The organism is Granulicoccus phenolivorans DSM 17626 = NBRC 107789 = JCM 15570 (genome assembly GCF_000423085.1).
Classification (GTDB): Bacteria; Actinomycetota; Actinomycetes; order Propionibacteriales; family Propionibacteriaceae; genus Granulicoccus; species Granulicoccus phenolivorans.
The window spans coordinates 1-113,028 of the sequence record NZ_AUHH01000010.1 but is presented as its reverse complement, the minus strand read 5'-3'; the positions used below and the strand labels follow the sequence as shown (position 1 = coordinate 113,028).

At 67.7% G+C, this 113,028-nt stretch carries 112 protein-coding genes and 2 pseudogenes (1 of these 114 only partly in view); 79 read left to right on the top strand and 35 right to left on the bottom strand.

All coding sequences use genetic code 11. The features are described from left to right. Positions 1-434, bottom strand: partial view of a signal peptide peptidase SppA gene (sppA, locus tag G531_RS0105585; protein ID WP_026926493.1) — the 5' portion only. It extends 1,360 nt beyond the left edge of the window; 434 of the gene's 1,794 nt are visible here — the first part of the coding sequence; it begins with the start codon at positions 432-434; the stop codon falls past the left edge of the window. A gap of 211 nt (positions 435-645) precedes the next feature. On the opposite strand from sppA, the gene G531_RS0105580 reads away from it, so the two are divergent. The 8 genes from G531_RS0105580 to G531_RS0105545 all read left to right on the top strand — a co-directional run bounded on the left by G531_RS0105580 (position 646) and on the right by G531_RS0105545 (position 11,787). Continuing rightward, a complete protein-coding gene (locus G531_RS0105580; RefSeq protein ID WP_026926492.1) occupies positions 646-2,361 on the top strand; it encodes a nitrite/sulfite reductase in 1,716 nt (571 codons plus the stop codon). Then, the gene (locus G531_RS0105575) at positions 2,358-3,089 is read left to right on the top strand and encodes a phosphoadenylyl-sulfate reductase (RefSeq protein WP_026926491.1); all 732 of its coding nucleotides are present in this window, start codon (positions 2,358-2,360) and stop codon (positions 3,087-3,089) included. The genes G531_RS0105580 and G531_RS0105575 overlap by 4 nt, the downstream gene beginning before the upstream one ends. A 56-nt stretch (positions 3,090-3,145) precedes the next feature. Further along, the gene (cysD, locus tag G531_RS0105570) at positions 3,146-4,075 is read left to right on the top strand and encodes a sulfate adenylyltransferase subunit CysD (RefSeq protein WP_245630475.1); all 930 of its coding nucleotides are present in this window, start codon (positions 3,146-3,148) and stop codon (positions 4,073-4,075) included. Further along, the gene (locus G531_RS0105565) at positions 4,075-5,370 is read left to right on the top strand and encodes a sulfate adenylyltransferase subunit 1 (RefSeq protein ID WP_026926489.1); all 1,296 of its coding nucleotides are present in this window, start codon (positions 4,075-4,077) and stop codon (positions 5,368-5,370) included. The genes cysD and G531_RS0105565 overlap by 1 nt, the downstream gene beginning before the upstream one ends. Next, positions 5,370-6,173 (top strand): precorrin-2 dehydrogenase/sirohydrochlorin ferrochelatase family protein, encoded by an 804-nt coding sequence (locus tag G531_RS20690; protein ID WP_051215102.1) that lies wholly within the window; start codon positions 5,370-5,372, stop codon positions 6,171-6,173. The genes G531_RS0105565 and G531_RS20690 overlap by 1 nt, the downstream gene beginning before the upstream one ends. Positions 6,174-6,202: 29 nt before the next feature. Then, positions 6,203-7,096, top strand: a complete 894-nt coding sequence (locus G531_RS20685) for a sulfite exporter TauE/SafE family protein (RefSeq protein ID WP_035757668.1) — start codon at positions 6,203-6,205, stop codon at positions 7,094-7,096. A 57-nt stretch (positions 7,097-7,153) separates the two neighbouring features. Then, a complete protein-coding gene (locus G531_RS0105550) occupies positions 7,154-9,160 on the top strand; it encodes an acyltransferase family protein (protein WP_026926488.1) in 2,007 nt (668 codons plus the stop codon). A gap of 128 nt (positions 9,161-9,288) precedes the next feature. Then, positions 9,289-11,787, top strand: coding sequence for a bifunctional FO biosynthesis protein CofGH (locus G531_RS0105545; RefSeq protein ID WP_026926487.1), 2,499 nt, complete (start codon positions 9,289-9,291; stop codon positions 11,785-11,787). Positions 11,788-11,835: 48 nt separating this feature from the next. Here the strand turns inward: G531_RS0105545 and G531_RS0105540 are convergent, their stop codons facing one another. The 3 genes from G531_RS0105540 to G531_RS0105530 all read right to left on the bottom strand — a co-directional run bounded on the left by G531_RS0105540 (position 11,836) and on the right by G531_RS0105530 (position 14,716). Then, positions 11,836-12,792, bottom strand: coding sequence for a pirin family protein (locus G531_RS0105540; RefSeq protein WP_081683853.1), 957 nt, complete (start codon positions 12,790-12,792; stop codon positions 11,836-11,838). 179 nt (positions 12,793-12,971) lie between these two features. After that, the gene (locus G531_RS0105535; protein WP_026926485.1) at positions 12,972-13,778 is read right to left on the bottom strand and encodes an ABC transporter permease; all 807 of its coding nucleotides are present in this window, start codon (positions 13,776-13,778) and stop codon (positions 12,972-12,974) included. Beyond that, complete coding sequence (locus G531_RS0105530; protein ID WP_081683852.1) at positions 13,775-14,716, bottom strand: ATP-binding cassette domain-containing protein; 942 nt, start codon at positions 14,714-14,716, stop codon at positions 13,775-13,777. The genes G531_RS0105535 and G531_RS0105530 overlap by 4 nt, the downstream gene beginning before the upstream one ends. 115 nt (positions 14,717-14,831) lie before the next feature. Here G531_RS0105530 and G531_RS0105525 point away from each other — a divergent pair, with 115 nt between their 5' ends. The 3 genes from G531_RS0105525 (at position 14,832) to G531_RS0105515 (ending at position 16,748) form a co-directional block, all read left to right on the top strand. Then, on the top strand, positions 14,832-15,743 hold the full coding sequence (locus G531_RS0105525) for a TetR/AcrR family transcriptional regulator (RefSeq protein WP_026926483.1): 912 nt from the start codon (positions 14,832-14,834) through the stop codon (positions 15,741-15,743). 72 nt (positions 15,744-15,815) lie between these two features. Next, a complete protein-coding gene (gene tpx, locus G531_RS0105520; RefSeq protein WP_026926482.1) occupies positions 15,816-16,313 on the top strand; it encodes a thiol peroxidase in 498 nt (165 codons plus the stop codon). Positions 16,314-16,472: 159 nt separating this feature from the next. Then, entirely contained in the window at positions 16,473-16,748 is a 276-nt protein-coding gene (locus G531_RS0105515; protein WP_145978673.1) for a hypothetical protein, read from the top strand. 107 nt (positions 16,749-16,855) lie between these two features. On the opposite strand, the gene G531_RS0105510 is transcribed toward G531_RS0105515, so the two are convergent. Both G531_RS0105510 and G531_RS0105505 read right to left on the bottom strand, forming a co-directional pair. Beyond that, positions 16,856-17,380, bottom strand: coding sequence for a DoxX family membrane protein (locus tag G531_RS0105510; RefSeq protein ID WP_026926480.1), 525 nt, complete (start codon positions 17,378-17,380; stop codon positions 16,856-16,858). Between the two features lie 89 nt (positions 17,381-17,469). Beyond that, entirely contained in the window at positions 17,470-19,002 is a 1,533-nt protein-coding gene (locus G531_RS0105505) for an Hsp70 family protein (protein ID WP_026926479.1), read from the bottom strand. A gap of 362 nt (positions 19,003-19,364) precedes the next feature. Between G531_RS0105505 and G531_RS0105500 the strand changes: the two genes are divergently transcribed. The 17 genes from G531_RS0105500 to G531_RS0105420 all read left to right on the top strand — a co-directional run bounded on the left by G531_RS0105500 (position 19,365) and on the right by G531_RS0105420 (position 40,571). Next, complete coding sequence (locus G531_RS0105500; protein ID WP_345917440.1) at positions 19,365-20,663, top strand: acyl-CoA dehydrogenase family protein; 1,299 nt, start codon at positions 19,365-19,367, stop codon at positions 20,661-20,663. Further along, a complete protein-coding gene (locus G531_RS0105495) occupies positions 20,570-21,982 on the top strand; it encodes a cytochrome P450 (RefSeq protein WP_145978674.1) in 1,413 nt (470 codons plus the stop codon). Before G531_RS0105500 ends, G531_RS0105495 begins: the two co-directional genes overlap by 94 nt. A 33-nt stretch (positions 21,983-22,015) precedes the next feature. Beyond that, on the top strand, positions 22,016-22,207 hold the full coding sequence (locus G531_RS0105490; RefSeq protein ID WP_026926476.1) for a ferredoxin: 192 nt from the start codon (positions 22,016-22,018) through the stop codon (positions 22,205-22,207). Positions 22,208-22,255: 48 nt separating this feature from the next. Continuing rightward, complete coding sequence (locus tag G531_RS0105485; protein WP_081683851.1) at positions 22,256-24,364, top strand: 3-hydroxyacyl-CoA dehydrogenase NAD-binding domain-containing protein; 2,109 nt, start codon at positions 22,256-22,258, stop codon at positions 24,362-24,364. A gap of 317 nt (positions 24,365-24,681) precedes the next feature. Then, the gene (locus G531_RS24400; protein WP_026926474.1) at positions 24,682-25,947 is read left to right on the top strand and encodes an ABC transporter substrate-binding protein; all 1,266 of its coding nucleotides are present in this window, start codon (positions 24,682-24,684) and stop codon (positions 25,945-25,947) included. A gap of 123 nt (positions 25,948-26,070) precedes the next feature. Then, positions 26,071-28,818 (top strand): branched-chain amino acid ABC transporter permease/ATP-binding protein, encoded by a 2,748-nt coding sequence (locus G531_RS20675; RefSeq protein ID WP_051215098.1) that lies wholly within the window; start codon positions 26,071-26,073, stop codon positions 28,816-28,818. After that, positions 28,815-29,597 (top strand): ABC transporter ATP-binding protein, encoded by a 783-nt coding sequence (locus G531_RS0105470; protein WP_035757666.1) that lies wholly within the window; start codon positions 28,815-28,817, stop codon positions 29,595-29,597. The genes G531_RS20675 and G531_RS0105470 overlap by 4 nt, the downstream gene beginning before the upstream one ends. 252 nt (positions 29,598-29,849) lie before the next feature. Beyond that, complete coding sequence (locus G531_RS0105465) at positions 29,850-30,668, top strand: TauD/TfdA dioxygenase family protein (RefSeq protein ID WP_026926472.1); 819 nt, start codon at positions 29,850-29,852, stop codon at positions 30,666-30,668. An 800-nt stretch (positions 30,669-31,468) separates the two neighbouring features. Further along, positions 31,469-32,611, top strand: a complete 1,143-nt coding sequence (locus G531_RS0105460) for an acyl-CoA dehydrogenase family protein (protein WP_162143149.1) — start codon at positions 31,469-31,471, stop codon at positions 32,609-32,611. After that, positions 32,608-33,567, top strand: a complete 960-nt coding sequence (locus G531_RS0105455) for an acyl-CoA dehydrogenase family protein (RefSeq protein WP_026926470.1) — start codon at positions 32,608-32,610, stop codon at positions 33,565-33,567. Before G531_RS0105460 ends, G531_RS0105455 begins: the two co-directional genes overlap by 4 nt. A gap of 76 nt (positions 33,568-33,643) precedes the next feature. Then, positions 33,644-34,600 carry a hypothetical protein gene (locus G531_RS26885; protein WP_026926469.1) on the top strand — a complete coding sequence of 319 codons (957 nt, stop codon included), beginning with the start codon at positions 33,644-33,646 and terminating at the stop codon, positions 34,598-34,600. Positions 34,601-34,686: 86 nt separating this feature from the next. Further along, the gene (locus tag G531_RS20670; RefSeq protein WP_051215096.1) at positions 34,687-35,661 is read left to right on the top strand and encodes a phosphotriesterase family protein; all 975 of its coding nucleotides are present in this window, start codon (positions 34,687-34,689) and stop codon (positions 35,659-35,661) included. A gap of 63 nt (positions 35,662-35,724) precedes the next feature. Continuing rightward, complete coding sequence (locus G531_RS0105440) at positions 35,725-36,996, top strand: CaiB/BaiF CoA transferase family protein (protein WP_026926468.1); 1,272 nt, start codon at positions 35,725-35,727, stop codon at positions 36,994-36,996. Between the two features lie 31 nt (positions 36,997-37,027). Then, entirely contained in the window at positions 37,028-37,462 is a 435-nt protein-coding gene (locus G531_RS20665) for a Zn-ribbon domain-containing OB-fold protein (protein ID WP_035757662.1), read from the top strand. 81 nt (positions 37,463-37,543) lie between these two features. After that, positions 37,544-38,728 (top strand): thiolase C-terminal domain-containing protein, encoded by a 1,185-nt coding sequence (locus G531_RS0105430; protein WP_026926467.1) that lies wholly within the window; start codon positions 37,544-37,546, stop codon positions 38,726-38,728. Further along, complete coding sequence (locus G531_RS0105425) at positions 38,725-39,519, top strand: SDR family NAD(P)-dependent oxidoreductase (RefSeq protein ID WP_051215095.1); 795 nt, start codon at positions 38,725-38,727, stop codon at positions 39,517-39,519. Before G531_RS0105430 ends, G531_RS0105425 begins: the two co-directional genes overlap by 4 nt. A gap of 26 nt (positions 39,520-39,545) precedes the next feature. After that, entirely contained in the window at positions 39,546-40,571 is a 1,026-nt protein-coding gene (locus G531_RS0105420; RefSeq protein ID WP_081683848.1) for an ABC transporter substrate-binding protein, read from the top strand. A gap of 84 nt (positions 40,572-40,655) precedes the next feature. Here G531_RS0105420 and G531_RS0105415 read toward each other — a convergent pair whose 3' ends face one another. Both G531_RS0105415 and G531_RS20660 read right to left on the bottom strand, forming a co-directional pair. After that, complete coding sequence (locus G531_RS0105415) at positions 40,656-41,369, bottom strand: alpha/beta fold hydrolase (protein ID WP_026926464.1); 714 nt, start codon at positions 41,367-41,369, stop codon at positions 40,656-40,658. Positions 41,370-41,386: 17 nt separating this feature from the next. Next, positions 41,387-42,247, bottom strand: a complete 861-nt coding sequence (locus tag G531_RS20660; protein WP_051215094.1) for an enoyl-CoA hydratase/isomerase family protein — start codon at positions 42,245-42,247, stop codon at positions 41,387-41,389. 227 nt (positions 42,248-42,474) lie between these two features. On the opposite strand from G531_RS20660, the gene G531_RS0105405 reads away from it, so the two are divergent. The 10 genes from G531_RS0105405 (at position 42,475) to G531_RS0105360 (ending at position 51,387) form a co-directional block, all read left to right on the top strand. Further along, complete coding sequence (locus G531_RS0105405; protein ID WP_026926463.1) at positions 42,475-43,662, top strand: thiolase C-terminal domain-containing protein; 1,188 nt, start codon at positions 42,475-42,477, stop codon at positions 43,660-43,662. Continuing rightward, complete coding sequence (locus G531_RS0105400) at positions 43,662-44,063, top strand: Zn-ribbon domain-containing OB-fold protein (protein WP_026926462.1); 402 nt, start codon at positions 43,662-43,664, stop codon at positions 44,061-44,063. The genes G531_RS0105405 and G531_RS0105400 overlap by 1 nt, the downstream gene beginning before the upstream one ends. Before the next feature lie 73 nt (positions 44,064-44,136). After that, the gene (locus tag G531_RS0105395; protein ID WP_051215093.1) at positions 44,137-44,976 is read left to right on the top strand and encodes an SDR family NAD(P)-dependent oxidoreductase; all 840 of its coding nucleotides are present in this window, start codon (positions 44,137-44,139) and stop codon (positions 44,974-44,976) included. Then, positions 44,973-45,764, top strand: a complete 792-nt coding sequence (locus tag G531_RS20655; protein WP_051215111.1) for an SDR family oxidoreductase — start codon at positions 44,973-44,975, stop codon at positions 45,762-45,764. Before G531_RS0105395 ends, G531_RS20655 begins: the two co-directional genes overlap by 4 nt. Further along, positions 45,764-46,216, top strand: a complete 453-nt coding sequence (locus G531_RS0105385) for a nuclear transport factor 2 family protein (RefSeq protein ID WP_026926460.1) — start codon at positions 45,764-45,766, stop codon at positions 46,214-46,216. Before G531_RS20655 ends, G531_RS0105385 begins: the two co-directional genes overlap by 1 nt. A 46-nt stretch (positions 46,217-46,262) precedes the next feature. Beyond that, positions 46,263-47,096, top strand: coding sequence for a sugar phosphate isomerase/epimerase family protein (locus tag G531_RS20650; RefSeq protein WP_081683847.1), 834 nt, complete (start codon positions 46,263-46,265; stop codon positions 47,094-47,096). 59 nt (positions 47,097-47,155) lie between these two features. After that, positions 47,156-47,986, top strand: coding sequence for an enoyl-CoA hydratase/isomerase family protein (locus G531_RS20645; protein WP_051215091.1), 831 nt, complete (start codon positions 47,156-47,158; stop codon positions 47,984-47,986). Further along, positions 47,983-48,711: an SDR family NAD(P)-dependent oxidoreductase gene (locus G531_RS20640; RefSeq protein ID WP_035757658.1), complete on the top strand. Its 729-nt coding sequence runs from the start codon at positions 47,983-47,985 to the stop codon at positions 48,709-48,711. Before G531_RS20645 ends, G531_RS20640 begins: the two co-directional genes overlap by 4 nt. A gap of 31 nt (positions 48,712-48,742) precedes the next feature. Continuing rightward, on the top strand, positions 48,743-50,371 hold the full coding sequence (locus G531_RS0105365) for a class I adenylate-forming enzyme family protein (RefSeq protein WP_245630476.1): 1,629 nt from the start codon (positions 48,743-48,745) through the stop codon (positions 50,369-50,371). A 332-nt stretch (positions 50,372-50,703) separates the two neighbouring features. Further along, complete coding sequence (locus G531_RS0105360; protein WP_162143148.1) at positions 50,704-51,387, top strand: alpha/beta fold hydrolase; 684 nt, start codon at positions 50,704-50,706, stop codon at positions 51,385-51,387. 67 nt (positions 51,388-51,454) lie between these two features. On the opposite strand, the gene G531_RS0105355 is transcribed toward G531_RS0105360, so the two are convergent. Beyond that, positions 51,455-52,477 carry a phosphotransferase family protein gene (locus tag G531_RS0105355; protein WP_026926457.1) on the bottom strand — a complete coding sequence of 341 codons (1,023 nt, stop codon included), beginning with the start codon at positions 52,475-52,477 and terminating at the stop codon, positions 51,455-51,457. Between the two features lie 113 nt (positions 52,478-52,590). On the opposite strand from G531_RS0105355, the pseudogene G531_RS27080 reads away from it, so the two are divergent. The 3 genes and pseudogenes from G531_RS27080 to G531_RS0105345 form a co-directional block, all read left to right on the top strand. Continuing rightward, a pseudogene (locus tag G531_RS27080) lies at positions 52,591-52,722 on the top strand (zinc ribbon domain-containing protein); the annotation flags it as partial. 24 nt (positions 52,723-52,746) lie between these two features. Next, positions 52,747-53,040, top strand: a complete 294-nt coding sequence (locus G531_RS0105350) for a Zn-ribbon domain-containing OB-fold protein (RefSeq protein ID WP_245630477.1) — start codon at positions 52,747-52,749, stop codon at positions 53,038-53,040. Next, a complete protein-coding gene (locus G531_RS0105345; RefSeq protein ID WP_026926455.1) occupies positions 53,037-54,230 on the top strand; it encodes a lipid-transfer protein in 1,194 nt (397 codons plus the stop codon). Before G531_RS0105350 ends, G531_RS0105345 begins: the two co-directional genes overlap by 4 nt. A gap of 79 nt (positions 54,231-54,309) precedes the next feature. On the opposite strand, the gene G531_RS0105340 is transcribed toward G531_RS0105345, so the two are convergent. Next, positions 54,310-54,927: a TetR/AcrR family transcriptional regulator gene (locus tag G531_RS0105340; protein ID WP_162143147.1), complete on the bottom strand. Its 618-nt coding sequence runs from the start codon at positions 54,925-54,927 to the stop codon at positions 54,310-54,312. Between the two features lie 272 nt (positions 54,928-55,199). Here G531_RS0105340 and pdxS point away from each other — a divergent pair, with 272 nt between their 5' ends. From pdxS to G531_RS0105305, 7 genes are all read left to right on the top strand, one after another. Further along, positions 55,200-56,108, top strand: coding sequence for a pyridoxal 5'-phosphate synthase lyase subunit PdxS (gene pdxS, locus G531_RS0105335; RefSeq protein WP_081683860.1), 909 nt, complete (start codon positions 55,200-55,202; stop codon positions 56,106-56,108). Between the two features lie 17 nt (positions 56,109-56,125). Next, positions 56,126-57,046 carry an SMP-30/gluconolactonase/LRE family protein gene (locus G531_RS0105330; protein WP_162143146.1) on the top strand — a complete coding sequence of 307 codons (921 nt, stop codon included), beginning with the start codon at positions 56,126-56,128 and terminating at the stop codon, positions 57,044-57,046. Positions 57,047-57,438: 392 nt separating this feature from the next. Next, positions 57,439-58,488, top strand: a complete 1,050-nt coding sequence (locus tag G531_RS0105325; protein ID WP_162143145.1) for an ABC transporter substrate-binding protein — start codon at positions 57,439-57,441, stop codon at positions 58,486-58,488. Between the two features lie 69 nt (positions 58,489-58,557). Next, positions 58,558-59,478 carry an ABC transporter ATP-binding protein gene (locus G531_RS20635; RefSeq protein ID WP_051215088.1) on the top strand — a complete coding sequence of 307 codons (921 nt, stop codon included), beginning with the start codon at positions 58,558-58,560 and terminating at the stop codon, positions 59,476-59,478. After that, on the top strand, positions 59,478-60,335 hold the full coding sequence (locus G531_RS20630) for an ABC transporter permease (protein WP_051215087.1): 858 nt from the start codon (positions 59,478-59,480) through the stop codon (positions 60,333-60,335). The genes G531_RS20635 and G531_RS20630 overlap by 1 nt, the downstream gene beginning before the upstream one ends. Continuing rightward, positions 60,332-61,234: an SMP-30/gluconolactonase/LRE family protein gene (locus G531_RS20625; RefSeq protein WP_051215086.1), complete on the top strand. Its 903-nt coding sequence runs from the start codon at positions 60,332-60,334 to the stop codon at positions 61,232-61,234. Before G531_RS20630 ends, G531_RS20625 begins: the two co-directional genes overlap by 4 nt. Positions 61,235-61,464: 230 nt before the next feature. Then, positions 61,465-62,400 (top strand): SMP-30/gluconolactonase/LRE family protein, encoded by a 936-nt coding sequence (locus G531_RS0105305; protein ID WP_051215085.1) that lies wholly within the window; start codon positions 61,465-61,467, stop codon positions 62,398-62,400. A 122-nt stretch (positions 62,401-62,522) separates the two neighbouring features. Here the strand turns inward: G531_RS0105305 and G531_RS0105300 are convergent, their stop codons facing one another. Next, positions 62,523-63,080 (bottom strand): VOC family protein, encoded by a 558-nt coding sequence (locus tag G531_RS0105300; RefSeq protein ID WP_026926449.1) that lies wholly within the window; start codon positions 63,078-63,080, stop codon positions 62,523-62,525. 288 nt (positions 63,081-63,368) lie between these two features. Here G531_RS0105300 and G531_RS0105295 point away from each other — a divergent pair, with 288 nt between their 5' ends. The 8 genes from G531_RS0105295 to G531_RS0105260 all read left to right on the top strand — a co-directional run bounded on the left by G531_RS0105295 (position 63,369) and on the right by G531_RS0105260 (position 71,474). Beyond that, positions 63,369-64,154 (top strand): SDR family NAD(P)-dependent oxidoreductase, encoded by a 786-nt coding sequence (locus G531_RS0105295; RefSeq protein ID WP_035757639.1) that lies wholly within the window; start codon positions 63,369-63,371, stop codon positions 64,152-64,154. Beyond that, positions 64,151-64,909 carry an SDR family NAD(P)-dependent oxidoreductase gene (locus tag G531_RS20620; protein ID WP_081683839.1) on the top strand — a complete coding sequence of 253 codons (759 nt, stop codon included), beginning with the start codon at positions 64,151-64,153 and terminating at the stop codon, positions 64,907-64,909. The genes G531_RS0105295 and G531_RS20620 overlap by 4 nt, the downstream gene beginning before the upstream one ends. Before the next feature lie 80 nt (positions 64,910-64,989). Then, the gene (locus tag G531_RS0105285) at positions 64,990-66,213 is read left to right on the top strand and encodes a DegT/DnrJ/EryC1/StrS family aminotransferase (RefSeq protein ID WP_026926447.1); all 1,224 of its coding nucleotides are present in this window, start codon (positions 64,990-64,992) and stop codon (positions 66,211-66,213) included. Between the two features lie 99 nt (positions 66,214-66,312). Beyond that, on the top strand, positions 66,313-67,269 hold the full coding sequence (locus G531_RS0105280) for an SMP-30/gluconolactonase/LRE family protein (protein WP_026926446.1): 957 nt from the start codon (positions 66,313-66,315) through the stop codon (positions 67,267-67,269). 98 nt (positions 67,270-67,367) lie between these two features. After that, positions 67,368-67,760 carry a nuclear transport factor 2 family protein gene (locus tag G531_RS24395; RefSeq protein WP_051215083.1) on the top strand — a complete coding sequence of 131 codons (393 nt, stop codon included), beginning with the start codon at positions 67,368-67,370 and terminating at the stop codon, positions 67,758-67,760. Between the two features lie 100 nt (positions 67,761-67,860). After that, the gene (locus G531_RS0105270; RefSeq protein WP_026926445.1) at positions 67,861-68,685 is read left to right on the top strand and encodes a mycofactocin-coupled SDR family oxidoreductase; all 825 of its coding nucleotides are present in this window, start codon (positions 67,861-67,863) and stop codon (positions 68,683-68,685) included. A gap of 16 nt (positions 68,686-68,701) precedes the next feature. Continuing rightward, positions 68,702-70,183: an aldehyde dehydrogenase gene (locus G531_RS0105265; RefSeq protein WP_026926444.1), complete on the top strand. Its 1,482-nt coding sequence runs from the start codon at positions 68,702-68,704 to the stop codon at positions 70,181-70,183. Between the two features lie 64 nt (positions 70,184-70,247). Then, on the top strand, positions 70,248-71,474 hold the full coding sequence (locus G531_RS0105260; protein ID WP_026926443.1) for an acetyl-CoA C-acetyltransferase: 1,227 nt from the start codon (positions 70,248-70,250) through the stop codon (positions 71,472-71,474). Positions 71,475-71,786: 312 nt separating this feature from the next. On the opposite strand, the gene G531_RS0105255 is transcribed toward G531_RS0105260, so the two are convergent. From G531_RS0105255 to G531_RS0105240, 4 genes are all read right to left on the bottom strand, one after another. Further along, positions 71,787-72,581: an ABC transporter ATP-binding protein gene (locus tag G531_RS0105255; RefSeq protein WP_026926442.1), complete on the bottom strand. Its 795-nt coding sequence runs from the start codon at positions 72,579-72,581 to the stop codon at positions 71,787-71,789. Further along, the gene (locus G531_RS0105250; RefSeq protein WP_051215082.1) at positions 72,565-73,581 is read right to left on the bottom strand and encodes an ABC transporter permease; all 1,017 of its coding nucleotides are present in this window, start codon (positions 73,579-73,581) and stop codon (positions 72,565-72,567) included. The genes G531_RS0105255 and G531_RS0105250 overlap by 17 nt, the downstream gene beginning before the upstream one ends. A 4-nt stretch (positions 73,582-73,585) precedes the next feature. Continuing rightward, the gene (locus tag G531_RS0105245) at positions 73,586-74,578 is read right to left on the bottom strand and encodes an ABC transporter substrate-binding protein (protein ID WP_026926440.1); all 993 of its coding nucleotides are present in this window, start codon (positions 74,576-74,578) and stop codon (positions 73,586-73,588) included. Positions 74,579-74,707: 129 nt separating this feature from the next. Beyond that, positions 74,708-75,601 carry a PAC2 family protein gene (locus G531_RS0105240; RefSeq protein ID WP_035757637.1) on the bottom strand — a complete coding sequence of 298 codons (894 nt, stop codon included), beginning with the start codon at positions 75,599-75,601 and terminating at the stop codon, positions 74,708-74,710. A 182-nt stretch (positions 75,602-75,783) separates the two neighbouring features. Between G531_RS0105240 and G531_RS20610 the strand changes: the two genes are divergently transcribed. Beyond that, positions 75,784-76,341, top strand: coding sequence for a GtrA family protein (locus G531_RS20610; protein WP_081683837.1), 558 nt, complete (start codon positions 75,784-75,786; stop codon positions 76,339-76,341). A 139-nt stretch (positions 76,342-76,480) separates the two neighbouring features. On the opposite strand, the gene G531_RS0105230 is transcribed toward G531_RS20610, so the two are convergent. The 4 genes from G531_RS0105230 to G531_RS0105215 all read right to left on the bottom strand — a co-directional run bounded on the left by G531_RS0105230 (position 76,481) and on the right by G531_RS0105215 (position 79,966). Beyond that, a complete protein-coding gene (locus G531_RS0105230) occupies positions 76,481-77,893 on the bottom strand; it encodes an alkaline phosphatase PhoX (RefSeq protein WP_026926438.1) in 1,413 nt (470 codons plus the stop codon). A 224-nt stretch (positions 77,894-78,117) separates the two neighbouring features. Further along, positions 78,118-78,657: a glutathione peroxidase gene (locus G531_RS0105225; protein WP_026926437.1), complete on the bottom strand. Its 540-nt coding sequence runs from the start codon at positions 78,655-78,657 to the stop codon at positions 78,118-78,120. Positions 78,658-78,781: 124 nt separating this feature from the next. After that, a complete protein-coding gene (locus tag G531_RS0105220) occupies positions 78,782-79,264 on the bottom strand; it encodes an NUDIX hydrolase (RefSeq protein WP_026926436.1) in 483 nt (160 codons plus the stop codon). A gap of 36 nt (positions 79,265-79,300) precedes the next feature. Next, positions 79,301-79,966 (bottom strand): DUF2461 domain-containing protein, encoded by a 666-nt coding sequence (locus tag G531_RS0105215; protein WP_051215080.1) that lies wholly within the window; start codon positions 79,964-79,966, stop codon positions 79,301-79,303. A gap of 116 nt (positions 79,967-80,082) precedes the next feature. On the opposite strand from G531_RS0105215, the gene G531_RS0105210 reads away from it, so the two are divergent. Then, the gene (locus G531_RS0105210; RefSeq protein WP_026926511.1) at positions 80,083-80,739 is read left to right on the top strand and encodes a class I SAM-dependent methyltransferase; all 657 of its coding nucleotides are present in this window, start codon (positions 80,083-80,085) and stop codon (positions 80,737-80,739) included. A gap of 17 nt (positions 80,740-80,756) precedes the next feature. Here G531_RS0105210 and ligD read toward each other — a convergent pair whose 3' ends face one another. Continuing rightward, positions 80,757-81,665, bottom strand: coding sequence for a non-homologous end-joining DNA ligase (ligD, locus tag G531_RS20605; RefSeq protein WP_051215079.1), 909 nt, complete (start codon positions 81,663-81,665; stop codon positions 80,757-80,759). Between the two features lie 35 nt (positions 81,666-81,700). On the opposite strand from ligD, the gene G531_RS0105200 reads away from it, so the two are divergent. Together G531_RS0105200 and G531_RS0105195 are read left to right on the top strand one after the other, a co-directional pair. After that, positions 81,701-82,132, top strand: a complete 432-nt coding sequence (locus G531_RS0105200) for a PPOX class F420-dependent oxidoreductase (RefSeq protein ID WP_026926434.1) — start codon at positions 81,701-81,703, stop codon at positions 82,130-82,132. 65 nt (positions 82,133-82,197) lie between these two features. Beyond that, on the top strand, positions 82,198-82,491 hold the full coding sequence (locus G531_RS0105195) for a DUF4342 domain-containing protein (protein WP_026926433.1): 294 nt from the start codon (positions 82,198-82,200) through the stop codon (positions 82,489-82,491). Between the two features lie 99 nt (positions 82,492-82,590). Here G531_RS0105195 and G531_RS20600 read toward each other — a convergent pair whose 3' ends face one another. Beyond that, on the bottom strand, positions 82,591-83,727 hold the full coding sequence (locus G531_RS20600) for an FUSC family protein (protein ID WP_051215078.1): 1,137 nt from the start codon (positions 83,725-83,727) through the stop codon (positions 82,591-82,593). A gap of 83 nt (positions 83,728-83,810) precedes the next feature. Between G531_RS20600 and G531_RS0105185 the strand changes: the two genes are divergently transcribed. From G531_RS0105185 to G531_RS0105175, 3 genes are read left to right on the top strand one after another with little or no spacing between them, the layout of a single operon-like run. Next, on the top strand, positions 83,811-84,236 hold the full coding sequence (locus tag G531_RS0105185; RefSeq protein ID WP_026926432.1) for an acyl-CoA thioesterase: 426 nt from the start codon (positions 83,811-83,813) through the stop codon (positions 84,234-84,236). Positions 84,237-84,291: 55 nt separating this feature from the next. After that, positions 84,292-85,686 (top strand): protein adenylyltransferase SelO, encoded by a 1,395-nt coding sequence (locus G531_RS20595; protein WP_035757629.1) that lies wholly within the window; start codon positions 84,292-84,294, stop codon positions 85,684-85,686. A 5-nt stretch (positions 85,687-85,691) separates the two neighbouring features. After that, entirely contained in the window at positions 85,692-86,492 is an 801-nt protein-coding gene (locus G531_RS0105175; protein ID WP_026926431.1) for a hypothetical protein, read from the top strand. A gap of 24 nt (positions 86,493-86,516) precedes the next feature. Here G531_RS0105175 and G531_RS0105170 read toward each other — a convergent pair whose 3' ends face one another. Next, the gene (locus G531_RS0105170) at positions 86,517-87,020 is read right to left on the bottom strand and encodes a DinB family protein (protein WP_026926430.1); all 504 of its coding nucleotides are present in this window, start codon (positions 87,018-87,020) and stop codon (positions 86,517-86,519) included. 152 nt (positions 87,021-87,172) lie between these two features. Here G531_RS0105170 and G531_RS0105165 point away from each other — a divergent pair, with 152 nt between their 5' ends. Then, a complete protein-coding gene (locus G531_RS0105165) occupies positions 87,173-87,739 on the top strand; it encodes an NUDIX hydrolase (protein WP_026926429.1) in 567 nt (188 codons plus the stop codon). A gap of 26 nt (positions 87,740-87,765) precedes the next feature. Here the strand turns inward: G531_RS0105165 and G531_RS0105160 are convergent, their stop codons facing one another. Beyond that, positions 87,766-88,161 carry a VOC family protein gene (locus G531_RS0105160; RefSeq protein WP_026926428.1) on the bottom strand — a complete coding sequence of 132 codons (396 nt, stop codon included), beginning with the start codon at positions 88,159-88,161 and terminating at the stop codon, positions 87,766-87,768. A gap of 153 nt (positions 88,162-88,314) precedes the next feature. On the opposite strand from G531_RS0105160, the gene G531_RS0105155 reads away from it, so the two are divergent. The 5 genes from G531_RS0105155 (at position 88,315) to G531_RS0105130 (ending at position 91,632) form a co-directional block, all read left to right on the top strand. After that, entirely contained in the window at positions 88,315-89,136 is an 822-nt protein-coding gene (locus G531_RS0105155) for a siderophore-interacting protein (RefSeq protein WP_026926427.1), read from the top strand. A 220-nt stretch (positions 89,137-89,356) separates the two neighbouring features. Then, complete coding sequence (locus tag G531_RS0105145) at positions 89,357-89,710, top strand: serine hydrolase domain-containing protein (protein ID WP_026926426.1); 354 nt, start codon at positions 89,357-89,359, stop codon at positions 89,708-89,710. Then, the gene (locus G531_RS26405) at positions 89,707-90,729 is read left to right on the top strand and encodes a monooxygenase (RefSeq protein WP_211221773.1); all 1,023 of its coding nucleotides are present in this window, start codon (positions 89,707-89,709) and stop codon (positions 90,727-90,729) included. The genes G531_RS0105145 and G531_RS26405 overlap by 4 nt, the downstream gene beginning before the upstream one ends. A gap of 120 nt (positions 90,730-90,849) precedes the next feature. Then, entirely contained in the window at positions 90,850-91,152 is a 303-nt protein-coding gene (locus tag G531_RS20590; protein ID WP_035757628.1) for a 4a-hydroxytetrahydrobiopterin dehydratase, read from the top strand. 90 nt (positions 91,153-91,242) lie between these two features. Continuing rightward, a complete protein-coding gene (locus G531_RS0105130; RefSeq protein ID WP_145978679.1) occupies positions 91,243-91,632 on the top strand; it encodes a hypothetical protein in 390 nt (129 codons plus the stop codon). Positions 91,633-91,726: 94 nt separating this feature from the next. On the opposite strand, the gene G531_RS0105125 is transcribed toward G531_RS0105130, so the two are convergent. Then, positions 91,727-92,323: a cysteine hydrolase family protein gene (locus tag G531_RS0105125; RefSeq protein WP_026926423.1), complete on the bottom strand. Its 597-nt coding sequence runs from the start codon at positions 92,321-92,323 to the stop codon at positions 91,727-91,729. Between the two features lie 80 nt (positions 92,324-92,403). On the opposite strand from G531_RS0105125, the gene G531_RS26400 reads away from it, so the two are divergent. Beyond that, a complete protein-coding gene (locus G531_RS26400; protein WP_051215076.1) occupies positions 92,404-93,066 on the top strand; it encodes a carboxymuconolactone decarboxylase family protein in 663 nt (220 codons plus the stop codon). 69 nt (positions 93,067-93,135) lie between these two features. Then, positions 93,136-94,215, top strand: a complete 1,080-nt coding sequence (locus G531_RS0105115; RefSeq protein WP_026926422.1) for an alpha/beta fold hydrolase — start codon at positions 93,136-93,138, stop codon at positions 94,213-94,215. A gap of 4 nt (positions 94,216-94,219) precedes the next feature. On the opposite strand, the gene G531_RS0105110 is transcribed toward G531_RS0105115, so the two are convergent. From G531_RS0105110 to G531_RS27075, 6 genes and pseudogenes are all read right to left on the bottom strand, one after another. Beyond that, positions 94,220-95,668, bottom strand: coding sequence for a multicopper oxidase family protein (locus tag G531_RS0105110; protein WP_051215075.1), 1,449 nt, complete (start codon positions 95,666-95,668; stop codon positions 94,220-94,222). A gap of 354 nt (positions 95,669-96,022) precedes the next feature. Further along, positions 96,023-96,487: a hypothetical protein gene (locus G531_RS20580; protein ID WP_051215074.1), complete on the bottom strand. Its 465-nt coding sequence runs from the start codon at positions 96,485-96,487 to the stop codon at positions 96,023-96,025. A 224-nt stretch (positions 96,488-96,711) separates the two neighbouring features. Next, on the bottom strand, positions 96,712-97,557 hold the full coding sequence (locus tag G531_RS0105100) for an alpha/beta fold hydrolase (protein WP_026926420.1): 846 nt from the start codon (positions 97,555-97,557) through the stop codon (positions 96,712-96,714). After that, positions 97,557-98,486 (bottom strand): VOC family protein, encoded by a 930-nt coding sequence (locus G531_RS0105095; protein ID WP_026926419.1) that lies wholly within the window; start codon positions 98,484-98,486, stop codon positions 97,557-97,559. The genes G531_RS0105100 and G531_RS0105095 overlap by 1 nt, the downstream gene beginning before the upstream one ends. 125 nt (positions 98,487-98,611) lie before the next feature. Then, complete coding sequence (locus G531_RS26395; RefSeq protein WP_428829747.1) at positions 98,612-98,998, bottom strand: IclR family transcriptional regulator domain-containing protein; 387 nt, start codon at positions 98,996-98,998, stop codon at positions 98,612-98,614. 224 nt (positions 98,999-99,222) lie between these two features. Then, a pseudogene (locus G531_RS27075) lies at positions 99,223-99,390 on the bottom strand (helix-turn-helix domain-containing protein); the annotation flags it as partial. Positions 99,391-99,568: 178 nt separating this feature from the next. On the opposite strand from G531_RS27075, the gene G531_RS0105085 reads away from it, so the two are divergent. Both G531_RS0105085 and G531_RS0105080 read left to right on the top strand, forming a co-directional pair. Next, positions 99,569-101,191 (top strand): MFS transporter, encoded by a 1,623-nt coding sequence (locus G531_RS0105085; RefSeq protein WP_081683834.1) that lies wholly within the window; start codon positions 99,569-99,571, stop codon positions 101,189-101,191. A gap of 78 nt (positions 101,192-101,269) precedes the next feature. Next, positions 101,270-102,325 carry an LLM class flavin-dependent oxidoreductase gene (locus G531_RS0105080; protein ID WP_026926417.1) on the top strand — a complete coding sequence of 352 codons (1,056 nt, stop codon included), beginning with the start codon at positions 101,270-101,272 and terminating at the stop codon, positions 102,323-102,325. A gap of 16 nt (positions 102,326-102,341) precedes the next feature. Here the strand turns inward: G531_RS0105080 and G531_RS0105075 are convergent, their stop codons facing one another. The 5 genes from G531_RS0105075 to G531_RS0105055 form a co-directional block, all read right to left on the bottom strand. Continuing rightward, the gene (locus G531_RS0105075; RefSeq protein ID WP_026926416.1) at positions 102,342-102,953 is read right to left on the bottom strand and encodes a hypothetical protein; all 612 of its coding nucleotides are present in this window, start codon (positions 102,951-102,953) and stop codon (positions 102,342-102,344) included. Positions 102,954-102,997: 44 nt separating this feature from the next. Next, positions 102,998-103,210 carry a dodecin gene (locus G531_RS0105070; protein ID WP_026926415.1) on the bottom strand — a complete coding sequence of 71 codons (213 nt, stop codon included), beginning with the start codon at positions 103,208-103,210 and terminating at the stop codon, positions 102,998-103,000. Positions 103,211-103,281: 71 nt separating this feature from the next. Beyond that, positions 103,282-104,511 (bottom strand): type II toxin-antitoxin system HipA family toxin, encoded by a 1,230-nt coding sequence (locus G531_RS20570; protein WP_281177504.1) that lies wholly within the window; start codon positions 104,509-104,511, stop codon positions 103,282-103,284. Further along, positions 104,508-106,172: a DUF262 domain-containing protein gene (locus G531_RS0105060; RefSeq protein WP_026926414.1), complete on the bottom strand. Its 1,665-nt coding sequence runs from the start codon at positions 106,170-106,172 to the stop codon at positions 104,508-104,510. Before G531_RS0105060 ends, G531_RS20570 begins: the two co-directional genes overlap by 4 nt. Before the next feature lie 84 nt (positions 106,173-106,256). Then, positions 106,257-107,507 carry a phospholipase D-like domain-containing protein gene (locus tag G531_RS0105055; RefSeq protein WP_051215071.1) on the bottom strand — a complete coding sequence of 417 codons (1,251 nt, stop codon included), beginning with the start codon at positions 107,505-107,507 and terminating at the stop codon, positions 106,257-106,259. Positions 107,508-107,666: 159 nt separating this feature from the next. On the opposite strand from G531_RS0105055, the gene G531_RS20565 reads away from it, so the two are divergent. From G531_RS20565 to G531_RS0105025, 6 genes are all read left to right on the top strand, one after another. Continuing rightward, positions 107,667-108,344 (top strand): YczE/YyaS/YitT family protein, encoded by a 678-nt coding sequence (locus G531_RS20565; RefSeq protein WP_035757625.1) that lies wholly within the window; start codon positions 107,667-107,669, stop codon positions 108,342-108,344. 94 nt (positions 108,345-108,438) lie between these two features. Continuing rightward, positions 108,439-108,930 (top strand): SRPBCC family protein, encoded by a 492-nt coding sequence (locus tag G531_RS20560; RefSeq protein ID WP_051215070.1) that lies wholly within the window; start codon positions 108,439-108,441, stop codon positions 108,928-108,930. Between the two features lie 392 nt (positions 108,931-109,322). Next, on the top strand, positions 109,323-110,450 hold the full coding sequence (locus G531_RS0105040) for a tyrosine-type recombinase/integrase (RefSeq protein WP_035757614.1): 1,128 nt from the start codon (positions 109,323-109,325) through the stop codon (positions 110,448-110,450). A gap of 128 nt (positions 110,451-110,578) precedes the next feature. After that, positions 110,579-110,932, top strand: coding sequence for a helix-turn-helix domain-containing protein (locus tag G531_RS0105035; RefSeq protein ID WP_026926411.1), 354 nt, complete (start codon positions 110,579-110,581; stop codon positions 110,930-110,932). Positions 110,933-110,934: 2 nt separating this feature from the next. Beyond that, positions 110,935-112,404: a Fis family transcriptional regulator gene (locus tag G531_RS0105030; protein ID WP_026926410.1), complete on the top strand. Its 1,470-nt coding sequence runs from the start codon at positions 110,935-110,937 to the stop codon at positions 112,402-112,404. Between the two features lie 347 nt (positions 112,405-112,751). Beyond that, a partial coding sequence (locus tag G531_RS0105025; RefSeq protein WP_035757612.1) for a transposase occupies positions 112,752-113,028 on the top strand: 277 nt, incomplete at its 3' end.

Genomic DNA, 113,028 nt, shown 5'->3' with positions numbered 1-113,028 from the left:
AGATGGACGCCGTTGATCCCCAGGCTGCCCGAGGGCTGCATCCAGATCTCGTCGGCGTAGCTGGCCAATCGGTAGCCCAGCAGCGCATTGGTCAACTCGCCGAAGGACTCGGTCCAGGCGATCACCGGCTTGCGGTCGCCGAAGCGGCGCAACTCGATCCCGAGTTCGTCGATCTGGGCGGTGTCCAGCGGGCAGTTGCCGACGTGGACGACCAGGCCGCTGACCCGGTCGTCGTCGACGCCGGCCCGCAGGGCGTCCCGGACGGCCTTCATGGCCGGTGCCGAGCGGGCCTTCCAGGCGGCTACGGGATGGTCGGGAGCGGCGGAGAGCAGACCGTGATTCAGGTCGATCTCGAGCACGATCGGTCGCTGGGCTCTGGGGTCGAAGCGGGCCTTGAGTTTGGCGATGGGATCGAATGCGGCGAGGGGATCCATGGACCCAGCCTAGACGGGCGGCTAAGTCGCCCCGCGTACTCCCTGCGATCTCCCCATGCGGCAGTACGCCGGTAGCACGTTCCGTGGGACAGAAGGAAAACAAATGATCCCATTCGGTGGACACGATTAGAACTCTTGACTATGGATCCATTATGGTTCCCTATGAGGTGCCGGACCGGCACTGCCCATCACGCTTCAAGCTGAGGAATGCATGACCACCACGGATGAGACGATTGCTGCGAAGACCGCCACTGCGGTCAAGAAGCCTGCCTCCCGCGGCCAGTGGGCCGTGGATGGTCGCGCCCCGCTGAACGGCAATGAGGAGTTCAAGCAGGCCGACGACGGGCTGAACGTCCGCCAGCGGATCATCGATACCTACAGCAAGCAGGGAATCGATTCGATCCCGTCGGACGATCTGCATGGCCGGATGCGCTGGTGGGGGCTCTACACCCAGCGCAAGCAGGGCATCGACGCCCAGCAGACCTCGAAGCTGGCCGCGGACGCGCTGTCGGACAAGTACTTCATGATGCGGATCCGGATCGACGGCCGGATCCTGACCACCGAACAGGTCCGCGCGATCGCCGGCATCTCCCGCGACTTCGCCCGTGGCACCGCCGACATCACCGACCGGCAGAACATTCAGCTGCACTGGGTCGAGATCGAGAACGTGCCCGAAATCTGGCGCCGGCTCGATGAAGTCGGGCTGGACTCGGTCGAGGCCTGTGGCGATACCCCGCGCGGCTTCCTCGGCAGCCCGGTCGCCGGCGTGGCGGCCAACGAAATCATCGACACCGCCCCGGTGGCCGATGAGATCAAGCGACGCTTCCTGGGCAACCCCAAGTACTCCAACCTGCCGCGCAAGTTCAAGACCGCGATCACCGGTCACCCCAGCCTCGATGTCGTGCACGAGATCAACGACATCTCCCTGGTCGGCGTCCGCCACCCCGACCTGGGCCCCGGCTACGACCTGTGGGTCGGCGGGGGACTGTCCACCACCCCGCGGCTGGCCGAGCGGATCGGCGTCTTCGTCTCCGAGGCCGACGCCGCCGACGTCTGGGAAGGCGTCATCTCGATCTTCCGCGATTACGGCTTCCGCAAGCAGCGCACCAAGGCCCGGCTCAAGTTCCTGCTCGCCGAATGGGGGGTCGACAAGTTCCGTCAGGTCCTGGAGGACGAGTACCTCGGCCGCAAGCTGCCCGACGGTCCCGCCGCGACCCCGGACCCGAGCGCCGGCCCGTACGACCACGTCGGCATCCATGACCAGAAGGACGGCCGCAAGTACGTCGGGTTCGCGCCGACTGTCGGCCGGGTCAGCGGCGATGTGCTGTTCCAGGTGGCCGAACACGCCGAGGCGGCCGGCTCCAAGCGGGTGGCGCTGACGCCGCATCAGAAGATCCTGGTGCTGGACGTGGACGAGGCCGCGGTCGACTCGTTGGTCCGGGAACTGGGGGAGCTCGGCCTGCAGGCCAATCCCAGCCCGTTCCGTCGCGCCACGATGGCCTGCACCGGCATCGAGTACTGCAAGTTGGCCTTCGTGGAGACCAAGGGGCTGGCCGCGCGTACGGTCGATGAACTCGAGCAGCGCCTGGACGGGGTCGCGATCGAGCCGCCGATCTCGCTGAACATCAACGGCTGCCCCAACTCCTGCGCCCGGATCCAGGTGGCCGACATCGGCCTGAAGGGTCAGCTCGTGGGCGGCGAGTTCGGCTTCCAGGTGCACCTGGGCGGCGGTTTGGCCTCCCGGGACCGCGCGGAGGCCGGCCTGGGCCGGACCGTGCGTGGCCTCAAGGTGACCGCGGACGACCTGCCCGAGTACGTGGAGCGGGTCACCCGCACTTTCCTGGATCAGCGCAGCAACAACGCCGCCGGCAACCCGGAGACCTTCTCCGAGTGGGTCGCGCGGGCCGAGGAGGACGATCTCAAGTGAGTACCCCACTGGTCAGTCACGGTCCCGGGCGGACGCGTACCCCCGAGGAACTGGAACAACTGGCGGCCGAGGCCTCCGAACGCTTCGCCGACGCCACCGCCGAGGAGGTGCTGGCCTGGGCCGGCGAGACCTTCGGCAAGTCGCTGGCGGTCGCCTGCTCGATGGCCGGCGACACCGTCCTGCCGCATCTGGTCTCCCAGACCGTGCCCGATGTCGACGTGCTCTTCCTGGAGACCGGCTACCACTTCATCGAGACCATCGGGACCCGCGACGAGGTCGCCGAGACGATGCCGGTCAACGTGATCAACGTGCTGCCGCAACTCACCGTTGCCGAGCAGGATGCGGAGTACGGCGCGAAGCTGCACGACCGCAACCCGACCCAGTGCTGCGCGATGCGCAAGGTCGAGCCGCTGAACCGGGAGCTGGCCGGCTACGAGGCGTGGGTCACCGGCGTACGCCGCGAGGACAACGCGCTGCGCGCCAACGCCCAGCTCGTCGAGTGGGACAAGACCCACCAGATGGTCAAGATCAACCCGATCGCGCCGTGGAGCTTCGACGACCTGCTCGAGTACGCCACCGACCACCAGGTGCCGATCAACCCGCTGCTGGCCGACGGCTACCCGTCGATCGGCTGCGAGCCGTGCACCCGCCGGGTCGCCCCCGGCGAGGACCCCCGCGCGGGCCGCTGGGCCGGACTGAACAAGACCGAATGCGGGATCCACCTGTGAGTATCCAGATCCGAGGCAATCAGACTGTGAGCAATGAGACTGTGAACGACCTGAACATCGAGGCCGCCGACCTGCTCAACGACACCGTCGGTGAGTACGAGCTGAGCCAGCTCGACGCGCTGGAGAGCGAGTCCATCCACATCTTCCGCGAGGTGACCGCCGAACTCGAGCGGCCGGTGCTGCTGTTCTCCGGCGGCAAGGACTCGGTGGTGATGCTGCACCTGGCCCGCAAGGCCTTCTGGCCGGCCCCGGTGCCGTTCCCGGTGATGCACGTCGACACCGGCCACAACTTCCCCGAGGTCATCGAGTACCGCGACCGGACCGTGGAGAAGTTCGGGCTGCGCCTGGTCGTGGCGTCGGTCCAGGACTACATCGACGACGGCCGGCTCAGCGAGCGTCCCGACGGGACCCGCAATCCGCTGCAGACCATGCCGCTGCTGGACGCCATCTCCCACCACGGCTTCGATGCCGTCTACGGCGGTGGCCGCCGCGATGAGGAGAAGGCCCGCGCCAAGGAGCGCGTGGTCTCGCTGCGCGATGAGTTCGGGCAGTGGGATCCGCGCAACCAGCGCCCGGAGCTGTGGAACCTGTACAACCCGCGGCACCGGGCCGGGGAGCACGTCCGGGTGTTCCCGCTGAGCAACTGGACCGAACTCGACATCTGGCGCTACATCGCCCGCGAGGGGATCGAGCTGCCGAGCCTGTACTACTCCCACCGGCGCGAGGTCTTCGAGCGCGACGGGATGTGGCTGGCCGTGGGTCCGTACACCGACCCGAAGGATGCCGAGGTCGTGGTCAAGGAGGTCCGCTACCGCACCGTGGGCGACATGTCCTGCACCGGCGCGGTCGAGTCGATCGCCAAGGATGTCAACGACGTGGTGGCCGAGGTCGCCGCGAGCACCATTACCGAGCGCGGCGCCACCCGGGCCGACGACCGGATGACCGAGGCGGCCATGGAAGACCGCAAGAAGGAAGGGTACTTCTGATGAGCACGCTGCTGCGCCTGGCAACCGCCGGCTCGGTCGACGACGGCAAGTCGACCCTGGTCGGCCGGCTGCTGCACGACACCAAGTCGATCATGGCCGACCAACTCGAGGCCGTCGAGCGGGTCTCCGCCGACCGTGGCCTGGAGGCCGCCGACCTCGCCCTGCTCACCGACGGCCTGCGCGCCGAGCGGGAACAGGGGATCACCATCGACGTCGCCTACCGCTACTTCGCCACCCCGAACCGGTCGTTCATCCTGGCCGACTGCCCCGGGCACGTGCAGTACACCCGTAACACCGTCACCGGGTCCTCGACCGCCGACGTCATCGTGCTGCTGGTCGATGTACGCCACGGCGTACTCGAACAGACCCGGCGGCACCTGGCCGTGGCGTCGCTGCTGCGCGTGCCGCACGTGATCGTGGCGATCAACAAGATCGACCTGGTCGGCTTCGACGCGGACACGATCCGCGGGGTCCAGAAGCAGGTCAGCGAGGTGGCTGCCGGGTTCGGGCTCACCGACGTCACCACGATTCCGGTCTCCGCGCTGCGTGGGGACAACGTGGTGACCCGCTCCGAGCACACCCCGTTCTACGCCGGGCCAGCGCTGCTGGAACTGCTGGAGCAGATCCCGAACGCCGACTCCCCGACCCAGGAACAGTTCCGCTTCCCGGTGCAGTACGTGCTGCGCCCGCAGGCGGCGGCGGTCGATCCGGCGCTGCAGGAGTACCGCGGCTACGCCGGCCAGATCGCCTCCGGCGTGGTCCGGGTGGGGGACCGGGTCAGCGTGGAACCGTCGGGCCGCCCGACCACCATCGCCGGCATCGACACCGCCGACGGTCCGCTGGAGGTGGCCTTCGCGCCGCAATCGGTCAGCCTGCGGTTGACCGACGACATCGACCTGGCCCGCGGGGACATGATCGTCGCGGCGGATTCGGCCCCCGAGCCGACCCGGGAGATCGACGCCTTCGTCTGCTGGCTGGCCGAGCGGCCGCTCAAGCCGGGTGCCCGCGTCCTGCTCAAGCACACCTCGCACACCGTGCAGGCCGTGGTGACCGAGATCGGCAACCGGCTGGATCTGGACACCCTCGGCGGCACCCCGGCCACCGAACTCGCGCTGAACGATATCGGCCGGGTCCGGATCAAGGTCGCCTCCCCGATCGTCGCCGAGGCGTACGCCACCTCGCGCCGGCTGGGAGCCTTCCTGCTGATCGATGCGCAGTCCGCCGCCACCCTGGCGGCCGGCATGGTCGCCTCGACCACCGTCGAGGAACCCGAACCGGTCAACTGGGTGATCTGATGTTCCCGCTCACCCTGGACCTGGCCGGCCGACGCGTCCTCGCGGTCGGGGGCGGCAGCGTCGCCACCCGCCGCGTCCGTGGCTTCCTCGAGGCCGGCGCGGACGTGTGGGTGGTCGCGCCGCAGGTGAGCGACGAACTGGCCGAACTGGCCGCGGCCGGGGAGATCACCTGGTCGCGGCGCGAGTTCCGCGACACCGATCCCGACGGTGCCTGGCTGGTGCACACCGCGACCGGGGTCATCGACGATGCGGTGGCCCGGGCGTGCGAGGACCGCCGGATCTGGTGCATCCAGGCCGCCCGGGCCGCGCACGGCACCGCCGCGGTGCCCGCCCGCACCCAGGTGGAGCTGCCCGACGGACGGGTCAGCATCGCCGTCCAGTCCGGCGATCCGCGGCGCTCGGTGCGGGTACGCAACGCGCTGGCCGACTTTCTCGCCGAGCAGCCGCCGTCGCTGCGTCGGGTCCGGCCCGGCCGGGGCTGGGTCCGGCGGATCGAGGTCGATCCGCGTGCCGGCGAGCTCGTCGGGGCCGATCGGGCGCTGCTGGCCGCTGCCGACGTGGTGATCCTCGATCCCGGCGTACCCGCCGCCCTGGTCACCGACCTTGCCGCGGAAGTGGTCGACCTGGCCGGATTGCCCCCGGCCTGGGCGGCCCCGAGCCGGATCGCCGAGGTCGCTGCCGAACAGGCGGCCGGCGGGGCGGCAGTGGTCCAGCTGAGCCCGCTCGCGACGACCCGGCACCCCGCCCACCCTGCGGTGGCCGAGCGCGCAGTCGCTGCCGGGCCCACCGGTTCCTCCTGCTAAAGATTTCCCACTTCTAAGGTCTCCATCGAATGAGAAAACTTGTCCTGCTGGGGCTGGTCGGGCTCGGTGCCCAACTGGTCGACGGCGCGCTCGGGATGGGCTACGGCGTCACCTCCAGCACCATGCTGCTGATCGTCGGGCTGTCCCCGGCGCTGGCGTCCGCGTCGGTCCATCTGGCCGAGGTCGGCACGAACCTGGCTTCCGGGGTGTCCCATTGGAAACTCGGGAACACCGACTGGAAACTCGTCGCCCGGCTCGGCGTCCCCGGCGCGATCGGTGCCTTCCTGGGCGCGACCGTGCTGTCCAACATCTCCACCGAAGCCGGCCAGCCGGTGATGGCCGCCATCCTCGGGGCGCTGGGGATCTACATCCTGTTCCGGTTCGCGTTCCGGGCGCCGGCGAGCGCCCACGCGACCACCTCCCCGCACACCCCGCGCTTCCTCATCCCGCTGGGGCTGATCGGCGGCTTCGTTGATGCCACCGGCGGTGGCGGCTGGGGGCCGGTGTCGACCACGACGCTGCTGTCGCGGGGCAAGACCGCCCCGCGGACGGTGATCGGCTCGGTGGACACCTCGGAGTTCCTGGTCTCGCTGGCGGCCAGCGTGGGCTTCCTGGTCGGCCTCGGGACGGCCGGGATCGACCTGGGCATCGTCGCCGCCCTGCTGATCGGGGGCCTGATCGCCGCACCCATCGCGGCCTGGCTGGTCAGCCGGCTCCCGGCGCGGATCATGGGGACCGCGGTCGGTGGGCTGATCGTGCTGACCAACCTGCGGACCCTGTTCCAGGCCTTCGACATCACCGGGGTCGCGGTGTGGATCGGTTACGGTTTGGTACTCGCCCTGTGGGTCGGTTTGATCACCGTGGCGATCAGGAAGTACTTTGCGGAGAAGTTGTCAGCAAAGGAGACTCCGGTCACCGTCTGATCGCACCTCCGGCCGAGGGCGTCGCTGACCCGTCCACTACAGACCAGGAGGCTCCGGATGAATGCCGTCGAGCAGCGACGCACCCGACGGTTTCTTCCGGAACTCCAGGCCCTGCGAGCCATCGCGGTCGGCCTCGTGGTTGCCTTCCACGTCGCGCCCACCGGGTTGTTCCGCGGTGGGTTCGTCGGGGTCGACGCGTTCTTCGTGATTTCCGGCTATCTGATCACCGATCACCTGTTGCGCGAGGTGGACCGCAGCGGGACCATCCGGCTGTCGTCGTTCTATGCCCGCCGGGCCCGGCGGCTGCTGCCGGCCAGCATGCTGGTGCTGGTCGTCCTGCTGATCGGTTCGATCCTGGTCCTGCCGCAGCGCTACCTGCTGGGCACCATCCGTGAGGTGATCGCCTCCACGTTCTACGTGCAGAACCTGTGGCTGGCCTCGCAGGCGGTCACGTATTCCGCCTCCAACGACCTGGCCTCCCCGGCGCAGCACTACTGGTCGCTGTCGACGGAGGAGCAGTTCTACTTCGTCTGGCCGGCGCTGATCCTGCTGGGCCTGTACCTGGCCCGACGCTATTTCCGCGGCCATACCGTGCGCACGATCGGCTGGGTGCTCGTCGCGCTGACCACCGCCTCCCTGATCCACTCGATCGCGCTGACCAACTCCGACCAGGCGATGGCGTACTTCCTCACCACCACGCGCGCCTGGGAGTTCGGTGCCGGTGCCCTGGTCAGTCTGCTGCTGCGACGCTGGACCCCGCTGCGCGGACTCCCGGTGTTCCTGCGCTGGCTCGGTGTGGTGCTGCTGTTCGGGACGGCGGTGCTGATCAGCCAGGCCACTCCGTTCCCCGGCTGGATCGCCGCGATCCCGGTGGTCGGCACCGCGATGATCATCGTGGCCGGCGACACCGGCCGGCGCGACCCGCTGACCCGGGTGTTCGGCCTGCGACCGGTGCAGTGGTTGGGCAACGTCTCCTACGCGGTCTACCTGTGGCACTGGCCGCTGCTGGTGCTCATGCCGTACGCCGTCGGCCACACCCTGTCCTGGTGGGAGAAGGGACTGGTACTGGTCGCCACCGGGGTCCTGGCGCACCTGACCCGGTTCTATGTGGAGATCCCGGCGCAACGCAACCAGTGGTGGGGCAAGCGGACGCGGCGCACCCTGGTGGTGGTGTTCGCCGCCATGGCCCTGATCGCGGGCACCGCCTTCGGCGCCGGCCGGGTCGCCGAGAGCGGCCAGCAGAGCGCGACCGCGGCCCTGGAGGCCCGGCTGGACAACGAACCCTGTATCGGGGCGAAGGCTCCGCTCAATGACCAGTGTGCCGACCCGTTCGGCCAGCCGGCGATGTCCACGGTCAGCGAGGCCGAAGCCCCCTGGGGCGACCCCTGCAGCCACGGGGGCTGCGATCCCAATCTGGTCCGGCTCAAGGTGGCGCTGGTCGGCGACTCCCATGCCGAGTCGCTGTACCCGGCGTTGAAGGTGATCGCCCAGAATCGCGGTTGGGAGGTCCGCGGCCACTTCCAGGGCGGCTGCCCGGCGACGTACGCCACCACTCCCTCCTTCAAGCACGGGCCGCGCGACACCAACCGGCAGTGCACCGATTGGGCCCATCGGGTCACCGAGGAACTGCGGCGCGACCAGGTCGACATGATCATCACCACTGCCTCCGTGCTCACCGACTGGTACTCCACCGGGTCGGCCATCGCCGGCTTCCAGGCGGTCTGGCGGGACTGGGAGCAGATCGCCCCGGTGACGGTGATCCGGGACTACCCGGGCACCGGCGGCCAGCACATGCCCTCCTGCCTGGCCAGCAGCCAGAATCAACTCGACTGTGCCGTCCCGCGCGCCGAAGCGCTGCTGCCGCGCGACCTGCAGTACGAGGCCGCGGCCACCTTCGGCAGCGACCGGGTGCACCGGCTCGAACTCACCGAGGCCTTCTGCGACGACCGGCTGTGCTACCCGGTGATCGGGGGGCTCCCGGTCTACTACGACGAGGACCACATCACCAAGAGTTTCTCGCGCACCCTGGCCCCGCTGCTGGAAGCCAAGCTCCCGATGCCCTAGGCTGCGGGAATCTACGTCGTGGGTAGGGCCGCCGCAGCATGCGGCTGGTGATCGACCGGCAGGTCCCCGCGATCACCGGCCAGCGCCGGTGCCGCCGCCTGCCGTCTCACCCCTCGGAGTTCTCCCGGATGACCGATTCGCCCAACACCCATCAGATCCGCCGCAGCCTGGCCCGCGTACGCCGGGGTGCCAGCCTCGACCGGACCGAGGCCGCCGCCCTGCTCGACGCCCGCGGGGACGACCTGACCGAACTCTGCGCCGCCGCGGCCCGGGTCCGTGACGCCGGCCTGGTCACCGTCGGACGCGAGGGGATGATCACCTACTCCCCGAAGGTCTTCATCCCGCTCACCCGGCTGTGCCGCGACACCTGTCACTACTGCACCTTCGCCACCGACCCGGCCGACCTGCGCCGGCAGGGCCACGGGATGTTCCTCGAACCCGACGAGGTCGTCGACATCGCCCGCCGCGGCGCCGAACTCGGTTGTCTGGAGGCCCTGTTCACCCTCGGGGATCGGCCCGAGGCGCGGTGGCCGCAGGCGCGGCAGTGGCTCGACGAGCACGGCTACGACTCGACCCTGGACTACCTGCGGGCGATGGCGATCCGGGTGCTGGAGGAGACCGGCCTGCTGCCGCACCTGAACCCCGGCGTGCTCAGCTGGGAGGAACTGGCCCGGCTCAAGCCGGTCGCGCCGTCGCTGGGGATGATGCTGGAGACCACCAGCACCCGGCTGCACACCGAGCGGGGGCAGGTGCACTACGGCTCCCCGGACAAGGACCCGGCGGTCCGGCTGCGGACGCTGACCGATGCGGGGCGACTGAACGTGCCGTTCACCACGGGCCTGCTGGTCGGCATCGGGGAGACCAACGAGGAGCGGATCGACACGATTCTGGCCCTGCGGGACCAGATCCGCGACTACGGCGCGATCCAGGAAGTGATCGTGCAGAACTTCCGGGCCAAGCCGGACACCGCGCTGCGGCACGCCGACGACCTCCCGCTGGCGGACTACCTGGCCACCATCGCGGTGACCCGGATCCTGCTCGGGCCGCGGGCCCGGGTCCAGGCCCCGCCGAACCTGGTCGACCTCGAGGAGTGCCGCCTGCTGATCGAGGCGGGGATCGACGATTTCGGCGGGGTCTCCCCGCTGACTCCCGATCATGTGAACCCCGAGCGGCCCTGGCCCAGCCTGGAGGCCCTGCGCCGGGTATGCACCGAGGCCGGCTTCACCCTCACCGCACGCCTCACCGTCCATCCCGAGTACGTTCGGGCCGGCGAACCGTGGCTGGATCCCCGGGTCCAGCCGCACGTGAATGCGCTGGCGGCCGGCAGTGGGCTCGCGCGCCCCGGCGTACGCCCGCAGGGGCTGGCCTGGCAGGAACCCGAGAGCGGGCAGACCCTCGGCCGCGCGGACCTGCACGTCAGCATCGATGTGACCGGGCGCAGCAGCGACCGGCGCGGGGATTTCGATTCCGTCTACGGCGACTGGGAACAGTTGCGCAAGCAGGTCCGCGAGGCCAGTGCTCCGGTCCGGCTCGGCGGGGACGTGAAGGCGGCCCTGGCGCAGGCCGAGGCCGATCCGCAGCAACTCACCGACGATCAGGCACTGACCCTGATGACCGCCGAGGGGGAGGCGCTGGCCCAGGTGACCCACCTGGCCGACCAGATGCGGTTCGACCGCGTCGGCGATGACGTCACCTACATCGTCAATCGCAACATCAACTTCAACAACATCTGTTACACCGGCTGCCGCTTCTGCGCCTTCGCCCAGCGGCGTACCGATGAGGACGCGTATTCGCTGTCCTACGACGAGGTCGCCGAGCGGGCCGCGGAGGCCTGGGACCTGGGCGCCACCGAGGTCTGCATGCAGGGCGGGATCGATCCGATGATGCCGGTCGACGGCTACACCGAGATCGTCCGGGCGGTCCGGGAGCGGGTGCCCGGGATGCACATCCATGCGTACTCGCCGATGGAGGTCGTCAACGGGGCGACCCGGGCCGGGTTGTCGATCCGGGAATGGCTGACCGCCGTCCGCGAGGCCGGCCTGAACAGCATCCCGGGCACCGCTGCGGAGATCCTGGACGACGAGGTGCGCTGGGTGCTGACCAAGGGCAAGCTGCCGACCCAGAAATGGATCGAGGTGGTCACCACCGCGCACGAGCTGGGTATCCCGTCCACCTCGACGATGATGTACGGCCACGTCGACCGGCCCGACCACTGGGTGGCGCACCTGAAGCTGCTCGGGCGGATCCAGACCGAGACCGGTGGCTTCACCGAGTTCGTGCCGCTGCCGTTCGTGCACACCTCCGCGCCGATCTATCTGGCCGGGGTGGCCCGGCCGGGCCCGACCCTGCGGGACAACATCGCGGTGCACGCGATGGCGCGGATCCTGCTGTTCGGGCTGGTCGACAACATCCAGACCAGCTGGGTGAAGCTCGGCATCGAGGGGACCCGGACCATGCTGCGCAGCGGCGCGAACGACCTGGGCGGCACCCTGATGGAGGAGACCATCTCCCGGATGGCCGGCTCCCAGCACGGTTCGGCCAAGTCCATTGCCGAGATCAGTGAGATCGCCGACGGGATCGGCCGACCGGTACGCCAGCGCACCACCCTGTACGCCCCGGTCGGCTGAGGTCCGGGCGGTCGAGGCTCAGCCGGCCCGAGATCGGGCGGCTGGGCCTCAGGACCGGCGGGGGCGCAGGATCCCGTTGAGCGGGGGAGCGGGCTGCGCCGGGGCCATTCCCGGTTCGGGCACGCCGAACCGGGGCCAGGCCACGGCGTCGCGATACCGTCCGCTGGCCGGCGGGTCGGCCGGTTCGGCGCCGATCTCGGCCTGCCAGGCAGCCCGGTAGTCGGCGATCTCGGCGTGGGTCCGGCCCAGGAAGGTCCACCACATGATGACCCGGTCGGGCAACGGTCGCCCGCCGAGCAGGATGGCCCGAACCGGTTCGGGGCCGGCCTCCATGCGCAGTTCCGGCGTCCCCAGCGGGAGTATCGCCAATCGGTTGGCCGGGACCGGGGTCCCGTTGACCGTGACCGGGCGATCGACCAGGACGCCGTGCGCGAAGTCGGGGGCCAGCTCCCGGGCCAGCCGGCCCCGCACCGGCAGCATGATCTCCGCCCCGACCACCGGGCTGTAGGTCAGGACCGGGGCGCCGCGGCCGAGCCAGGTCCCGATGAACAGGCGGACGGTGGCATCGTCGACGCCGATCGGATCGGGGCGATAGCGGGTCAGCGCGGGGGCGATGTGCCGGGCATGTTCGGGCAGCGCCAGCCACAGGTGGACCCCGTGCAGGATCGGCGCCGTCGGGTCCGCGGTCTGGGCGTGGGACACCCCACGACCGGCGATCAGCCGGGCCACCTCGCCGGGGGTGATCCGGATCCGATTCCCGATCGAGTCGACATGCTCGATCGCGCCGGAGAACAGCCAGGTGACCGTACTGCAGCCGGTATGGGGGTGCCGCGGCGAGGCGATAGGGGCACCGCCGCGGGTGTCGGTCGGACCGAAATGGTTCACCAGGCACCAGGGGCCGATCATGCCGACGCGACTGTTGGGCAGCAGCCGACCGGCGGGCATCCCGCCCATCCCGGGGGCAGGGGAGGGATCGACGACTACCAGGCGTCGGGTGGACGGCATCGTGGGTGGACCTCCTCCGGGCTCGGGCACGGTCGATCGGCAAACGGGAGATTTTGACACTAGTGCACCCGACCGGGTCGGCCCGGTTGCGCGTCCCGGCGTTTCCGGTACCCGCAACTCGGGTCGAACCCGCGTAGGTATTGTCTCAGGCACTGCCGCCGCCGCGGCGGCGGCTCCGGTCAGCGGCGTCCCGCCCGGCGTCGGAACAGCCACGCACCCCAGCCGACCGACGCGACCAGGATGAGCAGGCACCACCCGATGGCCCACCAGGCAGCGGCACCGATGGGGGTACCCATGAGGTTCCCCCGGATCGTCTCGATGATCGGGGTCACCGGCTGATTCCGCGAGACCCACTGCAGCCAGTGGGGCATGGTCGACACCGGTACGAAGGCACTGGAGAGGTACGGCAGGAACAGGAGGATGAAGCCGTACGCGGTCGCCGCCTCCGGGCTGCCGGAAGCCAGCCCGATTGCCGCGAAAAGGTAGGTGATCGCCAGGATCCACAGCGCGATCATCCCGACCGCACCGAGCCAACCCACCGGGCCGGCCGACGGTCGGAAGCCGAGAACCAGGGCCACGGCAATCACCAGGCCGGTGGCCACCAGGTTGCGCAACAGACTGGCGACCACGTGACCGGTGAGGACGGCGCCGGCACGTACCGGCATGGTCCGGATCCGGTCGATGATCCCGGTCGACATGTCCTGGGCAACGTACACCGCGGTGGAGGAGGCACCGAACCCGGCGCAGGTGAGGATGATGCCGGGAACGACATAGTCGACGTAGCCGCCACCGGGGGCGATCGCTCCACCGAACACGAAGGTGAACACCAGCATCAGCAGGACCGGGAGCATGATCGCCATGAGCAGCGATTCCCCATCGCGCAGTGAGTGACGCAGGCTGCGCCGGGCAAACACGCTCTCGGCGACCATGCCGCCGACTCTTGGTCGGATGGCAGGAGACAGTGGCGTCGCAGGCAGGGTGGTCATCGGGTCTCCTTGGTGGTGAGGGCGAAAAACACGTCGTCGAGCGTGGGTCGGCGCAGCGACACCACGCCCTCGGCCCCGGACTCGTCGAGCAGGTCGAGGGCACGGCGCAGGTCGGACACCGACCCGTCGGTGGGCAGTTCACGCAGCAGCGAACCGTGCCGGTCGTGCAGTTCGACGGTGTCACCGCCGACCTGGGTCTTCAGCTGGGTGGCGGTGCCGCTGGCGACAACGTGTCCGTCGTTCAGCACCGCGATGCGATCGGCGAGCTGATCGGCCTCCTCCAGGTACTGCGTGGTGAGGAAGACGGTGGTGCCGGCGTCGGCGAGGGAGCGAATCACGTCCCACAGATCGCGACGGCTGCGGGTGTCGAGGCCGGTCGTCGGCTCGTCGAGGAAGAGCACCTCCGGGGTGACCACGAAGCTCATCGCCAGGTCGAGCCGGCGCCGCATCCCGCCGGAGTAGGTCGCCACTCGCTTGGCACCGGCCCGGCCCAGATCGAACCGCTCCAGCAGGGCCGCGGATCGGATCCGCGCGGTGCGCGCGGACAGGCCGGACAGCCGGCCCAGCAGGACCAGGTTCTCGGTACCGGTCAGGACCTCATCGACGGCCGCCGACTGTCCGGTGAGACTGATCCGGCGTTTGACCTGCTCGGCATCGGCGACGGTGTCGAAGCCGGCAACCCGGGCGCTGCCGGCATCGGGGCGCAGGAGTGTGCTCAGGATGTTGATGGTGGTGGTCTTGCCGGCGCCGTTGGGACCCAGCAGGGCCAGGATCTCCCCGCGCCGCACGGTGAGATCCAGCCCGGCCAGGATCGTCTGCTGCCCGAAGGACTTGCGCAGGTCGCGGACTTCGATGGCCGGGCTCGGGAGTTCCGCTGCGCGCGGTGGCGACCCTCGGGTCGGGGTCGGGGCCGAACGTCGGGTCGGGTTCGCGGTCATGGGTGCCTCCGGGGTGTCGCCGACCTCTGGACGAGGTCGAGTACTGTGTATGGCATCCACTGTATATGACCATCACATACTGTGTATAGGGTAAACAAGCCTTAGAATGTGGCCCATGGCTGAATCTGTCGAACCGGAGCTTCCGCGCGGGCTCGCCCTCGCCTGGGGGATTGCCGTCAACCCGCAGCGCGGGCCCAAGCGCGAGATGAGTGTCGAGCGCATCGTGGAGGCTGCGGTGGAACTGGCCGACGCCGAAGGGCTGCAGGCGGTGTCGATGGCCGCCGTTGCGGCGCGGTTGGGATTCACGCCCATGTCGTTGTATCGCTACATCTCGGCCAAGGACGACCTGCTGTTGTTGATGCAGGAGGAGGCGACCGGGCTGCCGTCGGATCCGGATCCGGCGTGGGGCTGGCGGGAGCGGCTGGAGGCGCTGTATGCGGAGATGGTCCAGCGCTATCTGGCCCACCCCTGGGTGCTGGACATTCCGATCAACGGTTCGCCGGCGACGCCCAACACTGCGGCCTGGCTGGATGCGGGCCTGGCTGCGCTCGCCGACACTTCGCTCACCCATGAGGAGCGGGTGGCCGTGATGCTCCTGGTCACCGGTCAGGCGCGCTGGACCGGGATCGTGCTGGCTTCCTATGCGCGGATCGAGCGGGAGCGGCGTCCGGGTGCGGTCCCCATCGGTGCCGAGGAGGATGCCCGCTTCCGGCTCCTGATCACCGCCGATGCCTATCCGCACCTGCGAGCCGCGATCGATGCCGGGGTATTCGCCACCGACAACGATCCGTTCGGATTCAACCTGGCCCGCAGTCTCGACGGAGTGAGCGCGTACCTGGCGACCGAGCAGCCCGAGCGGCCGGATCCGGCGCCCTGGATCACGCCGGAGGATGCTGACATCGCTGATGACAAGCGCTATCGCGAGGCGCAGAAGGCGGTACGCGATGCGGAGAAGGCGCTGCGGGACGCGCGCAAACTCGCCCGGCAGGCCGCCCGACAGGCGCGGGAGCGCCGGTCGGGCGGGTGAGCGGGCCCGGGCACCCAGTCGTGGCCCGGTCCTGCTGCCGGGGGCGCAGCCGGCTGTGCTAGACAGGGGGCCATGGCTACTACTGCATTCAAGGGCACCACCGTCAATACCGTCGGTGACCTTCCCGCCGTCGGCGCGCAGGCGCCGGCCGTCTCCCTGACCGCCGCCGACCTCTCCGAGATCACCTCCGAGCAGCTGTCCGGCAAGCGGGTCGTCCTCAACATCTTCCCCAGCATCGATACCGCCGTCTGCGCCACCAGCGTACGCAAGTTCAACGAGCTCGCCGCGAGCCTGGCCAACACCACCGTCGTCTGCGCCTCGATGGACCTGCCGTTCGCCCTGAACCGCTTCTGTGGCGCCGAGGGCATCGAGAACGTCCAGGTCGGCTCGGCGTTCCGGGACGATTTCGGCACCGCCTACGGCGTCCAGATGATCGACGGCCCGATGCGCGGCCTGCTCGCCCGCTCGGTGGTCGTGCTCGACACCGACGGCAAGGTCCTGCACACGCAGCTGGTCCCCGAGATCACCACCGAGCCCGACTACGACGCCGCGGTGGCCGCACTCAGCTGAGCCTTGCCTGACCCCTTTCTTGGGGGCTTGTGCTCATAAGCAGAAAGTATTACAAATCACTCACGATTCCCTTGAACTTCGGTGCGTTCGTTGATTGGCTGGAAGTAACCGGAAAACCGGCGCTCCACACGCAACGACGCACCGAAGGAGGAGAGTCCAGTGGTCACACATACCCCGATGGGTGCCTACAAGGCTTTCGCGGGCCGCCCGTGGGCTGTCGCCGAGGCCTGCGGGGCCGAACATTTCGTGGGTGGCTTTGCCAGCTTCGATGAGGCACAGCGCGCGTTCTGCGCGATCCGCTTCACCGAATTGCCCAATCGCTCCGGACATCGCCGCTGGCGCGGCAGTGCCCCCAGCGACGGGATGATCGTCCAGCTCGAGGCCGATCTCGACGAATCCCAAGACGAACAGCTGCAGTACGCCTGGCTCAGCTGATCCGTCCCCCCAGCAAAGGCGAAGGGCCCCGAGGAATCTCCTCGGGGCCCTGACCTTGTCCGCCGGACCGGGTCCGGGCACGCAGCCCGGCACCCGGTCGGGCCGGCTCACTCGTTGCCGTTGCGCGCGGCCCGGGCCGCTGCCTTGGCGGCGATCTTCTCGGCCTTGGCGGCCTGCTTCTCCGCGGCGATGCGACCCTTGCGCTCGCGCTTGGCCTCCTGCCGCTTCGACGGACCGGTGAACCCGTCCAGGACCAGCGAAGCGCCGATGCCGAACAGGAACACGTCCTTGGCCATCCCGGTGCCCTCCTGGGTCGGCCGGATCCCGTCGACGGTCATCCCGGGGGTCTTGCGGTAGGCATTGAGCAGCCCGGCGCTGAAGGCGGTGACCGGCAGGCCGGCCACCCAGCCCGGCACGAAGGGGAGCAGCAGCAGCGCGCCCATGGCGATCTCGCCGTAGGCCAGCAGCTTGCCGAACTGGTCGCGGTCGATCTGCTTGATCTGCGGCACGCCCTGGGCGCCGAGTTCCTGCAGGTAGGCCACGGTCTCTTCGGACAGGTCCAGCTTGTTGACCCCGGAGTTGATCAGGAATGCGCCTGCGGCCACTCGGGCGGGAATCTGGCGGAGCTTCATGAAGGAACCCTTTTCTGTATCGACTGCGCCTCACTGTACTGGGTGGTCCGCACGGCCGGACCGGGACCGGTGATCGGGCCGGCTGCGGCTCAGCTGGCCCGCAGCGAGGTCTGCTGGGCGTACCCGGTCTGCAGGTCGGTGATCCGCACCCGGATGATGCCGTGCTCGTCGACCACGTATTCCTCCTCGACCAGCGGGCCCTCGGTGTCGGTGCGGTACACCGCGGTGGCCCCCAGGGTGATCGGGTCGGCGTGCTGCAGCGCGTCGGTGAAGGGGAAGAACACCTCCGCGAACGGCACCAGATCGCCCGACGGCGTACCGCTGGCGTCCAGGCCGGTGTATTCGACGAAGCGGAACACCCCGAGGTTGTGCGCGGCGCGATAGCTGCGCCGGATATGGATCTCCTCGGTGGGGGAGATCCGGTCGTCGCTGGCCAGCAGCGGATCGAACTCGAATTTCGTCCCCGCCCCGGCCTCCCGGAAGACCCCGAAGCCGCGGGACAACTGGTCGGTCAGCGAATAGCCCGCCCCCGGATCGGCCGCGATCGCCAGACCGATGGCGGTCGAGGCCGCTGGGTAGGGCGAGCGGTGCACCCGCCGGCCGAACGTTTCCCGCAGCACCCGGGGCACCAGCGGCAGCGAACTTGCCCCACCCACCAGATAGATCCCGGCGATGTCGGCGCTGAGCCCCTCGGTCGAATCGGCGGGGGCCTCCAGCCCGCGGACCAGCGGCGCCATCGCCTTCACCGTCTGGTCCACCAGGCCCGCGCTGGCGTGGTAGAAGTCGCCGACCGGGATGATCACCGGCGTCCCCGCCACCTCGATCGTCATCCGCTTGGACTGCGGCAGCAGTTGCTCCTTGGCGGTGCGGCAGTCCTCCAGCAGCAGGTCCCGCTCGCGTACGCCCAGCCCGGCGAGGTCGATCCCCGCCGCCTCGGCGGCCAACTCGGCGAGGATCTCGTCGAAATCATCACCCCCGAGCCGGTTCACCCCGATCGAGCCGAGCACCTCGTGGGACAATCCGTCGGCGGTCACCAGCGAGGCGTCGAAGGTGCCCCCGCCCAGGTCGTAGACCACGATGCGGGTACGCCGGGAGTTCAGCGTCCGGGACTGGCGATGGGTGTACTCGAAGCCGGCCGCCGAGGGCTCGTTGATCATCGCCGAAACCTCGAACCCGGCCCGGCGGAAGGCGTCCAGGGTCAGGAACCGCTGGGCACTGTGGGCGTGCGCCGGCACCGCGGTGACCGTACGCCCCACCCCCTCGGTGGCCAGGGCCTCGGCAATGTTGGAGGTGGTGAACAGGGCCCGACGCAGAGCGCTGAGAAACCCGGTGAGCAGGTCGCCCAGGGCGATCGCCTGGCCTGCCAGTTCCAGCTCGGTCGCCGCGGTGACATCGGAACGGCCGAGCACCCGCTTGAACGAACGCAGCAGGGGAGCGCCGGCGTCGGCGGCGGCCAGGGCCTCGAAGCCGTACGCCCAGCCCGACTCGGTCACCGCGGCCACCGACGGAAAGAACTCGCTGCTGTCGCCGTGCTGGTCGACGAAGCTGACCACGGGATAGTTGCCTCGATCCGCGTGCGCCACGATGGTTCGGGTCGTGCCGAAATCGATCCCCAGATGCATGCCCCGAGGGTACCAATCGACCCCCCGGGCACTGCGGGCCGACGCACCCGGAACGACCCGATCGGTCCGGGGCTCAGAGCCCCCGAACCCTCATCTGATCGAACAGTTGGCTGCGCATGGCTCCTCCTTGGGTTCGCGTCCTGAGGGTTCAGCGCAAGTGCCGTACACACCTGCCGGAGAAGAAGAAATCCGATGATGCCGCAGCATCATCGGATCCGCTTCTGCCATGGAAACCGCGAGCTCTCGACAAACGACCAACCGACTGGTAGTTTTTTGGGTGATGGCCGGCGCCTGCTGGTGGGTCTTATCCATCTCCGGGCGTGTGGCAAGTGCGCAGTGTCCGTCAACGCAGGGGAGTCCTGGTGAGCAACATTGATCCTGTCCATGCGGCCGAGTACGCCGCGGCCGCGAAGAAGCGGTACTTCACCGTGAACCGCGGCCCGGAGATCTTCGAGTCGATGGATCTCGCCCCGTCGCCGAAGGGGCGTGAGGTGCTCGAGGCGATGATCGACTTCATGGACGAGTTCGTCTACCCGGCCGAACCGGTCTACGCGCAGCAGTTGGCCGCGAACGCGAGGGACCGGCCGCACGACCTGCCGCAGATCGTCGAGGACCTGAAGGTCGAGGCCCGCAAGCGGGGCCTGTGGAACCTGTTCCTGCCGGACGTGTCGGGGTTGAGCAACTTGGACTACGCCTACGTGGCCGAGGTGACGGGCCGGTCGCCCTACCTGGCGCCGGATGCGATCAACTCGAACGCGCCGTCGTCGGGGAACATGGAGATCCTGCACCTGTTCGGCACCGAGGAGCAGAAGTGGCAGTGGCTGGAGCCGTTGCTGGACGGCACGATGCGGTCGGGGTTTGCAATGACCGAACCGGCCGTCGCGTCGTCGGATGCGCGTCAGATTGCGACGTCGATCGTGCGCGACGGTGATGAATACGTGATCAACGGTCGCAAGTGGTGGACGTCCGGGGCCGGTGATCCACGTTGCAAGATCCTGGTGTTGATGGGGCGGATCGCCCCGGACGCCGCGCCGCACCAGCAGCAGTCGTTCATCCTGGTGCCGGTGGACACTCCGGGTGTGACGGTGCATCGGTCGTTGCCGCTGTTCGGGTACTACGACCAGCAGGGGCATGGCGAGATCAGTTTCGAGGACGTGCGGGTGCCGGTGAGCAACCTGATCGGCGAGGAGGGGTCCGGGTTCGCGTTGGCCCAGGCCCGGCTCGGTCCGGGGCGGATCCACCACGCGATGCGGTGTGTGGGGATGGCCGAGCGGGGTCTGGACATGATGGTGCGCCGCTCGATGGAGCGGGAGCCGTTCGGCAAACCGCTGTCGGAACAGGGTGTCGTGCGCGACTGGATCGCCGAGGCGCGGATGGACATCGAGATGACGCGGCTGTTGGTGACCAAGGCCGCATGGATGATCGACCGGGTCGGCGCCAGGCGTGCGGCCACCGAGATCGCCGCGATCAAGGTCGTCGCGCCGCGCACCGCGCGCAGGGTCTTGGACAGGGCGATTCAGGCCCATGGCGGGTTGGGGGTGACCGAGGACGTCCCGTTGGCGCGGATGTGGGCCTCGGCGCGGATCCTGGGGATCGCGGACGGGCCGGACGAGGTGCACCTGCGCAGTGTGGCCCGGGTCGAACTGAAGAAGTACCGCTGATGATCAACCCAGCGAAGGAGCACCGCATGGCGGGCGAGGAGCAGGCCACGGAGGAGCTTCCTTCAGGGCAGTGCCCGGTGGTGCAGTTCGATCACCACGAGCACATGACGCGAGAGCAGAGCCAGCGCGAATGGGCTGAACGGCGTGAGCAGTGCCCGGTGGCATGGAGCGAAAGCCACGGCGGTTTCTGGGTAGCCTCGCAGTACGACGCGATCGCCGAAGGGTTCCGCAACTGGGAGTCCTTTTCGTCCAGCCGGACGGCCCGGGCCAGCGGGCCCGGAGGGGACCCGGGGCTGAACTCGCTGTGGATCGCGGAGAATCCCATGCCGACCGTCCTGGTGCCCGAGGAACTCGACCCGCCGGCGTGGGAGCCCTACCGACGGGTCCTGGCCGAGCCGCTGTCGCCGCGCGCGATCAAGCGCGACTTCACCGACAGCGTCCGGGCGCACATCACCCGGCTGATCGACGCCTTCATCGAGAAGGGGGAGTGCGACCTGATCCACGATCTGACCAGCCCCTTGCCTGCAGGTGTCTCCCTGGACTGGCTGGGCTTCCCCGAAGAGGACCATCGACGGTTCAGCGAGGCCTTCCACGGCATCAGCGCCTATGTAACCGGCTCGCCCGAGTTCCAGGACATCATGGTCGACGTCACCTGGATGGTCGGTCGGATCGAGGAGGAGGTCCGCGCCCGGCGGGAGAACCCGACCGACGACGCGATGAGCCAACTGGTGAACTTCGAGATCGACGGTGAGGTCATTCCACAGGATATGGCCCTCGGCCTGGTGACCTTGGCGGTGGGCGGCGGCGTCGACACCACCTCGTCGGCGTCGAGTTCGATGCTGATGCACCTGCACTTCCACCCCGAGGATCGAGCTGCGCTCACCGAGCGCCCCGAGTTGATCGACAGCTTCATCGAGGAAGTGCTGCGGATGTATCCGCCCGCTCGCACGCATGCGCGGACCGTGGTCCGCGAGACCGAGTTGGGTGGCGTGACCATGCAGCCCGGTGATCGCCTGCTGCTCAGCGAGGTGTCGGCCAACTTCGACGAAGAAGCATTCCCCGATGCCGATTGGTTTGTGATCGATCGCTTCCCGAACCGGCACCTGACCTTCGGCATGGGCATCCACCGCTGTCCCGGCTCACACCTCGCGCGGCTCCAGATGAAGGAACTCCTGCTCCAGGTCCTCGAGCGGATGCCCGACTTCCGGCTCAAGGAGGAGGGGCTGATCGAGTACCACAGCTGGTCGTCGTCGAGCGGCTATATCGACATGCCGGCCGTATTCACGCCCGGCCCCCGGGTCGGCACGACCCCCAGCTGACAACCCCGTTCACCTGCCGATGGAAGGCAACCCATGAAGGCAATCGTTGATGGTTCACTGTGCGCCGGGCACGCCCGCTGCGTATTCGAGGCGCCCGAGGTCTACGAATTGGACGACCTGGGATACAACTCGACCACTATTGATCCGGTGCCCCCGGGACTGGAGGACAAGGCACGCCGCGGTGCCGACGCCTGCCCTGAGCGCGCGATCTCGATCCAGGAGTGACCGCCGTGGCCCCAGCACTGATCTCGCACCCGAGAGGAGCACCGAACCGTGTGTGAGACCGCCGACACAGGTACGGCCGTGAACGGCGTCGTGCGAGTGCAGACCCGAGGCTCAATCAGCGTGATCGAGGTTGATTCGCCACCGGTCAACGCACTGTCGAGGGACGTCCGAGCCGGAGTCAGTTCCGCCGTGGTCGCGGCCAACGAAGATCCCGACGTGGTGGCCCTCGTCATCACCTGCGCGGGACGAACGTGGATGGCGGGGGCCGACATCAAGGAGTTCGGTGGCCCGCCGCTGGAGCCGACCTTCACTCGGATGATCGGCGTTCTCGATGGTTCGGTGAAACCGATCGTTGCGGCCGTCCACGGCACTGCCCTCGGTGGCGGGTTGGAGCTCGCCCTCGCCTGTCACCATCGGGTGGCTGCCACGGGTACGGTTCTCGGAAGCCCCGAGATCAAGCTCGGCCTGCTCCCCGGCGCCGGTGGCACCCAGCGGCTCCCACGCCTGATCGGGCCGGTGGCAGCCCTGGACCTGATCCTCACCGCTCGAAACGTCGCCGCCGACGAGGCCTTGGCACTGGGGCTCGTGGACGCCGTGGTTCCGTCCGACGAGTTGCGTCGGGCCGCCATCGCGACGGCGCTGGAGGTGGCTGCGTCCGGGCAGCCGGTGCGGCGGGTGCGTGACCTGAGCGAGCGCATCGCGCCGGATGCTGTCCCGGCCGACCTGTTCACCGAAGCCCGCATGAACCTCTCGCGTTCCACACCGGACCTGCTGGCGCCGCAGTACTGCATCCGGTGCGTGGAGGCCGCAGTCACCATGCCGTTCGATGACGGCGTTGCCCTGGAGCGGGAACTGTTCTACGAACTCGTGGACACCTCCCAGTCGCGAGCCCTGCGCCACGTCTTCGCTGCCGAGCGACGGGTCAAGCGTCCCCCCGGGGAGTCGGCTTCGGCCCGCGACGTACAAGCGGTGGGGGTGGTGGGTGCCGGGACGATGGGCTCCGGTATCGCGATGGCGCTCGCCGATGCCGGCTACCGGGTACATCTCGTCGACTCGGATCGTGGTGCGTTGGAACGCAGCGACACCTCCGCGGCGGCCCGGTACCAGCGCATGGTCGGTCGGGGCGAACTGTCCGAGGCGGCCGCCCGGGCTCGCCGGGACAGTATCGGGCGCAGCGAAGAGTTGGTGTCCTTGCGGGCATGTGACGTCGTCATCGAAGCCGTTGTTGAACGGTCGGACGTCAAGAAGGCGCTGCTGCGCCAGGTGGACGAGGTGCTCGGGGCGGACGCCATTATTGCCAGCAACACCTCGACCCTCGACCTGGATGATCTCGCCTCCGTGATCGGTGACCCGTCGCGGGTGATCGGGTTGCACTTCTTCTCGCCCGCCCACATCATGACCTTGGTCGAGGTCGTTCGAGGTCGCCACACATCTCCGGACGCGTTGGCCACCGCCCTCGATATGTGTCGGCGGATGAACAAGACCGGCGTGGTCGTCGGGGTTTGCCCCGGGTTCGTCGGGAACCGGATGTTGTTGCGGCGCACGGCCGCCGCCGATGCCCTGCTGTTGCAGGGGGCGATGCCGTGGGAGATCGACGCCGCCCTCGTGTCGTTCGGCTTCAAGATGGGTCCGTACCAGATGTCAGATCTGATCGGTCTCGATGTGCTCTGGAACCGAGAGACCACCTCGAGTGCCACGATCCGCGAAGTCCTGTGTGAACAAGGCCGTTTCGGTCAGAAAGCCGGGGCCGGGTTCTACGACTATGCGGAGAGTCGTCGCGGCGCCCCGTCCGAGCAGGTCGCCGACATCGTGCGCGGCTTCGCTCGACGTTCGGGTCAGACACAACGCGCGTTCGGCCCCGACGAAATCGTCGATCGCCTGATGGCGGCCCTGGTCAACGAAGGCGCGAAACTGCTCGACGAGGGAATCGCCACCCGTGGGTCGGACATCGATGTCGTCTGGGTGCACGGATATGGGTTCCCGCGACACAGGGGCGGACCGATGTTCTTCGCCGACGAGCGGGGTCTCGACCGGATGCTGGCTTCCGTCGAGGAGTTGGGGATTCCCGAACAGGAGCCCGCCCCGCTCCTGACCAGGCTGGTCTCGGAGGGCGGTCGCTTGGCCACCTACGAGCCCGGGGTTCCTTCCTCGGGGTAGCACTCGCCGAGCACGCCTCCCAAGCCCTTCGTGGCGAGGGAGGCGTGCTTCGGTTTCCAGCCATATCGACAGGCGTCGCCGGGCGACGCGCCGTTCGAGGGTGCCCGGTCGGCCCCGTCCGAGCGCGACGTTGAAGGCCCCGAGCGACCGGTTGTTCCTAAAGATCGTGCCCGATCGGGCGATTGTCCCGAAAACCCTTGACTTGGTGCCGTCGGGAAACCTAGATTCAACCCTAAACCAACCAACCGGTTGTCTGGTACAGGGCCCGCCGTCCATTGGAGCTTCGGGACTGAGATTCTCAGAAGGGAAGAGTCACCATGATTCGGAAACGCAAGGTCGTCGGGGCGGTGGCAGCCGTGACGCTGGCGATGGTGTTGGCGGCGTGCGGTTCGTCGACCGGTGGCACCAAGCGGCCGGCCGGCCCCGCGTCTCAGGGCCCCACGCCGACGGGGGACCCCGTCAAGATCGGATTGCAGTACTCCGAGGTCCCCGGCTTCCAGCAGTTCGCAGCGTCCAAGCAGGTCGCCGACGCCTGGACCCAGTGGGTCAACAACGAAATGGGTGGCGTCAATGGTCACCCCGTGGAGATCATCGCGATCAACGATCAGTTGAACGGCGATACCTCGGTGGCCTCGGCGAGGCAGCTGGTGGAGCAGGACCACGTCGCCGCCGTGATCAGCCAGACCCCGTTGTCGTACTCGGTGAACGCCAGCTACTTCGCCTCGCAGAAGATGCCCCTGATCGGTGGCATCGCCTCCGACATCGACGTCACCAAGGCCGGGTCGAACGTGTACCCGATGGAGGGTACGACCCCGTACGCGCAGGCCGCGCCAGTGCTGGCCATCAGTCAGTCGGGCGGCCGCAGCTACGCAGTCGCCGCCTGCGCGGAGGTGCCCAGTTGTACGACGTCGGCCGATATCATGGCCAAGTTCGCTCCGGCCGGGGTCACGTCCCGCAGCACCGTCAGGGTTGGCACGGCCGATGCCAGCTACACCGGTCCCTGCCTCGGGTTGGTCCAGGGTGCTCCGGACGCCATCGTGCTGGTGCTCGGTGGTGCCGTGTCGCAGAAACTGGTGCCTGAGTGCCAGCTGCAGGGATTCACGGGCAGCTACGTGGTGCAGGCGAACTCTGCCGACAAGGCGAACATTGATGCCCTCACCGGCGCGGGCGCCTCGGTTATCGGTACCCAGAGCAACTTCCCCTGGTGGGCCGACGCCGAGCCGGCTCAGCGGTTCCGCGACGTTATCGATCGCTACGCGCCCGACACTCCCATGGGCTCCACCGCCACCGGAACCTGGAGCACTCTGGAATTGTTCCGCAAGGCGATGAAGGCCCACGGCCCCGGTGCGGACAAGGCGGTGGACGCGGCTGCCGTCCGTGACGCCTATGCCCAGATCAAGGACGAAACCCTGGACGGCCTGCTCCCGCAGCCGCTGACCTTCGGTGCGAACACCCCCAGCGACGTCACCTGTGTGTGGCCGTTCACCGTTGAGAACCGAAAGCCCAAGACGCTCGCACCCCACGGCGACAGCGGAAACGGCCAGACCGGAGATCTGGCGTCCTCCTGCCTGCACGCCAACTGATCTAGCGCTGAACCACCGTCGTGCTGGGACGGCACGCACGACGGTGGACCAACGGTCGAGCCGGACGATGGGTTCGCTCGGCCCGACCGTCACCGCTGTACAACGCTCAGGAGCCTCACGAACATGACACAACTGTTGCCCTTCATCGTCGCAGGGCTGGCGACCGGCTCGATCTACGGCCTCGCCGCGACCGGACTCGTCCTCACGTACAAAACGTCGGGCATCTTCAACTTCGGGTACGGCGCGCTGGCAACTATCGGCGCCTACGTGTTCTACGCACTCTTCGTCGACCTCGGCCTCGACTGGCCGGTGGCGATGGCCATCGCGGTCCTCGTCGTCGGGCCGCTGATGGGCCTGGTGATGGAGTTCATCTCCCGGTCCCTGGCCCCGCAACGGACGGCCTGGAAGGTGGTCGGCACCGTCGGCCTGATCCTGCTGGTGCAGGGCGCGGGCACGCTGCTCTACGGTGCCGACACCCTGATCGTGCCCCAGTTCCTGCCCGGCACACTCACCATCGTCCAGATCCTCGGCGTCAAGGTTCGACTGAGCCAGATCCTCGTCGCAGCGGCCGCCTTGGTGATCGTCGTCATCCTGTACGTGGTCTTCCGGTTCACCCGCTTCGGCGTGCGGTTGCGCGCCGTGGTGCAGAACCCGGAGCTGACCGATCTGCAGGGGGTCAACCCGGTCATGATCCGCCGGGCGGCCTGGATCATCGGATGTTCCTTCGCGTCGCTGTCGGGGATCCTGCTGCTGCCGATCGTCGGTCTCGACCCGCTGTTGCTCACATTCTTGATCGTTCAGTCATTCGCGGCTGCCGCCATCGGGCGGTTCTCCAGCATCCCGGTCACCTTCGTCGGCGCTCTGGCGATCGGCCTGGCCGAATCGATCCTGCTGCGCTACGAGGTGGCCCTGCCGGACCTGGCCGGGGTCTCCCGGGCCCTGCCCTTCGTGATCTTGATCCTGATCATGCTGGTGACACCCCGCAGCAAGCTCGTCCCGGCGACGGTCTCGGAGAATCGGCCGGCGCTGCAGTGGCACGGACCCACGAAGATGCGCATCGCCGCCTACATCCTGGTGGTCGGCGCGCTGGCCACGGTTCCGCTGTGGGCTTCGTCGCGGATGTTGGTGCCGTACTGGGCCAGTGCCTTGACCACCACGCTCATCATGCTCTCGCTCGGGCTGCTGGTCCGCACCGCCGGCATCGTCTCCTTGTGTACGGCGGCCTTCGCGGCGATCGGAGCCGTGGCGTTCTCGCAGTTCGCCGTCGAGGCCGGCATGCCATGGCTTCTCGCGGTGCTCCTGGCCGGCGTGGTCGCGGTGCCGATCGGGGCCTTGGTTGCGATCCCGGCCATTCGGCTCTCCGGACTGTTCGTTGCCTTGGCAACCCTCGGATTCGGCCTGCTGGTCGAACGATTCTTGTACAAGCAGGACTTCATGTTCGGGCCGCTGGCCGCCGGTCGGGCCATGCCCCGACCGGGATTCGCCTTGTCCGACCAGGCCTTCTACTACCTGTTGCTCGGATTCGTGGTGGTGGCGCTGGTCGTGTTCGCCGCGATCCAGCGCGGGCGGCTGGGACGCATGCTGCTGGGCATGAGTGAAGCACCGCGGGCGGTCACCACGCTCGGTCTCAGCCCCCGGATGACCCGGGTGCTGGTGTTCTGCATCGCGGCCTCGGTCGCCGCGATCGCCGGCGCGCTCAACGGCGCAATGTTCGGCCGCGCGCAAGCGACCAGCACGTTCTATTCCAGCTTCAACTCCCTGGTGCTCATCGTGGTGTTGTCGCTGGTGCCGTTCCGGGCACCGTGGTTCGCGATCCTGGCCGGCGTCACCGTCATCGTCCCCGGGTTGGTCACGGGGGAGAGTACCCCCTACGTGATGAACATCCTGTTCGGTGTCTTCGCCATCATGACCGCCATGGCGGGTGGTCCGCCCACGATGCCGATGCGTCTGCGGCGGTTCTTCGAGGCCCGCTTCGGTGACAAGAAGAAGACCGGTGCCGGGCCCTCGGAGGAACCTGCGTCCGCCCAGGCCGTGGTGACCCACCGCACGCATCAGGGGGCAGGCCTCGAGGTAAGCGGGTTGGAGGTTCGCTTCGGCGGATTGGTGGCGGTCCGTGACATCGACCTGCACGCACCGCTGGGGCAGGTCACCGGGCTGATCGGTCCCAACGGCGCCGGCAAGACGACCACCTTCAACGCATGCAGTGGCCTGAACAAGCCGGTGAAGGGAACGGTGTCGCTCAACGGCGAGTCGCTCACAGGACACAGCCCGCACCAGCGGGCTCGGGCCGGTCTCGGGCGCACCTTCCAGATCATGGAACTGTGCGAATCCCTCACCGTCGCCGAGAACGTGGCGTTGGGCCGCGAGGCGAGCCAGGCCGGCTCGGGTATCATCACTCAGTTCTTCGCCTCGCCGCATGAGCGAGCGCTGCGGAGTGCGGCAACGACCGAGGCGATGCGGCTGTGTGGCATCGAGCACCTTGCCCACCGGCAGGCCGGATCCCTGTCGACCGGTGAACGTCGTCTCGTCGAACTGGCTAGGGCCCTGGCCGGACCCTTCGACGTGCTGTTGCTGGATGAGCCGTCGAGCGGTTTGGACAGTTCGGAGACGCAGGAGTTTGCCGCCATCCTCCGCCATGTGGTCAAGGAGCGGGGCGTCGGCATCCTGCTCGTCGAACATGATGTCGCTCTGGTGCTCGACCTGTGCGCATACATCTACGTCATGGACTCCGGACAGATGCTGTTCCACGGCACCCCGGCCGACGTCCGTGACAGCCGCGAGGTCCAGGAGGCCTACCTGGGCGAACAGCGTCCCTCCGCGGAGTCCAGCCAGGACCACCTACACCAGACGACCCAAGGAGTCGAATCATGAGCAGCACTGGCACCGGTGGGAACACCGACGCGCCTCCGGTCCTCGAGGTCCGCGGCGTCAGCGCCGGATACGACGGGCTGACGGTGCTGCGTGACGTCTCCCTGGCGGTCCGTCCGGGTGAGCTCGTTGCCCTGGTGGGCCCGAACGGGGCCGGTAAGTCGACGCTGCTCAAGGTGGTCTCGGGAGTCCTGCGACCATCCAGCGGTCAGGTGCTGATCGACGGCCAGGACATGACGCGGATGGCGCCCTTCCGGCGCCGCCGGGCCGGCGTGTGCCACATCCCGGAGGGTCGGGCGGTCTACAAGGGCCTGACGGTCCAGGAGAACCTGCAGATGCAGGCGCCGCGCGGGCAGCACCGTCAGCTCATGGCGGACGCGATGGACGCATTCCCCAAGCTGGCCGACCGACGCAAGCAGATCGCCGGGACGATGAGCGGCGGCGAGCAGCAGATGCTCGCGATGTCGAACGCGCTCGTCTCCGGAAACCGGGTGATCCTGGTCGATGAGCCCTCGCTGGGCCTTGCTCCGATCATCGTTGAGTCGATCTTCGAGTTCCTCGAGAACGACCTGGCGGCCAACCACAACGTGGCCATGATCATCGTGGACCAGTTCGTCCACCGGTTGCTCGAAATCGCCGACCTGGCGCACGTGATGCGGCGCGGCCGGCTGTCCTGGAGCGGGTCGGCCGCCGAGCTCAGCGACGGTAACGTCTTCGAGAAGTACGCCGACGACCCGACTTCTGCCGAGGGGCCCGAGACCGACGGGGTGGCTGCCGGATAGGGGAGTGCGCCCGGCACACCGTTGGTCTCGCGTGTCGATCGGGTCCGGCCGCAGCCGCGAACCCATTGACCAGGACTGCAGTGCCGGATAGACTACCAACCAATCGGTTGGCGGTTAAATGTCGCGAGGACGCTGGTCTGTGCAGCAGGCGCCCGGATTGTAGTCAAAAGCACTCAACTCCGATTCACACGCTGCAACTCTCTTGACGTGGTCACACGCCCTTCGTGTGCCCGTCCGTGTGAAAGGACCACCATGACCACCACGACCCAGATCACCGCACGGCCCCTCAACGGCGCGATCGGTGCGGAACTCTCCGGCATCGACCTGACCCGTCCGATCGACCCCGACACCGCCGACCAGATCCGCGCCGCCCTGGCGCAGCACTCGGTGGTGTTCATCCGGGAGCAGGGGCTGGACCCCGAAGTCCACCTCAACCTCGGGCGTGCCCTGGGTGAGATCAAGCCGCCGGTCGCCACCCTGCGCAACCTGGCGGACCGGGGCTACCCCGAGATCGGTGTCCTCGGCTCCATCGACACCGCTGTTGCGAAGGCCTCCTCCAACTGGCACATCGACGTCAGCTGGTCACCGACCCCGCTGAAGTACTCAATCCTGCACATGCAGGTGTGCCCGCCGGTCGGCGGTGACACCACCTGGTCAAGCGGCTACGCGGCCTACGACGCGCTCTCGGTGCCCATGCAGGAGTTCCTGGCCGGGATGACGGCTCACCACACCACCTTGGACCCGGAGCAGCCGGACCGGAAGACCGACCACCCGCTGGTGATCCAACACCCCACTACCGGGCGGCGCGCGTTGTTCCTCAACTCCGAGTACATCCGCCGCATCAACGAGCTCACCGAGGGTGAGAGCGCCGCGGTGCTGGGGGAGCTGAACTCGCACGCCGGATGTCCGGAAAACTGTGTGCGGTGGACGTGGACCCCCGGTGACATCGGCATCTGGGACAACCAGTTCGTCCAGCACTACGCGATCACCGACTACGGCAGCCAGCGACGCGAGATCCACCGGATCGAAATCCAGGGCGAGGCGCCCATTCCGGTGCGCAAGGGTGCCTGACACCTGCCGCGGGTCGACGATCGGAAGTCCGGCGTGGGGGAGCGGGTCCTCGGCGGCGCCGAACCGTGCGCGACGCCGGTACCTGATGGTTCCGAGCATCCGTAGCCACCCCGGAGTCATCATGATTTCGACTACCTCGACCGTCGATCAGTGCTTCCCTGGGGCAACGGGTGAGTCGGGCGCGTGACATCGCGGGTTCGCTGTTCAGGTCGGAAGGAACCCCGTTCCTTCCGGCCTGACTGCGATACTCACCACCGCGGTCACCGTTACGCTCGGGTACCACCCGACCGACACCCTCGGCTCCATCGGTGCCGAGGTGGCGGCTGCGGTTACGCAGGGCCTGGACGTCGAGCACACCGCGGTGGCGATCGGCGTCGCCGCCTCGCTGGTCACCAGGGCCGGCGAGGACGCCTCGACGGGTCGATGTCCGCACCGATCAGCGCTACGACGAGCTGTACCGCCGGAACCGGTGGCCCGCGGCGAGGGTCGAGGTGGACACGGACGTCGCGCCCGTGTCGCGCGAGTTTCTTGATCGACCGGGCGCGCCCGCTTCGCCGGCCCGGCCTGCCAGATGGACGCGAAGTGCATCGCCTGCCTGGCGTCGTATCTAAGCCCGCACCGAGTGCTGACGCCGTTGCGGGACATTGCCGGGATGGAGGCGCTGGTCCCGGTTTTGGACGGGCTGGGGGTCCGCAGAGTGCCTTGCCGAGAAGTCGGACAAAAGTACTGGTAAACCAGACGATTGGTTGGTAGCGTGCGCCGGAGAGGTACTCGCTGACTATGAGGAGGCTGACCCGGTGGTGACCACTGTTCTGCGACCGACCCTTCGGTTCGACGACGCCGACGAAGACGTTCGGGCCCGGCTGCGCCGTTTCATCGACGACCACGACCCGGGCCGGCCCTCGGCGGACTTCCCGGAACGGGTGGCCCAACTGCGTCAATGGCAGGCGGCCCTGTGTGCCGCCGGTTTCATCGGCATGTCCTGGCCTGAATCCGACGGCGGTCAAGGGCGCGGCCTGAGCGCCGAGGCGGTGCTCTGCGAGGAACTCGGTCGAACCACCATGCCGGAACTCATCAACCGGATCGCGCTCTACACGGTGGCTCCGATGATCCAGCAGTGGGGCACCCCCGAGCAGCGCTCCCGGCTGTTGCCCGGCATGCTCGACGCCTCGGAGATCTGGTGCCAGGGCTTCTCCGAGCCGAGTGCCGGGTCGGATCTGGCCGGGATCCGGACCCGGGCCCGCCGTGACGGCGATGACTGGGTCATCAACGGCCAGAAGGTCTGGACCAGCCGCGCGCTCTGGTCGAAGTGGTGTGCGCTGCTGGTGCGCACTGACGGCGAACCCGGTTCGCACAAGGGCCTGACCTTGGTGGCCCTGGACATGGGCACCCCCGGGGTCACCGTACGTCCCCTGTATCAGATGTTGCATGAGGCGCACTTCAGCGAGGTCTTCTTCGACGACGTGCGGGTGCCGCATGCGAACGTCATCGGTGAGCCCGGGCAGGGCTGGCGGGTTGCGATGTCCACCATGGGATTCGAGCGGGGCCTGTTCGTCCTTGAGCGGCAGATCGGTCTGCGGCGCCGGCTGGCGGTGCTGGCCGAGCAGGTCGGTGAGCGCCCCGACGCGCATGTGAAGCTGGGTGAGCTCGCGGCGATGCTGGAAGTCCTGCGGGCCCACACCTACCGAACCCTCGCCGAACAGGATCTCGGGATCCTCGAGCCGGGGTCGACTTCGGTCGACAAGCTGCTGCTGACCGAGTGCTATCAGGCCGTCTGCGGGGAGGCCTTCGATCTCAATTCCCAGCCCGATCGGCTGTTCATGGACGAGATCGCCCACGACCTGATCGAGGCGCGTTCGGTCAGCATCTACTCGGGCAGCACCGAGATCCAGCGCAACGTGATCGGATCCCAGATCCTCGGACTGCCCAGGAGGGCCAAGTGAGTGAGAACCAGGAAGTGGTCGAGCTGTTCGCCGACATCTGCCGCGACACCTTCGACATGCCGCGCCTGTTGGAGTTGGCCGAGCGTGATGACGTACCTACCGCGGGCCAGGTGAAGGTGTTCGTGGACGCGGGCGTGCTGGGCCTGGCGGTGCCGGAGGACCTAGGTGGTGTCGGCCTCGGGGTCAATGAGCTCACCGAGATCGCGATGCACGCCGGTGAGAACCTGCTGCCCTGGCACCTCTTCGCCGCCATCTTCGGCGGGGTGCCGGCGATTGCCGCCGCGGGTGATGACGTCGACGACGTCATCGGTGGGGATGTATCGGTCGCGCTGGCCGTCCGTGTCGGCGACCGGCCGTCGAAACCCGAGCTGCTCACCTGGCGGACGTCGACGGAGCCGGGTCGCGTCGTCGTCATCGACGGACCCGAGACGGTGGACGCGGCCGCTGGTGTGGAGCCGCTGCCGGGTGACACGCTCCGAGTCGGACTCGAACCGGGGCAGGGGATGCTGACCATCGGTGCACCTGCCGTCCCCTCGACGTCTGCCGCGGTTCCCGAGGCGGCCGCCCGGCGCATCGTCCGGATCTGGCGCCTGGCGCTGTGCGCCCAGGCCTGGGGCTGCGCGAACGCCCTCTTGGAGCGGTCGGTCGCCTACGCCAAGGAACGCGAGCAGTTCGGAGCCCCGATCGCGACCTTCCAGGCGGTCGCCCACACCTTGGCCGATATGCACGTCGGTGTGGCGGCCGGACTCTCCGCCCTGGGGCGGGTGAGTCGGTTGATCGACGACGGTGACGCTGCGGTGGACCGCGAACTGGCGTCCCTGGAGAGCTGGCTGCTGACGCGTTCACGGCGGGTCTGTGAGCAGGCCGTCCAAGTGCACGGCGGAACAGGATTCACGTGGGAACAGGATTCACGTGGGAACTGGGCCTGCACCTGTTCTACCGCCGCGTCCTGGTGATCCAGCAGCTGGCCGGCGGCCCCTACGCGATGGCCCTGCGTGCCTTCGCGCAGCGTCATGGGGAGGGTGTCTCGGCATGAAGTTCGACATGGTCCATTCCCCCGACGGGATTGTTGCCGACGTCGACGCGACCGTCGACGCCCTTGTCGAGCGCCTTGGGCTGCCGCGCCCCAAGCACTCGTGGATGCAGCACTCGGACAGCCACGGCTACGCCGCGATGTTCGCCCGCGTGCACCCGTCCCGTGCGTTGTCGCCCAGTCGTCTCGAGGTGATCTCCGACTATCCGCAGACCCGGTTCGGGCCCACCGACATCAGTGCCAACATCGCCCTGGTCGACAGGCTGCAGGGGGAGCGCCCCGTCAAGACGCACGCCACCGTGCTCACCACCTCCGACATGGATGGGCTGATCGCGCACCTGCGGGAGCGAGGTGTCCGCCATCGGGTCGACCCGCCGTCGGCCGAGCTGGGGCACCCGCGGCTGTGGATCGGGTTCGGGACGGATCCGGCCGAGCCGTACGAGCCCGCCGACGACGCGGGGCTGATGATGGAGTTCATCCCCACCCAGAGCCTGATGCTGCCGGACCCGTGGCCGGCGGCTGAGCCGATCGCGGAGGTGGTCGAGGGGTCGGCCGCGATGGTGCGGATGGCGGCCCGTAGCTACATCGTCCGGGACGTGGCGGCCACGGTTGCGACGCTGGCCGACCGGGTCGGGTGGGCGGCCGGCGCCATCACGGGCGAACCTGGGTCGCGCTCGGCGACCATGGAGCTGGCGAACCCCAGGTCGGCGAAGTTCGAACTCATCGAACCGGCGGCCGATCTCGATGCGACGCAGCTGTTCGACGCTCACGGCGAGGGCACCTTCGCGACCCGGATCACCGTCGGTGACCTCGAGGCGAAGAAGCGGGACCTCGCCGACCGAGGCACCCCCTTCCGGGAGCTCACCTGGGTGGACGGCAGGATACTGCTGCGCGTGGGCCCCGAGGTCGTCCCCGGATTCTGGGTGGACTTCGCCGACGAGCGCACTGAGCCGTGAGGTCCGCCCGAGTTCGTTGACGTGACGGTGACCAGAACGTAGACTGCTAACCGACCGACCGACTGGTTGGTTACTGAGGAGATGAAATGGCTGTTGATACCGTGCTCGGCCCGGTGGATGTCCAAGCCCTGGGGGTGACGCTGTCGCACGAGCACGTTCGTGTGAAGGGCGAGCCCGAGTCCGTCCAGTTCCCACATCTCTTCGACGACGAGCTGGCCCGCAGCACGGTCATCGAGAGGCTGGAGGTGGTGGCGGCGGCCGGCGTTCGTACGATCTGTGACCCGACGGTGCTCGGCCGCGGTCGTGATGTGCGCTTCGTCCGCTCCGTGGCCGAGGCAACCGGGCTCAACATCCTGGTTGCCACCGGCATCTACACCCTGGACGTGCTGCCGCGCTTCTTCGCGGGACGACCTGACGCGGTCATGGTCGACGCCATGGTGCGCGACGTCGAGGTCGGGATCCAGGGCACCGATATCAAGGCCGCATTTCTGAAGGTCGCGACCGAGGCCGGCGGCCTCACCCCCGACGTCGAGAGGGCGCTGCGTGCCACGGCGCGGGCACACCTGGCCACCGGCGTCCCGATCATGACGCACTCCTCGCCCACCAACCGGATCGGCCTGCTCCAGCAGGACGTTCTCGCGAGTGAGGGCGTCGACCTGTCCCGGGTGATCATCGGTCATTGCGGCGACACCCAGGACGTCGACTACCTGCGCAGCGTGGCCGACCGAGGGTCGTTCCTCGGCATGGACCGGTTCACCCTCGAAAGCATCCTGGCCAACGAGCCGCGCCTCGACACCGTGGTCCGGATGGCCGAAGCCGGTTACGCGGATCGCATGATGCTGTCGCAGGACGCATCCTGCGACATCGACGTCATCACACCGATCCGTCCGATGACGTATGTGCTGGACGAGGTGTTGCCCGAGCTCGAGCGGCGCGGCGTCTCCCAGCAGGAACGTGACCTGATGATGATCCACAACGTCAAACGCTGGCTGGATCCCTCGGTCGCGGCCGTGAACCCCGGCGATACCACCCACCTGTCCGATTCCCCGCGCGCAGTCTGACGACCGCGCGTCCCACCTGCCCGCACCCGAACACGCTCCCCGGAGCGGAGAGAGGAGCCGATGATGGCCCCCGACACCACCCAGTCCCCGTTGCGACTCGATGGGCGTCTTCCCTTGCACGGCGTGAAGGTCGTCGCCGCCGAGTTGCTGGTTGCCATGCCGTTCGGCACCCAGTTGTTCGCCGACTTCGGCGCCGACGTGATCGACATCGAGCACGTGAGCTTCCGTGACGACCCCGACACTCGCTGGCGCCTGCGCAGCGGGCGGCACAAGCGGCGCATCGCCATCAATCTCCGTGATCCGCGGGGCCAGGAGATTGCTCGTTCGTTGGCCGCGTCGGCCGACGTGTTCGCCGAGAACTACCGACCGGGCGTCATCGAGAAGTACGGACTGGGGTACACAGCGCTTTCGGCGCTCAACCCGAAACTCGTTTATGCGTCGATGAGCGGCTTCGGGCACCAGGACTTCCTGCCCAGCCCGGTGTGGAACCTGGCCTCCTACGGGCCGATCGCCGAGTCGATGAGTGGCGTCGCGAACGCGCAGGGTGACGAGCCCGGCAAGGCCGGTATCGCTCTCGGTGACATCATCTCGACCCTGTTCTGCATGATCGGCATCATGGTCGCCCTCCGCGACCGCGACCAACACGGCAAGGGGCAGTACGTCGACATCTCGATGGCCGACGCCCTGCTGACGCTGAGCGAGCGACGGGTGCTGATCAATAATCTTGCCGAGATCGCCGACGAGTCGGCTGCTGCACGTTCCGCCGAACTGAACAACGCCGGTTTCGGCACGCTGACCTTCCAGGCCGGCGACGGTGCCTTCACCCTCGTCATCCTCGATTCGGCGGCCAACGACGAGTCGCACTGGGGCCGTTTCTGCAACACGGTCGGTCACCCGGAATGGATCACCGACTCCCGCATCATGACCACGGCCACCCGCCGGGCCGCCCTGGAGGAGATCGTGACGCCGGCGGTGGCGGAGTGGGCAGCCAGCATGACCAAGTCCGAGGCCGCCGGAGTCCTGCGCAACGCCGGTCTGGCCGCCGCCCCGATCCTGACCCCCGTGGAGACCATGCATGAGCCGCACTACGTTGCCCGGCGCATGTTCACCGAGGTGGAGGAGGAGCGCGGTGCGCGCCTCAAGGTCGTTGGCAACCCGATCAAGATGTCGGGGTTCGAGGAGCTAGGCGTGCACACGGTGCCACGCATCGCCACCCCCGGTGAGCAGACCCGCGAGATCCTGATCGAGTCGCTGGGCATGTCTGACTCCGATGTCGACAACCTGATCGACAAGGGTGTGGTCGCCGAGACTCATGCCCCGGTCGCCTCCCGCTGACCACCAGTACTCACGACGAGGAGACAGCGCCATGCAGTTGGCCGATTCATCGATCGATCGCCCCGTGCCGGTACCGGACGAGGTCTCGGAAGGATTCTGGGAGGCGGTGAAGGAACACGGCGACCTGCGGATCCAGCAGTGCGACCAGTGCGCCGCCTATTACCATCCGCCGGTGCCGCAGTGCTTCACTTGCCTGACCAGCGGCCTGGCCTTCGTGCCAGTCTCCGGACGGGGCGAAGTGGCCGGCTGGACGGTGATGTACGAGAAACTGGTGGCCGGTTTCGAGGGGCAGGTGCCCTACATCGGCGTGCTGGTGGCACTGGACGAGGACCCGGAGGTCCAGCTCGCGGCGAATCTCATCGACGCCGATCCCACGGCGGTCCACGTGGGGATGAAAGTGACCGCCGTCTTCGAAACCATCCGCGACGGCTGGGTGCTGCCGCAGTTCACGCCGTCCGAATCCTGACCGATCCGACCAACCGCATGTCGGGAGTCGGCCCCCCGCAGTACGCCCGGCCGGGTCCCACCCCCTCGAAGGAGATCCTCAGTGAACACCATCCGTGGCAAGACGGCGATCGTCGGTGCTGCCTTCTCGACCGTATCTCGTCGTGGCGACGTGCCGCTCGGCGTCCTGGCCATGGACGCGGTTCGGGGCGCAGCCGCCGACGCGGGCATTCCGGTCAGCGACCTCGACGGCCTGTCGGTGTACCCCAACCCCTCGCGCATCGGTGCCGGGGCCACGGACGGGGTCGACTACGTCAGCGCCCACTACATGCAGCGGGCGTTGCGGATGAAGGAGCCCCGCTACACCGTGCAGGTTGACCCCGGCTCGTTCGTCGGTTCAGTCATCGAGGCGTCGCAGGCAGTGGCTGCGGGTGCGTGTGACTACGCTGTCGCGTGGCGGGCCATGCACAATCCCAAGGGTCGGTTCGGGGCCTACACCTCCCGCGAGGCAGGCGGGCCCGACCAGTACCTCGGTCCGTACGGGCTGATGAATCAGGTCGCGATCAACGGGCTGGTGTACTCCCGGTACTTGGAGAAGTACGGTGCCACGCGCGAGGACATGGCCCATTTCGCCGTGAACAACCGCCTCAACGCATCCCGCAACCCAGAGGCGGTCTGGTTCGGCAAGCCGATCACCCATGAGCAGTACGTGAACGACCCGATGGTGGCCTACCCATTCTCCCGGCTCGACTGCGACATGTCGGTCGACGGGGCCGGTGCAGTGATCGTCACCTCGGCCGAGCGGGCCAAGGACCTGCGGTCCACCCCCGCGTACCTGTTGGGTTACGCGTCACTCGGCAATGAGCGTGGATACCACGTGACACCCACGCTGGAGGACATCGAGCGCGGGGGGCGTCACATGGGGCGGGTCCTGTGGGAGTCCGCCGGGGTCGGGCCGAAGGACATCGACCAGGCCAACGTGTACGACGGGTTCAGCATGCTGGTCTACACCTGGCTCGAGGCCCTGGGCTACTGCGGTCCGGGCGAGGCACACGAGTTCGTCCGGGACGGGCGCATCGCGGTGGACGGCGAGTTGCCGCTCAATACCAGCGGTGGCAGCCTGGGCATGGGCCGGCTGCACGGTACCGCCCAGCTGATCGAAGCGGTTCGGCAGATCCAGGGTGTGTGCGGCGAGAACCAGGTCGCGGATGTCAACCTGACCCAGGCCTGTTCCGGCGCACCCTTCTGGGGCTGCGGCAGCGTCGTCCTCGGGCGTGATCCCCAGTGAGCATCGTGGACGCCGCGCTGGCCGGTCGGGTCGCGATCGTCACCGGGGCCGGAGCCGGAAACGGGGCGGCGATCGCAGAGCGCCTCGCCGCAGCGGGTGCCGCGGTCGTGTGCGCAGACCTGAACGGTGAGGCCGCGACCAGCACCGCGGATCGGATCCGGGAATCCGGGGGCCGGGCGAGCGCGGTCACCATGGACCACACCAGCCTCGAGGACTGCCGGCGTACTGCCGACCAGGCGCTCGCGGTGTTCGGTGCCATCGACGTGCTGGTCAACAACGCCGGTATCGCACGCGTGGGTGTGGCTCACGAGGTCCGCGCCGAGTCGATGCGCAAACAGCTGGATGTCAACGTGCTCGGACCGATGCTGATGTCGCAGGCGGTCCTGCCGACGATGATGGCCGCCCGCCGCGGATCAATCGTGATGATCGCCTCGCTGGCCGCACTGTACGCAAAGCCGGGCCAGATGCCGTACGTGGTGAGCAAGCACGCGCTGCTCGGCCTGACCCGCTCGATCGCGGTGGACTACGGCCGGCACGGGGTGCGCTGCAATGCGGTCTGCCCGGCGTTCATCCGCACTGAGATGACCGAGAAGTACCTGGACCATCTGGAGAAGACGTCCGACTCGACCCGGGAGGAGGTCGTCGCCGACCTGACCCGGGACATCCCGCTGGGCAGGTTGGGAGTGCCGGCCGATGTCGCCGAGGTCGTGTTGCACCTGGCGAGTGATGCGTCCGCCTGGACGACCGGGGAGTACTACCGGCTCGACGGCGGCGAGTGGGCCGGCCGCTGACCCCGCCACGTTGCGGAGAAAGGAACATGATGATGCCGAGGAAGTCAATCGGCCTCCGCCCTGCAGTTGCAGTGGCCCTGGTGTCGGCGGCTGTGCTTGCTGCGGGCTGTGTCGCTCAGCAACCGGACCAAGGTGGCCAGGATGCGCTCATCAAGGTGTCGGTTGCGACAGCAGGCTCCAGCTTCCCCCGGTTCCCGGTGGAACTGGGCCAGCAGTTGGGGATCTTCAAGGACGAGGGCATCGATCTGGAGATCGTCACAGCGGACCCGACAGCCGCGATGGCAGCGCAGATGGCCGGTTCGATCGACATGTCGCTGCAGGCCACGCCCAACCTCATCGTTGCCCGCGAGAACGGTCAGCACTTCGTGTTCTTCTGCGGCAGCACGCCGGTCTTCACCCAGCGGTTGACGACGATGGACGCGTCGATGCCGGCGGAGGGTAACGGCGACGATTGGCAGGACGTCCTGCGATCCCTGAAGGGTAAGACGATCTCGGTCGCGGCAGTCGGTGATTCCATCGACCTGATGCTGCGCGACGGGCTGCGGGGCCTCGGCATCGATCCCGAGAAGGACCTCACCATCATCGGTATCAAGCCCGACGCGGCTCGGACTGCGCTGACGCAGGGCCAGGTGGACGCCGCATTCGTGCCGCCTTACGTCGACGTCCAGATCGTCGCCGACGGCGGCTTCAGCGTGCTGAAGACCGAGTCGATTCCGTCCTTCGCAGGCTACAGTTCCGCGTTCACGGCGACCAAGGAATGGGTTGAAGCCAACCCGGACGTGGCCAGGCGCTTCTGCGCCGGGTTGGATCGCTCGATCGATGCCATCGATGATCCCGAGCACCAGGAGGTTGTCGACAACCTCCTCACCAGCACCTACGGCGTGCCGGAGAATCGGGCAGCCGTCGATTCCGCGAGGGCGACCCAGGCATCGATCGTCTCCACCGAGATCCATCGCGACGCCATCGAGTCGATGATCGAGAAATCGAAGGCGTGGGGTCAGGGTGGCCGCGCCATAACCTATGAGGAGTTGGTCGCACCACCGGCTCGTTAGTGTTCCGGAGGCGCCCCACATGGAGCGAGGCGGTCGAGGCATCTTGTGCTTCGACCGCCCTCGTGGGCGTTGGGGCCGTGTCGGTCAGTCGACGTCGGACGCGGTCTCCTCGGTCTCGGCGATGGCCTTGAGGATCCAGCTGACGACCGTCCTAGGCTGTTCGAGGAAGGGCATGTGGCCGGCGTTGACGATCGGCACGACCACGCCGCCGAGCTGCGCGGCGAGCTCGACGTGGGACTGCAGCGGCACGGCCTTGTCGTGCTCACCCCACAGGACGTAGGTCGGGACCGTCAACGCCTTGCCGGAATGCGGCTTGTACCGCTGCAGGGCGCTGAGGTGGCGGTGCACGGTCTGGGAGCCGCGGGCCTCCCAGTCTTTGATCGCGGTTGCTACGACGTCGGCGGGGGCTTCGGGAGCCAGGGATACCCGAGCGAGCTTGGGGAAGAGGTCGGACGGTGCGCGACCGATCCAGTCGAGGAAGTCCTGACCGACATCGATACCGAACCCGGCGGCGGCCAGGACGAGGGCGTCCACGGGAACCTGTTGGGCGATCTCCAGCGCCACCATGGCGCCCAGGGACGCGCCGACGAGGGTCAGCGGACGGGGAAGCGCGGCGACGGCGGGCACGAGTTCGGACGCCATCGCCGCGACGTCGTCGAGTTCGGGCAAGGGTAGGACGGTGGCCTGCAGCATTTCGGCCGCAGTCGTCCAGTTCAGGCCCGCGCTACCCCCGCCGGGTATGATGACGCACGAACCGGTCTGGCCGTTGGCTTCGGTTTCGGTGGACAGGGAGGACATGGTCGCTCTCCTTCGGATCAGGCGCTCGGCGCGCTCGTCGGGTGGTGGGCTGCAGCGGGCCACACGGGTGTCCGCCGCTCGGAAAAGGCCCGGATTCCTTCAGCGGCGTCCGGATCGGTGAGGCAGAAGCGCAGCGCGTACTCGCGCTCCAGCCGCGCTGCCTCGGGAATCGGGGCCGCACCACAGACGTCGATCATCGTCTTGACCGTGGCCAGCGCCCGGGCGCTCTTGGCCGCGATCGGCGCGGCCACGGCCAGACCTGACGCGAGGAGTTCGCCGTCGTCGAAGACGTCGTTGACCAGGCCCCATTCGTGGGCCTCCTCGGCCGACAGGACCCGCGAGCTGAATACGAGCTCCTTTGTGCGGGCCGGGCCGATGAGGCGCGGGAGACGGGTCATGGCGCCGGCGCCACCCACCTGGGCGTAGTTGAGGTGGGCGTCCCCGATCGAGGCCGACCGGGCCGCGACGGCCAGGTCGCAGGCGAGCACGAGTTCGAGACCGCCGGCCACGCACACCCCGTTGATGAGCGCGATCACCGGCTTGGGCAGCGCCCGGATGCGATCGCAGAGCGCGATGTAGCGGTCGACGAAGGCGGGGAAGGCGATCGCGTCGCCCTGGATCGACAAGAAGTCCTTGAGGTCGCCGCCCACGCAGAAGGCGCGTCCGGCACCGGTCACCATCACGACCTTGATGGTGTCGTCGGCGGCCGCGGCGTCCAATGCTTCCGCCATGGCGGCCACCAGGCCGTCGTTCATGGCGTTCAACGCCCCGGGTCGGTTCAACGTCAGCACGGCGATCTCGCCCTGGTCGCCGTGGCGGGTCACACCGACCAAGGCGTCCGTGGCGACCTCCGACCGTTGCTCGGACAAGGTTCCCATGACACTCCCTCCCAACCAGTTGATTGGTTGGTAGGTCGAGCATAGGACTCCTGCCCGGCAGTGGCAAGACGTCGTTCAGGTGTGTGCACCCGTCCCTCGGTTGCGAATCGCGGCGATGTCTTGACGACAGCGCGCGGCGGGCCTACCGTTGTAAAAACCAATCGATTGGTTGGGTTTCGGCGTGCCGACCGGCGCGGACGGTGTGACAACAGGAAGCGAGGGTGGTAGTGGCGAACAATCCACATCTGAACGCATGCGCGATCGTGGGCATCGGTGCCACGGAGTTCTCCCGCAACTCCGGGCGTTCCGAACTCACGCTCGCCACCGAAGCGGCGGTGGCCGCTGCGGCGGATGCGGGTGTCGCGGTCTCTGACATCGACGGCATGGTCCGCTGCGACATGGACTTCGTGCAGCACAACGCGCTCGCTGACGCGCTGGGCCTGCCGAACCTGTCGTTCTGGTCCGATGTCGGCGTCGGCGGTGGCGCACCCGCGGCGATGGTCGGACAGGCGGTGGCCGCGATCATGTCAGGTCAGGCGTCCACGGTGCTGGTCTACCGCGCCCTCAACGGCCGAACCGGCGCGCGGTACGGTCAGGGTGACGGTCAGGGTGCCGAGGGTGGCGGCGGCGGGTCCTACCTTGAGTACTTCTCTCCATACGGTCTCAACACCCCCGGTCAGATGTGGTCGATGCTGGCCCGGCGGCACATGGTCGAGTTCGGGACCACCTCCGAGCATCTGGCGCACATTGCGATGACCTGTCGCGAGAACGCCAACGCGAACCCGCTGGCGCAGATGCACGGTCGGCCGATGACCATGGACGACTACCTTGCCAGCCCGATGCTCACCGATCCGTTGCGGCTGTTCGACTACTGCATTGAGACCGACGGTGCCGTGGCCCTGATCGTCACCTCGCTCGAACGTGCACGAGACCTGCCCCAGCCCCCGGCGGTGATCCGCGCGGTCGCCCAGGGGGTGCAGGCGGGCATGCAGCCCGGAATCGCCTTCCCGTCGATGATGCGCGCATCGCTGACCACCATGCCGTCGGCGCCGACCGCGGCCCGGCTCTACGCGCGGGCCGGCATGACTCCGGCCGACATCGACGTCGCGCAGTTCTACGACTGCTTCACGATGACCGCACTGATCCAGTTGGAGGACTACGGGTTCTGTGCGAAGGGCGAAGGTGGACCGTTCGCTGCCAGTGGCGCCATTCGTCGCGGCGGCAGCATCCCGATCAACACCGCCGGTGGCCACCTCTCCGAGGGCTACCTGCACGGGGTGAACCACATCCTCGAGGGTGTCCGGCAGATTCGGGGCACGTCGACAAGTCAGGTCGAGGGTGCCGAGGTGTCGCTGGTGACCTCGGGCCTGCCGATCGCGACGAGCGCCATGATCCTTACCAAGGGAGTCCTGTGATGACCGACCTGTTCGTCCCCACCACCACCGACCACGACACCGGTGGTTTCTGGGAGGCCGCCCGCCGGCACCAGATCGCGGTGCTGTACTGCGCATCCTGTGACGCCGTGCTGCACATGCCCAAGCAGTACTGCCGCCGGTGCGGCAGCTTCGACACCGCGTGGCGTGACGTCCGCCCCCAGGGTTCGGTCTATTCGTGGATCGTCGTCGAGCGGCAGATCCATCCTGCCTATCCCGCGCCCTACACCATCGCGCTGATCGAGTTGGACGATGCCCGCGAGGCTCGCCTGATCGGCCACCTACCCGGTCGAGTCGACCTGCAGGCAGGTCAGGCGATGATCGCCGGCTTCGAAGACCACGAGACCTACACCCTTCCGGTCTGGCGTCTCGCTTCCGTGTGACGGGTGCCCCGCCCTCGCCCGCTCGGTCCCGCCGCTCGTGTTCGGGACACCCCATCATCCGAAAGGTCATCCCATGCCGACCCCAGTCGCACCCCCACACGCTGCGGGGATATCCGAGCCGAAATCCCCCCAACCGGTCGCGCACGAGTCCGATCCGTTCCGGCTGGACGGGAAGGTCGCACTGATCACCGGCGCCAGCCGCGGCATCGGGCGCAGCATCGCCCTCGAGTTCGCCCGGGCGGGCTGTGCCGGGCTGGTCCTGTCGGCCCGCGGCGAGGACCTGCTGAACGAGGCGGTCACCGAGGCGCAGCAGCACACCCCGGAGGCCGTCGGGATCACCGGGGACATGACCGACGAGAACTCGGTTGCCACGATGGTCGAGGCCGCCCTGCGCCGATTCGGGCGGATCGACCTGCTGGTGAACAACGTCGGGGGCGCGAGCTTCCGCTCACCGCTGAAGGACATCCGCCCGTCGGGGTGGGAACGGATGATCCGACTCAACCTGACCAGCACGTTTCTGGTGTCCCGGACGGTGCTGTCGGCCGAAGGGGCCTCGCAGGCTCCGGAATCGATCCTGAACATCGGGTCGACATCGGCCCTGGGCTCCTTCGAAGGCCTCAGCTACTACACCGCGTCCAAGCACGGCCTGGTCGGTCTGACCAGGACGCTGGCGCGCGAGTTGGCCCCGACCGGCACGCGCGTGAACTTGTTGTGCCCCCACCTCGTTGAGACCGACCTGAGCGCGTCCTACCGAAAGGGGATGGACGAGGGCGTGTCCCTGGTCGACGACATCCCGCTGGGGCGCTGGGGAGAACTGGAGGAGATCGCCCGGGTGGCCCGGTTCCTGTCCAGCCCTGCGGCGTCCTACATGACCGGAGCCGTGGTACCCGTCGACGGTGGGTGGACGGCATGACCGCCGGGGCCCCGCCGTGGCGGCTCGACGGCCGGGTCGCGCTCGTGACCGGGGGGTCGGCCGGCATCGGGCTGGCCACGGCGCGCGCGTTGGCGGGGGCCGGCGCGCGAGTGGTGATCACCGCTCGCAACGAGGAGCGCCTGCGTGCCGCGGCCGAGGGTATCGACGGTGGGGTGGCCTGGATCGTGGCCCACGCCGGTCGCCCCGAGGACGCGGCCCGCGCGATCGAGTTCACCACCGAACGGTTCGGGAGCCTCGACATCCTCGTCAACAATGTCGCGACCAATCCCTACTTCGGGCCCACGTTGGGCATCACCGACGAGCAGGCGATGAAGACCATGAGCGTCAACCAACTGGCCGCCCTGCGGTGGACGCAGCTCGCCTGGGATGCCGGCCTGAAGGAGTCGCCGCACGGCAGCGTCGTCAACGTCGCCTCGGTGGGAGCCTTCTTCACCCGACGCAACATCGGCATCTACAACATGACCAAGGCCGGCATCGTCCACCTCACCGCCCAGCTCGCCGACGAACTCGGCCCGCGGGTGCGGGTCAATGCGGTGGCACCCGGCCTGATCAAGACCGAGCTCGCCCGAGCTCTGTGGGAGAAGCGGGAGGCGGCCGTGGTCGCGATGACGCCCCTGGGGCGCCTGGGCGAGGTCACCGACGTCGCGAACGCCGTCCTCTTCCTGGCCTCGGACATGTCGTCGTGGATCACCGGTCACACGATGGTCATCGACGGTGGCGTGCTCGCCGCCGATCCGACCGTGGACCACGGGAAGCCGGTCTCGTGATGAGCGACCCGACCTGGACCACCCCGGCACCGGTCACCTTGGAGATCCGCAGCATGGAGGTGAACGGCGCCGGCGATCAGGCCGACGTGGACGGGCTGCTGGCTGCGGAGCGGCAGCGCTGTGACGCGTTCAACGCGCGGGACCGGGAACGGCTCGCGACGGTGCTGGCTCCCGGCTTGTCGTACCTGCACGCAAACGGCGTCCACGACGACTTCGCCGGCTACCTGGAGCGCAGCCTCACCGGGCCGTCCCGGTACCTGCGACGCGGACCGCTCGACATCGTGGTCATCGACTCGCTGGCCTGGATGCGCGGAGATTACATCGTCTCGGTTTCGCCGTGGGAAGGCCACCCGAGCCGAACCGTGCACGCCAACGCCCTGCAGATCTGGATTCGACGCGCGGGACAATGGCGGCTCCGGGAGCACCAAGGCACCCGGGTCGTCGATTCCTGAGTACGAAAGCCCCGTGCGGCCCGGCCGCCGACCCCGAAAGGCAGTCATGGTTCATCCCCGTGTGTCCCTGCACCAGGTCTCGACGATGTCGATGACCTTCGCCGACGAGTTGGCCTTGTGGGACGAATTGTCGATCACCCAGGTCGGGCTCATCGAGGACAAGCTGGTGCAGGCAGGCTGGCAGGACGCGACAACCTCCGTCCGAGAGCGCCGGTTGACCGTGAGCAGCATGATCTCGGCAGCCCGGTTGCACCTTCGCGACCCGGAGTCCTTCGCTCGGACGCGCAGCGAGCTCACGATGTCGATCGACCGCGCGGTGCTGGTGGGGGCAGGGATCGTCCAGTTCGCGACCGGTGCCGCGGGGGGTGCGACGTGGGAGCAATTGTTCGATGCGTTCGCCGAGATCGTGACCCCTGTGGTCGCCTACGCCGAGGACCGGGACGTCCGGCTGAGCATCGAACCGACGTCGAACCTGCGCGCGGACGTCGGGTTCGTCCACACGCTGGCCGACGCGCGGTACGTGGCCGAACAGGTGGGGCTCGGGGTGATCTACGACGTGGCCAATACGTGGGCCGAACGCGCCCTGACCGCCAGCCTGGCGTCCCTGGGCGATCGGGCCGCCCTGACGCAGGTCGGCGACTACGTCATCGGCAGCTACTGTGTCCCCGACCGCGTGGTCCCCGGCGAGGGGGACATCCCGATCACCGAACTGGTGTGCCACCTCGAGACCTCGGGTTTCCGCGGCCCCTACGAGCTGGAGCTGCTCGGTCCGCGGATCGATGCCGAGGGTGGTGGCAGTGCTGCCCGGCGCGGGGTCGCTGCGCTGTCGACCATCGTCGCCGCTGGGATCGAGAAGGCGTCCGGTTCGACCGGTCATTGACCACGTAAGTGGTCACTGCTAGTGTTACCAGCCAACCGGTTGGTTGTTTGGAGGAGATGATGTCCGCACGTCCCGTCAATGACTCGGTCGAGTACGAGACCTCGACCGATGGGGCCCGCGCCACCATATGGCTGAATCGCCCCGAGTCGCGCAACGCATACCACATGGACATGTTGCGGGGCATCGAGCGCGCAATCCAGCGGGCCGACAACGACCCGGACGTCCGGGTGATCATCTTTCGCGGCCGGGGTGACTCCTTCTGTGTCGGGGGCGACCCGGACATGCTGGGTGACCACGGCGACTGGCAGACCCTCTCGGCCACCAGTTCCCGGTTCTTCCATGCCCTGGAGGGCACCCGGAAGGTGACCGTGGCGGCCGTGCACGGTTGGGTGGTCGGCGGTGGCTTCGAGTTCATGCTCGCCTGCGACTTCGCGGTGGCCGCCGACGATGCCCGGATCGGCGACTTCCACATCCGCAACGGCCTGTACCCCGGGGGCGGCAGCACCTACCGGCTGGCCCGCCTGATCGGGGTGCGCCGAGCCAAGGAGCACATCCTGAGCGGGCAACTGTGGAGCGGTGTCGAAGCGACGGAGGCCGGCGTGGTGAATGCGCACTGCCCACCCGTCGAACTCGGGCCGACCGTCGTCGAGTACTGCGCCAAGTTCGTCGACAAGAGCCCAACCATGCTGATGTTCGGGAAGCTGGCGGTCAACCGCGGGCTCACCTCCGACCTCGACTCGATGATCCTGCTGGACCAGATCGTCAGCCGCGTTGCCGGTGAAGGACGCGACGCGCGCGAGGGCCTCGAGGCGCGACAAGCGCGTCGCAGCCCCAAGTGGGAACCGCTGCCGCCCAGCGTCAGCCTGATACAAGAACAGGGAGAAGAATGACCAGAAGAGCAGTCGTCACCGGCGCGGCCGGCGGCGTGGGACGCGAGGTCGCGAAGTTGCTGGCGGCGCGCGGACTCGACGTGGCCGTGTGCGGCCGGACCAGGGAGAGCGCCGAGGCGGCCGCCGAGGGTCTGCCCGGGGCCCGGGCCTACGCCGCCGACCTGCGTGACGCGTCAGCGATCTCCGCCATGGTGGAGCGGGTCAAGGCGGACGGTAACGTCGACGTGCTGGTGCACGCGGCGGGGATCCCCTCCTACCAGCCGTTCCTCGAGAGCACCCCGGAGAAATGGGACGAACTGTGGGCCGTCGACCTTCGCGCGGTGCTGCAGATCTCCCATGCCCTGGTGCCCGGCATGGTCGACAACGGCTGGGGGCGAGTGGTGATCGTCACCTCCGACGCCGGCCGGGCCGGCTCGCGCAACGAGTCGGCCTATGGTGCCGTGAAAGGCGGCGCGATGGGCTTCATGCGCTCTTTCGCCAAGGAGGTGGCGCGCGCCGGGGTGACCGTCAATGCGGTGAGCCCGAGCCCGATCGAAACCGTGCTGCTCGACGAGTGGCGCCAGCACCACCCGGACCAGGTTGAGAAGCTGCGCAAACGGATCCCCGCGGGCCGCTTCGCGACCGTCGAGGACGTCGCGCACACCATCGACTTCCTGTGCACCGACGAGGCCGGCTACGTGAGCGGCCAGACCATCAGCGTCAACGGTGCCCTGCATGCCTACTGACCAATCACGCACCGAGGGAGTTCCCGTGACCATGATTTCCCGTTCCGGCACCATGTCAGCCCATCCGCTCCTGCCCCAGGCCCTCCAGGACGACTACCGCGCCCGCGGCCTGCGGGAGGACACGACCCTGGCCGAAGTGGTCAAGCACTGGGCCGAGACCACCCCGGAACGGGTTGCGGTGCACGTCGCGAGCGGCACGCCCATCACCTACGCGGACCTGTGGGCCAAGGCCCGCCGTCTCGCCGGGCATCTGGTGGATCGCGGGGTCGCCCCGGGGGAGTTCGTCCTCGCGGTCCAGGACAACTCCTGGCAGGGCATCGTGCTGGCCGTGGCGGCATCCATCGCCGGAGTGGCGGTGGCTCCGCTGTCGAGCCGGGTATCGCCGGATCTCGTGCTGACCATTGCCGACCGGGTCCATGCTCGCGTCGTCATCGTCCAGAGCCGCCTGCTGGCGCAGGAAGCCTGGACGGGACCGGCGCAGCAGTTGCGCGACCGCGTGGGTGCCGATTCGTTCATCATCCAAGGTGGAGACGGCGGCGGCGGCGGCGAGGACCCGACCCTGGAAGCGTTGAGTGATACCGGTGCCGGCATCGACCAGCGAGCCTGGGACCCAGGCCGTCCTTGCCTGGTCCTGTCCACCGGCGGGACCACCGGCGTTCCCAAGAGCGTGATGCACAACGAGCAGACGCTGATCTACTCGGCCCGGCACTTTGCCAAGGCGACCGGGTATTCCGCCGATGATGTGCACGTGGCGTTCGGTCCGTACGGGCACGCGAGTGGGTCGCTGTTCGAGGTGTACATGCCCCTGCTGTACGGCGCATCGGTCATCCCGACCCGATGGAAGGTGCAGGCGGTCGCCGAACTGATCCAGGAGTTCGGTGGGACGTTCTGCATCACCGTCGGCACCCACCTGTTCGACCTGGTCCGGCTCCCCGCCGGCGCCGAGGCGCAACTGGCCTCGATGCGGCTGATGACCTCCCACGCCGGGGACGACAGCCTGTATCGCGAGACCGAGGAGCGGTACGGCATCCCCGTCCTGCGCGTGTACGGCCTGTCGGAGTGCATGGGGCACGCCATTTCGCGGATCGACGACCCCGAGGCGATCCGGCACACGAAGGACGGCGTGCCGTTCGACGGCATCGACTTCCGCATCGTGGACGGCGACGGGAACGTGCTGCCGGCCGGGCAGGTGGGGGAATACGAGTGCCGTGGCCCGTCGTCCTTCCTTGGCTACCTCGGGCAGCCCGAGGTCACCGCCGCGGCGCTGACCCGCGACGGCTACTACAAGACCGGCGACCTGCTCGTGTACAGCGCCGCCGACGGGAACATCCGTTGGTCGGGTCGGATGAAGGAGATCATCCGCCGCGGCGGGATTCAGATCGACCCCATCGAGATGGCGACCACCCTGACCGAGATGCCCGGCGCCGAGGAGGTGGCGGTGGTCAGCGCTCCGGATCAACGCCTGGGTGAGCTTGCGGTGGTGGTTATGGTCAGCTCGCAGCGGCCGACGATCGAGGAGGTGCGCAGCTACCTGTCCGAGCGGGGACAGCCGAAGGAGACCCTGCCCGACCGGGTGCTGTTCATGGACGCACTGCCGCGCACCGAGTTCGGCAAGCACCACCGCAACGCGTTGAAGGCCTGGGTGGCCCAGCAGGGCTGACCACCCCAGCAACATCGACCACGTGGGGGCTGGGGACAGCCCGCGTGGCATCCCGGAAGCTCGTCTCGCTGCTGCCCGAGGACATCTCGGCATTCCGGGTCAACGGTGGCGGGTATGCGGGCCAGGCGCAGCCGGCTCGATGTCAACGCCGACGCGCATGGGTTCTGCAACGCCATGCGGGAGTCATAGGACGCCGTGGTGACCTGCTGGAGTCGAACCTGACCTTCGACGACGTCGTTCAGGTAGTCGAGTGACGCTCGGGGAGACGGTCAGGGTCGCCTTGCCGTTGCAGAACCAATCGAATGGTTGTGAAAGGGAAAGGCAGGAACTTGATGACTGGATTCGTACTCATCCACGGTGGCGGTAGTGGCCCGTGGTGCTGGGACGGTGTTCGGCGACAGCTCGAGAACCACGGTCACACGGTTGCGGTGCCCGACCTCGGGGTTGATCCGACAGCGACGCTGCTCGACTATCGCGACCGCGTCCTGAATGAAATGGAGCCGATCGACACCAACGATGACGTGGTCGTGGTCGGGTGGTCAGGCGTCGGATCCGCGGCAGCCGTGCTGGTCGGGGCCGAACGGCCAACGCGGGCTGTCGTGAACCTGGCCGGAACCGTTCCCTTCCTCGACCGGTCACTGAACGCGGCCTTCGAGGAGCAGATCGACAGGGAACTGCTGATGAGCCTGGCTTCAGACACCGAGGAAGGCGGCGTCGCCTTTGGTCCCGCGGCGCGGCACGTCCTTTTCGCCGATGTCCCCGACGACGTCTACGCGGTGCAGGTCGAGAGCGCGCGGACACAGCCGACCGGGAGTTTCGCCGAAGCTTTTCCCCTGACCGTGTGGCCGCCCATCCGGTTCGTGTCGGTGTTGGGGCGGCGTGATCCGGCCATTCGGTTCGACGCGGTTGCGCGTCGCACCGAGAAGGTGGGCGGTGAGGTGATCGGTCTCGACGAGGGCCACGCGCCGCACCTGTCGAATCCGGCGGGAGTGGCGCGCGTCCTGATGGCGTTGTAGGTCTCGACCGCCACCGGAACCGGATCGGCCGGCCGTCATCGCGACGGCCGGCCGTGTCAGTCAGGGGTCAGGCTTCATTGAGCCAGCGGGTCGCTCGCGCGATGAGGCCTTGCGCATTGGCATGCAGGCGGTCACCGACGGCGACAGCTGCCTGCCCGGTCAGGGCGCGGGCGTGTGTGCCGTCCAGGATGACGGCGAGCTTGTAGCACGCGAGGACTTTGTACCAGAGCACGTCGTCGACGGCGCGCCCACTCGATTCCGCGTACCGGGCAACCAGTTCCTCCTCGGCCGGCGGATCGACCCAGGGCTTGGTGCCCACCGTGCCCGGCCGGCCCCGGTCCTGGATCGACCAGGTAGCCAGGAGCCACCCGAGGTCGACCAGCGGATCGCCGACAGTGGACAGCTCCCAGTCGATCACGGCCGCCACTCGGGGCTCGGTGGGGGAGCAGATGACGTTCGCGAGATGGAAGTCTCCGTGCATCAGGCCGGGACTGGCCGTTGTGGGCAGGTGGGCGCCGATCCAGGCCGCCACGGCGGCGACATCGCCCAGCTCCGCAGGGTCGTATCCCGGTGAGCTGCGGTAGGAGTCCAGTTGACCGGCCCAGCGGTCGACCTGGCGACTGAGGAAGCCCTCGGGTCGTCCGAACGAGCCGAGCCCGACGGCCTCGACGTCGACGCTTCCGATCGATGCGGCCGCGTCCACCATGGACAGCGCAAAAGCGTGGGCCCACCCCGGCTGCAGGTAGGCCGGCGGGAGTTCGCTGGCGGGGGTCGTGCCGTCGACGGCGGCCATGACGATGAAGGGCACACCGAAAGGTTCGTGTTCGGTGCAGGACGCGACCCAGGCCGGGTGCGGGACATTTGTGGCCGCCAGGGCCCGCAGGACCCGGTCCTCGCGTCCGATGGCCTTGACGCCGTACGACGACGCCGCGGGCGGCGCCCGGAAAATCAGTCGGCGTCCGCCGCGGTGGAAGGAAACGATGGTGTTCTGGGTTCCGCCGCCGAGGAGTTCGGGGGACGACACCCCGGACCCCGGGACGCCGGCCTCATCAAGCCATAGCGACAGCCAGGAAAGATCGGGGAGCGACATGGAGAGAAGGCTATCACACAAACCAATCGACTGGTTGGGCAAAATGTTCTATGCTGCGGTTTCGTGGCCGGACGTCGTGACCTGCGACGGCCAAGCCGAGCCCAGGAGGAAATGTGGGTACACCTGTAATCGAAGGCTGGTTCACGCAGGATCCGGAGCCGGGACTCATCGGGTCCTCGTGTGACGCCTGCGGCACCGTGTTCTTCCCGTCCGGATTGAGCTTCTGTCGAAACCCCCAATGCGAAGGCACGTCGTTCGCTCCCGTCACGTTGTCGCGCAGAGGTCGGGTCTGGTCCTACACCGATGCGCAGTACCAGCCGCCGGCGCCGTACGTGCCGGCCCGGGATCCGTACGAGCCCTTCGCGATCGCGGCCGTCGAACTGGCCGAGGGGCTGGTGGTGCTCGGGCAGGTCGCCGAAGGCTACGGCGTGGTCGACCTGGCCGTGGGCGCCGAGGTCGAACTGGTCATCGAGACCTTGTACGTGGACGACTCCGGCGACCGAACCATCTGGCGCTGGAGGCCGGTGTCCTCCAGCACTGCGACGAACGGAGACAACCAGTGAACCCCAACGACATCGCCGTCCTCGGTGTGGGCATGCACCCGTGGGGCAAGTGGGGCAGGAACTTCGCCGAGTACGGTCTGCACGCCGCGCGCGCCGCCCTCGCGGACGCGGGAGTCGCCTGGAGCCAGATCGACTTCGTCGTGGGCGGTGAGACCGTTCGCAACGGTTATGCCGGTTACGTCGCGGGCTCCACCTTCGCCCAGGCCTTGGGGTGGAACGGCGCCCGGGTCGCGACCGCCTACGCAGCGTGCGCCACCGGTGCCCAGGCGCTCGAGGTTGCGCGCACCCGGATCCTGGCAGGGCTGAGCGAGGTGGCTCTGGTGGTAGGAGCCGACACCACGCCCAAGGGATTCCTCGCGCCGAATGCGGGCGAGCGCTGGGATGATCCGGACTGGCTCCGGTTCCGGTTGTTCGGGGCCACCAACCCTGCCTACTTCGCCTTCTACGCACGCCGGCGGATGGACCTTTATGGCGCCACTGTGGAGGACTTCGCCCGGGTCAAGGTGAAGAACGCCGCCCACGGGCTCACAAACCCGAACGCCCGCTACCGCTCCAGTGTGACGATCGAGGACGTGCTGGCCAGTCCGGTGGTCTGCGACCCCTTGCACCTGCTGGACATCTGTGCCACCTCGGACGGCGCGGCTGCCGTCGTTGTGGCCTCCGCGGAGTTCGCGAAGCGGATGGGTGCCGATCATCCGGTTCGGGTCAGCGGGTTGTCGACGGTCACGCCGACCTTCCCCAACACCGTCCTGGACATGCCGAACATCGCCACCGACGCCGCCAATGCCGTGTCGGCACCCGAGCTCACGTTCAAGGCGTCCATCGGCCGAGCAGCCTACGAGGAGGCGGGCGTCGACCCCGCCGATGTCTCCGTCGCCGAGGTGTACGACCTCTCGACGGCGCTGGAGCTGGACTGGATGGAGGATCTACGGTTGTGCGGGCCCGGTGAGGCGGAGCAACTCCTGCGCGACGGTGAGACCACGATCGGCGGACGCATCCCGATCAACCCGTCCGGCGGTCTCGCCTGCTTCGGTGAAGCGGTACCGGCGCAGGCCTTGGCGCAGGTCTGCGAACTGACCTGGCAGCTTCGAGGTCAGGCCGAAGGCCGGCAGGTGGAAGGGGCAAGGGTGGGAATCACCGCGAACCAGGGCCTGTTCGGGCATGGCTCCTCGGTCATCCTGACTCGATGAGACGGCGTGGCCCCGGTCCGCCGAGGCGGGCCGGGGCCACGTGGGTGCCGGTGGCCGGTGTCGCCGAATGCTGCGCGAGTCAGCCGCGCAGGTAGACGGCGGTGATGCGTTCGGCAATGTCATCCGGGGACAGCGTGCCCTTGCGGTACCAGCGGTGGACCCAGTTCAGCGAACCCAGCAGGGTCATGGTGGTGACGTCCGGGTCCAGAGTGTCTGGCAGGGCTCCCTCCGCCTGCGCACCCTCCACCAAACGCCGCACGGTGTCGCGGTAGCGGTGCTCGGTTTGGCGCACCTCATCGCGGCGCGGTTTGCTCAAGAAGTCGGCGTTGTTGAGCCAGACGGTCACCCAGTCCTGCCGGTCGGAGACGAAGCGGACGTAGGCGCCGATGACCCTGGCCAACCGGTCGGCAGCGGGGGCCTCCTCCTCGGCGATCTTCCAGATGCGTTCCTGCGCTTCGGCGAAGTTGATCTGGATGATCTCGTACAGCAGGTCGTCCTTGCTGCGGATGTAGTGGAACAGGCTGCCCTTCAGGATGCCGAAGGCGTCGGCAATGTCCTGCAGAGAGGCAGCTTGGTAGCCCTTCTTGGCGAACAGTTTCACCGAGAGCCTGATCAGTTCCTGTCGTCGGCGCTGCCCGTGCTGCCCGGCGGTGTCGCTCGTGACCACCGGGGCCGATCGCATGCTGCCTGCAGCCATGGTCGTGCCTGCCTTCGCTTGTGTCCTACGTGTGATTTGGTGGCCGGACGCACAAAGGGAAACCCCTGCGACACCCAACCAATCAGTCGGTTGAAGCATTGTAACGCAAGGGGTGTGCACCAGGGAATTCAACGCGTCGGCGTGTCCGGTGATCAAAGTAGACAACCAACCGACTGGTAGTATAGCCGCTCGTCATCTCGGCTTCTCCGGATGGCGTTCTGTCGAACTCCCGGAAAGGGGATTCTGTGTACGAGACGGTGGCACCCGACCTCATGACGAAATTGAGCGACAATGAGAAAGTCACGACGGGTACGTCGCGGGTGAAGCGCGGGATGGCGGACATGTTGAAGGGCGGGGTCATCATGGACGTGGTGACCGCCGAGCAGGCGAAGATCGCCGAGGACGCAGGCGCGGTCGCGGTGATGGCGTTGGAGCGGGTTCCGGCCGACATCCGTGCCCAGGGCGGGGTGTCGCGGATGAGTGATCCGGACATGATCGCCAGCATCATCGAGTCGGTGTCGATCCCGGTGATGGCCAAGGCGCGCATCGGGCACTTCGTCGAGGCGCAGGTGCTGGAAAGCCTCGGGGTGGACTACATCGACGAGTCGGAGGTGTTGACCCCGGCCGATTACGCCAACCACATCGACAAGTGGGCGTATACCGTACCGTTCGTGTGCGGGGCGACGAACCTGGGTGAGGCGCTGCGGCGGATCACCGAGGGGGCGGCGATGATCCGGTCCAAGGGTGAGGCCGGTACCGGGGATGTGTCGAACGCGACGACGCACATGCGGTCGATTCGTGGAGAAATCCACCGGTTGACATCGATGGCACCCGATGAGTTGTACGTGGCGGCGAAGGAGTTGCAGGCGCCGTACGACCTGGTCGCGGAGGTCGCGGCGACGGGGAAGTTGCCGGTGGTGTTGTTCACCGCGGGTGGGATCGCGACGCCGGCCGATGCGGCGATGATGATGCAGTTGGGTGCCGAGGGGGTGTTCGTGGGGTCGGGGATCTTCAAGTCCGGTGATCCGGCCAAGCGCGCCGCGGCGATCGTAGCGGCGACCACGTTCCATGACGATCCGAAGGTGATCGCGGAGGCCTCGCGCGGGTTGGGTGAGGCCATGGTCGGCATCAACGTCGACGAGATCCCCCAGCCGCACCGGCTGGCCGAACGCGGCTGGTAGCAGTGAACCCTCCCGTGTTGAGAGTCCGTCAGCTGACGCCGTCCGTCGCGGTGCTCGGTGAGGCGCCGCTGTGGGATCCGGTGACCGAGCGGGCCTATTGGCTCGATCCGATGTCCGGACATCTGTTTCGTACCGATTTGAGTGGAGAGCGACTGAGCGTCTGGCGACCTCCCGCACCCCTCATCGGGATCGCTCGGCGGGCCTCCGGGGGCCTGGTCTGTGCGTCGTTCCGGGGCCTGCACGTGTTCGATCCCGAGAGCGGGGGCTTCGACACGCTCCACGAACTGCCGGACGACACCGACACGCTGTTCAATGACGTCACGGTCGATTCCCGGGGGCGGCTGATCGTCGGGACGTCCGTGCCCGGGTTGTTCAATCCGGCCACGCAGGCCCTGCGAGGGTGCGTTGCCCCGCAGGGATGTGTGTTTCAGCTGGACGAGCAGCGTGCTCTGCATCGGATGTGGCAGGGGCTGGGGATCGCCAACGGCCAAGCGATCAGCGCGGACGACCACACGATCTACTACAACGACAGTTGGGCCGACGTGGTGTATGCGCTGGCTTATGACTCCGACGCCCACGACATCACCGGGTCCCGCGAGTTCGTCTCGTTTCGCGATGACAAGGGCGGGAGCGGGTTGGCCACTCCGGATGGCGCCACCTTGGACGCGGACGGCTTCCTCTGGGTGATGGCGACCTACGACGGTGAGTTGCGCCGCTACGCGCCCGACGGCTCGCTGGATCGTCGTGTCCCACTGCCGGTGCGCAACGCGACGAGCATGGCCTTCGCCGGGCCGAACCTCGAGTCCTTGGTGGTCACCACCATGGCCGATCCCGAGATCCCGGTGCCGTACCGTCCCGACGGCCCCCTCGGTGGATGCCTGCTCGCAATCGACGGCCTCGGTGTCTCCGGCACTGCCCAGCCGGCCTATGCCGGCTGACTTCAACCAAGAGGAACGACACATCGCGCGGGTGCGCTGACGATGGCCTCGGTTGATCGTTGACGCAGCTCTCTGGCGAGCTTGGGATTTCCGCCAATCAGCCGACCGATTGGTTGACACCCACGACGACGTGGTCCGTCCGCTCGACTGATTTCCGAACCCCAGTGGCCTTCGCGTCCGATTCGTTCGGGCACGAGGCTCCTTTGCTGCCAAATACCGATTGGCGGTTCCCAACCGGTCGACTGGTGGTGTGTGGGTCGGTCTGAGCCGCCTGGAGAGCGGTCTCGGTGGGTGCGGGGCAGGGGTTGACGGCGGCCGCCCGGCAACTTAGGATCGTCCGCAAGCCAGCCAATCGGTTGGTTGGAAATCGGATTCAAGGGTGATTGCCGATGATGGCGAAATGGCTGGGAGGCGGTCGTTCTCGCCGCCGTGGAAAGAAAGTGGGCGCGGCACTGGCGGCCGGGGTCGTCGCGTTGGCCGTCCTCGCCGGCTGTGGCACGGCCTCGGAATCCGGGAAAGACGGCGGGCGGACGCACATCAGCCTCGGATCCGCCGCCCCCGGCATCGCGGCCCAGTTACCCGTTGTCTACGGCCAGGAGCACGGGGTCTTCGTGGACCACGGTCTCGACCTCGAGGTGGTCAGCGTCGGGGACTCGGCCGCGGCCGTCTCGGCGGTTCTGTCGGGCTCGGTGGATGTCATGTACGGCGGACTGACCACCGTCGCGTCCGCCAAGGAGGCGGGGCACGACCTGGTGATGTTCTGCGGCAACCTGCCCACCTCCACGACCTACCTGGTTGCCAAGTCAGGAGGGGAGAGCGCGAAGCCGTTCCGGGGCTTCGCGACCTGGCAAGAGGCGATCCGGAGCCTGAAGGGCAAGAGCGTGGGCGTGCCGGGGCTCGGTTCCGGCCCTCACCTCAGCTTCGAGGCTGCCGCGTCCCTGGCAGGTCTGGCCGAGGGAGACATCACCTTCATCCCGGTCAGTCAGGACGCGGCGGTCGCCTCGCTCAATCAGGGTCAAGTGGATCTGACCGTCATCAACGCGTTCTCCATGCAGAACGAGCGAGCCAAGGGAACCATCGACCTCGTCTCCGTCCTGGCCGACGATGTACCGCCCTTTGACGTCAACGGAGGCGGCTACGCGGCCAAGATCAGCTGGCTGGAGCACAACCCGGACACGGCCAAGGCCTTCTGCGATGCCATGCAGGGGACGTACGACGCGGTGAAGGACCCGGCCAACGCCGACCAGATCAAGAAGATGCTCTTCGATGAGTACGGCTTGGTCAACGACCCCGCGGCCGTTGAGTCGGCGCTGCACTACCTCACCTTGTTCTCGACCGAGATCACCCCCGATCCGGTGAACAACTCGCTCACCGCCCTCTACGACGCGAAGGTGCTCACCTCAAAGCTCACCTACGACGACGTCGTCCACCGGCTCGGCTGACCGCCGAAGCGTCCCGTGAACCGCCCTCGGTCGTTTGATGGGGGCCACACCAAGTTCGAAAGAGTTGTCATGTCCCTCATCACCTCGTCTCGCAGCTCCACCGATTCCCGACAACCCGTCGATGCCCGCAGTGCCGGTCGCGGACGCGGACACATCGAAGTCCGCGGGGTCACCCGATCCTTTGCGACCGGAAAGGGCAAGTCGCGCGCCGATCGTCTGGCCCTCGACACCGTCGACCTGACGATTCCCCAGGGGCAGTTCGTCGCCCTGGTCGGGGCCAGTGGCTGCGGCAAAACCACCCTGCTGAACATGATCGCGGGCCTGCTCCCGCCCTCGACGGGCACGATCACGTTGGGGGAAAGTCACGCCCAGTGCCCGAACTTCGACGTGGGCTACATGTTTGCCCGGCATGCGCTCCTGCCTTGGCGCAAGGTGGTGCGCAACGTCGAACTGGGGATGGAGGTGCGTCCCGGGTGGAGCCGTGGCGGCCGGCGCAGGCGAGCCCAGGAGATGTTGGATCTCGTCGGTCTGTCGTCGTACTACCATGCGTTGCCCGGAGAGTTGTCCCAGGGCATGCGGCAGCGTGCGGCGATCGCGCGAACCCTGGCCCCCGATCCCAACGTGCTGTTGATGGATGAACCGTTCGCAGCGCTGGACGCGCGGACGAAGCTGGTCCTGCAGCGGGAGTTCCTGTCGATCTGGGAGCGGGACGGCTTCTCCGACGGTGATACCCGCAAGACGGTGGTGTTCGTGACCCACGACCTGTCCGAGGCGATCCTGCTCGCCGACCGGGTCATCGTGATGCTGCCGAGCCCGGGCCGGATCGCGGGCGACCACGTGATCCCCCTGCCGCGGCCGCGCGCGGACGACCTGGGCGACATCCTGTTCACCGACCAGTTCCGAGAGCTCCACCACTCCTTCTTCCACGAGTTGGAAGGGGCCATGGGCTCCGGGGCCCTGACCAAGGACAAGGAAGAAGAGGTCGCCTGATGAGCGCGCAAACCGCAACCCCCGTGCCCGTCGCGCCGGTCCTCACCAAAGGTGAGAAGTTCCGGAAGCGCTGGCGCGTCTTCTCGACGAACCGCTGGGTCATCCTCGTTTGCCGCGTGCTGTTGATCGCGGTGTTGCTCGGGGCCTGGGAACTGTTCGCGAACCGCGGATGGGTCGACCCGATGTTCACCAGCAAGCCGTCGGAGATCGGCGTGGCGCTGGGTAAGTACTACCACTCCGGACAGATGGTCAAATCGCTGTTGGCGACCATGACGGCCATGCTGATCGCCTTCGTCATCGGCACCGTGACCGGGGCGCTGGCCGGCTACCTGCTCGGCCTGTCGCCGTTCCTGGACAAAGTCTTCGGCATCCTGATCGCCCCGCTCAACAGCATCCCGCGTATCGCCCTTGCCCCGTTGTTCATCATCTGGTTCGGTCTCACCATGACGGCGAAGGTTGCACTGGCGGTGTCCATCGTCTTCTTCGTCCTGCTGGTCAGCTGCCGCGCGGCGGTGAAGAACATCGATGCCGATATCGCGACGATGGCGAGGGTGACCGGTCTTCGCGGTGCGTCCTATCTCTTCAAGGTGCTGCTCCCCACCAGCGTGCCGGCGCTGTTCGCCGGCATCCGGTTGGCGCTCACCTACGCGCTGCTCGGCGTGGTGGCCAGCGAAATGATCGCCTCCCGGGTCGGCATGGGTCAGGACATTGTCCGGTTCGGCAACACCTTCCGACCCGACGGACTCTTCGCGGTGTTGTTCGTGCTGACGATCCTGGCCACCGGCCTCTACCTGATCGCCGAGTTCGTCGAGAAGCACCTGCTGCGCTGGCAGCGGATCGAGGCGCACGAACAGTGAGTTCCTTCGGCATCCAGGTGGTGGGTGGTGACCTGCGCACCATGCTCGGGGAGAGCCCGGTCTGGAGCAGTGAGGAGCAGTGCCTCTACCTGATCGACGCAACCCGTTCGTGCATCCACCGCCTGGACGTCGACACCACGGTGTCCGAACGGTGGGACCTGCCGTCGGCGCCCGGGTGCGTCGCGCTGGGTGGTGACGGCACTCTGATCGCGGCGTGTGAGGACGGGGTGTACCGACTGACGACCGCCACTGGGGCGATCGAGCGGGTGGTGGGCGTGCCCTACGACCCGTCGTCCGACCTGAAGTTCAACGACGGTCGCACCGATCCGGCCGGGCGGTTGTGGGTGGGCTCCTACTCCACCTCCTTCACCACCGATCCGGTGACCGGGCGCGGACTCGGCACCATGTACCGCTACGACCACGGCGTGGCCACCGCGGTCATCGACGGGCTCGTCACCGCCAACGGCACCGCCTTCTCCGCCGACCGCACCCGGATGTTTCGGGCCGAGACCTTGCGCCGGGAGATCTACGTCAGCGACTACGACGACACGACCGGCACACTCGGTCCGGAGTCCCTGTTCGCGACCGTTCCCGACACCCTGGGCAAGCCGGACGGCGCTGCGGTGGACACCCAGGGCGGGTACTGGCTGGCGTTGATCACCGGGCCCGAGAACGGCACCGTGGTCCGCTTCGACCGTGACGGCGTGCTCGACATGGTGATCGATTTGCCGATCCGGATGCCCACCATGGTGGCCTTCGGCGGCCCGAACCTGGGCCGGCTGTATATCACCTCGCTGGGCGACCCCCAGTACATCGGAACTCCCGACCCGCTGGACGGCGCGGTGTTCGCGGTGGACGTGCCGTTCCAGGGCATCGCCGAGCCGATATGCCGGTTCTGACCGGCGCAGCGCCCGACCGCCCTGCTGCCAAACAGGCGACCCAACTCTCCATCGTGTCTCACTTCAGGCAAGGTCTCTCGATGCGACGCCCACGCGGACGGCAGTGGGGCGAGGTTCACTGTGACGTGGGGGCTTCGGTCCTGGGCCTGGCTTCGACTCGGCGCCGACTCAACTGTTGCGGAGGGCGACCAGCGCTGCCGCGGAGAGAACGAGGACGAAAGAGGAAAGTCATGGAATTGCTCGATCAGGACGCAGTGCGCCGAGGGCGCCGCAACATCCTCGACGGGTTGGCGCTGGCCGAGGGACCGACCGTCCTGCCGGACGGCTCGCTCGCCTTCGTCGAGATCAAGAGCGGTCGGCTGCGGCGGTGGAGCGAAACGGCAGGGCTGGGCGAGATCGCAGACCTCGGCGGTGGACCGAACGGTGCCGCGCTGGGCCTGGACGGGTTGCTGTACGTCGTCAACAACGGTGGCTTCGACTGGGCGGCCATGGAAGGACGTCCTGACGGCGATCCGGACACCCGCGAGCCCTCGTGGGCGCCGACGGACTACCGGGGCGGGTGGATCGATCGGGTCAACCCCGACACCGGCGAGGTGGAGCGACTCCACGGTCCGGAATCACAGCCGTGGCTTCGGGGGCTGAACGACATCGTGTCCGACCGGCGGGGCGGGTTCTGGGCGACCGACTTCGGTAAGCGGCGCCCCTACGAGATCGACACCGGTGGCCTGGTGCACATCAAGGGGGACGGTGGCGAGGTCGAATTCGAACCGGGTTGGGCACTGACGCCGAACGGTGTCGGCGTGGCTCCGGACGGACAGACCGTCTATGTGTCGGAGACGATGACCGGCCGGGTTGTGGCTTTCGGGGTGGATGCGTCGGGCCGTGCCGAGCGTGCGCGCCGCATCATCGCGGCGACTCCCTACCGCCTCGACTCGATGGCGGTCGAGGCATCGGGGGTGATTGTCGTGGCGGTGCTCGACGGCGGTCTGCTGCTGGTGTCCCCGGACGGCCGGTTGGTCGAATACCTGGCGGTGGGCGACTCGTGCACGAACGTGTGCTTCGGTGGGGCCGATCTGCAGACCCTCTATGTCACCACGCACACCAGCCTCTTCTCGTTGCCCTGGCCTCGCCCGGGACTTCCGCAGCCGGGCAACGCCGGTCGCTGAGGTAGTGACGAATGCTGAAGGGGGCGCGCGCCAACCGGCGCGCACCCCCTTCTGTCATGCTGGGTGGCCTGACCATGTGCGTCGGGCCGTCCACAAACACCCGGTGGGGCCGGGCGCCGGTGTCAGTGACCGTGGCAGGCCGGCGGATGCCAGCGCTTCACCTCGTGATCGGCCTCGATCGGTTTCGGGCTGGGGAAGGAGACCAGCTCGATCGTGCTGCCCCACGGTGTGCGCATGTACCAGGTCGCGTTGCCCGCGCCCTCCTCGGGGCCCTTCATCAGGTTGGGGCCGGTCATCAGCTCACCGCCGGCCGCTTCGACGCGCTCGCCGATGGCGTCGATGTCGTCGACGTAGATGCCGATGTGCTGGAAGCCGAGACCGTCCGGCCGGATCGGTGAGGTCTGGTCTTCGACCGAGTACTCGAAGAGTTCGAGGGTCGCGCTCTCGCCCAATCGAAGCATCCGGATGCCCCGGATCCGAGCGGTCGGATGTACGCCCAGACGGGTCGACAGGTCGACCTTGGCGAACCGGTCGTCCGCGCCCTCGGGCTGTTTGGGTAAGGGGTCGTAGAGCACCGAGGCGTCCAGCGCCGTGGCGAAGAACTCGGTCGCGGTCTCGATGTCGGGCACGGTGATGCCGATGTGGTCGATGCCTCGAACGACGGGCTTCGGAGTGGACATGTTCGCAATCCTTCCCAGGCTGAGGAGCGATTTCGGCCGCACCGAGCAATTCAGCCAATCGACTGGTTGGTATAGGGTGAACCGTAGCATTGTCCCACGCGCAGTCAAGAGGTGCCGACGCGGCCGGTGTCGCAGTGCGTCAGCAGGTTGCCGACCGTTGGGCGAGTGTGCCGGATAACCCTTGACGCCCATGCCCAGGCTGAGTATGTTACCAACCAACCGATTGGCAGTTTTACAGTGTTGGACTGCTCGACGTTGTTCATGGTGGAGCGATGAGAGGCGGAGTTGATGAGTGTGGGGGGCCAAGGGAGGCTTCAGGGCAAGGTTGCCCTGATCACCGGGTCGACGCGAGGGATCGGGCGTACGATCGGTCTGCGGTTCGCGCAACAAGGTGCTTCGGTCGTGATCACCGGTGAGGATTCCAAGGATGCCGACAGCGCCCTGGCGGCCATCGCCGACAGTGGCGGCAAGGCGATCTTCGTCGAGGCCGACCTGACCACGGAGCAGGATGTCGTTCGGCTGGTGGAGTCGACGATCGCCGAGTACGGACAGCTGACCACGCTGGTCAACAACGCGTCGGTGAATCCGATGGCGATCGGTGACAAGACGGTTGCCGACGTGGAGAACGAAAGCCTCGAGCAGGCGGTCGCCCTCAACTACTTCGGGCTGGTGTGGATGTGCAAGTACTCCTTGCCACACCTGCTGGCGGCGGAGCGGGCGTCCATCACGAACATCTCGTCGGTGGTCACCTACCTCGGTGGCCCGAACTTCACCGCCTACTGCCTGAGCAAGGGTGCGGTCGAGCCCCTCACCAGGTCGCTGTACTCCAAGTACGTCGAGACCGGCCTGCGCGTCAATGCCATCAACTGCGGCATGATCGCCACCGAGCGGCTCACCAAAATCCTTGAGGACAAGGACCACGTGGCACGCACCCAGGTGGGTGACCGGGTTTCCCGGCTGCCCTATCCGGGGACGCCGGACGACGTGGCCTGGGCCAGTGTCTACCTCGCCAGTGACGAGGCCATGTATGTCACCAACGCAACCCTGTCGGTCAACGGTGGGGTGACGACATGAGCTCAGCCTGGAACAACCCCCTGAGGGGCAAGCGCGCGGTGGTCACCGGGGCGGGCAACGGCATCGGTCGAGCGGTGGCAACCGCGCTGGCCGAGGCCGGCGCCGCGGTGGCGCTGTGGGATCGTGACGGGGATGCCTTGGCGTCGACGGCCGCGGCGATCGGGGACGGCGCGTCGACGCACCAACTCGACGTCACCGATGAAGCCGCCCTGAACGCCGCCTTCGCGGACGTCCTGGCGCTGGGTGATGTCGACATCCTGGTCAACGCTGCCGGGTTCCTGAACCCGAACGACACCGTCCTGGGCGTCGACACCGCGGTGTGGGACGCGATGTACGCGATCCACCTGCGCACTCCGGCGATTCTCACCGGACTGTTCGGCAGTCATCGCATCGAACGTGGTGGCGGCGGAAAGATCGTCAACATCTCGTCCAGCTCGGCCTATCGTGCCGCCGGGGTAAAACCGGCGTACGGCTCATTGAAGGCCGGTGTCGTGCAGTTCACCAAGATCGCGGCGGCCGAGCTGGGCAAGCACGACATCAACGTCAACGCCGTGGTCCCCGGGCTGACCGCGACCGATCGGGTCGTGAGCAGCGGCCTCGGCAACCAGGCGATGACCGAAGGTCCGCTGGCCAACTTCTTCGGCCGGATCTCGACGCCGGAGGATGTCGCTTTCGTGGTGGTCTTCCTGTGCCTCCCGGGCAGTCGCCAGATCACCGCCCAGGCAATCCACACCAGCGCTGGGTCGGTCATCTGACCGGCCGCGCGGCCCCACCACAACCCCTCCGTCAACGCCCGACAGGGCAACCGGACGGATCACCGTTTAGAGGAGCACCCGTGTCAAATCAACGCAAGATCGACTTCGCCGATTGCTACTACGATCAAGAGGAGATCAAAGCCGTCGTCGACGTGCTGGAGAGCGGCTTCGCGAACTCGCAGAACATGCGCCTGGGCCAGAACGTCCTGCAGTTCGAGCGGGAGTGTGCCGCGAGGTTCGGCAAGGCACACGGCCTGATGGTGAACTCCGGGTCGTCGGCCATCGACCTGGCCCTGGACCTGCTCGACTTCGAGGACGGTTCGGAGATCATCACTCCCGCGCTGACCTTCTCCACCGACATCTCCGCGCTCATCCACGCGCGTCTGGTGCCCTCGTTCGTCGACGTCGAACCCAACACCTACAACGTGGACGTCGACAGGCTGGCCGAAGCGATCACCCCCGCCACCAAGGCCATCATGGTCCCCAACCTGGTGGGCAGCATGCCGGACTGGGACCGCATCCAGGCGCTGGCCTCCGAGCACGGCGTCCTCACCATCGAGGACTCCTGCGATGCTTTCGCGCCGGTCCTGCGGGGCCGGCCCACCTCCGAGCGCGCCGACATCACCGTGACCAGCTTCGCCCTCGCCCACCACATCACCTGCGCCGGTGCCGGCGGCATGATCCTGACCGATGACGAGCGACTGTGGAAGCTCGGCCTGAAGCTGCGCCGCTGGGGCTGGCGCAGCGAGGAATTCCTCTGGGATGGCAGTGGCCGCACCCGCTCCTTCCGGGGTGATCTGGACGGAGTCGTCTACAACGACGACATGATCTACGACGAGATCGGCTGGAACTTCGAGCCCGCCGAGATCGGTGCCGCCTTCGGCCGCGTGCAGTTGACCCGCGTCGAGGAGTTCAACAAGATCCGCCGGGAGAACTACGCCCGCTATGTCGAGCGGTTCGCCGATTTCGACAAATACTTCGTCCCGCCGGTGGTGCTCGACGGTGCGGACGCCATCTGGATGGGCTTCGCGGTCGAGATCGTGCCCGGCTCTCCCTTCATCCGGGCCGACATTCAGGAGCACATGGACCGCCGGAACATCGTGGCGCGCACGATCTGGTCGGGCAACATGACCCGCCAGCCGATGATGCGCGGCCAGGAGTACAAGGCCCCCGAAGGAGGCCTGCCGAACTGCGACGCGGTGCTGGAGCGCCACGTGATGTTCCCGCTGCACCACAACATGGGGATCGCCGAGGTCGACCGCATCTGCGACGACATCAAGGACTTTCTTTCGACCGTGGGCTGACGTTCCACCCAACCGACCCGACCCCGCGGTAGCGGCGCGGGCATACCCCGGCTCGAGCCGTCCGGCCGCGAGCACAAGCATGATGGAAGGCGTAGTGAAGTGGTCAACTTTGAAATCCTGACCCCCGCGAAGACGACGATGGGGACCTCACCTTGGTGGGACGACGCGGAGCAGCGGCTGTACTGGTCGGATGCCCTGGGCGGCCTCATCTACCGAACCACCCCGGACGGCCGTGAACTGAACCTATGGAAGCCCGCCGACACCGCGGGCGTGTCGTCGATGGTGCTGCGCCAGCAGGGTGGGGCCATCATGGCGAGTCTGTCGGAGTCGACCAAGCGGACCGGGATCCGGTTGTTCGACTTCGAGACCAACGAGGTGACGACGATCGACGAACTGGAGGCCGGGTCGCCACTGCTGTTCAACGACTCGACCACCGATTCGAAGGGTCGGCTGATCACCGGGCACTCCACCCGCCCGTTCTGGGAGGGCGCCTCGCGGTCGCTGCGCGGCCAGGTCCATCCGCCGGCGAAGCTGTACCGGATCGACGCCGACCAGAAGCTCCAGCTGATCGACGAGGGCTACGGCATCACCAACGGCCCCGGTGTCAGCCCGGACGGCAAGCGCCTCTACGTCAGCGACAGCTGGGCCAACGTCGTGTACGCCTACGATCTGGATCCCGAAACCGGGAGCGTGTCGAACCGCAGTGAGTTCGCCTCCTTCGTGGCGCGGGAGGATCGTGGCACGAACGGTCTGGGTGACCCCGACGGCATCATCGTCGACAGCGAGGGTGGTGTCTGGATCACCATCTGCCGCGCCGGAGAACTGCGCCGTTACTCCCCGGAAGGTCAGCTGGAGCGCACGGTCGCGCTGCCGATCCTCTCGGTCACCAACGCCACCTTCGGCGGGCCGAACATGGACATCATGTTCGTCACCAGCCTGATGGAGGCCGGCATCCAGGGTGTCGCAGCTCCCGGCGACGGTCAGGTCGGTGGCTGCCTGCTCGCCGTCCACGGTCTCGGCGTGAGCGGTGTGCCGAAGGTGCGCTACCAGGGCTGAACCAAGGCCTGTGCGGCGGCGTCCGGACGATGCGCCGCCGAACAGCACCATCGGGCCCGTGACCGGCCCGGCTCGAACGCACAGAAGGAACGCACACGATGGAGCGAATCAACGACATCGTCGAGATCAATCAGATGCTCGCCCTCTACGGCCATGCCATCGACCGTGGCCTGTGGGGCCGCCTGGACGAGGTCTACGCCGAGGACGGCGAATACCACTCGGCCACATCCGGGGCGCACGTGGGTCGGGCGGCCGTGGTGGCCTACCTCAAGCAGGCAGTGATGCCGATGCACCACGGAACCAACATCTTCATCGAGTTCGATGAGCGCCCGCACCACGCCACCGGGATGGTCAAGTTCCTGTGCGTGCACGCCAACGCGAGTGTGACCACGGGCGACTACGCGGACGAGTACGTGCGGACTGCCGACGGATGGCGGATCCTGCGCCGCACCAGCCGCATCCTGACCGACGGACTGGCTCCCAGTTCCTGATCGTCGGCCTTGCTGGCCGCTGGCACCGGAGGCATTGACGGTCCGTCGACCGAGCCATATTATCAACCAAACGACTGGTAGTTTACAAATGGAGGTCACCATGGCAAGACTGGACGGCAAAGTCGTCTTCATCACCGGCGCCGCGCGCGGCCAGGGCCGATCGCACGCGGTCGAAATGGCCAAGGAGGGCGCGTCCATCATCGCCATCGACATCTGCGAGCAGATCCCGACGGTGTTCTACCCGATGTCCACCAAGGACGATCTCGACGAGACCGTCCGCCAGGTCGAGGCAGCCGGTGGCAGGATCGTCGCCCGAGTGGCCGACGTCCGTGACCGGGAGTCGCTCAAGGCCGCCCTGGCCGACGGCGTGGCCGAGTTCGGGCGCGTCGACGCGCTGATCGCGAACGCCGGCATCATGCCGCTGATCAACGAAGGTGCGGACGACCGCGCCTGGTTCGACGGCATCGACGTCCTGCTGACCGGTGTCTGGCACTCGATCGAAGCAACCCTTCCCTACCTGCTCGAACAGGGACAGGGCGGATCCATCGTGATCACCGGCTCGACCTCGGGCAACAGCGGTGCGGGCATCAACCGACTGCCCGGCATGGTGTCCTACTCGGCGTGCAAGGCCGGGGTCGTCGGACTGATGCGCATCTACGCCTCGAAGCTGACTCAGGACATGATCCGGGTGAACGTCGTGCACCCCACCGGAGTCAACACCCCGATGGTCGTCAACAACGAGCACAAGTCCTACACCGAGCAGTTCCCCGAGATCGCCAACGACCCGATGATCAAGAATCCGATGCCGGTCGATCTGGTGGAGCCGATCGACGTGACCAACGCGATGATCTACCTCGTCTCCGACGAAGCGCGTTACGTCACCGGCAGCCAGCTGGCCGTGGACGCCGGCTTCTTCAACCGCTAGCCAGGAGGCGTGGCAGATGCTGACCGACCGTGAAATGTTGTTCATCGACGGCGAATGGGTGCCGGCCGGAGCTGACGAGACAACGTCGATCGTCAACCCGGCGACCGAGGAGACCGTCGCCCGGGTTGCCCAGGCCAGTCCTGATGATGTCAATCGTGCGGTCAGGTCGGCTGCCAACGCGTTCCGCAACGGGCCTTGGCGGCGCGGAACCGTCGCCGAGCGTGCCCGCATTCTGGCGAACGCGTTGAACCGGCTGGCCACCCGCAGCGACGAGCTGGCCGGCCTCATCACCACGCAGATGGGGCTGCCGGCGAGCAACGCCGCCGGACAGGTGTCCTCGTCGATCGAAATGGGCCGCTACTTCCTCGACGTGGCGACCGACCTGCCAACGACCGAGATCCGCCAGACCTCAAGCGGCCCGGCAGCGGTGTTGCGCGAGCCGGTCGGGGTCGTCGCTGCCATCGCCCCGTGGAACGGCCCGTTCGCGGTGGCGATCCAGAAGATCATCCCGGCCCTGGTGACCGGATGCTCGGTGGTGTACAAGCCGGCCCTCGAGACGCCGCTCGACGCCTACCTCGTCGTCGAGGAGCTGACTGAGGCCGGGGTGCCGGCCGGGGTGCTCAACCTGATCACCAGCGGCCCGGGGATCGGACGGGCTCTGGTGGCCCATCCGGATGTGCAGAAGATCAGCTTCACCGGGTCGACGTCGACCGGCCGAGAGATCGGACGAGTGGCCGGTGGCGCCTTCAAAAGGGTGCAGTTGGAGCTGGGCGGTAAGTCGGCTGCCGTGCTCGCCGAGGACGTCGACGTGGAACTGGCAATGAGCGGTATCCGGATGGGGTCGTTCATGAACTCTGGTCAGGTGTGCGCCTCCTACAGCCGCATCCTGGTGCCCCGCGGGCGTGCCGACGAGTTGACGCAGGCCTTGGTGGCTGCTGCAGAGTCGTTGGTGGTGGGTGACCCGGCCGACACCTCGACCACGATGGGACCGGTGGCCTCGCGCAAGCAGTATGAGACGGTCTCAGGGTACGTGGACGCAGGTCGATCCGAGGGTGCGGTGGTGGCCACCGGGGGTGGTCGACCCTCGGGGTTGTCGCGCGGGTTCTTCGTCTCGCCCACCGTCTTCGCCGGCGCCACGAACGAGATGCGGATCAGCCAGGAGGAGATCTTCGGCCCGGTGATCTCGGTGATCTCCTACGACTCGTTGGACGAGGCGATCGCCATCGCCAACGATTCGGTCTACGGCCTGCACGGTGCGGTGTTCACCCAGGACCCCACCGTTGCCGCACGGGTGGCGCGAGAGGTCCACACCGGAACGTTCAGCATCAACAGTTTCACCTACAACCACGAAGCGCCCTTCGGTGGCGTGAAGGACTCCGGCGTCGGCCGCGACACCGGCCCCGAAGCGGTCGAGTCGTTCTACGAGTTGAAGACCGTGAACCTCACCCCCGAGATGGTGCCCGTCTTCGAGGCAGCTGCGCGACCGATCGACTCTTGAGAGTGCAGCGCGTTCACTCGAACACGCACCGAATCCACTCATCGGAACTGAGGAATAGACCCACATGCCTGAAGCAGTAATCGTTGCCGCGGCTCGTACACCGATCGGTCGAGCGAAGAAGGGGTCGCTCAAGGATTTTCGGCCCGATGACTTGGCCGCATTCATCACGCAGGCGGCCCTGGACAAAGTCCCCGGCCTGGATCCGGCCGATGCGGACGACTTCATCCTCGGTTGTGGCTTGCCCGGTGGGGAGGCCGGTAACAACATGGCGCGCGTGGTCACGACCCTGATGGGGTATGAGATGCCGGGCACGACGGTCACGCGCTACTGCGCGTCTTCGCTGCAGTCGAGCCGGATGGCGTTCCACGCAATCAAAGCCGGCGAAGGGGACGTGTTCATCTCTGGCGGGGTGGAAATGGTGTCACGGTTCCAGTTCGGGACCTCCGACCACATCCCCAACACGCGCAACCCACGCTTCGACGAGGCGGTGGCCCGCTCGGCCGCAGCTGCGAAAGGGGACGGGGTGACCACCGCTGACTGGCGCGATCCTCGCTCCGACGGAGTGATGCCGGACGTCTACATTGCGATGGGGCAGACGGCCGAGAACGTCGCCAGGATGCGCGGCGTCACCCGCGAGGACGCTGACCTGTTCGGGGTGCGCTCTCAGAACCTCGCTGAGAAGGCGATCGCCGACGGATTCTGGGCCCGCGAGATAACACCCGTCACCACCCCCGACGGTACCGTGGTCACCGCCGACGACGGCCCGCGTGCCGGCGTCACCTATGACGGAGTCAAAGACCTCGACCCGGTCTTCCGCCCCGATGGGGTGGTCACCGCAGCCAACTGCTGCCCGCTGAACGACGGTGCGGCGGCCGTCGTGATCATGTCGGACCACAAGGCGGCTCAGCTCGGGTTGACGCCCCTGGCCCGGGTCGTGTCCACCGGGGTCTCCGGGCTCTCTCCGGAGATCATGGGGCTGGGGCCGGTCGAGGCAACCCGCAATGCGCTGCGCTATGCCGGAATGACGATCGACGACATCGACCTGGTCGAGATCAACGAAGCATTCGCCGCGCAGGTGCTGCCGTCGGCGTCCGACCTGAACATCGACATCGACAAGCTCAACGTCAACGGTGGAGCGATCGCCGTCGGACACCCGTTCGGAATGACGGGCGCTCGCCTGCAGAACACGATGCTCAACTCACTGGACTGGCACGACAAGACCACGGGACTGATCACCATGTGCGTGGGCGGCGGCCAAGGTATGGCGATGATCCTGGAGCGGATGTCCTGACGCACGGGGCACCCGGACCCGGCTTCGTGGTGGTCCAGCCCAGCGAGGGACGCCCGCTCGGTCCGGTCGGCCGAGCCCGATTGGCCGAGAATGACAACCGGGTCAGTATCCCGCCGGTGACCGCTGGGTGAATTGATGGCAAAAGCGCCTGCCCGTAATGTGCAGGGCAGGTGTTCGCGGGTTAGGCTGATGCCGTCTCCCGAACCGCCACCGGCGTCGGGGCGGGGGACCTCCTGAAGCTTCGGTCATGCACGATGCGTGAACCGGCGGATCATCGGGTCAGCCCCGCCCTGCGGGTCACTCGGCCAAGGTTCACTCGGTCAAGAGGGTCCGGTCGCTCACCTCGCCACCGGTCGCCCGGCGGAACTGATCGAGCAACTGATCGGCGGTCATCGCCTGCTTGGCGGCAGCGTCGACCTCCAGCACGATGTTGCCCTCGTGCATCACCAGCAGCCGGTTGCCCAGGTCGAGGGCCTGCTGCATGTTGTGAGTGACCATCAGTGTGGTCAGCCGATGCCGTTCCACCGCCTCGGCGGTGAGCCGCGAGATCAGCGCCGAGCGGGTCGGGTCCAACGCTGCGGTGTGTTCGTCCAGCAGCAGTACGCGCGGCTCGACGAAGGTGGCCATCAACAGGCTCAGCGCCTGCCGCTGCCCACCCGACAACATCCCGACCTTGGCCCCGAGCCGATTCTCCAGACCGAGTTCCAGGGTGGTGAGTTCGGTCCGGAAGAACTCCCGCTTGGCACGGGTGATGCCTCGACCCAATCCGTGCGAGCGGCCGCGCTGGTACGCGATGGCCAGGTTCTCCTCGATCGTCAGGTGCGGGGCGGTACCGGCCATCGGGTCCTGGAACACCCGGGAGACCATGGCGGCCCGACGGTGCTCGGCCATCGCGGTCACGTCGTGATCATCGATCGCCACGGTGCCCTTCTCCGGGGTGTAGCGGCCGGCGACCACGTTGAGCAGCGTCGACTTGCCCGCCCCGTTGGAGCCGATCACGGTGGCGAAGTCGCCACTGGCCAGGCGTACCGAGACCCCGTCCAGGGCCCGTCGCTCGTTCACCGTGTGCGGGAAGAAGACCTTGCTGATGTCAGTGAGCTCCAGCACGGGACAGCCTTCCCTCTTCCTCGGCGCGCAGCGCGGCCTGGGCCTGTTCCTCGCGCTTCTCCCGGCGGCGCGACCGCATCCGACGGATCGGGGTCCAGCGCGGCAGCAGCAGCGCCAGGATCACCAGCACCGCCGAGATCAGCTTCATGTCGTTGGCCTCGAACTTGAAGTTGATCACCGGGATCTCCAGCGACAGGGCGGCCTGCAGGACGGCCCGGTAGACGACCGAACCGACCACCACGGCGGTGGCCGCGATCACCACCGAGCGCCGGCCCAGCAGGGCCTGGCCCAGGATGACCGAGGCCAGTCCGGCCACGATCAGGCCGATGCCCATGCCGATGTCGGCGAACCCCTGGTACTGCGCCATGGTCGCACCGCACACGGCGACCAGCCCGTTCGACAGGGCCAGACCGATCACCTTCATCCGGTTGGTCGCCACGCCCTGGCTGCGGGCCATCGGTTCGTTGTCACCGGTGGCGCGCAGGGCCAGGCCGAAGTTGGTGCCCAGCAGCCACACGATGAGGGCGGTGAACAGCGCGGCCACGACCGCCAGCACCAGGACCGAGGCCCACGTGCCGAGCAGGCCCAGATTCCGCATCGGGTCGAAGATCGTCACCTCCCGGAGCATGGGCAGGTTGGCCTTGCCCATGATCCGCAGGTTGATCGAATACAGCGCGATCTGGGTCAGAATGCCGGCCAGCAGCGGATTGATCTTGCCGACCGTGTGCAGCAGGCCGGTGATCGTTCCGGCCGCCAGACCGGCGACCAGCGCCAGCAGGGTCGCGACCCACGGATTCACTCCGTGCACGATCAGGATGCCCGCGACCGCCCCGCCGGTGGTGAACGAACCATCGACGGTCAGGTCGGGGAAGTCGAGGATCCGGAAGGTGAGATACACCCCCAGCGCCATGACCCCGAAGATGAGTCCGAGCTCCAGGGCGCTGACCGTGTTGGCCTCGAAGGTGATGAAACCTTCGAAGCCCGGCAACCAACTGAGCATCGGGTTACTTGTTCACAGTCTTGCCGGCGGACTTGGTGACGTCCTCGGGGATGGTCACGCCCATCCGCTGCGCGGCGGCGGTATTGATCGTCAGGGTCGCCTCGCCGGTCTCCACCGGGGTGTCGGCCGGCTTCTGGCCACGCAGGATCTTGGCGACCAGGTGGCCGGTCTGCTTGCCCATCGCGTGGTAGTCCACGGCCCAGGCGCCGACCGCGCCGCGCTCGACAGAATCGGGGTCGGCCGAGATCAGCGGGATCTTCTTCTGTTCGGCGACCTGGACCATCGACTCGAACGCCGAGACCACGGTGTTGTCGGTCGGAACGAAGAAGGCGTCGACGTTCAACGACTGGGCGGCCTGCTGGACCTCCGAGGAGTTGGTGATCGTCGCGGTCTCGATGGTGAGGCCCTGCTTGGCGGCCTCCGTCTTGGCCAGGTCCACCTGGATCTCGGAGTTCGCCTCGGCCGAGGAGTAGACGATGCCGACCTTCTTGGCCGTCGGCTTGACCTGCTTGATCAGGCCGAGCTGCTTGTCGATCGGGTTGATGTCGGACAGGCCGGTGACGTTCTTGCCGGGCTTCTCCCAGGAGTCCACCAGCTGGGCCTTGACCGGGTCGGTGACGCCGGTGAAGATGATCGGCCGGTTCGGCGGCATCGCCTGAACCATGGCCTGGGCGGTCGGCGTCGCGATCGCGACCACGGCGTCCATCTGCTGGGCCTTCCACGCATTCGCGGTGGCCGAGAGGGTGGACTGGTCGCCCTGGGCATTGGCGGTCTCGATCTTGAGGTTCTGCCCCTCGACGAAGCCGTCCTCGGCGAGCGCCGCCACGGTCTCGGTCCGCAGCGCGTCCAACGACGGGTGCGACACGATCTGGGCGATGCCGATCGAATACTGCTTCTTGTCGGCGCCGGCCTGGCCGGACTGCCCGGACTGGCCGGAACAGGCGCCCAGCATCAGCACGGTGGTAGCGGCTGCGGCTACTTTGAGGAGAGTCTTCATCCGAAATCCTTGGCTCGGGGCCGCGGGGCGGCGTACGTGCCCGCGGCCGAACGCGCCGCAGTGCACGGCGAAGACTACTAAACAGTCACCTGCCGGGCGGCCCATTTCGCGAACCGCCCGGGGGTGGCCTCATTCCTGGTCGAGCGTACGCAGGTAGTCCTCGATCTCGGCGCCGAGCTCCTCGGCATCGGGAAGGTCCTCCGGTGAGGGCAGCGCGGCCTGGTTCATCCAGGCGTCGAACTGCTCCTCCAGACCGTGCAGCTTCGCCATGGCGTCCTCGTCGGCCTCGAACTGAACCCCGAGCTGCGCCCGGACGATGCCCGACGCGACGGCCAGTTCGCGGGTGGGGACCTTCAGGCCGCTGGCTTCGCCGAGCTCGGTGAGCAGGGCGAGGGCCGCCTGGGGGTACTCACCCTCGGCGACATAGTGCGGGATGTGGGCCGACAGCCCGGTGATCGCGCGGCCCGCCTCGTGCAGGCGTACGGCCAACAGGGCGGTGAAGGAGGCACTGAACCGGAAGACACCGGGGATCGGCTGCCGCTTGGTCAGGGCCTGCGGATCGCCGGCGTAGTAGGCGACGTACGGGTTACGGGTGTGCGGCGTGGGGGAGGGTACCGAGCTGAGCAGGTAGGTGTGGGTGATATCGAACTTGTCGATCAAGTACTCCACCGAGGCGGCCATCCGCTCCCACTGCAGCGAGGGCTCGGGACCGGACAGCAGCAGGAAGGAGCGGCCGTCGGAGTCCTCGACCCGGTGCAGCCGAATCTCGGGGCGCTGGTAATTCTGGAAGTGATCGTGGTCGAAGTCGATCATCGGCCGCTGGGCGCGGTAGTCCAGCAACTGATCGGTGTCGAAGTGACCGAGCAGGTGGCTCGGCAGGGTGTCGATCAGATGGGTGTTGATGATCCGCTGGGCCGCACCGGCGTCCGAAAAAGAGCCGAGGGTCACCACGAGCGTGTCGGCGCGAACGGTCCGCTGGTCGACATGATCTTCGAACGCGAAGAGCTGAACCGGGTCAAGCATGGAATCTCCTCCAGAACCAAACGGGCGCACCATCCGGCGCCCCAATCCGTTGAGGAAACGTCTGCCGTGGGCGGGGTATTCCCGCCCGGAATCCGTGGCTCGGGACAGCCGACGGAGAAGGATTACGAAGCAAAGACCGGAGTCGGATGGTGTCGATCCGGTAACACTTATAGTCTCGCCCCATGGAGCAGTCATCGGGCCAAGCGCCGCAGAAGCCGTCGGATCGGCGCAGCGTGCGCTGGTTCCTGACCGCACGGAACTTCCTGTGGCGCCATCTCCCCCTGCGGCTGCACCGCTGGATCCCCGAGACGTTCATCGGCTTCTGCATGCTGAACCTGTTCACCTTCAGCGTCGACCTGGGCCTGCTGACCCTGTTCTACCGGGTGATCGGCCTGCCGAACCCGGTGGCGATCACCATCAGCTACGGCACGGCCTTCACCTTGGCCTTCCTGCTCAACCGCTGGTTCAACTTCCGCTCGCACGCGCCGATGGGACGCTCGGGTGCCCGCTACGTCCTGGTGGTGGCGGTCAACTATCTGGCCTTCATCCTGGGCGTCGGCAGTGGCCTGGTGGCGCTCGGGGTGAACTATCTGGTGGCCCGGGTGCTGGCCGGCCTGTGCGAGGCGCTGTGGATGTACTGCATGATGCGCTGGTTCGTGTTCCGCGAGCCGGCGCGCTCGGACAAGGGTGAGCGCGACAGCGGTGGCGCGGCCCGGCTGGTGCTGGCCGAGAAGCACTGAATCCGGGACGCACTGAGTCCGGGACGCACTGAGTCCGGCGGACCCGGGCGTACGCAGATGCCCCGGCCGGGATTCCGGCCGGGGCATCGTGCGTCAGCGAGGTCGGGGTCGGGACCTCAGCGACGGGGCGTGCGGCTGCTCAGAGCGCGCCGTCCTGCCACGGGCCGGTGATGGCGAAGGTGATGCCCGGGGTCTGGATGTTCACGAACAGCCACTCGTCCTTGCGTCCGCCGAAGGTGGCGCCGCACCACTCGTACCCGCGGTAGTCGCGGGCGCTGACGTTCTTGCCGGCGGTGCCCTGGCGCAGGTCCACGTTGTTCTTGGCGAAGTCGAAGATCCGGCCGTCGGTGGTCAGCCCACGCAGGTACTGCTCGCCGCCGCCGTCCTCGCACAGCACCAGGCCGCCCCGGGGGGAAACGGTGACGTTGTCCGGGGCGTCCAGGGTCGCCGCGTTGGGCGAGGCATACAGCACGACCATGGTCTCCTTCTTCGGGTCGTACTCGAAGACCTGGCCGAGACGGGCCGGGCCGCCGTTGGTGGACACGAAGTACGCCCGGTCGTTGCCCCACCAGGCACCCTCGCCACGGCTGATCAGGGCCGCACCCTTGTTCCGGCCCTGCACCGCGGTGCTGGTCTCGGTGGCGCCGGGATCGGGGTTGTCGATGTCGATCCAGGAGACCTTGTACTGGGTCCCGGTGACGTCGTCGCGGGTGGCATGGGCGTCGCCGGCGTCGACCTTCATCGCCTGCAGCTTGCCGCCGGCAGCGGGGTTGCCCTGCTCGGTCGGGAGGTAGCGGTAGATCAGCGAGCTGCCGGTGTCCTCGGTCTGGTAGATGATGCCGGTCTTCGGGTCGACGCAGACGGCCTCGTGGCTGAAGCGGCCCATCGCCCTGATCGGCTCGGCGGTGGCGTGGGAGCCGTCGCCGGGCACCTCGAAGACGTAGCCGTGCCGGTAGCTGCCCTGGATCAGGGTGGTTTCCTCACAGGACAGCCAGGTGCCCCACGGGGTCGGGCCGCCGGCGCAGTTGCGGATCGTGCCGCCCAGGCTGGAGGTGGCGTCGAGCCACTTGCCGTTGACCGAGTCGAAGGTCAGGGTGGTGGTGCCACCGCCGGCCTGCGGGTCGTAGTTCGGGCTGGTGAAGGCAGCGCCGGCGCCGCGCTCGTGGTTGCGGACCATCGTGACCAGGTCGTCGTTGCCGCGCCCGTTGTTGTTGGCGGGCTTGCCGTTCTTCTTGGCCGACTCGGCGCGGAAGGTGGCCATGCCGTCGTGGCTGCTGGGGGTCACCACACCGTCGGCCATCAGGTCGCCGGTCCAGCCGTAGCTGATGTACTCGAAGCCCTTGGGCAGCAGGAGCAGTTCCAGGCCGGTGGTCCGGTCCTTGACCGGGGCGAGATCGCCGTAGGAGAAGCGGTTCCCGGAGCTCTGGCCGGGGGCGGCATGGGCGGTGTTGGCGGCCAGGGCGGCGAACGGGCTCAGGGCCACACCGGCAGCGACGCCGGCGCCGGCCAGCAGGCCGCGGCGGCCGAAGGGGGTGGTCGTGATTTCGGACATGTGTCTGCGTCCCTTTCGGGGTAGGAAGTGCGGACTGCCTCGAGCCCATCGACCGAAGGTGAACCTGAGGTGACCACGAAGGCACAGGCGACACACAGAAATGAGAATCCTGAACGGATTCCTCTGTATTGCCGAGTTTTCCTTATGAAGCACTCATCCCTACCCGGGAGTAGACGCAGAACGGCCGACCAGCCAAGGGCTGGTCGGCCGGTGCCGGGTTGGGCTCAGTCGGCGAGCGCCTGCTCGATCGGTGCCTTCAGCTCCTGCGGGGTCACCGTCGGCAGGTAGCGCTCGATGACCTGGCCATCCTTGCCGACCAGGAACTTGGTGAAGTTCCATTCCAGCCAGTCGCCGTTCTCGCCCCGCGGCTGCTTGGCCAGATGCGCCGCGAACCGCTCCGGGGCCTCGCCGACCCCCTCGGCGCGCTGACTGCGCAGCCAGGCGAAGACCGGGTGGGCGTCATCGCCGTTGACATCGACCTTCGCGAACATCGGGAAGCTCACGCCGTAGTTCTGCTGGCAGAAGGCGCCGATCTCCTCGGCCGTGCCCGGTTCCTGGGCGCCGAACTGGTTGCACGGGAACCCCAGCACCACCAGGCCGCGGTCGGCGTAGGTGTCGTAGAGCTCCTGGAGGCCTTCGTAGTGCGGGGTCAGGCCGCAGGCGCTGGCGGTGTTGACGACCAGGGCGACCTTGCCCTTGTAGTCGCCGAGGGACTGCTCGGAGCCGTCGAGGCGGGTGGCGGAGAAATCGTGCAGGGAGGTCATGGGGTCCTTCTTCGCTGGGGTGTCGGCAGAGTCGTGCCGAGCCTAGCCGGGCGGCCAAGACGGCTCAGCCGGTCGTCCGCGGAGCGGGTCACCCGATCGTCGGTCAGCTTCGTCCCGATCCGGGTCACAGCCGGGTGATCGTGGCTCCGGTCGGCCGGCCGTCGGCGTACGGGATGACCGCGTGGAACATCCGCGGGTCGTCGTCGAACAGCAGCGGCAGGAAGTAGCGGTCGCCCTCCCACATGTCCAGGTTCATCAGGTCGGCCCGGGGCACCCAGACCAGATCGCCCTCCTCGTTGCGCGCGGGTGGCTCCCCGGTGAACGCGGTCACCAGGAACACGAAGCCGAACACGTGCCCGTCGGGTCCGGAGAAGCCGGGCCAGTTGAGCGTGCCGCGCAGAGTCATCGCGGTCGGGACGATGTCGGCCTCCTCGGCCAGCTCGCGGATCATCCCGGCCGCGGCGTCCTCATCGGCCTCCAGCTTGCCGCCGAGCCCGTTCCACTTGCCGTACTGCTCGTCGTACCCGCGGGCGATGCGATGGCACATCAGCACCGTGTCATCGCGCACGACGTAGCCGAGGGTGGTCAGGATGGGGGAGTACGCCATGACAGCAACCTACTGGCCCCGCCGCGGCGCCGGGATTCAGGCGGCGAAGGTGTCGACCAGCCAACTGACCACCGGGCGTACGTCCCGCCAGCCCTCCTGGACCTGGCGGCGGACGTTCGTCGGATCGGTCAGATCTCCCTCGACCGGGCGGGTCAGCGTCAGGGACTTGTGCCGCAGCAGGGCGATCCGGGGGTGATCCTGGGCGTAGCCGCGCGGGGCCGTCTTCAGGGTCTCGCCACCGAGCAGCCAGTCCTCCGCACCGAGTTCGGCAACCAGCCGCTCCAGCTTCTCCCCACGGACCCGGTCATCGATCGCGGCCCGCAGCGCGGCCAACTCCTTGCCCTGGGTGTGGTAAACGCCGCCACCGATCCGAACGCCCTCGGCGGAGGCCTCCAGGTAGTAACCGGTCGCCGGGGCTCGTCCGATATAGGCGCCCTGCGAGGTCTTGTACGGGGACTTGTCCGCGGAGAACCGGATATCGCGGTTGGGCCGGAACACCTTGGCCTCACCGAATTCGTCGGCCAGTTCGCCCAGCAGCAGTTCCAGCGGTCCGCGCACCTGAGTGTCGTAGTCGGCCTTGTGCGCGGCCCAGTACGCCTTGGAGTTGTCCGCCGCCAGGCCCCGGTAGAAGGCGGCCAGATCCGGCCCGAATCCGGTGAAGGCGAACGGGTTGGCTGCCTGCGGATGGCGGGCTCTGCTCATCGGACTCTCCTCAGGTCGGGCTCGGACGGACTCGAGCGTGTCCTCGGCGTGGCCGCGCGCGGCCAACCGGTGGGGGCGGACATGCGGCCCAGTCTAGGCACCGGCAGGATGGGCCCATGAGCAATGGAGACACCACGAACGCGGGCGCCGACGGCGACCTGTCACCCAGTGGGTTCTGGGAGGCCCGCTATGCCGAGAGCGATCGGATCTGGTCCGGGCGGGTGAATCCGGTCCTGGCCGACCTCGCCGACGAACTGACGCCGGGGACCGCGCTGGATCTGGGCTGCGGGGAAGGTGGGGACGCGGTCTGGTTGGCCCAGCGGGGCTGGCAGGTCACCGGGATCGATCTGTCCGGGACCGCGGTCGCCCGCGGTCTGGCGGCGGCGACGCGGCTGGGTATCGACCCCCGACAGATTCGGCTGCACAGCGCTGACCTGAGCACCTGGACGACCGAGGAGCGCTTCGACCTGGTCACCATGTTCTTCCTGCAGTCCCCGGTGGAGTTTCCCCGGGAGGAGGTGCTGCACCGCGCGGGGACGTTCGTCGCGCCGGGCGGGCACCTGCTGATCGTGGCGCACGCCGCCGCCCCGCCGTGGATGGGCGCCGAGCACAGCAACCACATGGACTTCCCGACCCCCGAGGGAGATGTCGCGGCCGTCGGCGGTGACGGCTGGGACCGCCTGATCGTGGAGGTACGCCCCCGCGAGGCCGTCGGTCCGCAGGGGCAATCGGGGGAACTGCTGGACAGCGTGGTGTTCCTGCGCCGGCACTGAGGTGACCGACGGGCGGCTCAGTCCGGCAGCAATGGGGCGAGCAGGTCGCCGTGGGTGGCGATCCGCTCGAGCACCTCATCGAACTCGAGCTGGCGCAGGTCGGCATCGATCTCGTCCCAGGACCGGGGTGCGGCCACGGTCGGGTGCTGCCGGCCGCGCAGCGAGTAGGGGGCCACGGTGGTCTTGTTCTGGTTGTTCTGCGACCAGTCGAGGAACACCTTGCCGCCCCGCAGATCCTTGCGCATGGCGGAGACGACCAGGTCCGGATGTTGCTGCTCGAGCAGTTGCGCCAGTTGCCGGGCGATGTCGGAGGTCTGCTCGGTGGTGAGCCCGCCGTCCATCCCGGCGTACACGTGAATGCCCTTCGACCCGCTGGTGACCGGCACCGAGACCAGGTCCATCCCGTCCAGCACCTCCTTGATCAGCAGCGCCACCCGGACACATTCGGGCAGGCCGGCCCCCTCACCGGGGTCGAGGTCGAGGACCAGCCGATCCGGGGGGAGCTGATCGGCGTGCCGGTCGGCGTCGACGGTCTCGGCGAAGCGCCACTGCGGGGTGTGCAGTTCCAGGGCCGCGAGCTGGGCCAGCCAGACCAGGGTGGCGGTGTTGTTCGCCAGCGGGTACAGGTTGGTGCCCTCGCGGTGGACGATCTCGCGCAGCTCGACGAACGCCGGCGCGTGCTTGGCCTCCACGTTCTTGTGGAAGAAGACCTGCCCGGGGTGTTCCGGCGTCCCGACCCCGTGCACCCACCGTTTCCGGGTCACCGGCCGGTTGCGCGCATGCGGGATCAGCACCGGCGCGACCGCCTGGTAGTAGGCGATCACGTCCCCCTTGGTGAGCCCGGTCGCGGGATACATCACCTTGTCCAGGTTGGTCACCTCGACCCGGAAACCGTCGACCTCGACCGCGGTGCGCTGATTGGCCATGGCCCCCAGTCTGGCCCAGGCGGTAGCGTCGCACCATGGCACCCAACCCCGAAGCCCTTCGCGACGTTCTGCGCAAGCACAAGATCGGCGTCCTGGCGACCATCCGCAAGGACGGGCGACCCCAGCTGTCGACGGTCATGTACCACTACGACCCCGAAACGAATCTGATCCGGGTCTCGGTCACCGATAATCGGGCCAAGACCCGCAACGTCATCCGCGATCCGCGTGCGGTGATGCATGTGCGCGGCGCCAGCGACTGGGAGTACGCCGTCGCCGACGGCGCGGTGACCCTGTCGCCGGTGACCGAGGTGCCCGGGGACGCCGGCAGCGACGAACTGGTCGACCTGTACCGCACCATCGCCGGCAAGGATCACCCGGACTGGGACGAGTACCGCCGAGCAATGGCCGACGAACATCGGCGAGTGCTGAAGCTGAGCGTCGACCACCTCTACGGGATGGCCAAGTAGCCCTCAGGGTCGAACTCGGGGAGACCTCCGAGGTCGCGGGCCCGCCGGGCGCCTAGCCTTGAGACATGAGCAACCAGCGCAGCTATACCGAGAAGATCGAGACGACCGGCGGCCAGATCGTGCACAAGCTCAAGGAGCTGTTCCGCGATGCCAGTGCCAAGCGAGTCGTGATCCGCAACGCCAAGGGCAACCAGATCATGGCCTTTCCGCTGACCTTCGGTGTCGCCGGCGGGGTTGCCACCCTGCTGTGGGCCACCCCGGTCGCGATCATCGCCGCCGTCGGGGGCGTCCTGGCCAAGCTGACCCTCGAGGTCGAGCGGACCGACGACACTCCCTCCGACACCGGCTTCCACGCCTGACCACCACCGCGACGAACCTGCTGTGCCGTGTCCCGGCCCCGACGAGCGAAAGCGCTCGCCGGGGCCGGTGACGTGCTCGCAAGTGCGGGCTGAGCCGGTTCAGCTGTCCGGCTTCGGCGCCGCCAGATCGTCGGGATCGTCATCGGGGGCATCGGGATCCTGCGCGAGCCGGCGCCGGCGCCGGGCCCCGAGCACCGTGGACAGGACCACGACCCCGATCATCCCGACCCCGCAGCCGATGATCGTCTCCACCAGCCGGTCGATCATCGTCTGGGTCGTCAACGGGTGCCCGATCGTGCTGCCGAGCAGGGCCAGCGGGGTCACGAACGTCTGGGCGAAGAAGTAGTTCCGGTTGACCACCAGTTCGGTCATGAACTGACACAGGCCGATCACCAGCACGATCACCCACAGCGGCGGGTGCCACAGCATGATCAGGGCCAGCACGCAGAGCCCGCTGAACGTCCCGAGAATCCGGTGTACGCCGCGGGCGATGCCGTGCCGGGTGGTGTGACCGGCCAACGGAACCACCGCCGCGACCAGGGCCCAGTAGGTGTGCCCGATGTGCAGCACCGAGGACAGCAGCGTCGACACCGCCCCGCTGACCAACACCGCCAGGACATGCATCAGCACCGAGACCGCCACGTCGCTGCGCTCCCCGGGGGACAGCGGCCGGGGTGCGGTCACCGTCCAGGGCGTACGCCGCGACGGACTGAGTCGACCCAACTGGCCCAGCACCAGGGCCAGCCCGATCGTGGCCGAGGCCACGAACATCCCGTCGCCCAGGGGCGCGGTGGCCGGACTCGACGCGATCGCGGCGAAGGCGAAGATGTGGAACAGCGACCCGCCGGGCCGGATCCGGGTGTACCCCGCCCAGGCGGTGGCCACACCACTGACGATCGCGGTCAGTCCGGTCACCGTCCACAGCCAGGTCGGCGAACTGTGATCGATCAGGTAGCGCGAGGAGAGATAGCCCGCCAGCATGGTCACCCAGAACGTCCCACCGACCTTCAGCTGGGTGAGCAGCCGGTCGACGTGGCCGGGCACCCGGCCGTAGACATTGGTGAACGCGGCGAACACCGCGAACACCGCGAGATCCAGCCGGTTGGCCAGGATCAGTCCGAACAGCGGCAGGAAGATCCCCAGCGCACAACGCACCGACACCCACAGATCCGTCTTCGCCGGCCCCAGGGTGATCAGGTTCTTCAGGTGGAGAGGATTCTCACTCGGGGTGACCATGGTTCTCCTGTCGCGGGTACCGACCCAACCTATCCCGGTCGGCAGGTGCCAGACTTGGCCCATCGCCGACTCGAGGAGAGCTGATGGCCGAGGCAGAACCGACTCCGACCCTGGAGGATTTCCCGCACCGCACGTTCGACAAGCTGCGGTACGGCGATACCGACCGGCAGGGCCATGTGAACAACGCGGTCTTCGCGACGTTCCTGGAGACCGGGCGGGTGGAGATGCTGTTCGCGCGCGAGCAGGGCGTACCCGGGGATGACATGGAGTTCGTGCTCGCCTCGGTCAGCCTGTCCTATCTGGCGGAGGTGACCTATCCCGGCGAGGTCTGGATCGGAACCCGGATCAACCGGATCGGCAACTCCTCGATCGGCCTGGTCCAGGGCCTCTTCCAGAACGGCACCCTGGTCGGCACCGCCGAGACCACGGTGGTCCAGGTGAGCAATCAGACCCACCGCTCGGCACCGTTCACCGAACCGGCTCTGGCCTACCTGCGCACGCTGCAGTGAGCCGCCGACTGTCGGCCCGGTTGGCTAGGCTGGAGGTCAGTCCGCAGGAGAACACATGGTCAGCTTCGAATACACCTATGCCGAGGCGGTGCCGGAGTTGTCGGTGCCGTGGCAGGCCGCGTCCTTCCCCGATCCGCGGCCGGTGCTCATCAACGAGCCGCTGGCGGCCGAGCTGGGCCTCGACCCGGAGTGGTTGCGCAGCCCGGAGGGGGTGGCGATGCTGGTCGGCACGGTGCCGGCGGGGTCGCCGACCTGGGCCCAGGCGTACGCGGGGCACCAGTTCGGCACCTTCGTGCCGCAACTGGGCGACGGGCGGGCCCTGCTGCTCGGCGAACTCCGCGACACCGCCGGGCGCCGCCGCGACCTGCACCTGAAGGGGTCGGGGCGTACGCCCTTCGCCCGCGGCGGGGACGGGTACGCCGTGCTCGGCCCGATGCTGCGGGAGTACGTGGTGGGGGAATCGATGCACGCGCTCGGCATCCCGACCACCCGGGCGCTGGCCGTGGTCACCACCGGCGCCGGTGTGCACCGGGACTATCTGCAACCGGGCGCGGTGCTGTGCCGGGTCGCCGCGAGCCACCTGCGGGTGGGGACCTTCCAGTACGCCGCCCAGCTCGGCACCGAGAAGGTCCGCGCCCTGACCGACTACGCGCTGCGGCGGCACTACCCCGAGCGCGCCGACGACCTCGAACCGGCCCGGGCCCTGCTCACCGAGGTCTCCCGCGCCCAGGCGGACCTGGTCGCGCAGTGGATGCTGATCGGCTTCATCCACGGCGTGATGAACACCGACAACATGACGATCTCGGGCGAGTCGATCGACTTCGGGCCCTGCGCCTATCTGGACGGCTACCACCCCGCGACGGTGTTCAGCTCGATCGATCGGCAGGGCCGCTACGCGTACGGGAACCAGCCGGCCATCGCGCAGTGGAACCTCGCCCGGTTCGCCGAGACGCTGCTGCCGCTGCTCGACCCCGACAGCAACCGTGCGGTGGAGATTGCCACCGAGGTGCTCACCGGCTTCGCCGCCGACTACCACCGAGCCTTCGATACCGGCCTGGCGCGCAAGCTCGGGCTGGGCGAGCCGGACGCCGAACTGCAGCCGGAACTGCTGGAACTGCTGACCCGCGACTCCGTCGACTGGACCGGGTTCTTCCGTGCCCTGGCCGCCGGCACCGCGGCCGAGGCGTTCGCGGATCCGGCGCCCTTCGAGGCCTGGGCCGCCCGCTGGGCGGCCCAGGGCCCCGACGTGACCGCGATGGATACGGTCAATCCGATGTACATCCCGCGCAACCACGTCCTGCAACTGGCCCTGCTGGCCGCCGAGGAGGGCGACCTCGGCGAACTGCAGCGCCTGCTCGGGGCGGTCACCGATCCCTGCACCGCCCGCCCCGGGCTGGAGGATCTGGCGCGCGGGACCGACGCGTCCTTCGTCACCTACTGCGGCACCTGAGTGGCATGGCCCAGACCGTGCTCGATGACGCCGTCCAGGTGGCCGCCCAGGCGTACGCGTCGGCGGCCTGGGCCCTCACCGATGTCCGTCATCACGAAGGATGCTACGGGTGGGGTCTGCGGCGCCGCCGGGTCCCATTTCCCCGGGAACCGCGGCGCAGTCAGGAACTCGAGGAGACCCGGCAGCAGTTCGGGGGCGCGCTCGAGGCGGCCTTCCCGCAGCGGACCATTTCGCTGAGTTGTTCGTTCACCCCGGACGGCGAATGGGCCGTGCTGGTCGCGGTCGGGCGGCGCATCGACGTCCAGGTCGGCTGGACCAGGATCCTGCGCGCGACGCCCGATCCCGCCGCGGACGGGACCGATGAGCTGGACCTGTTCCAGTGGCCGACCATCGATCTGCGGCGGATCCGGGGCCGGTTCACCTCGGTGCATGGCCAGGAGGTGACCGGGCTGACCGACGCCGGGCCCCGGGGCGTACGCGAACTGCACATCACCAACGCCGAGATCGACTGCGCGGAACTGGCTGATGCGTCCGCGCTGGCGGTGTTGGACGCCGACCGGGCCCGGCTGCGACATCCCGAGGTGCTGCTCGGGCTGCCCGCGTTGCGGGAGCTGATTCTGCCGACCGGAACCTGGCTGGAATTGGCCGACGTGGCCCGGGCCCTGGGAGCCCGGTTGACCCGGGCGGCCGGGCGTGCCGCGCGCAGTGTCGACGATCAGGTGGCGGCGATGGCCCTGCTGGACGGGCCCGGCGGTCGCTTGCGCGATCACGCCACGCTGCTGCGGGGAACGGTGTTCCCCGGCTGACCCGGGCCCGGGACGCCCGGGGTGTCACATGGTGTGCTGGCCGTCGATGGCCTCCCGAATGATGTCGGCATGGCCGGCGTGCTGACTGATCTCGGCAAGGACATGCAGCGCCACCCGGCGTACCGACCAGGCCGCGCCCGGCTCGAACCACGGGGCCGCGGGCAGCGGATGGGTGGCGTCGAGATCCGCGCCGCGCAGGAACTCGGCGGAGGCCGCCCCGACCTCCCGGACCCGGCCGATCAGATGCGCCAGGGTGTCCTGCGGCCCGAGCACGAACCGGGTGTCCTCCCACTCGACATTGGCCCCGGCCCGCCCGGCGCCGCCGAAGGCCTCCTGCCCCCGATCGGCGAAGGCGAACCACTGTTCCTCGGTGTCGGCGACATGCTTGAGCAGGCTCGCGATGGTCAGGACGCTGACGGTGCTCGTGGTCCGGGCCTGCTCGTCGGTGAGATCGCCGGCGGTGAACAGCAGGAAGTTGCGGTGGCGATCCAGTGCCTCGATCAGGTCGGTGCTTTCGAGCGTGGTCATGTCGTCCTCCAGGGGAGCCGGGGCTGATGCTGAGTTCAGCGTAGGCGGCTGGCCGGACAGATTCTGTCCTCATGGCTGGGGACCGAATGGCCGGGGACCGACATCCGGTTCGCCGCCGCGCGCGGGTCAGGGGCAGCCTCTACAGTTGGCCCATGCCGAAGCCCGAAGCCAAGTTCTGCCGCAACTGCGGCACCCCGATGCAGCGCCGCGTACCGCCGCTGGAGGACCGAACCCGCGCGGTGTGCCCGAACTGTGGCTTCATCGATTACGTGAATCCGATCAACGTGGTCGGCACGATCCCGGTCTGGCAGGGCGACCAGGTGCTGTTGTGTCGCCGGGCGATCGAGCCGCGGCACGGTTACTGGACGTTGCCGGCCGGCTTCCTCGAGGCGGGGGAGAGCAGTTCGGACGGTGCGATCCGGGAGACCACCGAGGAGGCCGGCGCACACATTGATCTGGGGGCGCTGTATTCGGTGCTGGATGTGGTCCACGTCGAGCAGGTGCATCTGTTCTGGTTGGCCACGCTGCGCGACATCGAGCTCGATCCCGGGGTGGAGACCCTGGAGTGCCAGTTGTTCCACGCCGATGGGATTCCGTGGGACGAACTCGCCTTCCGCACCGTGCGCACCACCCTCGAGTTCTGGGTGGCCGACCGGGCCGCGGGGATCTTTCCCCTGCACTACGGGGTGATCGATCCGCCGCCGACCCTGCCGGAGTGAGTCGACCCTGCCGGAATGCGGGGGCGTCAGCCGCCGATGTTGACGTGCCAGCGGATGCCGTACTTGTCCTGCAGTTGCCCGTACTCCGCGCCCCACTGCTGCTTCGCCAGCGGGACCAGAACCTGGCCGCCCTCGCCGAGTGCGGTGAAGTAGTCGGCGAGCTTGGCGTCGTCGCCGGAGATGCTCACCTGAATGTTGTTGCCGACCTGCAGCGAGTCGCCCATGCCCTCGATGAAGTCGGAGGCAAACAGGGAGTAGCCGTCGGGGGTCTCCAGCGAGGCGTGCATCACGCCGTCGGCGTCCATGCCGGAGTCGCGGAAGGACATGATCTGGGCGGTGCCACCGAGCACCGAGGCGTAGAACTGCATCGCTTCGGCGCAGTTGCCGTTGAACGTCAGGTATGGGTTGAGTTTGCTGGCCATGGATCCTCCTGGGTGGGAACGATGCTTCGATCCTTGCGCGCGGGGGTGCGGCTGGCAAGGGCTCGATCGGCCGGATTCGACGCCGTCCGATAGCTGATTAGGATGTCCTTACCAAGGCTCGGTGATCGGGCCCTTTCAACGCAAGGAGTACGCGTGGCGAACAAGCGGACGGCTCGCTCGGCCCAGGTGATCGCGACCCGGTGGGTGACTCCGGATCTGCTCCGGGTGACCTTCGGTGGAGCCGATGTGGGGTCGCTGGAACCGGAGTTCACCGACAGCTACATCAAACTGCTGTTCCCGCCGGCCGGGGCGCCGTACGCCTGGCCGTTCGACCCCGAGCAGATCCGGGAACAGTTCGATCGGGCGCTGTGGCCGGTGACCCGGACCTACACGATCCGCTCGCTGGACCGCGCTGCCCAGACGATGGAGGTCGACTTCGTCGTGCACGGGGACACCGGCCTGGCCGGGGCCTGGGCGAAGAACGCCCGGGCCGGTGACTCGATCGGCTTCCTGGGGCCCGGCGGTGCCTGGTCGCCGGATCCGGCCGCGGACCTGCACGTGCTGGTCGGCGACGAGGCGGCGATGCCGGCGATCGGTGCGGCCCTGGACGCGCTGGGGGACCGGCCGGCCAAGGTCTTCGTGGAGGTCTCCGGTCCGGACGCCGAGGGCGGTCTGCCCGCGGGGGCGGACATCACCTGGGTGCATCGCGACGGGCTGCCCGGACATGCCCTGGTCGAGGCGGTGCGGGCGGCCGGGGTGCCCGACGGCGATGTGCGCTGGTTCGTGCACGGGGTCGCCGAGATGATCAAGGATCTGCGCCGATTCCTGTTCGTGGATCACGGGGTCGCCAAGGACCACGTGCACATCTCCGGGTACTGGCGGATCGGGATGACCGAGAACGATTGGCAGGCCAGCAAACGGGACTTCGTCGCCGAGATGGAAGCCACCGAGGCGGTCGCGCAGCAAGGTCGGTGAGGTTACTCACCCGGGCGCCCTTCGCCTGCCGGCCGAGAGCAGCCCGATTGGGCTGAGGGCACGGCCCAGCTCGGTTCAGCGGTGTCTCTCCGGTCGAGATTGGGCGTACTGCTGCTGCTCGGCCTGATCGGTACGCTGCTCGCCCTGCTGGTGGGTCCGCGGCCGCTGCTGCTCGGCCTTCACCGGGCACCTGTTGGCCGACGCGGTGAACCGCGGTGAAGTGAGCCTCGACGGGCGCCTCGACAGCTACCTTCCCGAACTGGCCGGTACCGAGGCCGGTGGCGTGACGCTGCTGGAACTGGCCACGCACACGTCCGGATTGCCCGAGCTCGCGAAGCCGATCGACGCCGCCCTGCTCGCCCAGAGCCTCAGTGGGCAGGCCCTGGGCATCTACACCGAAGCAGAGTCCGCCGCGGTGATCGAACAGACCCGCCGGGTGTCGTTGACCGGACGGGGGGAGTGGGCGTACTCCAACCTGGGCATGTCGCTGCTCGGGTTTGCCCTCGCGCGCGCGGCGAACGCCCCGGACTGGACGACTCTGGTCACCCAGCGGCTGCTGCTGCCGCTGGGATGACCGACACCTTCGTCGCCCCGGCCGGGCAGCCGCACCCCGACCTGGCGCAGCCCCACAGAGCCGGGGGCCGCGCCGTCGAGCCGTGGACCGGCGGTGGGTACGCCCCGGCCGGGCTCGGGGTCACCACGACCGCCGACGACCTCACCACGTACGCCCGGGCGCTGCTGGCCGGGACCGCCCCCGGGATGGCGGCCCTCGAGCCGCGGGTGCCGACCCCGGCGATACCGGACTCCCAGATGGGCCTGGCGTGGGTGCTCACCGGTCCGCCGGGGGACCAAGTCGCCTGGCACGACGGCGGGACCGGCGGCACGCGGACCCTGCTCGCTCTCGACCCCAGGAACCAGCAAGCGGTGATCGTGCTGAGCAACTCCAACAGCAGTGTCACCAGGGCGGGCCTGGCCCTGCTCGGGTACCCCGGCGAGGGGGCGCCGGTGTGGGTGCAGCGGATCGAGTCCGGGGCGCACTCGCTGGTGGGGGTGCTCGCGGTACTCGTCCTGCTGGTGGGTGCGTTTCGCGGGCGGAACCGGCTCGGGCTGCTGGCGCGGCTCAGTTTTGCCCTGGCCGGGGTGGGGCTGTTGTGGCTCGCCGCGCCCTGGGACTGGATCCGAGGGAGCGTCCGCCTGACCGGATCCTCCCCTCACCGACCCGGCCACGGTGGCGGGCGTGCCACCGCCGGGGCGACAATGGAGCAGCAGATCCCTGAGGAGGCAGCCATGGCAACCCTGGTGCAGCTCGACTTCCCGTCCCGCGGTCCCTGGGGAGAGGAGATGGCCGCCGCCTACGCCGACCTCGCGCAGGACATCGCTGCTCAGCCCGGGCTGCGGTGGAAAATCTGGACCGAGAATGCCGAGCAGGGGATGGCGGGCGGGATCTACCTGTTCGAGGATGCCGCGAGCGCCCACGCCTACGCGGACATGCACACCCGACGACTCCAGGGCTTCGGCGTGAGTGGCATCCGGGCGCTGTTCTTCGACGTGAACGAGTCCCTGACCGCCACCACCCGAGGGCCGTTGGGCTGAGCCGGCTCGCCGCGGTCCGACGTGGCCCAGGCGCCGAGAAATGGGGCTGATTACGAAACTGGCGTCGTCTCCCTGTCAGTTGGCCGATCAAACCCCCGCGTCGAGTGCCATGCTGAGGACATGGTTGAAGATGCGAGTGGACAGTTCGTGCAGGGCCATCCCGAATGGCGGGTCGAGGACGGGAAACTGGTGGCCGTGTACGCCACCGGCAACTTCCGGGCCGGGGCCGAGTTCGTGTCGCGGATGGCGCAGTTGGCCGATGATCTCAATCACCACCCCGACGTGGAGCTGACCTATCCACGGGTGACGGTGCGCACCATCAGTCACGATGTGGGGCACCTGACCGCACGGGATGAGGAGCTCGCGGCCGGGATCTCCCAACTCGCCGAAGCGATGGGGATCCCGCTGCAGAGGGCCGGCTGAACCGGGTCCGGCACCCACCACGGGTACCCCCGACTCGGCCCCAGGGGCTGCCCACTAAGCTGTGGGCAGACCAGTCGAGGAGGCAGCAGGATGAGCCAGTACCCACCACCGCCACCGGGCGGAACGCCGCCTCCGCCGCCCGGCGGGCCGGGCCCGCAGGGCTACCCCGGTCAGGGATACCCGGGATCGGTTCCGCGGGAGGACCCCGGAAAGACGATGGGCCTGGTCGGCCTGATCCTGGCCATCGTGATTCCGCTGGTCGGCCTGATCGTCAGCATCATCGCGCGCGGCAAATCGAAGGCCGCGGGCTTCAAGAACACCCTGGCCACCGTGGGCATCATCATCGGAGCCGTGTTTCTGCTCGGCCAGATCATCGGCGGCATCGTCATGGGAGTGAGCCTCGGCGGCATTGCGGCCAAGTGCGCCGAACTCGGTCCCGGCACCCACGTCGTCGGTGGCGTCACCTACACCTGCAACTGATTTCCAGCGCCCACCATCCGCCGTCCCCCGGGGCCGGCGGATGGTGGCGTTTCGGGCGTGGTGCCGGTTCCCGGCCCAGGTCCGACGGGCCGACTCAGGCGAACTCGCCGGTGAACTCCGCCACCGTGATCACCCGGGCGAACAGTCCCTGGGAGGCCAGCGACGCTTCATGGGCGGCGGTGTCACCCGCGGAGGTCGCATCCGAGAGCACGACAGTGCGGTAGCCGAGGTCCGAGGCCTGGCGTACTGCCGCCTCGACCGACGCGTTGGTCGCGACCCCACAGACCACGACGTCCTCGATTCCCCGCTGCTGCAGCAGCTCATTCAGTTCGGACCCGGTGAAGGGGCCTGGCCGCTGATGGGTCACCACCGCATCCTGCTTGTCGCGGGTCAACTCCGGCACCAACTCCGCCCCCGGGGTGCCGTCCACCAGAGCCTCGGCCTGCTGCGCCATTGCCAGCAACGGGATGCTCGGGATCAGATCGCCGTACCCGGGCCGGAACGCGATCCGCAGCGCAATCACCGAGCCGCCGCGATCGCGCAGCGCGGTCGCGGCCCGATTGACCTGCTCGGCAACGTGGCGCGCGGCGTACTCGGGGTGGAACAGCACCCCGAACGGTGACCCGTCCGCGACGATGTCGTGCTGCAGATGAACGATCAGCAGGGCGGTCTTGCCGGCATCCAGGCTCATGGCGCCAGTATGCCCCGCCCACGTGCAGGGGTTGGGGCGGGGCGTACCGTGTGGCCTCGTCCCCACAATCAGGAGTCCTCATGCACTATCACGAACCCTCCGATTTCAAGTTCGTCGTCGAGCAGCGCCACGCCTACCCCGCCGGGGTGCAGGGCTACCGCGATCTCAGCGCCGCGGTCTTCGACCCCGCCGATGAGGTGATGTCGGTCAAGGACAAGCAGGTCATGTCGATCGCCGTCGCCGCGACCACCCAGTGCCCCTACTGCATGGACGCGCACGTGAAGGCCGCCAAGAAGGAGGGCGCGAGCCAGGAAGAGGTGGCCCGGGCGATCGCGGTCGCGGCGGGCATCCGCGCCGGCGGTGCGATCACCCACGGCTGGCTGGCGATGAAGCTGTACGAGCTGGGCGATGAGAACACCGAATACACCAGCCCCACCGACGTCAAGTACGCCCGGGCCCTGCGCCAGAACGCCGGCGGTGCCGTCGAGGCCTTCAACGCCTTCGACAAGGCCGTGTTCACCGGTGACGACGTGATGTCGGCCAAGACCCGCCAGCTCATTGCTGTCGCTGTTGCCGCGACCACCCAGTGCCCCTACTGCATGGACGCCCATGTGAAGGGTGCCAAGAAGGAGGGCGCCAGCCAGGGCGAGGTGGCCCGCGCCGTCGCCGTCGCCGCGGCCCTGCGCGCCGGCGCCGCGCACACCCACGGCAACCTGGCGATGAAGCTGTACGACCAGGACTGACCGGGGGCCGTGCCCGCGGGAGAGTGGACGACCTAGACTCTGGCCATCGGACCGTGCAAAGGAGCACTCATGGCCATCCAGAATCCGTTCTACTCTCCCGAGGCGCAGGGTCCCTACGAGATGATCTCGATCGGCCGCTTCGAGCTGGAGGAGGGCGGCGTCCTCGCCGACCTCCACCTGGCGGTTGCCACCTACGGGGAACTGAACGCCGAGAAATCGAATGCGATCCTGATCCCGACCTGGTTCTCCGGCACGCACGCCACCTGGTGGCAGATGTACCTCGGCGAGGGTCGGGCGCTGGATCCGGCCAAGTATTTCATCGTGGTGGTGAACCAGATCGGCAACGGCCTGTCCACCTCCCCGCACAACACCGATGACCCGTCGATCGCGATGTCGAAGTTTCCGAACGTCCGGATCGGTGACGATGTCCGGGCCCAGGAGATCCTGCTGCGCGAGCACTTCGGCATCGAGCGGCTGGCCCTGGTGGTCGGGGGCTCGATGGGGGCCCAGCAGACCTGGGAATGGGCGGTCCGGTTCCCCGACAAGGTGCTGCGGGCCGCGCCGATCGCGGGGACGGCCCAGAACACTCCGCACGACTTCCTGTTCACCCGGACGCTGCTCGATGCGATCACCAGCGACCCGGGTTTCAACGGCGGGGAGTACGCCGCGAACACCGACGTCCGCGACGGGCTGGCCCGGCACGCCGACATCTGGGCGGTGATGGGCCTGACCACCGAGTTCTGGAAGACCGAGTTCTGGCGCGGCATACCGCCGTTGGTCGAGGGACAGGGCTGGGACAACTTCGAAGAATTCCAGGAGCGGTTCCTGCAGGTCGTCTTCGGCGCGATGGACCCCAACTCGCTGCTGGTCCAGGGCTGGAAGTGGCAGCGCGGCGATGTCGCCCGCAACGCCGGCGGCGATCTGGCGGCAGCGCTGGGGCGGGTCACGGCGAAAATGTTCGTGATGCCGATCGACTCGGACATGTTCTTTCCGCCGCGGGACTGTCAGGAGCAGCAGGAGCTGACGCCCGGGTCGGAGTTCCGTCCGGTGCATTCGATCGCTGGTCACCTGGGTCTGTTCGGTTTCGAGCAGAGTTACCTCGACGAGGTCGACGGGCATCTGCGGGAGCTGCTGGCCACGTCGGTGTGAGCCGCTATTCCGGGTGGTTGTAGGGGCCCATCCGGTAGGGCGTGTCGACGCCGGCATAGGACAGATGGGTCATCAGCCCCTCGGAGGCATGCGGCAGATTGTGGCAGTGGTCCATCCACACCCCGGGGTTGTCGGCCACGAAGGCGACCTCGTAGTGCTCCCCGTTCAGCACGTCGAGTGAGTCGACCCACCACGGCGACCCGGTGGACGGTACGCCGTTGCGGGACAGCACCAGCAGGCGATGGCCGTGCAGGTGCATCGGGTGCACGTCGCCGCTGGTGTTGTCGATCCGCATCCGGACGATGTCCCCCTCGGCGACGACGTACATCGGCACGTGGCGGCCCATCTTCCCGTTGATGGTCCACCAGATGCCCGGGACCCCGTTGAGGAAGCCGACGAACCGGCCGATCGCGTAGTCGAAGCGACGGGTGGGGTGGTCCACATCGAACGGCGCCGGGGCGGGGCTGCCGTAGCTCAGCGGGTCGAGGTAGCTCGTGGGCGCGTTGGCCACCGGCTGGGGCGGGCCGCCCTGTCCCGGCGGCGCGAGCAGCAGCGCCACCCCCGGCGCCCTGATCCGTACGCCGCCCGCGGGAATCCGGACCAGCAGGTCGACCCGTCCGGCCGCACTCAGCGCAATCTTGCGATCGCTGACCTCGGCCGGCCCGACCAGGTCGGTGCCGTCGATGGCGACGAGTTGATAAGGGCCACCGGTGACCCAGACGACGGTCGACACACTGTCGGTGTTCGCAACCCGGACGCGGACCACCTCGCCGACGGCAGCAGCCCGGAAAACCTCGCCGGCGACCCCGTTGAGGGTACGCGTCGTACCCGGGTAGGTGTGCAGCATCGCGACCTCATCGCGGATCGGCCCGTCGGCCGGTTCGATGATGAGCGCTCCGAACAGGCCACCGGACACCTGTTCGTGGGAGACCTGGTGCGAGTGGTACCAGAAGGACCCGGCCCGGTTGGCGACGAAACGGTAGGTGAAGCTTCCGCCGGGCGGGACGGCGTCCTGGGTCACCCCGGCGACCCCGTCCATGGCCGCCGGCACCTCGACTCCGTGCCAGTGCAGCACGGTGCCGGTGGGGATGTTCTCGTTGTGCAGCACGACCTCGATCAGTTGCCCCTGCCGGGCCCGGATCTCCGGGCCGGGGGTCTGACCGTTCAGCGAGTAGCGGTTCCCGGTCGTCCCGTCGGCCAGGGTGACCGGTCCGAACCGGGCCACCAGGTCGACGTGCACATCGGCGGGTCGGTTCGGGTCGGCGATGAAGTCGGTGACGCTTCGCCCGCCGTCGGCAGGAGCATCGTGCTGGCCTGCCTGGTGCGTCATGCCCAGCGGGGGACCGCCGCCGTAGTCGGGGATGCCCATGTCGTGGACGCCGTAGGCGTCCGGGAGCCGGCTGTCCCACCAGAGCCAGCCGGCCAGCAGCGCGAGCACGATCGGCGCGATCACGGCGGCTTTCCGCAGGACGCGGACGGCGGGCCGGGGGCCGGGGGAGGTCGGGCTCGGTGCGGGGCCGGAATCAGGAGGTACGGGCACTTTTCTGCTCTGTCCGGGGAGAGTAATTCGCGGGGGTTACGACCGTTACCGTTGCGTGTCGATAAGGTGGGGTTCGTCGCAGCGGGGATTGGCTGGAAAACTCCGGTCGCCGACGCTGCAATAGTCTCGGAAAGCCTGCGTCGAAATCAGCGGCGTTCCCGAGAGAAACGGCTGATTTTCGTTGGAAACGATGGGAAAGTGACTCGGAAAGGGCCGGGTACGATCGGGGGGTGGATCGTACCCGGCCCTCTCAGCCGGGCCCCGCGCTCAGACGTGGGCAGCGGTGCGCTGCGGCGCCTGGGCGGTGGCCTGGGTGCCGGGCTTGCTGGCCCACCGGGCGGTGATGACCGCGGTCGTCGCGATCAGGATGGCGTTGATGCCGTGCAGCAGTGCGAACACGGTAATTACGTGACCGAGCAGGCCGAAGGTCACCTGCAGCACGACCAGGCCGAGCAGGATGAACGCGCGAGGCGCGGCGCCCCGGATCCGCGAGATCAGCGACACGATGGTCAGCACGAGGACCACGAGCGGGATCACGTACATCCCGTTCATGCCGTGGATGATCAGCCCGGTGTACTCCACGACCGGCAGGGGAGTGGGGGAGTTGAAGTCGACCACGCCGCCGGCGGCGAGGTACTGCTCCAGGCCGGCCGAGCCCCAGGCGTGCATGGAGGCCTGGACGGCGACGAGGGCCACAACGATGATGGCGAGAGTTTTGATTGCGGTGCGCATGTTGGCTCCAGATTGCTGAAATTACGTGGCGATGGGGGGCCATCCTTGGAAGTACGGGGCATGCCGAATTACCGGCTGCATCTCTATTGAATGCCCTGCTCCGGAGTAAGGTCAACCAAACTTTTGACCGCTTTTTGAGGGTCACTTTCTCTCGCCGCCGACAGCGGAAGGGTGCCCGGAAAGTCCGTCTCCGGGCACCCTCGCATTCTGCGGTTCAGTCGTGGTCAGTTGTGCCGGATGAAATCGGTCACGAGTCGATTGAATTCATCGGCGTGCTCCAACTGGGCCCAGTGGCCGCATCGGTTGAACAGCACTGCGCGCGCGTCGGGGATGTTGGTCGCCAGGAAGAGGGTGGTCTCGAAGGAGACGACCCGGTCGTCGCGACCGTGCATGAGCAGGGCCGGGGCCTGGATGCCGGAGATCTTGGCCTTGTCGGCGCCGATCCAGATCGGAATCGGGGCCTTGGGGCCGGCGGCAATCACATTGTCCAGGTGACGCTGGTTCCGCAGCGCCGCCGCGGAGCGCTGTTCGGTGAGCTCCGGGCTGGCGAAGCGTTCCTTGTCATGAACCATGATCTCGACCAGACGCTTCATTCCTTCGGGCGAAGCGTCGTGGTAGGCCGCGTACATCTTCTGCAGCCCCTCGGTCAGACCGCCCGGACCGAACATGACCGGTCCCATGTGCAGCGGCGGTCCCATCGTGATCAGGTGCGAGACCCGGTCCGGATGCTCCACCGCCAGCCGGATGGAGGTGTGGCCCCCCATCGAGTTGCCGACGAAGGCTGCCTTGTCGATGTTCAGCGCATCGAGCAACTGCAGCGCGACATCGACATGGTCAAGGGTGTTGAAGTCCACCGGATCGGACTGACCCCAACCCGGCATATCCGGGGCGATCACCCGGAAGTGCTGGGCGAGAGCCTCGATGTTGGGCGCGTAGTTGCTCCAGCCGGTTGCGCCGGGGCCTCCGCCGTGCAGGAGCACGACGGGGTGGCCCTCGCCGACCTCGTTGTAGTGGATCTGCCAGTCGCGCGTACGGATGTCGCGGGCGATTTCGGATTCTTGCAGCGCCATCAGTGCGCTCCTTTCATGGTTCCCGCGTGCAGGCTTTCCGCAACGCGGGTGGGGGACTCGTGGCCCCAGCTGTCTCGCATGTCGAAGTGACCGATCTGCCAGGCGGCCGGGTCGTCGATGAGCAGTCCGCCCCAGCCGAATTCGACCGCGAAGCCGGAGGGGCTGGAGACGTAGAAGCTGAACATGCGGTCATTGGTGTGCATCCCGAGCGTCATCTCGATCGGCTGATGGGCCGCCAGACACCGGTCCCAGGCCCGGCCGACATCGCGGATGTCGCTCACCTCGACCATGAAGTGGTGGATGCTGCGCGGCACCGGAACGTCGCCGAGTGCGACGGTGTGGTGTCGCGGGTTGCAGTGCAGGAAGATCAGGTCGGCGTACACGCCGGGGGCGATCTTCTCCACGATCGTGTCGCTGATCTGCATGCCGAGCAGGTCCACGTAGAACTCGAGGTAGGTCTCCCGGGTCACTCCGGGTGTGGTCAGTACTTCGTGACCGGCGCCACCGGCCCCGGTTACGAACCCGCCGAGCAGCGCCCGCGACTCGAACGCAGTGTCCGCGTCCGCGAAGCCGGTGATCAACTCCACCCGGTTGCCCATCGGGTCGGTGGTGGACACCAGCCGCTCGACCCGGCGGGCGCGGATCAGGTCCGCATCGGCCACGGTCACCTCCCGACCCGCTGATTGCAGGCGGGCGACGATCAGGTCGAGTTCGGCGTCGCTGTCGACCTCGAAGCCGGTGGCGACCAGGTCGTCGGCCGGCCCCTGTTCGATGAGCCACCGGTACGCCTTCTGATCGGTGCGCAGGCTGAACCCGTTGGGGGTCTTGTGCCCGAACTGCATTCCCAGCAGCGTGACCCCGAAGTGCTCCCAGTCCATCAGGTCGCTGACCTGGTAGACGACGTAGGCCAATTCCTTGATTCCGGTCACCGTTTGTCCTTTCGTGCGACCTTTGCCGTACGCCGACGAGTCTGGGCCCGGGGGCCTCCGCCCGAAACCGGTGTGGTCATTCAATGACCAGGGGTCGCGCCGCGCGCGTTCATTCAATGACTGGATCAGCCGAGGCGGAGGCGAGTGGTCGGCTCCCAGCCGAGCAGGCGGGAGATGTTGAGGCCACTGGTCACCAGCGCCGGCAGAATCGCGTGCTCCTTGATCGAGCCGCTGCGCACGACCACCGACCGTGCCGCGACGACCCGACCGTCCCCGTTGACGATGCGGGTGGCGTACGACGTGGCGCCGGGGGTGAGTTCGTCATGGACGACCGCGGTGCCACTGGAGCGACTCCGGCTCAGTTCGGCGCGGAGCTGGTCCGGGTCGGTGATGGTCTCCATCGTGTAGGCGCGCAGAGGCTGCCCCAGGATCCGATCCAGCAACTCCGCCGACGCGTGGGCCAGCAGCACTTTCCCGGCACCGGAGGAATGCAGGGGGAGTCGACCACCCACCCGGGAGACCAGGCCGACCGCGGTCGGTCGGAGAACCGCTCGATCACCACGGCACTGTCACCCTCCAGGACGGCCAGTTGCACATGCTGCCGCAGGGCGGAGTAGAGGTCCTCGATGAAGGGCGCCGCGATCCGGCGCAGCGGCTCGGTCGAGGGGGCGAGCGTACCCAGCCGCCACAGGCGAAGGCCGATTGTGTACGTGCCTGCCGTCGTCCGGTCCAGCGCGCCGGCCGTGAGCAGCTCAGCGACGTAGCGGCGTACGGTGGCCCGCGGAATCCCGGGGGCCTCGACCAGGTCGGACATGGACAGTTCACTGTGTCCGGGCCGGAACGCGAACAACACATCGAGCAGCCGGGCGCTGACGCTGCGTCCGGGTTCGCTGGTACGGGGCATCGGACCTCCTGTTGATGTGGCGACATCTTCCGTCTGCGATGACGCCGGCCGGTCCCGGAGTGGTCATTCAATGAACATGTCGCTTGTGACACGTCTGACTCGTTCTGAAACTGATCCTATTCCGGTCCGGGTGAACCGTTCCCTGCCGACCGGTCGGACTCAACGATGAGAGAGATCTATGTCTACCCACATGCAGGCGGCACACACCGCTCCGGACCTGCCCCGCAAGGCGGTGGCAGGGACACTGATCGGCGCTTGCAGCGCCGTGTTCGTGGCCCAGGCCAGTAGCTCAATTCCCTCCACCCTGAATGGTCTGTTCGTGGCCCAACTCGGGGCAACCGGGAGCCACCTCACCTGGATCACGGCGGCGTTCATGATCGCGGTGGTGGTCTTCGAGTTCACCTTCGGGGTGCTGGGTGACCTCTTCGGACGCAAGAAGCTGGTTGTCGCCGGGGCGGGCGTGTTGCTGCTCGGCCTCATCGTGTGCGCCACCGCACCGGTACCGATCATGATCGTGGTCGGCAGCGCCCTGAACGGCCTGGGTGCCGGTGCCATGCTCCCGGGATCGCTGTCGCTGGCCGCAGCAGTGACCCATACCCCGGCCAGCCGGGCCCGGGCCGTGGCAACCTGGGCGGGATTCCTGTCCGCGGGTGGCGGCGCGGCTCCCTTGTTGGGTGGGTTGTTCGGCACCTACGGCAGTTGGCGCGGGGCGTACTGGGTCCTGGTCGCGTTGACCGCCCTGTCGATCCTGCTGACCCTCTTTCTGGCCACCGAGTCCTCGGCTCCGGAAGGCCGGAAGATGGACGTCCCCGGCCAGGTGACCTTTGCGGTCGGGCTCATTCTCGTGCTGGTGGCCACGGTCCAGGGGCCGGAGGTCGGCTGGGGCACCCCGTGGATCTGGGTGCTGTTCGTGATCGGTGCGGTGTTCCTGGTCGCTTTCGTGTTCATCGAGTCGCGGGTGGAGTCGCCGATTCTGCATCTCGACCTGTTCCGCAATCGTGCCTTTGCGGTGAGTTCGATCGTGGCCATCTTCGGCATGTTTGCCTTCCTGGGCGGTGGGTACGCCATCAGCATGTGGATGGGCCCGATTCAGCATCAGGATGCCTTGCGGATCGCCGCGGTGTTCATCGTGCTGCAGCTGCCGACCTTCCTGCTCATTCCTGTCATGAGCCGGGTGACCACGCGGGTGCGTCCGGTCTGGCTGCTCAGCGGCGGGTTCGTGCTGATGTCGGCCGGCTACTTCCTGCTGACCGGCCTGAACATCCATGATCCCGCCCTGGTCGCCTTCCTGGTGCCCGCGCTGCTGATCGGGGCCGGCTTCGGTCTGGCGCTGAACTCGGTGACGGCCGTGGCGCTGAATTCGGTGCCGCGGCACCTGGCCGGGATGGCGAGCGCCACCATCAACATGATCCGTGACCTGGGCTTCTGCCTCGGGCCGGTCGTGGTGGGGGCGGTGGCACTCAGCACCGCCGGAAACACGCTCATGGCCCTGCTCGCCGGTTCCGGACTCCCGGCCGGGGAGATCGTCGCCGCCACCGAGGCAGCCGGTCATGGCGGAGCGATCGCGGTCAACTCGTTGCCACCCGGTACGCCGGGGGCGGGAGCCCACGGGCTGGCACTCGAAGCACTTAATGCCGGCTTCACCCAGGGCTTCGTCGTGGCCGGCGTGGCGACCGCGATCGCGGCGGTCATCACGCTGATCGGGATGGGGCGGGCGAAGGCTGCCACGATGGGCGAACCGGCTACGAGCGATCCGCAACACGCTGCCCCGGATGCTGTTCCGGCGCTCTATCAGCGCTGAACGGGACACCCGGCCGCCATCCAGGTATACGGTTCGTCGTGAACATCAACGAAATATCGCAACGAAGCGAGGCGGATCATGGTGGAATTCTGGCGGCTGGGCGGGTACCCGGCACCCCTGACCGAGTTGGGCAGCATTGCTGCCCGGCTGGAGTCGCTGGGCTGGGACGGGCTGGCGCTGGGGGAGGGGCAGGGCGGGTCGCCGGATCAGTATGTGTGTCTGACGCTGGCCGCGCAGGCGACGCGTACCCTCAAGATCGGCAGCGGCGCCTCGGTCCCGACCCGGCATCCGCAGATCACCGCCAATGCGATGGCCACGGTCAACGCGGTCGCCGGTGGACGGGTGGTCTACAGCCTGGGCCGCGGCGACGGCGCGATGCACCAGCTGGGGCAGGATCCGATGCGGCTGCGGGAGTTCGAGCAGTACGTTTCCCGCCTGCAGGGATACCTGCGCCGGGAGACGGTGGACCTGGCCGGGTTCCCCAGCACGATCAGTTCCCTGTTCGAGCGCGACGCGGCGCTGGATCTGCCCAAGCCGATCGTGGAGATCAGTGCGACCGGGCCGAAGGTGGTCGACCTGGCGGCGCGGCTGGGTGACGGGGTCACCTTCTCCGTCGGCGCGGACGTGGCGCGGCTGCGCGGGTTGATCGACCAGGTACGCACCACCCGGGCCGCGGCCGGGCTGGCCGAGGACGGATTCCGGTTCAGTTGCTACCTGCAGGTCGCGGTCGGCACCGGGGAGACGCTGACCCGGGCCCGGGAGTACATCCGCGGGGCGGTGATGACCCAGTCGCGGTTCTCCGCCCTGCACGGCACCCCCTTGCCGGGGATCTCCGCCGACGACGCCGCCGTGGTCGGCCGGGCGGTGACCGAGCTCGGGCAGGCGTACCGCACGCACGGGCAGCGCTGGGGCGGCGGCGGAACCTTCTATCCGAAGGGCGTCATCGACGATGATTTCGTCGATCGCTTTGCCGTGGTCGGCTCACCCGAGCAGTGCGCCGAGAAGCTGCAGCCGATCATCGATCTCGGCTTCGATCGGCTGGTGCTGATCACCAAGGGAATGGGCCAGGACCCGCAGGAGGAGAACGCCGCCCGATTCGCCCAGGAGGTGATTCCGCTGCTGCGTACGGCCTGAGCGGTACGCGGCCGGCTCACCACTCGAAGACGACCACGTACCAGCCGTCGCCGAGTGCGGAACGGATACGCCCGTCCAGGGCAGTCGGATCGGCCGCCGCGCGGGCCTCGAGGTCCGCCCGCGCGGTGTCGTCGAGCTTGACGGCGACCACCTGGTTCAGGAAGCCGGTGCCGAAATCGAATCCGGTCGTCCCGGCGACGGGCGTACACTCCTGCACCTTCAGCAGCCCGGCCCGGCCGGGGCACTCGCCGGACGCCAGGGCGGACTCCAGATCGTTTCGCACCACGGGCCAGTGAGCCGCCGCCGGCAGGGGAGTGGCGGCGAGAGCCAGACCGCCGAGGAGGACGGCGATCGAGCCGACCAGCGCCCACGACATCCGCCGGCGCCGGATCACCCGGACCAGCCAGATCATCAGCACCACGGCACTCGTCGCGACCATGATGGACCCCATCACCTGCCCGAAGAGCAGGGGACCGGTCGGGACACTCGACGCCCACACCGCCACCAGGACCGTCGCCACCACCAGGGCCACACCCCACTCGAGGAGCGTGTTGCGGCGCAGCGATAGCCGGCCGAGGCGCGCGTGTCGAGCGGGCCGGTCGGCCGGCGGCTGCAGGTCGGGGATCACCCGCTCATGCCAGGGCTCGCTGGGGGCCCGGGGGAGTACCCGGGTCAGTCCTCCAGGGTGAAGCCGATCTTGATCGTGACCTGCCAATGGGCGACCTTGCCGTCCGCGACGTGCCCGCGGGTCTCCAGCACCTGGAACCACTGAATATCGCGGACCGTCTCCGACGCCTTGGTGATCGCGTTGCGGATCGCCGCATCGGTCCCGTCGGGGGAGGAACCGGTCAGTTCGAGGATCTTGTAGACGTGGTTGTCGGACATGGTGGCTCTCCTTCGAGTCGTGTAGCTTCCGACCCTAGCCGCCCGGCGTACGCCCGCTGCGCCCGGGTGGGTCAGCGACGGAGTGAGGTGATGATTCCAGGGAGACGCTGATCGATCCAGGTAGCCACGGACGGGATCGGCGCCAGAGCTGGAGAATCGGGGTCCCATACGGTCTCGAATGCCTTGATGGTTTGGTCCGCCACGTCCCCAAGAGCCGCATGCGGGGCGTTGAGCCTAGTGGCGAGGCGATCGAAATCGGACAGGGAGACGCGCTCGAATTTGCGGTTCCCCCGGAGCTTCAGGCCCATGTCCTCGGACGGGTACGGCGCGTAGGGGCCGGTCGAGACCAGATCGTAGGCAGGGCTCAGCCGTGGAATTCGACCGTCGGCGTAGAGCAGTGACCAGTTCTTCAGATGGGCATCACCGTTCCCGATGAGCACATTGAATGTAAGACGCTTGGTGAATTCGACTAGGTCGGCCAAGTGCTGACCCCGGTACGCCAGCGCGGCCACGGTGTCGAACGCACCCTCGTACTTTTGGTCGGCAAAGAATCCGCGCACCTGGGCGAAGTCCTCGATGTGGATTCTGGAACCGGCCGGACCTCGGTCGAAACGTTCGATTGCGAAGGCGACGTGCTCGTCATTGGGCCAGGCGATCTCCGGAAGGGGCGGGAGTTCGGAGCGGTCGACCAACCGAATCTGCGGAACGTCGATCCCGACGCGGGAGGCCAAGCGCATCATGGCAAACTCGTTGATGGGCACGTGCGGGTGAGCGCCATCGGGCGATTTGACGATCCAGTCCCCCAACTCGTCCACCGCTGGAACTGTGAGGCGATCGGCACGCTGCAGCATCGAAAACTTCATGCCGATCCCGGCCAGGGAAAATCGCCAGGCAGCAGGCTGTCGCGAGGCGTCCGGCGCCTGTGCCGCAGAGGAATGCCCAGGTTCGCGCCAGACTCGATCGTCAGCCTCGCTGACAGTGACCGCGCCCGGAAGATCGTGGCCGATGCGGAGCAGGAGTTCCATTTCCCGTGCGGTGGAAACTCCGCGGTCGTCGGCGATCCACTCGCGCAATCGGCCCTCGGGCAACAGGTTGCTGAACCAGGCCGGGAGGCGCAGGCTGGCGCGGGGCGATTCGGACGGATTGTTCTCGAACCAGAGGCCGAGAACGAGCCGGGCTGGATCGTCCCAATAGCCCGGTTCGAATTCGAACCGGGTGGCATCCCCGCGCCGGTACAGCGTGCCCACCCGGACCCCGCTCAGAAAGACAGCGTGCTGCCTCCGGTCGGTTGGCGCAATCACGATGCCTCGGTCGCCTCGTCATCGAGATCGAACAGAGAAAGTGGTGGTGTGGACTCGAATCCCCAGGCCGTCCGCTGGGCGATGAAATCTTCGATGTGGGCATCGAAGCGAGCCGCCCGCTTCGGAAGGATCTCGGCGAGGTCCCCGGCCTGCAATGCCGGCAGTTCGTCGAACTCGAACAGATGGGAGCGCAGGGCCCGATCGTCCGGTACCGAGAGCGACTTCGTGGCGAGTGCCTGCACTGCCTCCGCGCCGCCGAGATTCAAAGACATGATCCGAGCAGCCAAATGCATTGATGGAGGGCGAGGGGAGAGCTTCGGCAACACTGGGGAGGCAGTGGGTGAGTCCTCCAGCGCAGTAGCCAACGCGGCGCCGTCGATCGGAATCCCGTTCGACGGTTCAATCGGTTGGAGCGCCCAATAGGCACATAGGTGGATCTTCGACACGGCACTCGGAGCCTTGAAATCTTCGGCTCCGGGTGGCGTCTTTCCATCTGCGGACGACACTGCTGTTAGTAGGTGCTGGACCGTGGCGTCTTCGTCACCGACCTCGATCTGACCTGCCAGCATGCGTCCGGTTTGCTGGGTATTGCTGATGGTGTTGGTGGCGAAGGCGACGGCAGCCCGCCAGAACCATCGAGAGAGCAACTCGCGATTTCGTGGTGAGGGACGGGGGTGGAAGGCCATGAAACGCACCAGGACCAGCAGCAGACTCCGGTATGGGAGGAAAGTCGTGTGCGGGACGCCAGCGGTGTCGGTCAGAAAGCTCACCGCCCGGATCAGGGCCTCCTCTGCACCCCGGTACGCCTGGGTCTGGTCCTCATCCGGGAAGTTCGAGATCTGTTGCCGCTCCGAGCCGAACTCTCCGTGCGGGTCTCGTGCAAAGTCGGGATGTCGGCGCACCAGAATGGCCTGGTGGACGACGTCGTCGGAGACCCGGCCGAAGGTGGTGGCTGCGGCGACCCGGTCGGCGACCACCGCCGTGGAATCGGTGTCGGCAGAGTTGTTGCCGAGACTTCGGTTGATGGCATCGAAGATCTCCGCGCCGCGTAAGCGCTTGCCCGAGGAATTCATCCGGTCGAAAATCTCGCGGAGCGTCGTCATGTCCGCGTCTCGAGCGACCACCGATGCAGGGATTCGGATATCGCGAAGGAACTGGTTCACCTCGGCGATCCGGGCTACCTGATCGGTGGCGCCCTTGTCGCTGACCCAGCCCATAGCTCGCGGCATGTCGAACAGGTCAGGCAGGGGGATCGCCAGTTCGCCGCGTGCCTCGTGGGGCCGCTTGATGCGATTGTCCTCCAGCGAGTACATCAGTCGGAACCGATCCTCGAGATCGAAGGCTTCCGGGCTCACCGCATTGACCAGGCTGGTGATGCGCTGTTGTCCGTCGATCACCCAATAGGCATCAGAACTCTCGGGTGCCTCGATCGAGAGGGCGCCGAGTTGCACCGAACCCGATGGAGCCTCGGCTTGCCACAGCAACAGGCTGCCGATTGGGAACCCTCTGAGTAGCGAGTCGAAGAGGTCAAGGACGTCACTTGAGGCCCAGCGGAAGGAGCGTTGGAACTCCGGCACGCGGATTCGGCCTCTCAGCGCCAGATTTCTCAGTTCGTCGATCCCGAACTGCTCGGGCTTTGCCCACGAAATGAGATTGTCCACCACTGCCTCTCCGTCGTTGGGGCCAGTCTGTCACGCGAAGGTGCTCCGGGGTTCGGCGGTGTTCAGCGCCGGGTGGCGCGAACGCTAGAGCAAGGGGGCCAGCGGTCGCAGGATCGTTTCCACCGCGCGCTTGTACCAGGGCCGGGTCTCCCATTCCTCGAGGGTCAGTTCCCGGGAGTTGGTGAGGTCGGTGGCGAAGACCTTGGTCATGTGTTCGGCCAACTGCTCGTCGTAGAGCTCCATGTTGACCTCGTAGTTCCCGGTGAGGGAGAGGCGGTCGATGTTGGTGGTCCCGATCGTCGACCACCGGCCGTCCACGGTCATCGTCTTGGCGTGGATCATCGCGTGCCGGAACAGGTGGATGCGTACGCCCCCGGCGAGCAGCCGATGGATCCCGGCGCGGGCGGCCCAGTCGGCCAGGATGTGATTGGAGTACTCCGGGATCAGCACATGCACCGCGACCCCGCGCTCGGCGGCACGCAACAGGGCGGAGACCACGGTGTGATCGGGCAGGAAGTACGCCTGGGAGATCCGGATGGACTCGGTGGCACGCTCGATGGCATCGATATAGGTGCCCCGGACCGGGAACAGCATGATGTCGGGTTCGTTCTGGATCGCCCGCATCCGGGGTTCCCAACTCTTCGCGCCGCGGTCGGGCAGGATCGGGTGGCGGCGCTTACGGTGCTTGTTCCAGAAATCGGTGAAGGCATTGGACAGTTCCCAGACACCGGGTCCCTCGACCCGCAGGTGGGTGTCGCGCCAGGTGTCGGCGTACCGCTGCCCGATGTTGTACCCACCGACGTAGCCCACCTCCTCATCGACCACCAGGATCTTGCGGTGGTCGCGCGCCCAGGTGCGCAGCGACAGGGGATTGCCGGGCTGCAGCAGCGGGAAGGCGAGGACGTGGATGTCGGGATCGAAGCGCTTGAAAGCGGGCGGCACGACCAGATTGGCGAACTTGTCATAGATGGCGAGCACCTGAACGCCACGCTTGGCCGCGGCGGTGAGCTCGCGCTTGAAGTCCTCGCCGGCCTGGTCACTCTTCCAGATGAACGACTCGAACCAGATCGAGTGCTTGGCGGCGCGGATGTCCTCGAGCATGCGTTGGTAGAGCGTGTCGCCGTCGGTGAACACGGTGAGCTCGTTCCCGCTGGCCGCGGCGATGTCATAGGACGGCAATCGCGGGAAGTCGCCGGAGGGGGGCTGGCGATGGACCCGCATCCGGTCCACCGCGGTGACCCCGGCAGCCACGGCCACCTGAGCGCCGGCCACCCAGAGCGCACCCCGGCCCACGGTTCGCAGGATCTCATCGCGCGTCTTCGCATTCCACGGCATGCCACGCAGTCTAGAGGCGAGTTCGCCGCGGTCGGTGGCACTGCTCATGTCGGTGGGCCGCGGATTGTTCCGCCCAGTGGATCATTTCGCTTCGGTTCCGCGGCGGTCGGCATCGTAGGCTGACCGGGTCTCCGGTCGGGGGACCGGACAGGAGGCCACATGGACACGCAATCGCGTGTGCGGAATTATCTGGTGCGGTACGGCTTCTTCGTGGTCGGGATCTTCCTGATGTCGCTGGGGGTGGCCCTCACCGTACGCGCCGGGATCGGCACGACCCCGATCTCGTCGTTGCCGGTGGTGTTCTCGACCGCGTTCCCGCTCAGCCTCGGCACCACGACGGTGATCATCAATGTCCTGCTGATCATCCTGCAGATCCTGCTGCTGCGCCGGGACTATCCGCGGTTCCAGCTGTGGCAGTTGCCGGCGGGGTTCCTGTTCGGCGGCCTGTGCGACCTGTCGATCTGGCTGACCCGGGGGATCGAGGTGCACGCGTACTGGGCCCAACTGTTGGTGTCGGTGGCCGGTACGCTCGTCCTCGCGGTCGGGGTCTGGATGCAGGTCACCCCGAAGGTGCTCAACCTTCCCGGTGAAGGTGCGGTGATCGCGCTGTGCCATGTCACCGGGGCGGAGTTCGGGAAGGTCAAGGTGATCTTCGACTGGACGTTGGTGGCGCTGGCCGCCATCTCGTCGCTGCTGCTGATGGGTCGCCTGGAGGGCGTACGGGAAGGCACCGTGATCAGCGCGTTCCTGGTGGGGATCCTGGTCCGGTTCTTCTCCCGGCGCTTCACGTTCCTGGCGCGTTGGACCCAGCCGATCAAACAGGTCGAAACCCCCTGAAATTGGGGGCACCTGCTCCGATGATGGCCCCGGAGGGCGACCGTAGACTGATCGGGGATGAGGCGTCACTCGTCCCACGGGGTCGGGGGACCACATGGCTCAGATTCAGAAGCAGGCCCGCGTAGAGGTCGTCGTACCGGCCTCACCCGAAGAAGTGTGGGCAGTGATCTCGGATGTCACGCGCATCGACGAGTGGAGCGGTGAGTGTCGTTCCGGGCAATGGCTCGACGGGGCCGAGCGGGCGGCGGTGGGGACTCGCTTCAAGGGGGCAAACCGCGCCGGTCAGCTGCGCTGGAGTCGCACCTGTGAGTTCGTCGAAGTGGATCGGCCGCGGCTGCTGGCCTGGCGGACCCTGCCCACGGTGCTGCTGCCGGACAGTACGCGCTGGCAGATCGAGTTGGCGGAGGCGCCCGGAGGGACGCGGATCACGCAGTCGTACGACGTGCTGCGATTGCCCCCGGTGTGGGATCGGGTGTACGCCGTGACCACGCCGTCGCACCGAGATCGGGCCCTGGCGCTGATCGAGGATCTGCGCCGGCTGGGTGAAGCAGCGCGTTCGGCGAAGCCGACGTCGGCACCCAGCTGAGGGCCGCGACGTCCGCACCGGCTCCGCCCCTCTGGTCAGCGGCAGTCCGGTCATCCAGCGTCTGCCTGGGCGAGGCAGCTTCGGGGCGCCCAGAAGCTGGGTAACCCACAGTGACGCTGGATGACGGCGACGCCGCTGGGATCCAGGACAGGGAGTGCGGGGAGGGGCCCTATCCACTCTAAATGACATAATGTTGCTTATCGGACAAGAACCATCGGGAGTTGCATCTAGTGCAAGAACTCCCGCGTGGTGACGATTTCCCAGTTCCTGCAGGTCAGCGGGCAAATAGCGCTGGAGGCGACGCCCCGCTGTCGACGCGCTGCTGGCGTATCGCAGCAGGTCAGCGTAGGTTACTTGCATCTAATGCATGTTTCCGCTGTTGTGAGGTGGCGATGGATCAGTCGGTTCCGGGTTTCGTGCCGGGGTTCCTCAGCGACGACGCCGTTGGACTGTTCCGCGCCGACGAGCGCGTCTTCGAGGCCATGCTGGATCGCTGGAGCGCGCAGATGTTGGCTCGGGGCCTGCAAGTCGACACGATCAAGGCCAGGTGCGGCGTCGTCCGGCGATTCCAGGCGTACTCGGGCAAGTTCCCGTGGACCTGGCAGCCCGTCGACATCGACGACTACATGGGCGAGCGCCGGTCGGGTGAGAAGCCGATCAGTCTGACCACACTCCGTTCAGACAGCAATGCGGTGGCGATGTTCTGCTCGTTCCTGACGAACCCGGCGTACGGCTGGGCTGAGTTCTGCGACCGCACGTTCGGCGACGTTCCGGCGCAGATCTGCTTCGACTGGAACGCTCCGAAACACACCACGGACGATGCGGTTCCGCCGGCCCGCCGCTCTTTCACGCGCAGCGAGTTGGAGAAGCTCTTCAACTTCCTCGACGACGAGGTCGACGCATCTCGCGCGGCAGGTAGCAAGCGCTGGGTGACACTCTTCCGCGACTCGATCGCCTTCAAGCTCTGCTACGCCTACGGTCTGCGCCGACGCGAACTGGCGATGCTCGACCTGCACGACTTCGGCCCCAACCCGCATGTCCCCGACTACGGCATGTTCGGCGCCCTAACGGTTCGCTGGGCCAAAGGCACCGCCGGTTCAGGTCCGCGCCGCCGCACTGTCCTGACGGTTCCCAAGTTCGACTGGTCAGTCGGGATGATGCAGATGTGGACGTCCCCTGGCGGCCGGGATCGCCTCGCGACTGCCGATCGATCCTCTGCGCTGTGGCCCAGCGAGCGCGGCGATCGAGTGACGGTAGGTGGACTTGGCGACGCCTTTACCGCGGCGCGAGACGCAGCAGGTCTTCCGGCGGAACTCGGCCTTCACTGTCTGCGGCACTCCTACGTCACGCACCTGATCGAAGCTGGCTACGACCCGGCCTTCGTTCAGACCCAGGTTGGCCATTCGTACGCATCGACCACCAGCCTGTACACATCGGTGTCGGCCGACTTCAAGCAGAAGACCGTTCAGAAGATGATCGCCCGCCGGATCGGCAAGCGAGAGGAGAACGGCGATGAGTAAGCACACTCCCCTGGACACTGCCAGCCGTGAAATCACCCACAAGCAAGTAGGCCACGTCTGGCCGTCGACGACGCAGAGGTACGTCGGGCTTCCCCGTGAGTCCGACGGTGATCGAGCGGAGGACACTGATGGCTGAGCAGCGACGCATTGGCTTCCGCTGGAACCTGCGCACCGTCATGGCGCAGCGGAACCTTTGGAAGACCACCGAACTGATGCCGCTCTTGAAGTCGCGAGGCATCAACCTGTCCGAGAGCCAGGTCTATCGGCTCGTGACCGGCACGCCCGAACGGATTCCTGCCCGTACGTTCGCGGCCCTGTGCGACATCTTGGACTGCGAGCCCAACGATCTCTTCGAGATCGTCGTGGAACTACGCGCCGCGGCGACGGCCAATGCGCCCAAGCGCAGCGAAGACCTGGGAGTGAAGTCCGGAGACCCGATCGCCTACCGCGTCCGGCTCGTCGCCGACGACGAAGACGAGTAGCCGTGGCTCGACCCCGCAAGGCCGAGGATCCGGCGCGTTGGCCCGAGCCCTGCGGCCGCTGCGGGCAGCACCACGAGACCGTGGCGCGCTGGCCTGACGGAGGCGTCTGCACCTACTGCTACCAGCAGGCTAAGCGCACTCGAGGTCGATGCGCCTGCGGCCACGAGGGCGTCCTTCCCGGCATCGTCGACGAGCAGCCTGCCTGTCGGCAATGCTCGGGCGTCAGGCTCAACATCGACTGTCGCAGCTGCGGCGCGGAGGCCGAGCTCTACGACGGCGGGCGCTGTTGGGGTTGCGTCCTCGGCGTCACCGTCGATCGTCTCCTGACCAACCCGACAACCGGTGTGATGGCCGACGAGCTCCTTTCGATGGCGACGGCGCTCAAGGCGATGAAGCGCTCGAACAGCGGCCTGACATGGATCCGGCAGAAGCACGTCACCGAGTTCCTCCAGAACCTGGCGATCGCGCCGCTCATCACCCACGAGGCGTTCGACGCGTTGCCGAAGTCGCACACACGCGACTTCGTCCGAGGGCTCCTCGTCGAGCACGGCGCGCTCCCCCGACGCGACATCTACCGTGCCCGCTACGAGGAGTGGGCAAAGGAGGCGCTCGAACGCGTCAGAGACCCAGAGAACCGCGACGTGCTTCGGCGCTACATCCGGTGGCACCACCTGCGCCGGATGAACCAGATGGACAACGTGTCGCAGGGCACGTTCCTACGGAGCAAGCAAACGGTCACGGTCGCGATCGAACTCGTCAACTGGCTCACCGACCACGGCATCGAACTGGGTGAACTCGAACAGGAGCACCTCGACGCCTGGATCAACGACGGAACCACAACCCGACTCCTCAGCGACCGCTTCCTCGCATGGGCCATCAAGGCGCGACTCGTCCACCCCGAGCTGAAGGTCCGGCGTCACCGCCGCGGCACCAGTCCCCGGATGAGCGCCCTGGATCAAGACCATGCGGTCCAACGCGTCGTCCACACGAAAGAGATCACACGCCGGGATCGTGCTGCAGCCATCCTCGTCCTCGTCTTCGGCCAGCAGATCGAAGACGTCGTCACGTTGACCTGGGACGACGTGAAGGTAAGCGACGAGATCGTCACCGTCCGCGTCGGCAAGATCGACATCGCGCTCCCCGATCCACTCGACCAGCCCTGGCGCGAACTCGCTGCTAACCCGGGCAACGACTTGACAGCGTCTCACCCCAACAGCAACTGGGTGTTCCGTGGCTACTCCCCCGGCCGCCACGTCGACCCCGGCCACTTACGGAACCGACTCAAGGGCGTCTTCAGCACCCGGGCGGCACGACTCGGCACCCTGCACGAGCTTACGAAGCTCGCACCCGTCGCGATCATCGCCGAAGCCCTCGGCTACTCCCCCGCCACCATCGAGCGCCACGCCATCGACTCGGCAACGGCATACGCCGCCTACATTGCGGCAGTTCGCGACGACACGGGCACCCGCTAGATGTACTCGGCCAGACGGCTCCTGGCCCGCCACCACGGTTCCCAAGGCCAGTCAGGCCGGGCGAGCCAGGTCTTACCGGCTCTTCATAAAGGGAGTGGATCAGGGGCTGAGCCGCCGGCGTCGAGGAAGCAGCGGGCGATGTCGTGGGTGAGGTTTGCGGAATCCTCGAGCGGTGCCGCGGCGACCGCGGCAAAGGGACTCGAACTCATCGGACTGTCTGATCCTTCAACTCGCCCCGCAGGCGGACTGTTATGAACCGGTGGACTCACCCAACCCTGACACGCAGAGGCGATTGAAGCGCCCTGAGATTGTTGGAGGCTCCTGACCTTGGAAACGAGGATGGAGTTATGCCGAAGGAACTGGCGTCGGGGAAGCCGACGACGCGTCGCTACTCGAGCGAGGAGAAGGCCGCCGCGGTGCGGATGGTGAGGGCGCTGCGCGCCGAGCTGGGCTTCACGCAAGGGACCGTGCAGCGGGTCGCGACGCAGCTCGGATACGGGGTCGAGTCCGTGCGGATGTGGGTCAAGCAGGCCGACATCGACGACGGCGTCACGCCCGGTATCAGCACTGCGGAGGCGCAGCGGGTGCGAGAGCTTGAGCAGGAGAACCGGGAGCTTCGACGGG

Excerpts from the sequence above, each read along its gene's own strand:
- G531_RS26885 (WP_026926469.1), top strand. The coding sequence starts at position 33,644 with ATGAAGTTCGACATGGTCCATTCCCCCGACGGGATTGTTGCCGACGTC.
- G531_RS0105510 (WP_026926480.1), bottom strand. The coding sequence starts at position 17,380 with ATGAAGCTCCGCCAGATTCCCGCCCGAGTGGCCGCAGGCGCATTCCTG.
- G531_RS0105185 (WP_026926432.1), top strand. The coding sequence starts at position 83,811 with ATGGCCGAGGCAGAACCGACTCCGACCCTGGAGGATTTCCCGCACCGC.
- G531_RS0105170 (WP_026926430.1), bottom strand. The coding sequence starts at position 87,020 with ATGACCACGCTCGAAAGCACCGACCTGATCGAGGCACTGGATCGCCAC.
- G531_RS0105365 (WP_245630476.1), top strand. The coding sequence starts at position 48,743 with ATGATTTCCCGTTCCGGCACCATGTCAGCCCATCCGCTCCTGCCCCAG.
- G531_RS0105215 (WP_051215080.1), bottom strand. The coding sequence starts at position 79,966 with ATGAGCAGAGCCCGCCATCCGCAGGCAGCCAACCCGTTCGCCTTCACC.
- G531_RS0105415 (WP_026926464.1), bottom strand. The coding sequence starts at position 41,369 with ATGTCCTCCCTGTCCACCGAAACCGAAGCCAACGGCCAGACCGGTTCG.
- G531_RS20635 (WP_051215088.1), top strand. The coding sequence starts at position 58,558 with ATGTCCCTCATCACCTCGTCTCGCAGCTCCACCGATTCCCGACAACCC.
- G531_RS0105270 (WP_026926445.1), top strand. The coding sequence starts at position 67,861 with ATGGCAAGACTGGACGGCAAAGTCGTCTTCATCACCGGCGCCGCGCGC.
- G531_RS24395 (WP_051215083.1), top strand. The coding sequence starts at position 67,368 with ATGGAGCGAATCAACGACATCGTCGAGATCAATCAGATGCTCGCCCTC.
- G531_RS0105225 (WP_026926437.1), bottom strand. The coding sequence starts at position 78,657 with ATGACCTCCCTGCACGATTTCTCCGCCACCCGCCTCGACGGCTCCGAG.
- G531_RS26405 (WP_211221773.1), top strand. The coding sequence starts at position 89,707 with ATGACCGACACCTTCGTCGCCCCGGCCGGGCAGCCGCACCCCGACCTG.
- G531_RS20660 (WP_051215094.1), bottom strand. The coding sequence starts at position 42,247 with ATGGGAACCTTGTCCGAGCAACGGTCGGAGGTCGCCACGGACGCCTTG.
- G531_RS20690 (WP_051215102.1), top strand. The coding sequence starts at position 5,370 with ATGTTCCCGCTCACCCTGGACCTGGCCGGCCGACGCGTCCTCGCGGTC.
- G531_RS20640 (WP_035757658.1), top strand. The coding sequence starts at position 47,983 with ATGACCAGAAGAGCAGTCGTCACCGGCGCGGCCGGCGGCGTGGGACGC.
- G531_RS0105245 (WP_026926440.1), bottom strand. The coding sequence starts at position 74,578 with ATGAAGACTCTCCTCAAAGTAGCCGCAGCCGCTACCACCGTGCTGATG.
- G531_RS0105055 (WP_051215071.1), bottom strand. The coding sequence starts at position 107,507 with ATGCCGTGGAATGCGAAGACGCGCGATGAGATCCTGCGAACCGTGGGC.
- G531_RS0105580 (WP_026926492.1), top strand. The coding sequence starts at position 646 with ATGACCACCACGGATGAGACGATTGCTGCGAAGACCGCCACTGCGGTC.
- G531_RS0105160 (WP_026926428.1), bottom strand. The coding sequence starts at position 88,161 with ATGGCCAGCAAACTCAACCCATACCTGACGTTCAACGGCAACTGCGCC.
- G531_RS0105545 (WP_026926487.1), top strand. The coding sequence starts at position 9,289 with ATGACCGATTCGCCCAACACCCATCAGATCCGCCGCAGCCTGGCCCGC.
- G531_RS20560 (WP_051215070.1), top strand. The coding sequence starts at position 108,439 with ATGGCTCAGATTCAGAAGCAGGCCCGCGTAGAGGTCGTCGTACCGGCC.
- G531_RS0105385 (WP_026926460.1), top strand. The coding sequence starts at position 45,764 with ATGAGCGACCCGACCTGGACCACCCCGGCACCGGTCACCTTGGAGATC.
- G531_RS0105400 (WP_026926462.1), top strand. The coding sequence starts at position 43,662 with ATGACCGACCTGTTCGTCCCCACCACCACCGACCACGACACCGGTGGT.
- G531_RS0105340 (WP_162143147.1), bottom strand. The coding sequence starts at position 54,927 with ATGGCTGCAGGCAGCATGCGATCGGCCCCGGTGGTCACGAGCGACACC.
- G531_RS0105465 (WP_026926472.1), top strand. The coding sequence starts at position 29,850 with ATGACCACCACGACCCAGATCACCGCACGGCCCCTCAACGGCGCGATC.
- pdxS (WP_081683860.1), top strand. The coding sequence starts at position 55,200 with ATGACGAAATTGAGCGACAATGAGAAAGTCACGACGGGTACGTCGCGG.
- G531_RS0105040 (WP_035757614.1), top strand. The coding sequence starts at position 109,323 with ATGGATCAGTCGGTTCCGGGTTTCGTGCCGGGGTTCCTCAGCGACGAC.
- G531_RS0105250 (WP_051215082.1), bottom strand. The coding sequence starts at position 73,581 with ATGCTCAGTTGGTTGCCGGGCTTCGAAGGTTTCATCACCTTCGAGGCC.
- G531_RS20645 (WP_051215091.1), top strand. The coding sequence starts at position 47,156 with ATGTCCGCACGTCCCGTCAATGACTCGGTCGAGTACGAGACCTCGACC.
- G531_RS0105420 (WP_081683848.1), top strand. The coding sequence starts at position 39,546 with ATGATGATGCCGAGGAAGTCAATCGGCCTCCGCCCTGCAGTTGCAGTG.
- G531_RS20670 (WP_051215096.1), top strand. The coding sequence starts at position 34,687 with ATGGCTGTTGATACCGTGCTCGGCCCGGTGGATGTCCAAGCCCTGGGG.
- G531_RS0105195 (WP_026926433.1), top strand. The coding sequence starts at position 82,198 with ATGAGCAACCAGCGCAGCTATACCGAGAAGATCGAGACGACCGGCGGC.
- G531_RS0105085 (WP_081683834.1), top strand. The coding sequence starts at position 99,569 with ATGTCTACCCACATGCAGGCGGCACACACCGCTCCGGACCTGCCCCGC.
- tpx (WP_026926482.1), top strand. The coding sequence starts at position 15,816 with ATGGCTACTACTGCATTCAAGGGCACCACCGTCAATACCGTCGGTGAC.
- G531_RS0105355 (WP_026926457.1), bottom strand. The coding sequence starts at position 52,477 with ATGTCGCTCCCCGATCTTTCCTGGCTGTCGCTATGGCTTGATGAGGCC.
- G531_RS26400 (WP_051215076.1), top strand. The coding sequence starts at position 92,404 with ATGCACTATCACGAACCCTCCGATTTCAAGTTCGTCGTCGAGCAGCGC.
- G531_RS20595 (WP_035757629.1), top strand. The coding sequence starts at position 84,292 with ATGGTCAGCTTCGAATACACCTATGCCGAGGCGGTGCCGGAGTTGTCG.
- G531_RS0105070 (WP_026926415.1), bottom strand. The coding sequence starts at position 103,210 with ATGTCCGACAACCACGTCTACAAGATCCTCGAACTGACCGGTTCCTCC.
- G531_RS20650 (WP_081683847.1), top strand. The coding sequence starts at position 46,263 with ATGGTTCATCCCCGTGTGTCCCTGCACCAGGTCTCGACGATGTCGATG.
- G531_RS0105130 (WP_145978679.1), top strand. The coding sequence starts at position 91,243 with ATGAGCCAGTACCCACCACCGCCACCGGGCGGAACGCCGCCTCCGCCG.
- G531_RS20580 (WP_051215074.1), bottom strand. The coding sequence starts at position 96,487 with ATGCGCACCGCAATCAAAACTCTCGCCATCATCGTTGTGGCCCTCGTC.
- G531_RS0105260 (WP_026926443.1), top strand. The coding sequence starts at position 70,248 with ATGCCTGAAGCAGTAATCGTTGCCGCGGCTCGTACACCGATCGGTCGA.
- G531_RS0105505 (WP_026926479.1), bottom strand. The coding sequence starts at position 19,002 with ATGCATCTGGGGATCGATTTCGGCACGACCCGAACCATCGTGGCGCAC.
- G531_RS0105440 (WP_026926468.1), top strand. The coding sequence starts at position 35,725 with ATGGCCCCCGACACCACCCAGTCCCCGTTGCGACTCGATGGGCGTCTT.
- G531_RS24400 (WP_026926474.1), top strand. The coding sequence starts at position 24,682 with ATGATTCGGAAACGCAAGGTCGTCGGGGCGGTGGCAGCCGTGACGCTG.
- G531_RS0105300 (WP_026926449.1), bottom strand. The coding sequence starts at position 63,080 with ATGTCCACTCCGAAGCCCGTCGTTCGAGGCATCGACCACATCGGCATC.
- G531_RS20665 (WP_035757662.1), top strand. The coding sequence starts at position 37,028 with ATGCAGTTGGCCGATTCATCGATCGATCGCCCCGTGCCGGTACCGGAC.
- G531_RS0105470 (WP_035757666.1), top strand. The coding sequence starts at position 28,815 with ATGAGCAGCACTGGCACCGGTGGGAACACCGACGCGCCTCCGGTCCTC.
- G531_RS0105165 (WP_026926429.1), top strand. The coding sequence starts at position 87,173 with ATGCCGAAGCCCGAAGCCAAGTTCTGCCGCAACTGCGGCACCCCGATG.
- G531_RS0105125 (WP_026926423.1), bottom strand. The coding sequence starts at position 92,323 with ATGAGCCTGGATGCCGGCAAGACCGCCCTGCTGATCGTTCATCTGCAG.
- G531_RS0105265 (WP_026926444.1), top strand. The coding sequence starts at position 68,702 with ATGCTGACCGACCGTGAAATGTTGTTCATCGACGGCGAATGGGTGCCG.
- G531_RS0105220 (WP_026926436.1), bottom strand. The coding sequence starts at position 79,264 with ATGGCGTACTCCCCCATCCTGACCACCCTCGGCTACGTCGTGCGCGAT.
- G531_RS0105540 (WP_081683853.1), bottom strand. The coding sequence starts at position 12,792 with ATGCCGTCCACCCGACGCCTGGTAGTCGTCGATCCCTCCCCTGCCCCC.
- G531_RS0105175 (WP_026926431.1), top strand. The coding sequence starts at position 85,692 with ATGGCCCAGACCGTGCTCGATGACGCCGTCCAGGTGGCCGCCCAGGCG.
- G531_RS20610 (WP_081683837.1), top strand. The coding sequence starts at position 75,784 with ATGGAGCAGTCATCGGGCCAAGCGCCGCAGAAGCCGTCGGATCGGCGC.
- G531_RS0105100 (WP_026926420.1), bottom strand. The coding sequence starts at position 97,557 with ATGGCGCTGCAAGAATCCGAAATCGCCCGCGACATCCGTACGCGCGAC.
- G531_RS0105325 (WP_162143145.1), top strand. The coding sequence starts at position 57,439 with ATGGCGAAATGGCTGGGAGGCGGTCGTTCTCGCCGCCGTGGAAAGAAA.
- G531_RS0105565 (WP_026926489.1), top strand. The coding sequence starts at position 4,075 with ATGAGCACGCTGCTGCGCCTGGCAACCGCCGGCTCGGTCGACGACGGC.
- G531_RS20655 (WP_051215111.1), top strand. The coding sequence starts at position 44,973 with ATGACCGCCGGGGCCCCGCCGTGGCGGCTCGACGGCCGGGTCGCGCTC.
- G531_RS20600 (WP_051215078.1), bottom strand. The coding sequence starts at position 83,727 with ATGGTCACCCCGAGTGAGAATCCTCTCCACCTGAAGAACCTGATCACC.
- G531_RS0105535 (WP_026926485.1), bottom strand. The coding sequence starts at position 13,778 with ATGACCACCCTGCCTGCGACGCCACTGTCTCCTGCCATCCGACCAAGA.
- G531_RS0105035 (WP_026926411.1), top strand. The coding sequence starts at position 110,579 with ATGGCTGAGCAGCGACGCATTGGCTTCCGCTGGAACCTGCGCACCGTC.
- G531_RS0105210 (WP_026926511.1), top strand. The coding sequence starts at position 80,083 with ATGAGCAATGGAGACACCACGAACGCGGGCGCCGACGGCGACCTGTCA.
- G531_RS20675 (WP_051215098.1), top strand. The coding sequence starts at position 26,071 with ATGACACAACTGTTGCCCTTCATCGTCGCAGGGCTGGCGACCGGCTCG.
- G531_RS0105525 (WP_026926483.1), top strand. The coding sequence starts at position 14,832 with ATGGCTGAATCTGTCGAACCGGAGCTTCCGCGCGGGCTCGCCCTCGCC.
- G531_RS0105550 (WP_026926488.1), top strand. The coding sequence starts at position 7,154 with ATGAATGCCGTCGAGCAGCGACGCACCCGACGGTTTCTTCCGGAACTC.
- G531_RS20685 (WP_035757668.1), top strand. The coding sequence starts at position 6,203 with ATGAGAAAACTTGTCCTGCTGGGGCTGGTCGGGCTCGGTGCCCAACTG.
- G531_RS0105240 (WP_035757637.1), bottom strand. The coding sequence starts at position 75,601 with ATGCTTGACCCGGTTCAGCTCTTCGCGTTCGAAGATCATGTCGACCAG.
- G531_RS0105230 (WP_026926438.1), bottom strand. The coding sequence starts at position 77,893 with ATGTCCGAAATCACGACCACCCCCTTCGGCCGCCGCGGCCTGCTGGCC.
- G531_RS0105360 (WP_162143148.1), top strand. The coding sequence starts at position 50,704 with ATGACTGGATTCGTACTCATCCACGGTGGCGGTAGTGGCCCGTGGTGC.
- G531_RS0105295 (WP_035757639.1), top strand. The coding sequence starts at position 63,369 with ATGAGTGTGGGGGGCCAAGGGAGGCTTCAGGGCAAGGTTGCCCTGATC.
- G531_RS0105305 (WP_051215085.1), top strand. The coding sequence starts at position 61,465 with ATGGAATTGCTCGATCAGGACGCAGTGCGCCGAGGGCGCCGCAACATC.
- G531_RS20630 (WP_051215087.1), top strand. The coding sequence starts at position 59,478 with ATGAGCGCGCAAACCGCAACCCCCGTGCCCGTCGCGCCGGTCCTCACC.
- G531_RS20565 (WP_035757625.1), top strand. The coding sequence starts at position 107,667 with ATGGACACGCAATCGCGTGTGCGGAATTATCTGGTGCGGTACGGCTTC.
- G531_RS0105395 (WP_051215093.1), top strand. The coding sequence starts at position 44,137 with ATGCCGACCCCAGTCGCACCCCCACACGCTGCGGGGATATCCGAGCCG.
- G531_RS0105530 (WP_081683852.1), bottom strand. The coding sequence starts at position 14,716 with ATGACCGCGAACCCGACCCGACGTTCGGCCCCGACCCCGACCCGAGGG.
- G531_RS20590 (WP_035757628.1), top strand. The coding sequence starts at position 90,850 with ATGGTTGAAGATGCGAGTGGACAGTTCGTGCAGGGCCATCCCGAATGG.
- G531_RS0105490 (WP_026926476.1), top strand. The coding sequence starts at position 22,016 with ATGAAGGCAATCGTTGATGGTTCACTGTGCGCCGGGCACGCCCGCTGC.
- G531_RS0105080 (WP_026926417.1), top strand. The coding sequence starts at position 101,270 with ATGGTGGAATTCTGGCGGCTGGGCGGGTACCCGGCACCCCTGACCGAG.
- ligD (WP_051215079.1), bottom strand. The coding sequence starts at position 81,665 with ATGGCCAATCAGCGCACCGCGGTCGAGGTCGACGGTTTCCGGGTCGAG.
- G531_RS0105115 (WP_026926422.1), top strand. The coding sequence starts at position 93,136 with ATGGCCATCCAGAATCCGTTCTACTCTCCCGAGGCGCAGGGTCCCTAC.
- G531_RS20620 (WP_081683839.1), top strand. The coding sequence starts at position 64,151 with ATGAGCTCAGCCTGGAACAACCCCCTGAGGGGCAAGCGCGCGGTGGTC.
- G531_RS0105200 (WP_026926434.1), top strand. The coding sequence starts at position 81,701 with ATGGCACCCAACCCCGAAGCCCTTCGCGACGTTCTGCGCAAGCACAAG.